This is a genomic window from Kitasatospora sp. NPDC051705, assembly GCF_044453265.1.
Taxonomy (GTDB): domain Bacteria; phylum Actinomycetota; class Actinomycetes; order Streptomycetales; family Streptomycetaceae; genus Kitasatospora.
The window spans coordinates 1-109,335 of record NZ_JBITCO010000007.1 but is presented as its reverse complement, the minus strand read 5'-3'; the positions used below and the strand labels follow the sequence as shown (position 1 = coordinate 109,335).

The 109,335-nt window shown below is 74.9% G+C and carries 105 protein-coding genes and 2 pseudogenes (1 of these 107 only partly in view); 45 read left to right on the top strand and 62 right to left on the bottom strand.

Features of this window, described 5'->3' with window-relative positions:
• On the bottom strand, positions 1–9,058 hold the 5' portion of the coding sequence (locus ACIA8Q_RS11785; protein WP_396317076.1) for a LamG-like jellyroll fold domain-containing protein. 1,442 nt of this gene lie to the left of the window's left edge; 9,058 of the gene's 10,500 nt are visible here — the first part of the coding sequence; the start codon lies at positions 9,056–9,058; the stop codon falls past the left edge of the window.
• A 476-nt stretch (positions 9,059–9,534) separates the two neighbouring features.
• Here ACIA8Q_RS11785 and ACIA8Q_RS11780 point away from each other — a divergent pair, with 476 nt between their 5' ends.
• On the top strand, positions 9,535–11,373 hold the full coding sequence (locus ACIA8Q_RS11780; RefSeq protein ID WP_396317075.1) for a beta-galactosidase family protein: 1,839 nt from the start codon (positions 9,535–9,537) through the stop codon (positions 11,371–11,373).
• A 109-nt stretch (positions 11,374–11,482) separates the two neighbouring features.
• Here ACIA8Q_RS11780 and ACIA8Q_RS11775 read toward each other — a convergent pair.
• A pseudogene (locus tag ACIA8Q_RS11775) lies at positions 11,483–12,702 on the bottom strand (SLC13 family permease).
• Between the two features lie 216 nt (positions 12,703–12,918).
• Between ACIA8Q_RS11775 and ACIA8Q_RS11770 the strand changes: the two are divergent.
• Positions 12,919–13,557 carry a hypothetical protein gene (locus ACIA8Q_RS11770; protein ID WP_396317074.1) on the top strand — a complete coding sequence of 213 codons (639 nt, stop codon included), beginning with the start codon at positions 12,919–12,921 and terminating at the stop codon, positions 13,555–13,557.
• A 73-nt stretch (positions 13,558–13,630) separates the two neighbouring features.
• Here the strand turns inward: ACIA8Q_RS11770 and ACIA8Q_RS11765 are convergent, their stop codons facing one another.
• The 4 genes from ACIA8Q_RS11765 to ACIA8Q_RS11750 form a co-directional block, all read right to left on the bottom strand.
• Complete coding sequence (locus ACIA8Q_RS11765) at positions 13,631–14,461, bottom strand: DUF4253 domain-containing protein (RefSeq protein ID WP_396317073.1); 831 nt, start codon at positions 14,459–14,461, stop codon at positions 13,631–13,633.
• An 89-nt stretch (positions 14,462–14,550) separates the two neighbouring features.
• Entirely contained in the window at positions 14,551–15,567 is a 1,017-nt protein-coding gene (locus ACIA8Q_RS11760; protein ID WP_396317072.1) for an aldo/keto reductase, read from the bottom strand.
• A gap of 155 nt (positions 15,568–15,722) precedes the next feature.
• Positions 15,723–16,250 carry a hypothetical protein gene (locus ACIA8Q_RS11755; protein WP_396317071.1) on the bottom strand — a complete coding sequence of 176 codons (528 nt, stop codon included), beginning with the start codon at positions 16,248–16,250 and terminating at the stop codon, positions 15,723–15,725.
• Between the two features lie 152 nt (positions 16,251–16,402).
• Positions 16,403–17,089 carry a hypothetical protein gene (locus tag ACIA8Q_RS11750; protein ID WP_387902662.1) on the bottom strand — a complete coding sequence of 229 codons (687 nt, stop codon included), beginning with the start codon at positions 17,087–17,089 and terminating at the stop codon, positions 16,403–16,405.
• Positions 17,090–17,459: 370 nt separating this feature from the next.
• Here ACIA8Q_RS11750 and ACIA8Q_RS11745 point away from each other — a divergent pair, with 370 nt between their 5' ends.
• From ACIA8Q_RS11745 to ACIA8Q_RS11735, 3 genes are all read left to right on the top strand, one after another.
• Positions 17,460–17,960 (top strand): XRE family transcriptional regulator, encoded by a 501-nt coding sequence (locus tag ACIA8Q_RS11745; protein ID WP_396317070.1) that lies wholly within the window; start codon positions 17,460–17,462, stop codon positions 17,958–17,960.
• 357 nt (positions 17,961–18,317) lie between these two features.
• Positions 18,318–19,058, top strand: a complete 741-nt coding sequence (locus tag ACIA8Q_RS11740; RefSeq protein WP_387902668.1) for a hypothetical protein — start codon at positions 18,318–18,320, stop codon at positions 19,056–19,058.
• Complete coding sequence (locus tag ACIA8Q_RS11735) at positions 19,055–20,365, top strand: MAB_1171c family putative transporter (RefSeq protein ID WP_360207134.1); 1,311 nt, start codon at positions 19,055–19,057, stop codon at positions 20,363–20,365. Before ACIA8Q_RS11740 ends, ACIA8Q_RS11735 begins: the two co-directional genes overlap by 4 nt.
• 121 nt (positions 20,366–20,486) lie before the next feature.
• Here the strand turns inward: ACIA8Q_RS11735 and ACIA8Q_RS11730 are convergent, their stop codons facing one another.
• The 8 genes from ACIA8Q_RS11730 to ACIA8Q_RS11695 all read right to left on the bottom strand — a co-directional run bounded on the left by ACIA8Q_RS11730 (position 20,487) and on the right by ACIA8Q_RS11695 (position 28,721).
• On the bottom strand, positions 20,487–22,076 hold the full coding sequence (locus ACIA8Q_RS11730; RefSeq protein WP_360207133.1) for a serine/threonine-protein kinase: 1,590 nt from the start codon (positions 22,074–22,076) through the stop codon (positions 20,487–20,489).
• 259 nt (positions 22,077–22,335) lie between these two features.
• Positions 22,336–22,785: a hypothetical protein gene (locus tag ACIA8Q_RS11725; RefSeq protein WP_360207131.1), complete on the bottom strand. Its 450-nt coding sequence runs from the start codon at positions 22,783–22,785 to the stop codon at positions 22,336–22,338.
• Between the two features lie 845 nt (positions 22,786–23,630).
• Entirely contained in the window at positions 23,631–24,179 is a 549-nt protein-coding gene (locus tag ACIA8Q_RS11720) for a cupin domain-containing protein (protein ID WP_360207128.1), read from the bottom strand.
• Between the two features lie 96 nt (positions 24,180–24,275).
• Positions 24,276–25,160 (bottom strand): JmjC domain-containing protein, encoded by an 885-nt coding sequence (locus ACIA8Q_RS11715; RefSeq protein WP_360207125.1) that lies wholly within the window; start codon positions 25,158–25,160, stop codon positions 24,276–24,278.
• 135 nt (positions 25,161–25,295) lie between these two features.
• Positions 25,296–26,168, bottom strand: coding sequence for a JmjC domain-containing protein (locus ACIA8Q_RS11710; protein ID WP_360207122.1), 873 nt, complete (start codon positions 26,166–26,168; stop codon positions 25,296–25,298).
• Between the two features lie 183 nt (positions 26,169–26,351).
• Positions 26,352–26,624: a hypothetical protein gene (locus ACIA8Q_RS11705; RefSeq protein WP_360207119.1), complete on the bottom strand. Its 273-nt coding sequence runs from the start codon at positions 26,622–26,624 to the stop codon at positions 26,352–26,354.
• A 178-nt stretch (positions 26,625–26,802) separates the two neighbouring features.
• The gene (locus ACIA8Q_RS11700; RefSeq protein ID WP_396317069.1) at positions 26,803–27,333 is read right to left on the bottom strand and encodes a hypothetical protein; all 531 of its coding nucleotides are present in this window, start codon (positions 27,331–27,333) and stop codon (positions 26,803–26,805) included.
• Between the two features lie 242 nt (positions 27,334–27,575).
• Positions 27,576–28,721 carry a response regulator transcription factor gene (locus ACIA8Q_RS11695; RefSeq protein WP_396317068.1) on the bottom strand — a complete coding sequence of 382 codons (1,146 nt, stop codon included), beginning with the start codon at positions 28,719–28,721 and terminating at the stop codon, positions 27,576–27,578.
• 354 nt (positions 28,722–29,075) lie between these two features.
• On the opposite strand from ACIA8Q_RS11695, the gene ACIA8Q_RS11690 reads away from it, so the two are divergent.
• The 4 genes from ACIA8Q_RS11690 (at position 29,076) to ACIA8Q_RS11675 (ending at position 32,738) form a co-directional block, all read left to right on the top strand.
• A complete protein-coding gene (locus ACIA8Q_RS11690; RefSeq protein WP_360207113.1) occupies positions 29,076–29,297 on the top strand; it encodes a hypothetical protein in 222 nt (73 codons plus the stop codon).
• A 175-nt stretch (positions 29,298–29,472) separates the two neighbouring features.
• Positions 29,473–29,766: a helix-turn-helix transcriptional regulator gene (locus ACIA8Q_RS11685; protein ID WP_360207111.1), complete on the top strand. Its 294-nt coding sequence runs from the start codon at positions 29,473–29,475 to the stop codon at positions 29,764–29,766.
• Between the two features lie 40 nt (positions 29,767–29,806).
• Positions 29,807–31,441 (top strand): alpha/beta hydrolase, encoded by a 1,635-nt coding sequence (locus tag ACIA8Q_RS11680; RefSeq protein ID WP_396317067.1) that lies wholly within the window; start codon positions 29,807–29,809, stop codon positions 31,439–31,441.
• Positions 31,442–31,892: 451 nt separating this feature from the next.
• A complete protein-coding gene (locus ACIA8Q_RS11675; protein WP_360207107.1) occupies positions 31,893–32,738 on the top strand; it encodes a BPL-N domain-containing protein in 846 nt (281 codons plus the stop codon).
• Here ACIA8Q_RS11675 and ACIA8Q_RS11670 read toward each other — a convergent pair.
• The 3 genes from ACIA8Q_RS11670 to ACIA8Q_RS11660 form a co-directional block, all read right to left on the bottom strand.
• The gene (locus ACIA8Q_RS11670) at positions 32,723–33,187 is read right to left on the bottom strand and encodes an NUDIX domain-containing protein (protein WP_360207104.1); all 465 of its coding nucleotides are present in this window, start codon (positions 33,185–33,187) and stop codon (positions 32,723–32,725) included. The genes ACIA8Q_RS11675 and ACIA8Q_RS11670 overlap by 16 nt on opposite strands.
• A 77-nt stretch (positions 33,188–33,264) precedes the next feature.
• Entirely contained in the window at positions 33,265–33,510 is a 246-nt protein-coding gene (locus tag ACIA8Q_RS11665) for a hypothetical protein (RefSeq protein WP_360207101.1), read from the bottom strand.
• Positions 33,510–33,710: a hypothetical protein gene (locus ACIA8Q_RS11660; protein ID WP_396317066.1), complete on the bottom strand. Its 201-nt coding sequence runs from the start codon at positions 33,708–33,710 to the stop codon at positions 33,510–33,512. The genes ACIA8Q_RS11665 and ACIA8Q_RS11660 overlap by 1 nt, the downstream gene beginning before the upstream one ends.
• Before the next feature lie 118 nt (positions 33,711–33,828).
• Here ACIA8Q_RS11660 and ACIA8Q_RS11655 point away from each other — a divergent pair, with 118 nt between their 5' ends.
• From ACIA8Q_RS11655 to ACIA8Q_RS11645, 3 genes are all read left to right on the top strand, one after another.
• Positions 33,829–34,665: a helix-turn-helix domain-containing protein gene (locus ACIA8Q_RS11655; protein WP_387902704.1), complete on the top strand. Its 837-nt coding sequence runs from the start codon at positions 33,829–33,831 to the stop codon at positions 34,663–34,665.
• Complete coding sequence (locus ACIA8Q_RS11650) at positions 34,649–34,861, top strand: DUF397 domain-containing protein (RefSeq protein WP_360207094.1); 213 nt, start codon at positions 34,649–34,651, stop codon at positions 34,859–34,861. Before ACIA8Q_RS11655 ends, ACIA8Q_RS11650 begins: the two co-directional genes overlap by 17 nt.
• A 145-nt stretch (positions 34,862–35,006) precedes the next feature.
• The gene (locus tag ACIA8Q_RS11645) at positions 35,007–35,597 is read left to right on the top strand and encodes a DUF5919 domain-containing protein (protein WP_396317065.1); all 591 of its coding nucleotides are present in this window, start codon (positions 35,007–35,009) and stop codon (positions 35,595–35,597) included.
• Between the two features lie 208 nt (positions 35,598–35,805).
• Here ACIA8Q_RS11645 and ACIA8Q_RS11640 read toward each other — a convergent pair whose 3' ends face one another.
• Positions 35,806–36,789 (bottom strand): GNAT family N-acetyltransferase, encoded by a 984-nt coding sequence (locus ACIA8Q_RS11640; protein ID WP_396317064.1) that lies wholly within the window; start codon positions 36,787–36,789, stop codon positions 35,806–35,808.
• A 49-nt stretch (positions 36,790–36,838) separates the two neighbouring features.
• Positions 36,839–37,003: pseudogene (locus ACIA8Q_RS11635) on the bottom strand (IS256 family transposase); the annotation flags it as partial.
• Positions 37,004–37,039: 36 nt separating this feature from the next.
• Here ACIA8Q_RS11635 and ACIA8Q_RS11630 point away from each other — a divergent pair.
• A complete protein-coding gene (locus ACIA8Q_RS11630) occupies positions 37,040–37,243 on the top strand; it encodes a DUF397 domain-containing protein (RefSeq protein WP_360207089.1) in 204 nt (67 codons plus the stop codon).
• A 438-nt stretch (positions 37,244–37,681) separates the two neighbouring features.
• Positions 37,682–38,197, top strand: coding sequence for an RICIN domain-containing protein (locus ACIA8Q_RS11625; protein ID WP_360207086.1), 516 nt, complete (start codon positions 37,682–37,684; stop codon positions 38,195–38,197).
• A gap of 485 nt (positions 38,198–38,682) precedes the next feature.
• Here ACIA8Q_RS11625 and ACIA8Q_RS11620 read toward each other — a convergent pair whose 3' ends face one another.
• Positions 38,683–39,132 (bottom strand): carboxymuconolactone decarboxylase family protein, encoded by a 450-nt coding sequence (locus ACIA8Q_RS11620; protein WP_360207083.1) that lies wholly within the window; start codon positions 39,130–39,132, stop codon positions 38,683–38,685.
• Positions 39,133–39,215: 83 nt separating this feature from the next.
• Here ACIA8Q_RS11620 and ACIA8Q_RS11615 point away from each other — a divergent pair, with 83 nt between their 5' ends.
• The 3 genes from ACIA8Q_RS11615 (at position 39,216) to ACIA8Q_RS11605 (ending at position 41,742) form a co-directional block, all read left to right on the top strand.
• Positions 39,216–40,094 carry a sigma-70 family RNA polymerase sigma factor gene (locus ACIA8Q_RS11615; RefSeq protein WP_360207080.1) on the top strand — a complete coding sequence of 293 codons (879 nt, stop codon included), beginning with the start codon at positions 39,216–39,218 and terminating at the stop codon, positions 40,092–40,094.
• Positions 40,095–40,236: 142 nt separating this feature from the next.
• Positions 40,237–40,815, top strand: a complete 579-nt coding sequence (locus ACIA8Q_RS11610; RefSeq protein WP_360207077.1) for a GNAT family protein — start codon at positions 40,237–40,239, stop codon at positions 40,813–40,815.
• Between the two features lie 147 nt (positions 40,816–40,962).
• Positions 40,963–41,742 carry a hypothetical protein gene (locus ACIA8Q_RS11605; RefSeq protein ID WP_363363441.1) on the top strand — a complete coding sequence of 260 codons (780 nt, stop codon included), beginning with the start codon at positions 40,963–40,965 and terminating at the stop codon, positions 41,740–41,742.
• A gap of 169 nt (positions 41,743–41,911) precedes the next feature.
• Here ACIA8Q_RS11605 and ACIA8Q_RS11600 read toward each other — a convergent pair whose 3' ends face one another.
• The gene (locus ACIA8Q_RS11600; protein ID WP_360207072.1) at positions 41,912–42,307 is read right to left on the bottom strand and encodes a S24/S26 family peptidase; all 396 of its coding nucleotides are present in this window, start codon (positions 42,305–42,307) and stop codon (positions 41,912–41,914) included.
• 229 nt (positions 42,308–42,536) lie between these two features.
• On the bottom strand, positions 42,537–43,112 hold the full coding sequence (locus tag ACIA8Q_RS11595; protein WP_396317063.1) for an NUDIX domain-containing protein: 576 nt from the start codon (positions 43,110–43,112) through the stop codon (positions 42,537–42,539).
• A 153-nt stretch (positions 43,113–43,265) separates the two neighbouring features.
• On the opposite strand from ACIA8Q_RS11595, the gene ACIA8Q_RS11590 reads away from it, so the two are divergent.
• The gene (locus tag ACIA8Q_RS11590; protein ID WP_360207067.1) at positions 43,266–43,487 is read left to right on the top strand and encodes a hypothetical protein; all 222 of its coding nucleotides are present in this window, start codon (positions 43,266–43,268) and stop codon (positions 43,485–43,487) included.
• Positions 43,488–43,528: 41 nt separating this feature from the next.
• On the opposite strand, the gene ACIA8Q_RS11585 is transcribed toward ACIA8Q_RS11590, so the two are convergent.
• A complete protein-coding gene (locus tag ACIA8Q_RS11585; protein ID WP_396317062.1) occupies positions 43,529–44,551 on the bottom strand; it encodes a DUF5937 family protein in 1,023 nt (340 codons plus the stop codon).
• Positions 44,552–44,762: 211 nt separating this feature from the next.
• Between ACIA8Q_RS11585 and ACIA8Q_RS11580 the strand changes: the two genes are divergently transcribed.
• The gene (locus tag ACIA8Q_RS11580) at positions 44,763–45,155 is read left to right on the top strand and encodes a peptidoglycan-binding protein (RefSeq protein WP_396317061.1); all 393 of its coding nucleotides are present in this window, start codon (positions 44,763–44,765) and stop codon (positions 45,153–45,155) included.
• Positions 45,156–45,294: 139 nt separating this feature from the next.
• Here ACIA8Q_RS11580 and ACIA8Q_RS11575 read toward each other — a convergent pair whose 3' ends face one another.
• The gene (locus tag ACIA8Q_RS11575; protein ID WP_360207058.1) at positions 45,295–45,621 is read right to left on the bottom strand and encodes a rhodanese-like domain-containing protein; all 327 of its coding nucleotides are present in this window, start codon (positions 45,619–45,621) and stop codon (positions 45,295–45,297) included.
• A gap of 37 nt (positions 45,622–45,658) precedes the next feature.
• On the opposite strand from ACIA8Q_RS11575, the gene ACIA8Q_RS11570 reads away from it, so the two are divergent.
• Together ACIA8Q_RS11570 and ACIA8Q_RS11565 are read left to right on the top strand one after the other, a co-directional pair.
• The gene (locus tag ACIA8Q_RS11570) at positions 45,659–46,273 is read left to right on the top strand and encodes a TetR/AcrR family transcriptional regulator (RefSeq protein WP_396317060.1); all 615 of its coding nucleotides are present in this window, start codon (positions 45,659–45,661) and stop codon (positions 46,271–46,273) included.
• Between the two features lie 198 nt (positions 46,274–46,471).
• Positions 46,472–47,770: an MFS transporter gene (locus ACIA8Q_RS11565; RefSeq protein WP_396317059.1), complete on the top strand. Its 1,299-nt coding sequence runs from the start codon at positions 46,472–46,474 to the stop codon at positions 47,768–47,770.
• A 116-nt stretch (positions 47,771–47,886) separates the two neighbouring features.
• Here ACIA8Q_RS11565 and ACIA8Q_RS11560 read toward each other — a convergent pair whose 3' ends face one another.
• From ACIA8Q_RS11560 to ACIA8Q_RS11545, 4 genes are all read right to left on the bottom strand, one after another.
• Positions 47,887–48,633 (bottom strand): phosphotransferase, encoded by a 747-nt coding sequence (locus tag ACIA8Q_RS11560; protein ID WP_360207049.1) that lies wholly within the window; start codon positions 48,631–48,633, stop codon positions 47,887–47,889.
• 183 nt (positions 48,634–48,816) lie between these two features.
• A complete protein-coding gene (locus tag ACIA8Q_RS11555) occupies positions 48,817–49,764 on the bottom strand; it encodes a methyltransferase domain-containing protein (protein ID WP_396317058.1) in 948 nt (315 codons plus the stop codon).
• A 69-nt stretch (positions 49,765–49,833) separates the two neighbouring features.
• A complete protein-coding gene (locus ACIA8Q_RS11550) occupies positions 49,834–50,202 on the bottom strand; it encodes a nuclear transport factor 2 family protein (protein ID WP_360207043.1) in 369 nt (122 codons plus the stop codon).
• Between the two features lie 15 nt (positions 50,203–50,217).
• The gene (locus ACIA8Q_RS11545) at positions 50,218–51,183 is read right to left on the bottom strand and encodes an SDR family NAD(P)-dependent oxidoreductase (protein ID WP_360207041.1); all 966 of its coding nucleotides are present in this window, start codon (positions 51,181–51,183) and stop codon (positions 50,218–50,220) included.
• A gap of 198 nt (positions 51,184–51,381) precedes the next feature.
• Between ACIA8Q_RS11545 and ACIA8Q_RS11540 the strand changes: the two genes are divergently transcribed.
• The gene (locus ACIA8Q_RS11540; RefSeq protein WP_360207038.1) at positions 51,382–52,272 is read left to right on the top strand and encodes a LysR family transcriptional regulator; all 891 of its coding nucleotides are present in this window, start codon (positions 51,382–51,384) and stop codon (positions 52,270–52,272) included.
• A gap of 133 nt (positions 52,273–52,405) precedes the next feature.
• On the opposite strand, the gene ACIA8Q_RS11535 is transcribed toward ACIA8Q_RS11540, so the two are convergent.
• Positions 52,406–52,654, bottom strand: coding sequence for a hypothetical protein (locus ACIA8Q_RS11535; RefSeq protein ID WP_360207035.1), 249 nt, complete (start codon positions 52,652–52,654; stop codon positions 52,406–52,408).
• 390 nt (positions 52,655–53,044) lie between these two features.
• On the bottom strand, positions 53,045–53,740 hold the full coding sequence (locus tag ACIA8Q_RS11530) for an NAD(P)-binding domain-containing protein (RefSeq protein WP_360207032.1): 696 nt from the start codon (positions 53,738–53,740) through the stop codon (positions 53,045–53,047).
• A 100-nt stretch (positions 53,741–53,840) separates the two neighbouring features.
• Here ACIA8Q_RS11530 and ACIA8Q_RS11525 point away from each other — a divergent pair, with 100 nt between their 5' ends.
• The 6 genes from ACIA8Q_RS11525 to ACIA8Q_RS11500 all read left to right on the top strand — a co-directional run bounded on the left by ACIA8Q_RS11525 (position 53,841) and on the right by ACIA8Q_RS11500 (position 58,958).
• Complete coding sequence (locus ACIA8Q_RS11525; protein WP_360207030.1) at positions 53,841–54,230, top strand: helix-turn-helix domain-containing protein; 390 nt, start codon at positions 53,841–53,843, stop codon at positions 54,228–54,230.
• Positions 54,231–54,901: 671 nt separating this feature from the next.
• A complete protein-coding gene (locus ACIA8Q_RS11520; protein ID WP_360207027.1) occupies positions 54,902–56,110 on the top strand; it encodes an FAD-dependent monooxygenase in 1,209 nt (402 codons plus the stop codon).
• Between the two features lie 128 nt (positions 56,111–56,238).
• Positions 56,239–57,015, top strand: a complete 777-nt coding sequence (locus tag ACIA8Q_RS11515; protein ID WP_360207025.1) for a MerR family transcriptional regulator — start codon at positions 56,239–56,241, stop codon at positions 57,013–57,015.
• Positions 57,012–57,281 carry a hypothetical protein gene (locus tag ACIA8Q_RS11510; protein ID WP_396317057.1) on the top strand — a complete coding sequence of 90 codons (270 nt, stop codon included), beginning with the start codon at positions 57,012–57,014 and terminating at the stop codon, positions 57,279–57,281. The genes ACIA8Q_RS11515 and ACIA8Q_RS11510 overlap by 4 nt, the downstream gene beginning before the upstream one ends.
• Positions 57,282–57,462: 181 nt before the next feature.
• The gene (locus tag ACIA8Q_RS11505; protein ID WP_396317056.1) at positions 57,463–58,593 is read left to right on the top strand and encodes a PP2C family protein-serine/threonine phosphatase; all 1,131 of its coding nucleotides are present in this window, start codon (positions 57,463–57,465) and stop codon (positions 58,591–58,593) included.
• A gap of 38 nt (positions 58,594–58,631) precedes the next feature.
• The gene (locus ACIA8Q_RS11500; protein ID WP_360207017.1) at positions 58,632–58,958 is read left to right on the top strand and encodes a hypothetical protein; all 327 of its coding nucleotides are present in this window, start codon (positions 58,632–58,634) and stop codon (positions 58,956–58,958) included.
• 77 nt (positions 58,959–59,035) lie between these two features.
• Here the strand turns inward: ACIA8Q_RS11500 and ACIA8Q_RS11495 are convergent, their stop codons facing one another.
• Both ACIA8Q_RS11495 and ACIA8Q_RS11490 read right to left on the bottom strand, forming a co-directional pair.
• Positions 59,036–59,164, bottom strand: coding sequence for a hypothetical protein (locus ACIA8Q_RS11495; protein WP_387902769.1), 129 nt, complete (start codon positions 59,162–59,164; stop codon positions 59,036–59,038).
• A gap of 128 nt (positions 59,165–59,292) precedes the next feature.
• The gene (locus ACIA8Q_RS11490; RefSeq protein WP_396317055.1) at positions 59,293–60,045 is read right to left on the bottom strand and encodes a DUF4232 domain-containing protein; all 753 of its coding nucleotides are present in this window, start codon (positions 60,043–60,045) and stop codon (positions 59,293–59,295) included.
• Between the two features lie 192 nt (positions 60,046–60,237).
• On the opposite strand from ACIA8Q_RS11490, the gene ACIA8Q_RS11485 reads away from it, so the two are divergent.
• On the top strand, positions 60,238–61,485 hold the full coding sequence (locus ACIA8Q_RS11485; RefSeq protein ID WP_396317054.1) for a helix-turn-helix domain-containing protein: 1,248 nt from the start codon (positions 60,238–60,240) through the stop codon (positions 61,483–61,485).
• A gap of 125 nt (positions 61,486–61,610) precedes the next feature.
• Here the strand turns inward: ACIA8Q_RS11485 and ACIA8Q_RS11480 are convergent, their stop codons facing one another.
• From ACIA8Q_RS11480 to ACIA8Q_RS11460, 5 genes are all read right to left on the bottom strand, one after another.
• On the bottom strand, positions 61,611–61,931 hold the full coding sequence (locus ACIA8Q_RS11480) for a GYD domain-containing protein (protein WP_360207008.1): 321 nt from the start codon (positions 61,929–61,931) through the stop codon (positions 61,611–61,613).
• Between the two features lie 340 nt (positions 61,932–62,271).
• Positions 62,272–62,622: a hypothetical protein gene (locus ACIA8Q_RS11475; RefSeq protein ID WP_360207179.1), complete on the bottom strand. Its 351-nt coding sequence runs from the start codon at positions 62,620–62,622 to the stop codon at positions 62,272–62,274.
• A gap of 133 nt (positions 62,623–62,755) precedes the next feature.
• Positions 62,756–64,078, bottom strand: coding sequence for a deoxyribodipyrimidine photo-lyase (locus tag ACIA8Q_RS11470; RefSeq protein ID WP_360207006.1), 1,323 nt, complete (start codon positions 64,076–64,078; stop codon positions 62,756–62,758).
• 290 nt (positions 64,079–64,368) lie between these two features.
• Positions 64,369–65,865: a bifunctional phosphatase PAP2/diacylglycerol kinase family protein gene (locus ACIA8Q_RS11465; protein WP_396317053.1), complete on the bottom strand. Its 1,497-nt coding sequence runs from the start codon at positions 65,863–65,865 to the stop codon at positions 64,369–64,371.
• 108 nt (positions 65,866–65,973) lie between these two features.
• On the bottom strand, positions 65,974–67,470 hold the full coding sequence (locus ACIA8Q_RS11460) for an SDR family oxidoreductase (protein ID WP_396317052.1): 1,497 nt from the start codon (positions 67,468–67,470) through the stop codon (positions 65,974–65,976).
• Positions 67,471–67,675: 205 nt separating this feature from the next.
• Here ACIA8Q_RS11460 and ACIA8Q_RS11455 point away from each other — a divergent pair, with 205 nt between their 5' ends.
• Complete coding sequence (locus tag ACIA8Q_RS11455; protein ID WP_396317051.1) at positions 67,676–68,173, top strand: hypothetical protein; 498 nt, start codon at positions 67,676–67,678, stop codon at positions 68,171–68,173.
• Here ACIA8Q_RS11455 and ACIA8Q_RS11450 read toward each other — a convergent pair.
• From ACIA8Q_RS11450 to ACIA8Q_RS11440, 3 genes are all read right to left on the bottom strand, one after another.
• A complete protein-coding gene (locus tag ACIA8Q_RS11450) occupies positions 68,082–68,516 on the bottom strand; it encodes a hypothetical protein (protein WP_360206997.1) in 435 nt (144 codons plus the stop codon). The genes ACIA8Q_RS11455 and ACIA8Q_RS11450 overlap by 92 nt on opposite strands.
• 32 nt (positions 68,517–68,548) lie before the next feature.
• Positions 68,549–69,025, bottom strand: a complete 477-nt coding sequence (locus ACIA8Q_RS11445) for a cupredoxin family copper-binding protein (RefSeq protein WP_360206994.1) — start codon at positions 69,023–69,025, stop codon at positions 68,549–68,551.
• 1,157 nt (positions 69,026–70,182) lie between these two features.
• The gene (locus tag ACIA8Q_RS11440) at positions 70,183–72,030 is read right to left on the bottom strand and encodes a penicillin-binding transpeptidase domain-containing protein (protein ID WP_360206992.1); all 1,848 of its coding nucleotides are present in this window, start codon (positions 72,028–72,030) and stop codon (positions 70,183–70,185) included.
• 242 nt (positions 72,031–72,272) lie between these two features.
• On the opposite strand from ACIA8Q_RS11440, the gene ACIA8Q_RS11435 reads away from it, so the two are divergent.
• On the top strand, positions 72,273–72,779 hold the full coding sequence (locus tag ACIA8Q_RS11435; RefSeq protein ID WP_360206989.1) for a hypothetical protein: 507 nt from the start codon (positions 72,273–72,275) through the stop codon (positions 72,777–72,779).
• A gap of 120 nt (positions 72,780–72,899) precedes the next feature.
• Complete coding sequence (locus ACIA8Q_RS11430; protein WP_360206986.1) at positions 72,900–73,418, top strand: hypothetical protein; 519 nt, start codon at positions 72,900–72,902, stop codon at positions 73,416–73,418.
• A gap of 57 nt (positions 73,419–73,475) precedes the next feature.
• On the opposite strand, the gene ACIA8Q_RS11425 is transcribed toward ACIA8Q_RS11430, so the two are convergent.
• Positions 73,476–73,856, bottom strand: coding sequence for a hypothetical protein (locus ACIA8Q_RS11425; RefSeq protein WP_360206984.1), 381 nt, complete (start codon positions 73,854–73,856; stop codon positions 73,476–73,478).
• 158 nt (positions 73,857–74,014) lie between these two features.
• Positions 74,015–74,587 carry a helix-turn-helix domain-containing protein gene (locus ACIA8Q_RS11420; protein ID WP_360206981.1) on the bottom strand — a complete coding sequence of 191 codons (573 nt, stop codon included), beginning with the start codon at positions 74,585–74,587 and terminating at the stop codon, positions 74,015–74,017.
• Between the two features lie 131 nt (positions 74,588–74,718).
• Here ACIA8Q_RS11420 and ACIA8Q_RS11415 point away from each other — a divergent pair, with 131 nt between their 5' ends.
• Entirely contained in the window at positions 74,719–75,180 is a 462-nt protein-coding gene (locus ACIA8Q_RS11415; protein WP_360206978.1) for a nuclear transport factor 2 family protein, read from the top strand.
• Between the two features lie 159 nt (positions 75,181–75,339).
• On the opposite strand, the gene ACIA8Q_RS11410 is transcribed toward ACIA8Q_RS11415, so the two are convergent.
• The 5 genes from ACIA8Q_RS11410 to ACIA8Q_RS11390 all read right to left on the bottom strand — a co-directional run bounded on the left by ACIA8Q_RS11410 (position 75,340) and on the right by ACIA8Q_RS11390 (position 79,947).
• Positions 75,340–76,038, bottom strand: a complete 699-nt coding sequence (locus tag ACIA8Q_RS11410; RefSeq protein ID WP_387903527.1) for an SDR family oxidoreductase — start codon at positions 76,036–76,038, stop codon at positions 75,340–75,342.
• A gap of 331 nt (positions 76,039–76,369) precedes the next feature.
• Positions 76,370–77,053 (bottom strand): hypothetical protein, encoded by a 684-nt coding sequence (locus ACIA8Q_RS11405; RefSeq protein ID WP_396317050.1) that lies wholly within the window; start codon positions 77,051–77,053, stop codon positions 76,370–76,372.
• Positions 77,054–77,224: 171 nt separating this feature from the next.
• Complete coding sequence (locus tag ACIA8Q_RS11400; protein WP_360206970.1) at positions 77,225–78,262, bottom strand: MerR family transcriptional regulator; 1,038 nt, start codon at positions 78,260–78,262, stop codon at positions 77,225–77,227.
• 452 nt (positions 78,263–78,714) lie between these two features.
• The gene (gene sigK / locus ACIA8Q_RS11395; RefSeq protein ID WP_387903535.1) at positions 78,715–79,353 is read right to left on the bottom strand and encodes an ECF RNA polymerase sigma factor SigK; all 639 of its coding nucleotides are present in this window, start codon (positions 79,351–79,353) and stop codon (positions 78,715–78,717) included.
• A gap of 132 nt (positions 79,354–79,485) precedes the next feature.
• Positions 79,486–79,947: an SRPBCC family protein gene (locus tag ACIA8Q_RS11390; RefSeq protein WP_360206968.1), complete on the bottom strand. Its 462-nt coding sequence runs from the start codon at positions 79,945–79,947 to the stop codon at positions 79,486–79,488.
• A 327-nt stretch (positions 79,948–80,274) separates the two neighbouring features.
• On the opposite strand from ACIA8Q_RS11390, the gene ACIA8Q_RS11385 reads away from it, so the two are divergent.
• From ACIA8Q_RS11385 to ACIA8Q_RS11375, 3 genes are all read left to right on the top strand, one after another.
• Positions 80,275–81,597 carry an NAD(P)/FAD-dependent oxidoreductase gene (locus ACIA8Q_RS11385; protein WP_360206965.1) on the top strand — a complete coding sequence of 441 codons (1,323 nt, stop codon included), beginning with the start codon at positions 80,275–80,277 and terminating at the stop codon, positions 81,595–81,597.
• Positions 81,598–81,620: 23 nt separating this feature from the next.
• Entirely contained in the window at positions 81,621–82,757 is a 1,137-nt protein-coding gene (locus ACIA8Q_RS11380) for a spore photoproduct lyase family protein (RefSeq protein ID WP_396317170.1), read from the top strand.
• Positions 82,758–82,902: 145 nt separating this feature from the next.
• Entirely contained in the window at positions 82,903–83,535 is a 633-nt protein-coding gene (locus ACIA8Q_RS11375; protein WP_360206960.1) for a carbonic anhydrase, read from the top strand.
• A 115-nt stretch (positions 83,536–83,650) separates the two neighbouring features.
• On the opposite strand, the gene ACIA8Q_RS11370 is transcribed toward ACIA8Q_RS11375, so the two are convergent.
• Entirely contained in the window at positions 83,651–84,811 is a 1,161-nt protein-coding gene (locus ACIA8Q_RS11370; RefSeq protein WP_360207174.1) for a TIR domain-containing protein, read from the bottom strand.
• A 280-nt stretch (positions 84,812–85,091) separates the two neighbouring features.
• On the opposite strand from ACIA8Q_RS11370, the gene ACIA8Q_RS11365 reads away from it, so the two are divergent.
• Positions 85,092–85,727 (top strand): flavin reductase family protein, encoded by a 636-nt coding sequence (locus ACIA8Q_RS11365; protein ID WP_360206958.1) that lies wholly within the window; start codon positions 85,092–85,094, stop codon positions 85,725–85,727.
• A gap of 30 nt (positions 85,728–85,757) precedes the next feature.
• Here ACIA8Q_RS11365 and ACIA8Q_RS11360 read toward each other — a convergent pair whose 3' ends face one another.
• The 3 genes from ACIA8Q_RS11360 to ACIA8Q_RS11350 form a co-directional block, all read right to left on the bottom strand.
• The gene (locus tag ACIA8Q_RS11360) at positions 85,758–86,345 is read right to left on the bottom strand and encodes a hypothetical protein (RefSeq protein WP_360206955.1); all 588 of its coding nucleotides are present in this window, start codon (positions 86,343–86,345) and stop codon (positions 85,758–85,760) included.
• 347 nt (positions 86,346–86,692) lie between these two features.
• On the bottom strand, positions 86,693–87,553 hold the full coding sequence (locus tag ACIA8Q_RS11355) for an aldo/keto reductase (RefSeq protein ID WP_360206953.1): 861 nt from the start codon (positions 87,551–87,553) through the stop codon (positions 86,693–86,695).
• A gap of 110 nt (positions 87,554–87,663) precedes the next feature.
• The gene (locus ACIA8Q_RS11350; RefSeq protein WP_360206950.1) at positions 87,664–88,590 is read right to left on the bottom strand and encodes an NAD-dependent epimerase/dehydratase family protein; all 927 of its coding nucleotides are present in this window, start codon (positions 88,588–88,590) and stop codon (positions 87,664–87,666) included.
• A gap of 106 nt (positions 88,591–88,696) precedes the next feature.
• Between ACIA8Q_RS11350 and ACIA8Q_RS11345 the strand changes: the two genes are divergently transcribed.
• A complete protein-coding gene (locus ACIA8Q_RS11345; protein WP_360206948.1) occupies positions 88,697–89,650 on the top strand; it encodes a LysR family transcriptional regulator in 954 nt (317 codons plus the stop codon).
• Positions 89,651–89,791: 141 nt separating this feature from the next.
• Here the strand turns inward: ACIA8Q_RS11345 and ACIA8Q_RS11340 are convergent, their stop codons facing one another.
• The 3 genes from ACIA8Q_RS11340 to ACIA8Q_RS11330 all read right to left on the bottom strand — a co-directional run bounded on the left by ACIA8Q_RS11340 (position 89,792) and on the right by ACIA8Q_RS11330 (position 95,811).
• Positions 89,792–89,917, bottom strand: a complete 126-nt coding sequence (locus ACIA8Q_RS11340) for a hypothetical protein (protein ID WP_360206946.1) — start codon at positions 89,915–89,917, stop codon at positions 89,792–89,794.
• 243 nt (positions 89,918–90,160) lie between these two features.
• The gene (locus ACIA8Q_RS11335) at positions 90,161–91,702 is read right to left on the bottom strand and encodes an ArnT family glycosyltransferase (protein WP_396317049.1); all 1,542 of its coding nucleotides are present in this window, start codon (positions 91,700–91,702) and stop codon (positions 90,161–90,163) included.
• A 131-nt stretch (positions 91,703–91,833) separates the two neighbouring features.
• Positions 91,834–95,811 carry a Pls/PosA family non-ribosomal peptide synthetase gene (locus ACIA8Q_RS11330; RefSeq protein ID WP_396317048.1) on the bottom strand — a complete coding sequence of 1,326 codons (3,978 nt, stop codon included), beginning with the start codon at positions 95,809–95,811 and terminating at the stop codon, positions 91,834–91,836.
• A 330-nt stretch (positions 95,812–96,141) separates the two neighbouring features.
• Here ACIA8Q_RS11330 and ACIA8Q_RS11325 point away from each other — a divergent pair, with 330 nt between their 5' ends.
• The 3 genes from ACIA8Q_RS11325 (at position 96,142) to ACIA8Q_RS11315 (ending at position 99,062) form a co-directional block, all read left to right on the top strand.
• Positions 96,142–96,858 carry a histone deacetylase gene (locus tag ACIA8Q_RS11325; RefSeq protein ID WP_396317169.1) on the top strand — a complete coding sequence of 239 codons (717 nt, stop codon included), beginning with the start codon at positions 96,142–96,144 and terminating at the stop codon, positions 96,856–96,858.
• A 189-nt stretch (positions 96,859–97,047) separates the two neighbouring features.
• Positions 97,048–98,505 carry a multicopper oxidase domain-containing protein gene (locus tag ACIA8Q_RS11320; protein WP_360206937.1) on the top strand — a complete coding sequence of 486 codons (1,458 nt, stop codon included), beginning with the start codon at positions 97,048–97,050 and terminating at the stop codon, positions 98,503–98,505.
• Between the two features lie 203 nt (positions 98,506–98,708).
• On the top strand, positions 98,709–99,062 hold the full coding sequence (locus ACIA8Q_RS11315) for a hypothetical protein (RefSeq protein WP_360206934.1): 354 nt from the start codon (positions 98,709–98,711) through the stop codon (positions 99,060–99,062).
• Between the two features lie 18 nt (positions 99,063–99,080).
• Here ACIA8Q_RS11315 and ACIA8Q_RS11310 read toward each other — a convergent pair whose 3' ends face one another.
• A complete protein-coding gene (locus tag ACIA8Q_RS11310) occupies positions 99,081–99,320 on the bottom strand; it encodes a hypothetical protein (RefSeq protein WP_360206932.1) in 240 nt (79 codons plus the stop codon).
• Positions 99,321–99,563: 243 nt separating this feature from the next.
• Between ACIA8Q_RS11310 and ACIA8Q_RS11305 the strand changes: the two genes are divergently transcribed.
• Complete coding sequence (locus ACIA8Q_RS11305; protein WP_360206929.1) at positions 99,564–99,965, top strand: VOC family protein; 402 nt, start codon at positions 99,564–99,566, stop codon at positions 99,963–99,965.
• Positions 99,966–100,012: 47 nt separating this feature from the next.
• Here ACIA8Q_RS11305 and ACIA8Q_RS11300 read toward each other — a convergent pair whose 3' ends face one another.
• Both ACIA8Q_RS11300 and ACIA8Q_RS11295 read right to left on the bottom strand, forming a co-directional pair.
• On the bottom strand, positions 100,013–100,192 hold the full coding sequence (locus ACIA8Q_RS11300) for a hypothetical protein (RefSeq protein WP_396317047.1): 180 nt from the start codon (positions 100,190–100,192) through the stop codon (positions 100,013–100,015).
• A gap of 80 nt (positions 100,193–100,272) precedes the next feature.
• Complete coding sequence (locus ACIA8Q_RS11295) at positions 100,273–100,728, bottom strand: Lrp/AsnC family transcriptional regulator (RefSeq protein WP_396317046.1); 456 nt, start codon at positions 100,726–100,728, stop codon at positions 100,273–100,275.
• 76 nt (positions 100,729–100,804) lie between these two features.
• On the opposite strand from ACIA8Q_RS11295, the gene ACIA8Q_RS11290 reads away from it, so the two are divergent.
• On the top strand, positions 100,805–101,728 hold the full coding sequence (locus tag ACIA8Q_RS11290; RefSeq protein WP_387903563.1) for an SMP-30/gluconolactonase/LRE family protein: 924 nt from the start codon (positions 100,805–100,807) through the stop codon (positions 101,726–101,728).
• Between the two features lie 128 nt (positions 101,729–101,856).
• Here the strand turns inward: ACIA8Q_RS11290 and ACIA8Q_RS11285 are convergent, their stop codons facing one another.
• Positions 101,857–102,624 carry a GntR family transcriptional regulator gene (locus ACIA8Q_RS11285; protein ID WP_360206916.1) on the bottom strand — a complete coding sequence of 256 codons (768 nt, stop codon included), beginning with the start codon at positions 102,622–102,624 and terminating at the stop codon, positions 101,857–101,859.
• 181 nt (positions 102,625–102,805) lie between these two features.
• Between ACIA8Q_RS11285 and ACIA8Q_RS11280 the strand changes: the two genes are divergently transcribed.
• Positions 102,806–104,362, top strand: coding sequence for an alkaline phosphatase family protein (locus tag ACIA8Q_RS11280; RefSeq protein WP_396317045.1), 1,557 nt, complete (start codon positions 102,806–102,808; stop codon positions 104,360–104,362).
• A 117-nt stretch (positions 104,363–104,479) separates the two neighbouring features.
• Here ACIA8Q_RS11280 and ACIA8Q_RS11275 read toward each other — a convergent pair whose 3' ends face one another.
• Together ACIA8Q_RS11275 and ACIA8Q_RS11270 are read right to left on the bottom strand one after the other, a co-directional pair.
• Positions 104,480–104,932 carry a hypothetical protein gene (locus ACIA8Q_RS11275; protein WP_360206911.1) on the bottom strand — a complete coding sequence of 151 codons (453 nt, stop codon included), beginning with the start codon at positions 104,930–104,932 and terminating at the stop codon, positions 104,480–104,482.
• A 370-nt stretch (positions 104,933–105,302) separates the two neighbouring features.
• Positions 105,303–106,223, bottom strand: coding sequence for a patatin-like phospholipase family protein (locus ACIA8Q_RS11270; protein ID WP_360206908.1), 921 nt, complete (start codon positions 106,221–106,223; stop codon positions 105,303–105,305).
• A 98-nt stretch (positions 106,224–106,321) separates the two neighbouring features.
• Here ACIA8Q_RS11270 and ACIA8Q_RS11265 point away from each other — a divergent pair, with 98 nt between their 5' ends.
• Positions 106,322–106,903 (top strand): TetR/AcrR family transcriptional regulator, encoded by a 582-nt coding sequence (locus ACIA8Q_RS11265; protein ID WP_396317044.1) that lies wholly within the window; start codon positions 106,322–106,324, stop codon positions 106,901–106,903.
• A gap of 204 nt (positions 106,904–107,107) precedes the next feature.
• On the opposite strand, the gene ACIA8Q_RS11260 is transcribed toward ACIA8Q_RS11265, so the two are convergent.
• Positions 107,108–108,376: a sugar ABC transporter permease gene (locus ACIA8Q_RS11260; protein ID WP_360206903.1), complete on the bottom strand. Its 1,269-nt coding sequence runs from the start codon at positions 108,374–108,376 to the stop codon at positions 107,108–107,110.
• Positions 108,373–109,161 carry an ATP-binding cassette domain-containing protein gene (locus ACIA8Q_RS11255; RefSeq protein WP_360206900.1) on the bottom strand — a complete coding sequence of 263 codons (789 nt, stop codon included), beginning with the start codon at positions 109,159–109,161 and terminating at the stop codon, positions 108,373–108,375. The genes ACIA8Q_RS11260 and ACIA8Q_RS11255 overlap by 4 nt, the downstream gene beginning before the upstream one ends.
• Positions 109,162–109,335: the final 174 nt, after the last annotated feature.

Genomic DNA, 109,335 nt, shown 5'->3' with positions numbered 1-109,335 from the left:
TGTTGACGTCGCCGGAGTCCGGGTCGGTCCAGCCGCTCTGGTATCCGAGGCTGGTGGTGGTGCCGGTGGTGGCGGCGGGCTTGCCGAAGGGGTCGTAGGTGGTGGTGCCGGTGACCGTGGTGCCGTTGGCGTCGAGGGTCGTGGTGGCGTCGGTGTGCTGGTCGGTGCGGACCCGGACGGTGGTGCTGCCCTTGGAGGCACCGAGCAGGTTGCCGGCGGCGTCGCGGGCGTAGGTCCAGGTACCGTCGCCGGTCACGCTGTTGGAGGCGCCGTCGTAGCTGAAGCGGGCGGCGTTGCGGCTGGTGACGCGGTCGAGGCCGTCGTAGGTGTAGGTGGTGGTGCCTTCGGTGATCAGGCGGCCGAAGGCGTCGTCGGCGAGGGTCTCCTGCTTGAGTCCGGTGGTGACGGCGGCGAGGGTGCCGCGCGCCGTGTAGCGGTAGGTGCTGGTGCCGTCGGAAAGCAGGCGGTTGCGCTCGTCGTAGCTCGCGGTGGCGGCGCCGTTCCTGGTGCGGTTGCCGGCGGCGTCCCACTCGTACGCGGTGGTGGTGCCGTCGACGCTCCAGGAGGTGAGGCGGCCGGCCTGGTCGTAGCCGTAGTGGTTGTCCTTGACCGGGTCGGTGGCGCCGCCGCTGACGGTCTTGCGGGTCAAGCGGTTGTCGAGGTCGTACTCGTAAGTGGTGCCGGTGAGTGCGGTGGCCGCGGGGTTGCCGGCCAGGACCTGGTCGCCGCTCAGCCGGCCGAGGGCGTCGTAGCTCAGGCGCCGTTCGGAGGTGGACTTGAGCTTGGCCGGGTCGGCCGGGTCCGGCGCGACGTAGAACTGCTTGCTCAGGCGGCCGTCGTCGTCGTATCCGTACCAGTTCTGGGTCTTCAGCTTGGGGTTGTTGGCCCAGTCGAGCTGGCCGTCGGCCTTGTAGCCGAAGACGGTCAGGTCGGTGTCCTTGTCCCAGCGCTTGGTGATGCGTCCGTCGGCGTCGTACTCCCAGGTCTGGTTGGGCGCGGTGAGGTCGGTGCCGGCCTTGGTCGGCAGGCCGCGGTCGTTGTAGGCGTACTGCTGGCCGTTGATGGCGGAGGAGTTGTGCCGGATCAGGTGCCCGGCCTTGTCGTAGGCGAGGTCGCGGTCGGTGGTGGCCGCCTCGGCGCCGGTGCCGCTCTCGTGGACGAGGCGTCCGGCCGGGTCGTAGCTGCTGGTACGCACCACGCCGCCGGGTTCGGTGCTGCGCACGGCCTGTCCGGCCACGTCGTAGGCGGTGGTCCAGGTGCGGTCGGCGGCGGCCGGGTGGGCGGTGGTGGCGGGTTCGACGGTGGACTCGGGCAGGCCCCAGGTGTTGAAGGTGTAGACGGTGGTGTTGCCCTTGCCGTCGGTCAGGCGGGTGCGGCTGCCGGAGGCGTCGTAGCCGAGGGTGGTGGTGATGGCCTGGCCGGCGGCGACGGGTTCGGTGACCTTGACCGGACGGCCGAGCGCGTCGTAGTCGGTGCTGGTGACGGCTCCGGTGGTGGGGCTGGTGCTGGTCAGCACACGCCCCTCCAGGTCGTAGGTGGCGCTGGTGGTGCGCAGCACCGTGCCGGCCGGGTCGAGGTTCTCGGTGGTGGCGGGGTTGCCGAGGGCGTCGTAGCGGGTGCGCACGGACTCGCCGAGGGGGGCGATGGCACGCACGGCGCGGCCGAGGCCGTCGTACTCGGTCTTGGTCACGCGCCCGGCCGGGTCGGTGGCGGTCAGGGGCTGACCGGCGGGGTTGTAGGTGGCACTGGTGGTGCTGCCGGCCGGGGTGGTGAGGGCGGTTCGGTTGCCGGCGTCGTCCCAGGTGAACTTGGTGGTCAGGTTCTGCGGGGTGGGTTGGCGTTCGACGACGGTGGCGGTGAGGGGGCGGCCGAGTTGGTCGTAGGTGGACTCCGTACGGGCACCGACCGGGTCGGTGGCGGACAGCTGGAGGCCGGTGGGGGTCCAGGTGGCGTTCCAGGTGGGCGGGTTGTCGTCCACCGGAGGCTGGAGGGCGCCGAGCGAGTTGGGTTCGACGCGCTGGATCTGGTGGCCGAGTCGGTCGTAGCCGAAGGTGGCACGCCGGCCGGCCGCGTCGGTGCTGGTGATGACGCGGGAGAGCTTGTCGTACTCGACGCGTCGCACCGCGGTGAGGGCGGTGCTGGAGCCGGGCGGGGTGTAGGAGGGCAGGCGGCTCTCGGTGACGCGGCCGAGCTGGTCGACGGTGGTGCGCACGACCTGGCCGAGCGGGTCCTTGGTGGAGACGGCCTCGCCGAAGGCGTTGTAACCGGTGGTGGTGGTCGGTCGGGTGGTGGTGGCGGTCGCTCCGGCACTCTCGACGGAGACCTGCGGGGCCGTGGTGGTGATCAGGCGGCCGAGGGTGTCGTACTGGTAGTTGGTGGTGCGGGAGGCGGGGTCGGTTCCGGGAGCGTTGCCGTTGGGCGTGGTGCCGGCGGTGAGCAGGCCGCGCTGGTCGTAGGTGAAGGTGCTGACGGCGGTGGGGCCGCCGGCGGAGGAGGCGAGCTGGGTGCGGGTCAGGCGGCCCGCGGTGTCGTAGGTGTTGGTCTGGACGCTGTTCTCGGTGTCGCTGACCTTGAGGGTGCTGGTGGTGACGCGGTCGTCGGCGTCGTAGCCGAGGATGGTGGTGCGGTTGAGGGCGGCCGGGTCGAGGACGCTCTGGGTGAGGCGGCCGGAGGGGTCCATCGTCTGGACGAGAGTGGTGCGTCCGCCGCCGGTGGTGCGCTTGACCAGGTAGCCGGCGCCGTCGTACTCGTTCGCCTCGAGGACGATCGAATGGCTGGTGCCGTCGGCCTGGGTGACGTTCTCGGCCGTCGTGGTGGCGGGCAGGCCGTCGTCGAAGTAGGTGTGGCTGGTGACGGCGCCCATGGCGTCGGTGACGGAGGCCAGACGGCCGGCCGGGTCGTAGGCGCGGGATTCGAGGGTCAGGTCGCGCACGCCCTTACCGTCGCCGTTCCAGCCCTCGACGACGGTGGTCGCCGGCTGGCTGCGCGGGGTGTAGGTGTAGCGGGTGACCTGACCGAGCGGGTCGGTGACGCGGGTGCGCAGGCCGAGCGTGTCGTAGCCGTAGCGGGTGGTGTTGCCGGCGGCGTCGGTGTCGGTGTCGATGCGGCCGGCGCTGTCGTAGGTGGTGGTGGCGGTGCGGGAGCCGTCGTTGCCGAGGATGTCGGCGGTGGTGGTGCTGGTGGGGCGGCCGTCGGCGTCGAGGACGAGGGTGGTGCGGGTCTGGTGGCTCTCACCGGTGACGGCGTCGGTGACCTTGGGCCCGGTCTGGGTGATGAGGTGGCCGAGTTCGTCGTACTGGTAGGTGGTGGTGACGCCGCCCGGCTGCGCGTCGGAGGTCTCGGTGGCCCAGATCTTGCGGCCCGCCGCGTTGTAGCCGTAGGTGATGGTGAGACCGCTGGGCAGGGTGGTGCGGGCCAGGTCGCCGGAGGCGTAGTAGGCGTAGGCGGTGACGGCGCCGCCGGCGGTGGTCTCGGTGGCGAGCAGGCCGGGCGGGGTGGTGCCGCCGCTGTAGGCGGGTTCGGTGCCGGTGGTGTAGCTGGTGCGCGTGGTGCGGCCGTCGGGGCGGGTGGTGGATTCGGGCAGGCCGAGGGCGGTGTAGGCGACGGTGGTGCGGTAGGTGGTGTCGCCGGGCCCGGTGGAGCGGGCGTCGCGGGTCTCGGTTGGCTTGTCGTTGCGCGGGTCGTTGGGGTTCCCGCCGTTGTAGTAGTAGCTGGTGTAGGAGGTCCAGCAGGAGTTGACGTCGCGACAGGTGGTCAAGGAGATGGTGTTGCCGCGGGCGTCCTGGCCGCTGACGGTGGAGTGGCCGTTGGGGTCGGTGACGGTGTGGACGAAGCCGCCGGTGTCGTAGGTGTAGCTGGTGGTGTTGCCGGCTTCGTCGGTGCGCGAGATGAGGCGGTTGCCCCGGGTGACGTCGTGGATGTCGGTGGTGGTGTTGCCGGCCGGGTCGGTGAGGGTGACGCGGGAGGCGAGTTCGGTGGCCGAGGAGGCGGAGCGCGCCTGGTAGTGGGCGGCGACGCGTTCGGCGCTGAGCGGGTGCTGGTAGAAGGCGACCTCGTCGATCTGGCCGGTCAGCCAGGACCACCCGCCGTTGCCGCCGGGCCAGCTGCCGAGGTAGCCGCCGCCCAGGGTGATGCGGTCCATGTCGAGGTGGTTCGCGGCGCCGGCGGCGGAGCCGACCAGGGTGCCGTCGAGGTAGAGGGACTGGGTGCCCTGGCCTGCGCTGATCACCGCGTGGTGCCAGGATCCGTCGGTGACCGCGCCGCCCGAGGTGATCGGGGTGCCGCTGATGCCGTAGAACACTCCGCGCAGGCGGCCGTCGGTGCCGATGTAGAGGACAGGCACCGTGTTGCCGCTCGTCTGGTTGCCTTCGCTCAGGAGCACGCCCGGCCCGCCGGTGCGGAACCACATCTCCGCGGCGACGTCGCTCTGGGTCTGGAGGATCGGGGTGGGGAGACTGACGTAGGAGCTGTTGGTGCCGTTGAACTCGGCCGCGTGCCCGTCGCCGGGGCCGAAGACGCCGGTGGTGCCGGCCTTGGCGCCGACGGTGTAGGTGCCGTTGCCCTTGATCGCGCCGACCTCGCTGGCGGCCGTGGTGCCGCCGGTCTCGTCCAGGCGCCAGTAGCCTCCGGGTGAGTCGGCTACCACGGCGCCGCGGTAGCCGACACCCTGGCCGGATACCTGAGCACTGCGGGCGCGGTAGTGGGCGACGACGTCGGTATCGGTCAGCGGGTGCTGGTAGAGGGCTACTTCGTCGATGGTGCCGGTGAAGTGGCTGATGTCGCCAGACGTGGCGGGCCAGTACCGGGTGAATCCGGCGCCGATGTAGGTGTGGCTGTTCTGCTGGTGGTCGACCCCACCGGTCTGGGTGCCGAGAACCTGACCGTCGAGGTACAGGGTCTGGGCCGTTCCCTGGACGGAGAGCACGGCGTGGTGCCAGGCGCCGTCGGTGACGCTGGTCGCGGAGGTGAGGCCTTCGGGGGCGGTGCAGCAGAAGCGGCCGCGCAGCTTGCCGTCGGTGCCGACGTACATGACCGGAGCCCAGGATCCGCCCACGCCTGCCGGGTCGTCGATCTTTCGGCTCTGGTCGCCGATCAGGACGCCGGGGGTGGTGGTGTTGAACCACAGTTCGACGGCCAGGTCGGTCTTGGCGTGCAGGAGGTCCTGGGGGATCTCGACCTGGGAGTTGTCCGATCCGGTGAAGCGTGCGGCGGTGTCGTCGGTGGGCGCGAAGACTCCGGGGGCCTTCTTGGTGACGCCGTCACCGTAGCTTCCTGCCAGGCCGTTACCGACCTCGCTGGTGGCGGTGGCACCGTCGCGCTCGCCCAGGCGCCAGTAGCCGGCCGGGCCGGAGGCCTTGACGGCGTTGTTGTAGAGGAACGATCCGCCGCTGAAGGTGGGTTCGGAGACCTTCCAGTCGCTGCCGGCGGCGTCGGTGACCTTGGTGACGCGTTCGGTGGTGGGGTCGTAGGTGACCTGGGCGCTGGTGCGGCCGGTGGGCAGGGTGGTTTTGGTCAGCTGGGAGCTGCCGGTGCGCAGGGCGTAGTGGTCGGCGACGGTCTGGTCGGTGAGCGGGTAGTCGTAGACCGCGACCTCGTCGATCTGTCCGTTGAACCAGGACGAGCCACCGTTGCCGCCGGGCCAGTTGCCGGTGTAGCCGCCGCCGAGGTAGGCGCGGTCCATGTTGAGGTAGTTGATCTCACCGCGGTCGGTGCCCACCAGGGCTCCGTCCAGGAACAGGGCCGTGTTGTCCCTCGCCCCAGTGAGCACCACGTGGTGCCAGGCGTTGTCGGTGACCGTGCCCGAGCTGGCGATCGGTGCCCCGTTGATGCCGTAGAAGAGGCCGCGCAGCTTGCCGTCCGAGCCGACGTAGATCGTCGGGACGACGTTGTACGGGTCCTCCCCCATGGCCCGGTTCTGCATGCTGAGGATCACACCCGCCGCACCGGTGCGGAACCACAGCTCCACGCTGCGGTTGACGGAGGAGGTGATGGCGCGGTTGGGCAGCTCGACGTAGGAGGTGGAGCGTCCGTTGAAGGTCACCGCGCCGTCGCCGCTGCCGGCGATCGCACCAGGGGCGCCCCAGGTGACGTCCTTGGCGTCGGCCGGAGCGCGGTCGCTCACCTGGGCGTCGTTGGCGACGGTCGAGCCGTCGCTCTGGCCGAGGCGCCAATAGCCGCTGGGGCCGGCGTCGCGCACGGCCGTGCGGTAGCGCGAGCCGGTGCCGTACTCGTAGACGGTGCAGCCCTTGTCGGCGGCCAGGGCGACTCCGGGCGGGCAGACCTTGGTGAGCTGGTCACCGGTGTACTGGTACAGCCAGCCACCCGAAGCACCGGAGGCGGCCACGGCGGTGACGTGGTTGCCGGTCCAGTTGAGGTTCAGGTATCGGCCGGAGGCGGCGTCCTTGGCCTGGACGAGACGGCCACTGGCGTAGGTCAGGTCCTGGGTGTGGCCGGCGGTGTCCGTGATGCGGGTGAGCCTCCCGTCGGAGCCGAAGGTGTGGACCTTGCCGGCACGGTCGGTGAGCGTCCAGCCGCCGTCGGACGTCTTGCGCAGGTCGGCGGCGGTGCCGCCGCCTGGAACGTAGGCGTTCTTGCCCGGGTCCCAGCCGAAGCGGGTGCGCGTGCCGTTGGAGGCGGTGAGCAGCACGTTGCCGGGCAGTGAGAGCCAGCTGCTGGTCTCGACCTGGACACGCATGTCCCAGGGGGTGCTCCAGCCTGCGCCGAACGCGCCGTCGGTGCGCGGGTCGAGGGAGTTGTAGCTGCGGGTGACGGCGAGCTCGGGGCCGACGGTGGGCAGCGCGGCGTCGGTGGCGGCGGTGGTGTAGTTGCCGACCGCGGTGTTGACGCTGCGTCCGGCGTCGGCCGCGGTGTTGTACTGGTTGGGTTGCGGCAGGACGGTGCGGATGTAGGAGGCCTGGGTCTTCGGGCTGGAGGCGACGCCGTCGCCGGCCTCCGCGTACCAGGCGTACTGCTCGTTCCAGGTCAGCCATCCTTCGGGCACGACGAACCGCGAGGGTTGGTGCCAGGCGGACTGGCGGCAGTCGACCCGGGCGTCGCCGCCGACGACCCGGCAGACCTCGAAGCGGTAGTCCACGTCGGGCACCGGGGCCTGGTCGGGGTCGACGCCCTCGGCGGTGAGGGTGGGCTGCAGCTGGTAGACGACGGCGCCGGAGGGCGGGGCGAGGCGGGTGATGTGCGGGGGGATGTTGATGGAGGAGATCTGGATGACGATGGGTGGTGTGCCGGCGTCGACCGCGAAGTTGGTGACCTGGTACTCGTCCATGGTGAACTGCACGGAGTAGGAGCCCTGGGGAAGCGTGTGGATGTGCGCGTCGACGACCGCGCTTCCACCTGGGGGGACGTCGTACGGCATCGACGTCCAGGCGATGTTGGTACCGAAGTTGGTGATGTTGTTGTTCCACTGGTCGAACAACATGTACGACATCTTGTAGTTGTTGTTCGGGGTCCAGGTGTCCATTCCACGGTTCCACACCCGCAGGCGGACGATGCCTTCCTGGGTGGCGGTGACCGGCTGCTGCAGGCCCCAGAGCTCGTAGTTGGCCCCGTACTTGGACCAGGTCACGTCCAGGTAGGGCTGGCCGTTGACCATGTTGGCGCTGCCGAACTGCTTCCAGGAGTAGGAGTCCCACACGTCGGCCTTGATGGCCAGGCCGTAGTTCGGGGTCCAGTGGTGGGTCCAGGAAGTGACGAGGTCTCGACCGTCGGTACCCAGGTCGATCGACTCCCAGGCCTCCGGGCAGGCCCAGCCGGCGGTGGGGCTGGAACGCCAGCCGTGGGCGAAGGAAGGAGCGGCCAGCGCCGGACCGGTGGACGGACCGGGAAGGCTGCGCACCGATCCGGGCGACCAGTCGGAGGTGACTTGGTGGATGGTGACGGTGCGCGGGGTGCAGCTGTAGGACCAGCCGTTGTAGAGACCGAGGCGAGCGCCGAGGATGTTGGCGTTGTTGAGGGAGTCCTCGATGCCCTTGAAGCGGATGAAGGACGCGGCCTGGTGCTTGCCGCCGTCGTAGGTGCCGGCCTTGAGGACGGTGGCGCCGGAGAAGTCCTGGTTGTAGGGGGATTCGGCGTACGTGGTCTCGAGGGCCTTGAGTGAGGAGAACGACGGGTCCACCTTGACGGGGTAGACCCGCTCGGGGGCGTGGAGCCAGGCCTCGTCGAGCTTCACCTTGAGGGCCTGGCCGGCGCCGGCGGGCAGCTGGACCAGCTCGTAGCTGACGCCGCTGGAGATCACGCCTTCCTCGGTGTTGGGCGCAAAGGCGGAGTCCTGCATCCAGCCGGCGGGCATGCGCCCGCGCAGGGTGCCGGCGGCGTCCGTGTAGTGCACGGAGCCGTCGGCGTCGAGGGAGGCGGTGACGCCCTGCAGGCGCAGCGGGAAGACCCATTCGGTCGGTGCGGTGGCGTCCTTGAGGACCAGGGTCTCCTTGAAGGCGGCGTTCCCTGCGGCGACCGTGACGTCCGCCTGAGGGCGGGCGTTGGGGTAGGTCATGGTGCTGCCCTGCGTGACGCCCTGGGCAGGGGTCGCGCCCTGGAGGCTGTAGCCGACGGAGATGCCGGCGGCGAGTTGGAGGCGCACCAGCGGGTCGGCGTCGGCGGTGAGGCCGAGGGTGAGCTGCTGTTCGGTGGAGGTGGTGGTCCAGCCGTTCTGGACGGGGCCGGCTCGGCCGGCGGTGGCGGTGCCGGCGGGGATCAGGGTGGTGTCGATCGCCGACCAGGACCCGTCCGCTCGACGGAAGTTCACCGGTTCCGGGTAGCTGCGGGTGGTGAACGTGCCGTCGGAGTTCTGGAAGGTCCGCTGCTGTTCGGTGCGCTTCTCGGGGAGTTCCTTGCTCGTCTTCTCGTTGAAGCTCTTCGCCGGGTCGATCTTGCCGACGGGCAGGGTGGCGGGCTTGTCGACGACCTTGGCGTCGGTGGCCGGCAGCTTGGCCGGCGGCGGTATGACGTCCTGAGCGGGGACGGACTTGGCGGTCCGTTCCTCCGGTAGCTCACCCGGGGCGGGCGTCGCACCGGGGTGCCCTGCACCGTCCTTGGCACTGGTCACGGCGGTTGACGCCTCATGGCCGCGGCCTTCGGCACTGCCCTGCTCCTGTTTGGGACGCGGCCCGGGGTCGACGGGCGCGGCGTCTCCGGCTTGGCGCAGGAAGGCTTCGGCGGCGGCCGTGCCCTCCGACGTTCCGAGGACAACCATGGTCATGGCTAGAACAACAGCCAAGGAGCGGCGCAGCACGTGGAGGACCAACCTGACGGTCAAGGAGAGGGCAAAGATGAGAAATGCGTGAAACGGTCCGAGATATATCTGACTGTCAGTAAGTCGACAAAGAGCCATTGGCCTTAAGTGGCGTGGATCACAGGAATGAACCCGGTGAAAGCGGACAGGGTGGAGGTTCAGGCCCCCGCGGGCGGGGTTCGTTAGGCTCGGGGCCGCAGCTGGGGCGGGCTGTGGGTGGTGGGGGTCCGGCGGGCCCTCGACCTGCGGGTTCGCCTTCCGATGTCGGGCGACTGAAAGCGGGTCTGCGCATGCTGGAGTACGACGCCACCGGGTTCCTGCGCGGCGGGGTGCCGCACCGGATCGTGGCGGGGGCCCTGCACTACTTCCGGGTCCATCCCGCGCTGTGGGAGGACCGGCTGCGGCGGTTGCGGGCGCTGGGCGTGAACACGGTGGACACGTACGTGCCGTGGAACTTCCACGAGGTGCGGCGCGGGGAGGTGGACTTCACCGGGTGGCGGGACGTGGCCCGTTTCGTGCGCCTGGCCGGGGACCTGGGCCTGGACGTGATCCTGCGCCCGGGGCCGTACATCTGCGCGGAGTGGGAGTTCGGCGGGCTGCCTGCCCGGCTGCTGGCGGTGGAGGGGCTGCGGCTGCGCTGCGCCGATCCGGCGTACCTGGCGGAGGTGGACGGCTGGTTCGACGCGCTGGTGCCGGAGCTGCTGCCGCTGCTGGCGAGCCGGGGCGGCCCGGTGGTGGCGGTGCAGGTGGAGAACGAGTACGGCAGCTACGGCACCGACGCCGCGTACCTGCTGCACCTGCGGGACGGGCTGGTGCGCCGGGGCGTGGACTGCCTCCTGTTCACCACGGACGGCGCCCACGACACCATGCAGCAGGGCGGCACGATCCCCGGGCACCTGTCGACCGCGACGTTCGGCTCGCGCGCGCCCGAGCGCCTAGCGGTGCTGCGCCGCCAGCAGCCGCAGGGGCCGCTGGCGGCGATGGAGTTCTGGATCGGCTGGTTCGACCGCCTGGGGCTGCCGCACCACGTGCGCGACGCGAAGGAGACCGCGGCCTCGCTGGACGAGCTGCTGGCCACCGGCGCCTCCGTCAACCTGTACATGGCGCACGGCGGCACCAACTTCGGCCTGTGGTCGGGCGCCAACCACTCCGGCGCCCACCCGTGCGACGCCGGGTACGAGCCGACCGTCACCAGCTACGACTACGACGCGCCGATCGGCGAGGCGGGCGAGCTGACGGAGAAGTTCCACGCCCTGCGCGAGGTCATCGGCCGCTACCTGCCGCTGCCGCCGGGCGAGCTGCCCGCCGACCCGCCCCGGGTGGCGCCGCAGCGCCTGGACCGGGCGGACGGCCGGGCCGGACTGCTGGAGCACCTGGACGTGCTGTCCCGGGTGGCGGAGCGGGCCGCGCCGCTGCCGATGGAGCAGCTCGGGCAGGACCGCGGGCTGATCCACTACCGCACCCGGGTGCCCGGGCCCCGGCCCGGGCTGCCGCTGCGCATCGACGGGCTGGCGGACCGCGCGCACGTCTTCGCGGACGGGCGGCTGCTCGGCGTGCTGGACCGCAACTCCCCCGGCGAGACGCTGGAGCTGGCCACCGGCGAGGACGGGGTGGTGCTGGACGTCCTGGTCGAGGCGCTCGGGCGGGTGAACTACGGCCCGCAGATGGACGACCGCAAGGGCATCACCCGCGGCGTCTCGCACGGCGGCCAGCGGCTGTTCGGCTGGCAGATCCGGCCGCTGCCGCTGACCGACCTGGCCGGGCTGCGCTACGACGACGATGCGCAGGACCACGGCGGCGGGGAGGGCGGCGGGGACGGCGGCGGGGGCGGCGAGGCGTCCGGGGGCCGTCCGGCGTTCCACCGCTACACGGCCGTCCTCGACTCCCCCGCCGACGCCTTCGTGGCCCTGCCCGGCTGGGGCCGCGGCCTGCTGTGGCTCAACGGCTTCCTGCTCGGACGCCACAGCGCCGAGGGCCCGCAGCGCACCCTCTACGCCCCCGCGCCGCTGTGGCGCGCGGGCGGCAACGAGCTGGTCGTCCTCGAACTCGACCGGCCCGGCTCGGCGGTGGAGCTGCGCGACGCCCCCGACCTCGGGCCGACGGCGGCCGCGCCCAGCTCCGAGTACTGACCGCGGGAGGGGAGGGCGGGCGCCGCGGCGCCCGCCCTCCCCTCCCGGTGCGCCTTCCCCTCCCGGTGCACCCTCCCCTCCCGGTGCGCCGTCACGTCCCGGTGCACCGTCACGTCCCGATGAGCTGCAGGGACGCCCACAGCGCCAGGACGGCGGCGGCCAGGGTGGCGGGGACGGCGAGCACGCCCAGGCGGGTGAACTGCCGCAGGCTGACCTCGCCGCCCTGGTCGAGGACGATGCGCCGCCACAGCAGGGTGGCCAGCGAGCCGGCGTAGGTGAGGTTGGGGCCGATGTTGACGCCCAACAGCACGGCCAGGACGGCGCCGGGGCCGGCCGGCGCCGCCAGCGGCACCAGGACGAGGGTGGCGGGCAGGTTGTTGATGACGTTGGCCAGGACGGCGGCCAGCGCGGCGAGGCCGAACAGGGCGGGCAGCGCGGTGCCGTGCGGGATGAGGTGGGCGAGCCCGGAGGCCAGCCCGTTGTCGACGACCGCGCGCACCACGACGCCCAGCCCCAGCACGAACGCCAGGAAGGGCACGGCGGCGGAGCGGGTGATGGCCGCCACCGTGGTGCGGCCACGGACCAGCGCCCGCACGGCCAGCACCGCGGCCCCGGCCAGCGCCGCCCAGGCCGGGTTGACCCCGACCGCCGAGGCGACGACGAACCCGGCGAGCGTGCAGCCCACCGTGACCAGGGCGAACAGCGGCATCCGCGGCTCCTCGCCGGGCGGCGGCGCCTCGGCCCCGGCGGCCAGGTCGGCGGCGAAGAAACGGCGCAGCACCACGTACTCGACGGCGATCGCGACCAGCCAGGGCAGGGCCATCAGTGCGGCGAAGCGGCTGAAGCTCAGGCCGCTGGCGGTGAAGGCGAGCAGGTTGGTCAGGTTGGAGACGGGCAGCAGCAGCGAGGCCGTGTTCGACAGGTGCGCGCAGGCGTAGAGGTGCGGGGCGGGGCGGGCGCCGAGGCGGGCGGCGGTGGCGAGGACGACCGGGGTGAGCAGCACGACCGTGGCGTCCAGGCTGAGGACGGCCGTCACCACGGAGGCGACGACGAAGACCTGCACCAGCAGCCGTTGCGGCCGCCCGGCCGCGCTGCGCGCCATCCAGGCCCCGCAGGCGTGGAAGAGCCCTTCGTCGTCGCACAGCTGGGCCAGCACCAGGACGGCGGCGAGGAACCCGATCACCGGGCCCAGCCGGGCGGCCTCGGCGGTCGCGTGGTCGAGCGGGACGGCTCCGGTGACGATCAGCAGGGCGGCAGCGGGAGGGCGAGCGCGGCCTCCCGCCAGCCCCAGGGACGCACCACCGCGCCGACCAGGACCAGGGCCAGCATGGCGATCGACAGGGCCTCCGCGCAGGCGGTGTTCAGGGGACGCTCCTCGGGTTCGGTGGGCACGGGGAGGATCGCGGAGGGGCGACCGGGCCGTCGGCTCCGGGCCGCTGACAGGCGGGACCGGCCACCGGGACCGAACCGGCCGCCGGGAGCGGGACGGCCCTGGCGTTCCGGCCCGATGCCGGGATCTTCGAGACGACGTGGTGCTCCTTCGACGTGCTGGCGGAGCACCTGCGGGAGCTCGCCCTGCTGAACCGGGGCCTGGACCTCTCGCTGACCGACCGGCGCGGTCCGGCCGGGGACAGGTCCGAGCGCTTCCACTTCCCGGGCGGGGCACGGGACTTCGTCGCCCTCCTCGACGGGGAGGGCGTGACGCCCGTCCACCCGGACGTCATCGGCTTCGAGTGCGAGGACCCGCGGATGGCGGGGACGCTGGAGGTGGCGCTGCGCTGGCGCGACTGCGCCGGGGAGCGGGTGCGCGGCTTCGCCAACAGCCGGGCCACCGCCTACGGGACGCACCTGGAGGGGCTGCGCGACGGGGTGGCCGCCGCGCTCGACGCGTACGCCCGCACGGCCGACCCGGTGGAGCCCGCAGCGGCACCGGGCGCCCCGGCACCGGTCGGCCCGACGCCGATCGGCCCCGAGCTGGTCGGCGAGGGCCTGACGGCGGTGGTGTCGGTGAAACTGGACCACCCCGAGTTCGAGGGGTCGATCCGCGACGTGCTCGGCAACCACCCGGTGCGCGCCTGCGTCGCGGAGGCCGTCCGGGAGCACCTCGGTGCCTGGCTGGAGGAGCACCCGGAGCGGGCCGCGGCCGTCGTCGCCCGGATCCTCCGGGGCGCCCGCCGGAGCTGACGGCCCCCGGCCCCCGCACGGCAGGCACCCCCCGCTGCCTCAGCCCCGCAGCCGGCTCAGCCTCGCCGCCGGCTCAGTCCCACCAGAAGGACCAGTGGTGGCTGCCGACGAGCTCCTCGGCGTAGGCGGTGAGGGCGCCGGTGCCCTGGAAGACGAGGTCGGGGCAGAAGGCGGTGTGCTCGGCGGCCACGCGCAGGGCCTCGGCGGGGGTGGCGGGCGGGGCGGCGACGCTCAACTCCAGGGTGTCGAAGCCGACCTGGACGACCTGGGCGCCGAAGCGGCGTTCCCAGTCGGCGAGGACGGCGGCGATCTTCGCGGTGTCCTCCTCGTGGTTGGTCGGGCCGCGCCACCCGCAGGCGACCAGGGCTTCGGCGCCGCTCGCGGCGCCGACCAGGCCCAGGCGCGGGCCGCGCAGGCCCTGCAGGACGTCGGCCAGGGCGCGGGCCTCGCTGCCGGCGGCGCCCTCGGGGAGGGTGGCGGCGGGGGCGGGGCCGGGCCACTGGGAGCCGAAGGGGGCGAGGGCCTCCTGGAGCTCGGCGGCGTCCTCCGGGAAGAGCTCGTCCCCGTCCTCGTCCTCACCGGTACTGCTGATGCCCCGCCACCAGGTGCGCAGCAGTGCGGCGGGGTCGTAGGAGGAGGGGTCGGAGGCGGCCTCGGGGCTGAGTTCGCCGGACAGCCAGGGGCGGAACTCGCCGTCCTCGCGCAGCGGTACGAGCAGCAGCGGCCACAGGCCGGTCTGCGGGTGGGCGCGGTGCAGTTGCTGCCACAGGCCGGCTGGGGCCGCGTCGTCGCTGATCCACAGGTACGGCTCGCGGCGCCCCCACTCCTCGCCGGCTATCGGGCGGCCGGGCGGGAGGGGGACGGGCAGCGTGGCCTGCGGCGGCAGGGGCTGGGGCTGGGTCATGCGCCTCACGCTAGGCGCCGGCACCGACAGCCGGCCCTCGGTGGGCACCGACGGCCCGGCCGCCGCGGTGGCCGCAGGCTGCGGGTGCGTCAGGCCCAGGGCAGGGCGGAGCGGGTGCGCCAGTACGCGTCGGCGGGTTCGGCGAGCGCGGTGAGGGCGGCCAGGTCCTCGGGGGTGGGGTGGAGGGTGGCGGCGGTGAGGTTGGAGGCGAGCTGGTCGAGGGTGGCGGCGCCGGACAGCACCAGGTCGGCCCAGGGCTGTGCGGCGGCCGCGGCCAGGGCGAGGGCGTCGGTGGACGCGCCGGTGCGGGCGGCGAGTGCGCGCAGGGCGGTGGTGTCGGGGCCGGTGGCGTTGCGGTCGGCGAGGCGGCCGTTGGCCATGCCCTCCTTGACGACGACGAGCCAGCCGGCCGCGTGGGCCTCGGCGAGGGCGGGGCCGGCGGAGGGTTCGAGGAGGTTCCAGGTGGCCTGGACGGCGGCGAACAGGGGCCGGCCGTCGGCGGTGACGCGCAGGGCGGCGCGGATGGTGTCGGCCTGGGCCGGTCCGCTGGTGGACAGGCCCACCCGCACGCCCTGCGCGGCCAGGCCGGCCAGGCGGGCGTGCAGGTCGGGGTCGGTCAGGGCGGGGCTGTCGGGGGTGACGGAGTGGACGAGGTAGACGTCCAGGTGCGGGCCGAGCAGGGAGCGGGTCTCGCGGATCTGACGGTCGAACACCGCCGTCGAGTGCTCCTTGACCTCGTGCGGGCCCGCCGCGTCGGCCTGCCAGCCGGCGGTGTAGGTGTAGCCCCACTTGCTGCCGACGGTGGCGTGGGCGGCGGCTTCGGGGTGCGCGGTGAGCCACTGGGCGAGGAACTCCTCGGCCCGGCCGTAGGAGCGGGCCGTGTCGAAGTAGCGCACACCGGCGGCGTACGCGGCGTCGAGCAGGGCGTGGGTGCGCTCGCGCAGCGCCTCGACGGTGCGCTCGGCGGGCAGGTCGGCGTCGCGTCCGAGGGTGATGTAGCCGGGCCGGCCGACGGCTGCGGTGCCCAGGCCGTAGCGCGTGGTCGATGGGCGGTCGGCGGGCGCGTCGGCGGCGGGGGCCGTGGTGGCGTCGGGGTCGGTCGGCATGGCGGGGTCTCCTCGGGCGCGACGGTGCTCACCTGGGACTTTATCCCCGTGGCCCGCGCCCCCGGCAGGCCGGTGGGCCCGCGACCCCGGGGCCACCCCGGGAGCAGCCCGACGGCCAGGCCCGACAGCTGGGCCCGATGGCGGCCGGCCGGGCCCTACCGGGTGGCGGTGTCCTCCTGCGGGCGGGGCGCGGCCGTGGCGGGGCCGTCGGAGGAGGTGCGCACGGCGCGGGGCGCGGACGGTGGCGGCGGGACGGCGGCGAGGTGGCGCGCGGCCCGGGCGGGGGCCGGGTTCGGGGGCACGGCGGCGAGGTGACGCGCGGCGGCCCGGACGGGGAGCGGGTGCGGGGCGGCGGTGGGGAGCTGGTCGAGGCGCAGGACGAAGTTGACGTAGTCCAGGGGCTTGCCGGGCCAGTGGCAGTCGTTGCTGACCAGCAGTCGGCTGCGCATGCCGTCGCGTTCGGTGACCGGCCCGGGGGTGGTGCGCAGGTTGGGCTGCCAGCTGCGGCCCCACAGGTGGTGTTCCAGGGTGAGCGCCCAGCTGTCCTCGTCGACGTCCAGGGTGGCGCCGACCCGCCCGGGGAGCACCCGGGCTCCGTAGGGGCTGCGCACCACCGCGCGCTGGTCGAAGTCGGCGTTCTTGCCGACCACGGTGATCCGCCACGCGCCGTGGAACCTGAGCACGCCGGCCCTCCTGACGTCCTGGCGCGCCGTCCGGCGGGCGCGCACCCGTCGGGGACTACGGCCGCGGGCCGCCGGGCGGCTCAACGCGGCGGCAGGGCGTTCCAGGCGTCAGAGGGTCAGGGGGCCGCTTCAGAGCCAGGGGCGCCCGGGGGTCAGGCGGCGGGGCGGGCTTCGGGACGGGCCCCGGGGCCCGCGGTGTGGGCGAGTGCGGGGTAGCCGTGGGCGGTGAGGACGAGGTCGGCGTAGCGGTGGTCTTCGAACGGGACTCCGTGGCGGCGCAGCAGGTCGAACAGGTCGGCGAGGCGGCGGGATTCGGTGCCGCGCGGCAGTCCGTCGCGGGTGGTGCCCAGGATGCCCAGGACGGGCCCGTGCAGGCGGGTCCCCCGGTCGGCGCGGCCGGGCCCTCGGAGGGAGCCGAGGGGCCGGAGGGAGCGGAGGGACGGGCGGGAGCGGACGGGACGGGCGGTGGCGCGGGGGTCCGGGTTCAGGCGCAGCAGCAGGACGAGCCGGGGGATGCCGGAGTCGGTGTCGCGTCCGGCGTCCATGGTGAGGCCGTCGATGTCGCGCCACCGGTAGCGGCGCGGGACGAACGCCCGGACGAGGGTGAGGCCGTGTTCGTCGGCGCGGACCCAGAAGCCGTACGGGACGGGCAGGGCCGCGCACAGGACCGCGGCGCCGGAGAGCAGGAGTGCGGGGACGGCGCCCATCCGGCCGGCGTCCCCGGAGTCGGCCAGGACGGCGCCCATCGCGAGGGCGAGCACACAGCCGACGGGGGCGCCGGCCGCCCGCCACAGGAAGCCCAGTCGCACGGTCTGCGGTCGTCGTGCCGCCGTGTCCACGGTTGTCCCCTTTCCCAGTTCCTGCCGTCGGCGGGCCGGGCCGGTCGGGCCGGGTGCCACCGCTGGTCGTCAACACCTCGCGCTCCCACGGGAGCCGGTCACTCTACCGGTGGGCGAAGATCGTTCGGCCGCCCCGGGGGAAACGTCAAGTGTCGGCAAAAAGAACGAGTCTGACGACTCGTCAAATCGTTCGGGCCGCCTTCCGTCCAGCATGTCAGGCACCTCCGGAAGGGTCAACCAAGGTGAATCCCGGGTGACTTGGGATCCACGTCAGCTCATGCCGTTGGGCTATCGTGGCGTGGCCGGTCCCGGCGCGCCCACCAGGGCGCGCGGTGCGCGGGGCCCGGCCGGGGGAAGGGTGGGGTGGGTCATGGCACGGTCGCCCCGGGAGGACGGGCCGGCGGAGCCGTCCGCACGGGTGGAACCGTCCGGGCCGGCGGATCGGTCCGGGCCGGCGGAGCCGTCCGGGCTGGCGGCCCGGATCGAGGCGCTGTTCCAGACCGTCCGCAGGCCCGACCGCGAGCAGTACACCAACGAGGAGGTCGCCCGGGCCTGCCGCGCGGCGACCGGGGAGTCCTTCTCCACCACCTACCTGTGGCAGCTGCGCACCGGGCGCCGGGACAACCCGACCAAGCGCCACCTGGAGGCGCTCGCCCGGTTCTTCCAGGTGCCGCCGGCGTACTTCTTCGACGAGCGGCAGGGCGCGGAGATCGCCAAGGAGCTCGCCCTGCTCGGCGCGCTGCGGGACGCGGGTGTGTGCAGCCTGGCGCTGCGCGCGGTCGGGCTGTCGCCCGAGGGCCTGGACACGGTGAGCGAGCTGATCGACGTCATCGCCCGCCGGGACGCGGCGCGCCGCAACCAGGCGCCCTGACGCCGGCGGCGGGGGCCGCGGACGGGCAGGGCCGGCGGGCAGGGCCGGCGAGCAGGGCGGGAGGGCCGACGGGCGGGGGCGCACGGGGAGGTGCACGACGGGCCCGGCGGGCGGGCCGATCGGGGGATCGGCGCACCGCCGGGGACGGCGCTCGGGGGCCACGGTCGGGGGCCACGGTTCGGGGCCGGCCGCGGCCCTGGGGCCGGGGCCGTGGGAGCGGGGCCGTGGGAGCGGGGCCGTGGGAGCAGGGTTCGCAGACCCGGGGGGTCGGGGGGATCGGGGGCAGCCGGGTCGGGGGACCCGGAGCGATCGGGGGATCGGGGGGTGAGGGATCGCTGAGCTGGGAGGGAACACGGCGTGTGGGACGACAGGTGCTACCGGGTGGCGTTACGGCGCTGCCGGCGGGTGGCCGAACGACTGGAACTGCCGAGCCCGTTCGACGCCACGGTGCTGCTGGAGCGGCTCGCCCGGCGGCGGGGGCGGCCGATCTCCCTGCTGCCGGTGGCCGCCCGGGCCGGGACGCCCTGCGGGCTGCTGGTCTCCACCCGGGAGACGGACTACATCCTGTACACCGCGGACACCAGCGCGCTGCACCGCCGGCACATCCTGGTCCACGAGATCGCCCACCTGCTGCTGGAACACGCCGGTTCGGCGCCGCTCGGCCCGGTCTCCGCCCTGCTGCCGCACCTGTCCCCCGCGCTGGTGCAGCGGGTGCTCGGGCGCACCTGCTACGACGAACCCCAGGAGCGGGAGGCCGAGTTGCTGGCCTCGCTGATCCTCAGCCGGGCCTCCGAGGCCGACGCCGCCCACCCGCCGGGCCCCGACGCCGCACCGCGCGCCGGCGGCCTGGACCTCCTGGACGCCCTGGACGCCCTGCTCACCGGCGCACCCGCGGTGCGGCCGCCGGCGGACACCGATCCGGGCACGGGCACCGCACCGGCACCCGAACCGACAGCGGACACCGCACCGAGCCCGGACACCGCACCGAGCCCGGGCACCGCACCCGCAGCAGCACCGGGCGCCGACCCGAGCCCGGGCGCCGCTCTGAGACCGCGCGCCGGCTCCGCGGGCGCCACGCCGCGGACGGGACGGCCGTGACCGGCCTGACCGTCTACGGCGTGGCCCTGTTCTTCGCCCTGGGCACCTGCCGTCTCGCCCCCGGCCGCCGGACCGGCCCGCGCGCCGTCGCCCGCTACACCCGCCACGCCGCCGCCCTGCTGTCCGCCGCCCTGCTGCTGCTCGCCCCGCCCAGCGTCGAACTCGCCGACCGGCTCGGTCCGTTCGCACCGGTGCCGGTGGTCCCCCTGGTGCCGGTGCTGGTGGGCGAGGCGCTGCGGCTGTGCGCGGCCTGCGCGGTGCGGCTGCTCGCCCTGGCGCTGTGCACCCCCGAACCGGGGCGCCGGGCGGTGCGGCGCCGACTCGCCGTGCTCGCCGGTGTGCTGGCGCTGCGGGCGGCGCTGCTGGCGCTGGCCTCGCCCGGCCCGGGGGCCCGCGAGCTGAGCGCCGCGCCGTCCACCGGCGCCCACCTGGCGCTGGCCGGGTACAGCGCCGTCGGCGTGCTCTACCTCGCCCACTGCCTCGCCGCCCTGCTGCGTCAACTCCTGCAGCTCACCCGGGCGTCCGGCGGGCCGGGACCCACGCGCACCGGGTTGCGGCTGATCGTGCTGGGCGTGGCCGCCGGCCTGCTGTGGACCGCCTGGGGCGTCGACGACGTGGTGCGCGCGGCCGCCACCGGCTCCCAGGACGGCGCCGAGGACGCCCTGTGCGGCGTGCTGGGACTGGTGTGCGTGACCCTGCTCGGGGCGGGCCTGGGCGCGACGCTGTGGCCGGTCGTGCCGGCCGCCGTGAGCGGCTGGCTGCTGGCCCACCGCCGGCACCGGGCGCTCGCCCCGCTCTGGCGGGACCTGCACACCGTGCTGCCGGAGATCGCGCTCGTCCCGGTCCGGCGGCTGTCGGCGCTCCTGCCGCCGCGCGACCCGCAGTTCGCGCTGTACCGGCGGATCATCGAGATCCACGACGCCCGGCTGATCCTGCGCCAGCACCTGGACCCGCGCACCGCGCAGTGGCTCGCCGGTGCGACCCGGCGCTTCCCGCCGCCCGCCGACCGGGCGGCGGCCACCGCCGAGGCCGCGGCGCTGGCGGCCGCCCTGGAGCGCGCGGCCGCCGGCGCCCTGCCCGACCCGGGCGCGGCGCCCACCGTGCCGGCCGCCGTCCCGTCGGCCGAACCGCCGCGGGCCCTGGGGTCGGAGGCCGACCACCTGGCGCACCTCACCCGCGTCTACGCGACCTGCCCGGCCGTCGCCGAGGTCCGCACCCGGGCCCGCGCCGCCCACTCCGCCCGCTCCCCCGCCGTGGACGGGCCCGGGGCCGAGCCACCGGCGGGCCCGGGGCTGCTCGGGCGGTGAAGCGGCGAAGGCGCCCCGGGAACACCACGTCACCCATGCCCTGGACCCCCGCACGACAGGCCGGGCGGTGCCGCGCTCCCTCGTTCGCCCGCTCCCGGCGCGTTCTGGTCGACGGCCCCGGTCAGTTCCGGTTCGGCTTCAGGGTCGGCCTGATCTCCTCCCACCAGATCAGGACGGCGCCGGCGGCCAGGACCAGGACGTTCGCGGCGATCAGCAGCCATCCGCCGGTCAGGAGGCGCCTGTTCACGGCGGTGTACCCGGAGTCACCACTGTGGTCCTGGAGGCTCCCCAGGAGGAGGAGGATGGACAGCCCGGCCCAGAGCACGGAGATCCCGGTTCCCACGGCTGCCAGTTTCCCCGGTTCGCGTCCCGCGCGGGGCAGCCCGGTCGCCGCGAGGACGATCGCCACGGCGGCCCCGATGAAGCCGATCGGGACGACCAGCCAGTCACTCGGGTCAGGGCTGCCGTTGGCCGCTCCGAAGAGGTGCTTCCAGTCGAAGGCCAGGACCACCTGAACCGTCTTCTGCTCGGCGGTGAGCGTGAAGGTCTGCTCCATCATCGGGTTCTTGCCCGCTCCGACGAGAGCGGCGGCCGCCATGAGGAGCAGGATCTTGACGAGCTCTGCGGGAGGGCGCTCCTTGGGGTGATCCGGCGGCTGCGGCGGGCGTTCGCCGGGCGGGCCGGGCCGTGAAGCCGGCCCCGGTGGCTGGTCGGGCTCCCGCTCGTCGCCGTCTCCGGGATCGGGCCGGGTCCCGGGCCCGGTGGGGGTGCGGCCCGTCTGGGGCGGTTGCGGGGTGGTGAGCGCGCGCAGGGCGTCGGTGCGTTCGCGGATCGCCTCGCGCGCCCCGTCGATGCCCATCCAGGCTCCCGGGCCGGCCGCGCCTCCGAGGAGCGCTTCGCACCGTTGCCGGACCTGGGCCGGTGTCGGGCGGCGGCCCGGGTCCTTGCCGAGGCAGTCGGCGATCAGCCGGCGCAGCGGCTCGGGGACAGCGCCCAGGTCCGGGGTGTCGGCGACGATCCGGTGGGCGACCGCCCACTCGTTCTCCGCGCCGAACGCCTCCCGTCCGGTGACCAGGAAGTAGAGGGTGGAGCCGAGCGCGAAGACGTCCGAGGCCGGGCCCACCGCACGGCCCATCGCCTGCTCGGGCGACATGTACAACGGGGTGCCGATCCGGGTCGACTGGCTGGAGTGGGTCACCGACTGGGTCAGGGACTTCACGATCCCGAAGTCGATGACCTTGGGCCCGCTCTCGTCCAGCACGATGTTCGCGGGCTTCAGGTCACGGTGCACCACCCCGGCCGCGTGGATGTCCGCCAGTGCGTGCGCGATCCCCCCTGCCAGCAGCAGCACCTGACGCTCCGGCAGCCCGCGGGTGCCCAGCACCAGGTCGCGCAGCGAGGGGCCCGCTACGTACGAGGTCGCCAGCCACGGCCGCTCCGCCCGGGCGTCCGCGTCCAGCAGGGGGGCGATGTGCGCACCCCGCACCCGCTGCGCGGCGGCGATCTCCAGAGCGAACCGCTCGGCGAACTGCGGCTCCTGCGTGAACTCCGAGCGGATCACCTTCACCGCCGCCGGCACCCCGCCGGGCGACAGGGCCAGGAACACCTGGCCCATCCCGCCCTCACCCAGCCGTGCCAGCAGCTGAAACCCGCCGAAGCCGTCGGGATCGTGCTCCCGCAGCCCCGCGAACCGGAATGCCGTACCCGCCACGACCCACAGCCCCCCGCTGCTCCGCCATCGGACCTACGGCACGAACAGCGACCGCTCGCGCACTCGCACCGAGCGTAGGGATGCCGCCGGCCCACCGCCAGTGGGCCATCGAGTCCGACGGTGCCGAACCGGAGGGGCACCGGCGAAACGACGGGGACCGCCCGGCCCCGTCGGCCCAGGCGGTCCTTCCCCGGGAGGACGCGGGCCACCGGGGCCCGGCCCGTCCACCGGGGTGCGTCGAGTGTGGTTCAGGCGTGCGTCAGCTGACCGACTGCTTCACCAGCGCGGCGATCTTCTCCTCGACCTCGGCCGTGACCTCGGTCAGCGCGAAGCCGGCCGCCCACATGGTGCCCTCGTCCAGCTTCGCCTGGTCGCTGAAGCCGAGCGTGGCGTAGCGGGCCTTGAACTTCTCGGCGCTCTGGAAGAACAGGACGACCTTGCCGTCCAGCGCGTAGGCGGGCATCCCGTACCAGAGCTTCGGCGCGAGCACCGGGGCGTTGGCCGTGACGACGGCGTGGACGCGCTCGGCCATGACCCGGTCGGAGTCCTGCATCTCGGCGATCTTCGCGAGCACGTCCCGCTCGGCCTCCGCCGCCTTGTCGGCCTTCGAGCCGCGCTTGGCCGCCTTCTTCAGCTCGTCGGCGTGGTCCTTCATCGCGGCCCGTTCGTCGGCCGAGAATCCCTCGTGCTTGCTTGCGCTGCTGCTCATGTCAGATCTCCCATTGAGGATCTCGATGTGCGGGATCTTGAGGGGACCTTATCCCGACTCACCGACACCGGGCCACGACGACCAGCACTGAGCGAAGAGCATTCCTGCTGCCGCAGGTGGACGGCGAAAGGTCCGCCGCACGCAAGGCTATCCGGTGCTCCGGCACCGCAGTTGAACGATGGTTCGCGCACTTGAACAACGCCGCCATGAGGATTCCGCGGGAGTCGACGGCCGGGATCCCCACCCGGTGACGGCCGTGTTCCAGGGCGAACGACCTTGACGGAAAGAACATGTGACGTGACATCGCCTGACTGTTCGCCACACGGCTTTCCCAGGAGGGCTCATGGAAGAACGTCGGGTTCCCGACCGCGGTTCGGGCCCGGCAGGGTCGGGTGCAAGGACGGCGCGCCGGTCGGACGGGCACCGGGCGGGGATCGGGATCCCGCCGGCGCCGAGGACGTCGCCCGTCTCGCGGGACGGGCGTGGCCGACGGGGCGGCACGCACGGAGAGGACGCACGCACCGCAACGCGGGCCGGGGCGGATGGGCCCCGGCCCGCGCTGGGGAGCCGGAATGCGGAGCCGGGCGCTCACGCCCCGGTGCTCAGCACTGGGGGCGGCGGCCGTGGTTGGCACCGCGCCTGGCCCGGGCCTTCTTCTTGCGACGACGTTTCGACGACATCGGCTTCTCCTCTCACCACCAGGACCCCCGGCTTCCACCGTTCCACACCGGGCCCGCCCCGGCCCGTCGGGAGCACCCACCCGCGGCCCGGGCACCGGCAGGCCCGGGCACTCGGGCCGTCCGGGGGCACTCGGGCCGTCCGGGGGCACTCGGGCCGTCCGGGGCTCAGGCGTTCCGGGCGAGGGCGGCGCGCCAGGCGGGGCTGTCGACGTAGTGGTTGTCGAAGCGCTCGGCGGAGGCGGCGATGGCGCTCGGGTCGCTCTCGCCGCGCATGACGCTGCCCAGCAGGCGCAGGTAGTCGAAGCGGTCCATGCCCGGGGTGAACACGAACAGGACGTCGGCCTCGGCGCCCGGGGCGGCGGCGAAGGCGTGCGGGGTGTGCGGGGGCACCGCCAGGAAGTCGCCCGCGCCGAGGACGGTGACCTCCTCGCCGAGCAGCACCTGCAGCGAGCCGCTGATCACGAAGAACAGCTCCCACGCCTTGGTGTGGAAGTGGGCGGGGGCCCCGACCGCGCCCTTGGCGAAGGTCGAGCGGTAGCTGGTGAAGCCGCCCTCGGTGTGCGCGGAGTCGGCGAGCAGGGTCATGGTGCTGCTCGGGTCGGCGCAGATCTCGGCCTCGGCGCAGCGGGTCAGCACGGGGGCCGTGGTGGGGGCCTGGACGGCGGTGGTGTCGGTGGTGGCAGCGGCGGTGGCGGTGGTGTTCGTCGTCGTCATGTGATCAGACTAGATCGCCAAAGACCCACGGGCAGGTGGCAATTCCACCTCGGTTTCATGGGTCAATTCCGGAGCGCGGCCGGTGGCGGCCGGCCGTCAGGACAGGCCGCGGAGCTGGACGGCGCGAGTGACGGCGAGCAGGTCGGCGGGGGTCAGCTGGTCCAGGACGCGGGTGGCGTGGGCCAGCAGGTCGGCGGCCGCGGCGGTGAGGGCGGCCTCGCCGAGCGGGCGCTCCGGCAGGTCGCAGCCGTCGGCGAGCAGCGCCTGCGCGACGGCGCGCAGGTCGGCGGTGGCCGGTTCGCGCACGGTCAGCGCCAGGTGGGCGGAGGGCTCGCCGCCCTCGGCGCGGGCGGCGTACGCGAGGCCGCGCGGGACGTAGAGCACCTCGCCCGGGCGCAGCACGGTGTCGGGCAGCAGCTCGCCCGTTCCGGCCTCCGCGGGCCCGGCGCCGGACGCGGGGGCGGTCTCGGTGGCAGGGGCTGCGTGCACCCGCCAGCGTCCGGTGCCCCAGAGCTGGACGGCCAGGACGTCGCCGTCCTCGCCGTGCCCCGGGTGGTCCCGGCCGCCGGGGGCGGCGAGGACGCAGTCCGCCCGCACCGGCAGGCCGAGGCGGGCACCCAGGCCGGCGGCGAGTGCGCGCACGCCGGTGTGCCACTGCTCGACGTGGCGCAGCAGTACGGTGACCCGCTCGTCGCGGACCAGGGCGCGCACCGACGGGCCGTCGGCGCAGTCCTCCAGCACCTGGCCGAGCGCCGCCCGGGGGCGGCAGAACCGGTGCGCGGGCAGCTCGGCGGCGCCCTGGTGGAGCCCGATGTAGGGGGTCCTCAGCAGGCCGTGGTCGAGCAGCCGCTCGAGTTCGGGGCGGGTGAGGACCTCGAGCGGCGGGTCGGCGGGGCGCAGCACGGCCGGGGCGGTGCGCCACAGGGCGGTGCGGAAGTGCGTTTCGTCCGCCACGCAGCGGTGCAGCCAGTTCTGGGTCATCTGCGGGTCTCGCTCTCGGGCGGTCGGGGCGGGCCGGGTTCGGGGCGGGCCGGCGGGCCGGGGCTGGTGGTCGGGGCGCCGCCGGGCGGCTCGGGCGACGGCCCGGGCGACTCGGGCGGCGGCCCGGGCGGCGGGTCAGGCGCCGTGGGCGGTGCGGCGGGCCCCGGCGACCAGGTCCTCGGGGGTGACGGCGGCGAGGCGGGCGCGCAGGTGGTCCAGCAGGACGGCGCCGGCGCGCAGCAGGTCGGCCTCGTCCAGGGGGCGCTCGGGCAGGGCGGGCCCGTCGGCGGGCCTGTCGGCGAGCAGGGTGCGCAGCCGGGCGCGCAGGTGGTCGGCACGGGCCTCGCGCAGGGCGACGGTCAGCTGGAGGGAGGGGGCGGGCCCGGTGGCGCGGGCGGTGTGGGCGTGGCCGTCGGGGACGTAGAGCACCTCGCCGGGGTGGACGGGTGTCTCCAGCAGGCACGGTCCGGGGGTGTCCTCGCGGCCGGGCCGCCAGGCGGGGTCGGCGGGTGCGGGGTGGACGCGCCGGTGGGTGGTGCCGTCGAGCTGGATCACCAGGAGGTCGCCGTCGGCGCGGTGGGTGGGGCCGTACGGTCCGGGCGGGGTGTGGTCGAGGAAGGCCTCGGCCGGGCGTCCCGTCGCCTCGGCCAGGCCGGTGGTGAGTTCCCGGACGCCCGGGTGCCAGTGTTCGAGGTGGTGCAGGTGGAGGGTGGCGCCCTCGTCCTGGATCAGGGTGCGGACCAGGGCCGGGTCCAGGCAGCCCTGGAGGGGGTGGCCGGTGACGGTCCGCGGAGTGCAGAACCGTTCCTCCGGGAGGGGGTCGCCCCCGGCGGTGGACAGGGTGGCGTACGGGGTGCGCAGCGTTCCGCCGTCGACGAGGTCGGACAGGGCCTGCGGGGTGAGGAGCCGGGTGGGCGGGTCGGCGGGGTGGAGGAGGGCGGGGCCCCGGCGCCAGTGCCGGCGCAGGAAGGTCTCGGGGTCGCCGACGCAGCGTTCGAGCCGGTCCATGGCCGTGGCGGGTCCTTTCCGGTGGTTCGTCGGGGGCGGGGCGGCCGGTACGGGGCGTTGCGGCGGGCGTCGGGGCCTCGCGGGCCGGGCGGGCGCGGGCCGGGGGCCCCGGTGGCCTGGACGGCCGCCGGAGCCCCTGGGGTCTGTCGTCGGACCCGCGTCCGCGGGGTCCGGGATCCGGGGTCAGCTGATGTGCGAGGGGCAGTGGTGGCCGCAGTCGTCGATGGCCATGTGGTCGGTGTGCACGTCGGGCGTCGTGCCGTGGCCGACCGGGCCGTGGACGGCCGGCGTCCGCACCACCGGGCCGTGGACGGTCGGGGCGTGGCCGGCCGAGGCGGAGGCGGCCGCCGGGGCGAGGGTCGCCGCGCCGAGGGCGGCCGCGGCGGCGACGGACAGCGCCGCCCGGCGGGCCAGGACGGCGAAGGTGGTGGTCGTGGCGGTGGTGCGGGTACCCATGGTGGTCTCCTTCGGGACGGGGGTGGGCGCGCCCTGGTCGGGCGGGCCCGGTGGGGCGGCCGTGCGCCGGTGGGCGCGTCGGCCTGGTGCCGGGGGGATGCCGGGGAGGCGGGTTCCGGTGGCCGGGGAGGCGGGATCCGGTGGCCGGGAGGGGGCGGTGTGGCGCGGTGGTGTGTGGTCAGCCGGCCGGCCCGGGGGTGTCGGGGCGCGCCGTGCCGTTGCCGGCGGTGAGCGGGATGCGCAGCACCAGCGGTTCGGCGCCGGGCCGGCACTGCAGGCGGTAGCCGCAGCCGGGTGGCAGCAGCAGCCACTGCCCGGGCCTCAGCCGGACGGTCTGTGGTGATCCGTCCGCCCGGTCCGGCCCGAACCGCCCACCGGGGCCGGTCGGTTGGACGCGCCCGGCGCCGCGGCGCTGGAACAGTAACAGGCTGCTCGCGCTCCGGCCGGTGAGGGCTCCGGCGCCCCCGACCGCGGCCGGCTCCACGAGCCGTCCGAGGCGCTCGTGCAGCGCGGCGGCGAGGGCGGCGGTGTGCCTCGACCGTCGGTGGGCGTCCGGCGCGGGCGGCGGTTCGGCGCCGTCCGGGCCGTCGTCCTCGGTCCACAACAGGGCGGGACCGTGGCCGAGTCGGCGCTGCAGGAAGCCGACGACGTCCTGCAGCAGGTCGTCGTCCCGGAGGGTCGGCAGGTGCGACTCCTCGCCCCACAGCATCGCCTCACCTCCGCCTCGGCCGGGTTCCCGCCGCCCCCGCTCCGATGATCCATCGTGCGCAGCGGCCGCCGTGACGCACAGTCCCGGGTTCCCGGTCCCGGGATCACGTGACACGGGCGGGCTCGGCCGGCCCGTCGCGGGGCGGACGGGTCGGCCTTCCCGACGGGCCTTCCCGACGGGCCGTCCGTCCGGGGCGCCTGCCCGTCCGTCCGGGCCTTCCGTCCGGGCCGTCCGTCCGGGGCTCAGTCGTCCAGCAGCCCCGCGCGGGCCGCGGCCACACCGGCCTGGAAGCGGCTGTCGGCCGCCAACTCGTCCATGATGTCGGCGATGTGGCGGCGGGCCGTGCGCAGCGACATGCCCAGCCGGCGGGCGATCGCCTCGTCCTTCAGGCCGGCGGCGAGCATCCGCACGATGGTCTGGTCGAGCTCCTGGGCGACCTGCCCGAAGCCGTCCTCGGCCGCCTCGGCGAACGGCCTGGCCAGCGTCCACGTCTGCTCGAAGATCTCGCACAGGTACGCCACCAGGGCTTTCTGACGCACCACCAGGGCGCCCCACGAGCCGTCGTCCAGGGGCAGGAAGGCGAGCTCCCGGTCGAAGACGATGAGCCGGCCGAACAGCTCGTGGGCGGTGCGGTACTCCGCGCCGAGCGCGGTGGCCGCCTCCACGTAGGCCTGGCTGGGGCCGTTGAAGCGGGCGGTGTGGTGGTAGAGGGTGCGCATCCGCACTCCTCGGGCGAGCAGGACGCGGTCGCGCCGCAGCGCGTCCTCCATCGCGGCGGGGACGCGGGAGCCGCCACCGGGCTGGCTGGTGAGGACCTCGCTGCGGCACTCGGCGGAGGCGCGGTCCAGGGCGGCGCGGACCTCCGGCAGGGTCGCGATGACCTGCAGCTGCGGGGGGTCGTCCGCGGCGGGGGTGTCGGTCGCGGGCCCGTCCGCGGCGGGGGCGGCGGTCGCGGGCCCGTCCGCGGCGGGGGCGGCGGTCGCGGGCCCGTCCGCGGCGGGGGCGGCGGCGTTCACGCCGGCGGCGCGGATGGCGGGCCCGTCCGCGGCGGCGTTCACGCCGGCGGCGCGGATGGCGGGCCCGCCGGCGGCGCCGTTCCCGCCCGCGACGGTCTGCCGGTGGACCGGCAGGAAGCCGGCCACCAGGGCCTGGCGGTGGGCCAGTTCGGCGCGGCTGCGCTGGATGGCGGCCTCGACGGGGGCGGCCAGGGCGGCCATCGCGGCCTCGGGGGCGACGGCCCGGCCCAGGCGTGGATCGTCGGGGTCGCGGTGGACCAGCTGCCAGGCCAGGAGGCGTTCGAGGGCGGGTGCGGCGCCGTCGGGGTCCAGGCCGAGGCCGGTGAGGTGGGCGGCGAGGGCGGCCGCGTCCAGGCTGCCGTGTTCCAGCACCCAGGCGTAGGCGGCACCGTCGGCCGGCTCGGGAGCCGGCGCGGGAACAGGAACGGGAACGGGGACGGGGACGGGCAGGGCTGCCGGTACCGCCCCGCCCAGGGCGCCGGGGCCTGGGCCTGGGCCGACGCCCGGGCCCGTGCCCGTGGCGGCCGACCGGGGCGGATGCGGCGGGGTCTGGGGTGAAACGTCCACTTCCGTCCCCCGGTCATCTTGCTGCCAGTGCTGTCGGTGGGGCCCCGATCGATGGCGCGGGCGGCCCTTGATCGTCATGCTAGTTCACAGGCCGCCGGGCCCCGCCGATCACGGCTCCCGGCCCGCCGTCCGCTCCCCTGTCGCGTCCTGGAGGACCCCTTGAAGCGTTTCGTCGCCGCCACCGCCCTGCTCGCCGGACTGCTCACCGCCGCGGTCGGCGGCGCGGCCTCCGCCTCGGCCGCGGCGGCGACGGACACCCGGCCGGCGGTCGGGTCGACCCAGCCGTCGCCGGTGCTCCAGCCGCCCGGCGCCACCAAGAACATCGCGGACACCTCCTGGGGCGGCAGCTGCCACACCCCGCTCTGCAAGCCGATCATGTGACGCCGCCGGCCGGTCGGACCACCCCGACCGGCCGCCCTCCCCGGCCCGCCCCGGCTCGTCCCGGCTCGTCCCGGCCCGCCCCGGCTCGCCCCGTCCCGCCCCGTCCCGTTCCGTCCTGGTCCGTCCTGGTCCGTCCTGGCCCGTCCTGGTCCGCCCGCGGCAGAGAGGCTCCGACATGCCCGTCACCACCCCGTCCTTCGCCACCGCGCCCGCTCCCGCTGCACCCACCGCGCCGACCCCCGCCGCCTCCGCCATCGCCGGGCTGAGCCAGCGCGAGTGCCAGGTCCTGGAGCTCCTCACCCAGGGCGCCACCTACGGCGCGATCGCCCGCCGCCTGGAGCTCAGCCCGCACACCGTCGACACCTACCTGCGTCGCATCCGGGCCAAGACCGGCACCAGCAACCGGATCCAGCTCGCCCTCCTCGCCCACGCCGCGATGCCCATCTCCGGACGCCTCGGCGTCAACTGACGGACGATCAGCGACACCTGCGGGAACCTAGGGTGGCGGTATGAGACACCGCACGGCACTCGCCGCCCTCGCCCTGTCCACGGCCGCCCTCCTCGCCGCCACGGCGGCACCGGCGCCCGCCGCCCCGCAGCGGTCCACGGCCCCGCAGCAGTCCGCCGCCCCACCCGGGGCCCGCGCGGACGATCCCGGCACCGCCCCCGACAGCGCCGCCGCCACCGACAGCACCGCCGACAGCGCCCCCGGTGAGGTCACCGGCCCCGACGGACTCGCCGCCTACCGCCACCAGCCGATCACCTGGGCCACCTGCGCGGATCCCGGGCTCGCCGCCAGCGGCACCGAATGCGCCACCCTCAAGGTCCCGCTCGACTACCGCGCACCCCGGGGCCGCACCCTCGACCTCGCGATCTCCCGGATCCGGGCCACCGACCCGGCCGAACGCCGCGGCATCCTGCAGACCAACCCCGGCGGCCCCGGCAGCCGCGGCCTGGACATGCCCGCCGCGCTGCTGTCCCGGGCCGCGCCCGAGGTGGCCGCCGCCTACGACGTCATCGGCATGGACACCCGGGGCACCGGCGCCAGCGGAGCCCTGGACTGCGGCCTGGAGCGGGGCAGTTGGCTGCGCTCGGTGGGCACCGACCAGTCCGGTTTCGAGGAGAGCTGGCGCCTGGCGAAGAACGACGCCGACGCCTGCTGGGCGAAGTACCCCGACCTGCTGCCCCACCTCACCACCCGCAACATCGCCCGCGACGTCGACCTCGTGCGCGCCGCCCTCGGCGAGCGGCGCACCTCCTGGTTCGGGCAGTCCTACGGCTCGCTGCTGGGCGCGGTGTACGCGCAGATGTTCCCGGGCCGCGTCGACCGGCTGGTCCTCGACAGCGCCCCCGACCCCGCCCGCTACGGCATCCGGATGTTCCAGGACATGGGCCCCGCCCACGAGCGGGCCCTCGACGACTTCGCCGCCTGGGCCGCCCCCCGCCACGGCGAGTACGGCCTCGGCGCCACCCCGGCCGCCGTGCGCGCCACCGTCGAGAACCTGGTGCGGCGCGCCGAGGCCGCACCGATAGCCGTCGACGGCTTCCGGGTCGACGGCCGCCTGCTGCCGGTGCTGCTCACCGTCTGCCAGGGCGACGACCGCGACGGCGCTGACTACGCCGCCGTGCTGCGCCAGCTCCTCGACGCCGCGGACGGCAAGCCGGTGCAGGTCACGCCCGGGCTGCACGAGCTGCTGACCGTCGTCTTCCAGCCGCGTGTCGTCGGCGCGGACCTCGACCTGGCCTCCGCGATGGCCGTCCTGTGCGACGACGTCGCCATGCCGCGCGACCCGCAGTGGTACCGCGCCGCCGTCGAGCGCTCCCGCGCCGCCCAGCCGGTCTTCGGCCCGGTCTACAACGGCCCGACGCCGTGCGCGTTCTGGCCGCAGGCGCCCCGGGAGACCCCGGTGACGGTGGACAACGCCGTGCCCGCCCTGCAGATCCAGTCCACCGGCGACACCCACACCACCTACCCGGAGGCCCTCGCCATGCACGCCCGCCTGCACGGCTCGCGCCTGGTCACCGTCCCCGGCCGCACCCACGGCCTCTACCTCGGCGGTTACAGCCCGTGCGCCCAACAGGCCGTCGACGCCTACTTGGTGACCGGCGCCCTGCCCGCCGCGGACACCACCTGCCCGCGCTGACCCCCTGCCCGCTGCCCGCGCTGACCCCCTGCCGCCGCCCGGCGCCGAACGTGACCCACCCCCTCGTCGACAGCCGCGCGCTGCGGCCTTCAGTTCCGCAGCGGGTCGAGGGGCTGGGCGCAGCGCTGGCGCAGCCCGTCCGACCGGCGCCGCACCATCGTCCGACTCTCCACGCAGGGACGGGGGCTGCTGCGCCGGGCCGAGCGCGTGCGGACGGAGACCGACCGGCGCTTCCTCGCGGCGCTGCCGCCGGCCGAGGCCGACGCGCTGCTGAGCGCCCTGCGCACGCTCGCCACCGGGTAGCCGCCCGGGGCCGGCGGGCCCGCCCGTCACCCGTCCGTGGCCGCGGATGTGCACGGCACCCCGGACGGCCCGTAGCGTCGCCGTCGGCATGCGGTCGACACCGCGTGCCGCGGCAGGGCCAGGGGTGTCGACGGTGGGGGCGCGGGCGATGAGGCGGATTCGACGGGCAGCGGCGGCCCTGGCGGTGGCGGTGGCGGTGTTCACGGCCTCGGCGTGCAGCTCCTCCCCCGCGCCACCGGCCCCGGCCGCCCCGGCTTCCTCGGCCTCCCCCGAGTCCTCCGCGGACGGCACGGACGACGACCCCGCCGGTGACCCGGGCGGGCACCCGCTCGCCCTCGTCTACCGCGGCCCGGCCGCCTGCGACGGCTGCCCCGAGGCCACCCGGCAGCTGCTGGAGCACGACGGCTACGCCGTGCACTACATCGGGCCGCAGGAGCACCTGCACTTCGGCCCCGGCGCGCTCGACCACGCCGCCCTGTACGCCCAGCCCGGCGGCACCAACGGCCAGGAGGTCGGCACCGCCTGGCGCCTGCTGCGCCAGGAGCCGGGCTTCACCCCGGACCTGGTGCGCGACTACGTCCGCGCCGGCGGCCGCTACCTGGGGCTGTGCATGGGCGGCTACCTGGCCGGCGACCCGGGCTACGACCTGCTGCCCGGCGACTCCGGCCAGTACATCCGCACTCCGGGCGCCACCGTCACCGACGACCGGGACCACCTCGTCGCCGTCGCCTGGCGCGGCCGCCCGCAGCGGATGTACTTCCAGGACGGCCCGTACTTCGACGTCGACGGCCCGGGCGTGGACGTCCTCGCCCGCTACGGCAACGAGCGCGCCGCGGCCGTCGTCGCCCCGTACGGGTCCGGGCGGGTCGCCGTCAGCGGCCCGCACCCGGAGGCACCGGCGGACTGGTACCGCGACTACGGGCTGCCCGACGAGTCGGCCACCGGCCAAGCCCTGGGCGAGGACCTCCTGCACGCCCTTCAGGCGGCCCGCTGACCGAGTTGGAGGAGGGGGAGGGAGCGTCCGGAGAGGGCCTCCGTGAGGCGGGCGGCCTGGGCGGGGGCCATGGTGTCGGGCAGGCGGCGCACGGGGACGAAGCGGGCGCCGAGCAGGGCGCTGCGGTGGCGGGGCGGGACGGTGAGGCGCTCGGTGGTGACGGTGCCGCCGTCGAAGACCAGGGCGAGGCGTTCCAGGTGGCGGTCGGCGGGGGTGAAGTCGACGGCGAGGACGGCGGTCAGGTTCAGGGTCAGGCCGGTGTCGTGGTGCAGGTGGCGGGCGGCGGCCAGGTGCGGGGGCTCGTTGGGCCGGGCCGGGCCGCCCGGGAGGATCATGCCGTCCAGGTAGTCGGGGTCGACGAGCAGGACGTCGCCGCGCAGGTTGCGGACGAGGGCGAGGCAGCCGAGCCGGCACACGGGCGGCTTGGCGAGGAGGCGGGGATCGCGCATCAGGGGGTCATTTCCTCAGGGCGACGAACAGCAGGAGCAGGGCGAAGCAGGCCCACCAGAGCAGACGGGCGAGGAGGTCAGTCGTCATACGTCAGGCGCTCGTAGCGCAGCCCCTTGCGCAGCAGGTCGACGATGCGCAGCACCTCCGACGCCCGGGCCGCCCCCAGAGCGACCAGGTAGCAGCCGGTGCGGCGCCCGTACTCCCAGTCCACCTCCGCGGAGGGCAGCGTCACCCCGCCCAGGGCGAGCACGGTGGTCAGGTCGTCCAGGGCGTCGGCGGCCTGGCGCCGCTGGTCGGCGGTCACGCGGGAGAGGGTCGACATCAGTGCTCCCCCGGCCGCTTGTGCATCTCGAACACCCGCCAGGCACTCCAGGCATCCGTGAAGGAGGAGAACCCCTTCAACCCGCCGGAGTCCTGGCACAGCCACTCCCCCGTCATCTCGTTCCGCACCCGGTAACACCGCTCCTCGGGGTCCCACCGAACCCCGTAGCCATGCAGCTCGGGCACTTGGTCATGCGTCATGGGAATAACCTTCCGCAGCCGATCTTTCACGCTCTGTGTGGAAAATGGTTGCGGAACGACCCCCTCGCAGGGAAGGATCTGAAGTCGCCAGTTCAGCATGGTTCAGTTGGGAAGCATCATGAACCGTAAGGATCTTGATCCCACGTCATCTCCCTATGCGGCCCTCGGGATCCAGCTCCGCCGCTCACGCGAGGCACGCGGCCTGACCCAGACGGAGCTCGGAGAGGCCATCTCCTACTCCGGCGCCTACATCTCCAGCATCGAGCGCGGCATCCGCCCGCCGAGCCGTCGGTTCGTGGAGGTCGTGGACGAGTACCTCACCACCGGTGGCACGCTCGCCCTCATGCTTGACCAGCTCGAACACAGCATCCTCATAGAAGGTTTCCCCGAGTACGCCGAGCGGGAGGCGGAGGCCACTACGGTCCGGCTGTTCGAGATCGGAGTAGTTGCAGGACTGCTTCAGACTCCAAACTACGCAGCCGCATACGAGCAAGCACCCGTGAGACGGGGGACAGTTACGCAGCAGCAGGCCGACGAGCGCATGCGCTTTCTCCTCGCCCGGCAGGAGCGGCTCAACCAGTCCTCGCCCCCCTTCGTCCAGGCTGTGCTAGACGAATGGAGCTTGCGACGCCCAGTCGGCGGGCCGACCGTGATGGCCAACCAGTTGGCACACCTGGAAGAACTAGCCGGCCGCCCAAACATGACCATCCAGGTGGCCCCGATCGGCCTTGGGGAGAGTCGACCGTTCGCTCACCCGGTAACCCTGCTGACGATGCCGAACCGCTCGTTGCTCGGGTATTCGGAGAGCCACCAGCGCGGTTTTCTCGAGCGAGATGCCGAAACCCTGGCAGGCTGGGCCAGAGACTACGATCGGCTGCAAGCCGAGGCGCTGCCGCTGGCCGCGTCACTTGAGCTGATCCGCATAGTACGGAAGGAATTTGAAAGTGCATCTTGACCTATCCAGCGCCCGCTGGCGCAAGAGCACGCGCAGCGGACAAGGCGGCCAGTGCGTCGAAGTCGCAGACGGCTACCAAAACATCGTCCCTGTCCGCGACTCCAAGGATCCCCACGGCCCTGCCCTCCTTTTCCATGCCGACGCCTGGCAGTCCTTCGTCACCGCCGTCCGCACCGGCGAGTTCGACGCCCACTGACAGCAACACCCACCTCGCCGCCCCACCCACGGGGCGGCGAGGCGATCTGAACTCCCCCAGCAGGTTCAACCCGACCAGGGCAAACGGCAGCACGGCACCAGGCTTCTCCCCCAACGGCCTTCTCTACCTCAAGGTTGGTGAACGAGTGGTCTGGTCCGACACCCACCACATGAACCTCAAGGCCGGCCACGACCGCGAGGTGCTCGCGGTCTACCCCTACCGTTCGGCCTGCCCGAAGTCGGTGTGGGCGCAGCTGATCGCCGAGGCCAGTGCCGACGTCTTCCTCTGCGGGTACACCAACTACTTCGTCTGGCTGGAGCAGCCAGCCCTCCTGCAGACTCTCCGCCGCAAAGCCGAGAGCGGCTGCCGCATCCGGTTCCTTCTCGGAGATCCCGGCTCCGAGACGACCCGCAGGCGTGAGCTGATCGAGGATGTTGCCCTCACGGTGTCCACGCGGATCAGGGTCACCCTGGAGAACCTGGGCAAGCTCTCCGACACCGAGGGCGTCGAGGCCCGCTTCAGCGCGGAGGAGGACGGTCCGAACCATGTCGGCCTCTCGGTGTTCCGCTTCGACGATCACGCCCTCGTCACCCCGCATCTCGCCCGGGCCGTCGGCCACGACTCACCGATGATGCACTTCCGGCGCAGCGAGGAGAACGGCATGTTCGACCGCTTCTCCGAGCACGCCGAGGAACTCTGGTCCCGGGGCCGCGACATTCGATCCGACTCCACCTGAGGTTGAGCGAATCCGCCGCACCAGCCGGCTCACGGCGAAATCGGCTGCCGCGCCTGCGATCCCGCCGTCCGCACCGGCGAGTTCGACTGAACCGGCAAGCCACCGCCGGAGTGGGAAGCCTGGGCAGGGGTAGCTCTGGATGGCGCAGGAGGGCATGACATGGCCGACGACAAGTGTGGATCGACCGGACAGTCCAACGGCTGGTCGATCAAGCGAGCGGCTTGCGGTAGCGGACATACTCGTTCTGTCTCCGGAACCCCACGCTCTCGTAAAGATCGTAGGACCGGTGGGGATTTGCCGTGCCCGTGTACAGCCTGGCCGTCGTTGCACCCTGCTCGCGAAGGCTTCGCAGCCCTTCCAGCAGCAGGATCCGGCCGATTCCGAGGCGTCGCTGGTCCGTTCGGACGCTCAGTTCTTCCACCTCGCCCACGGTGTGGTCGTGGTTGCGGATGGAGCACAGGGCCACGCCGAGCATCTCCTGCCCCCTCCAGGCAGCCCTCCAGCATGCCGGGTCGGCGGTGTCGACGAAGTCCTGGAAGGTCCATTTCTGAGTGAAACCGGTTTCCGCGTACGACTCGACGACCGTCCTCCAGGCCGCGCGGTAGTGGCCGGTCCCGATCGGCCCCGTCCGTATCCCGGCCGGGAGTTCGCTGCCTCGTTCGGGCAACTGCTGCAGATCGCCCAGCTCCAGCTCGACCAGGCTGAAGGCGCGTCGGTAGCCGGCTGCGAGCAGAAGCGCCGTGGCGTCCTGCTCGGAGACCATGGCGTTCGCACCGATCACTGCAGTCCGAGCCGTGCCATGGTCTTCGGTGAGCCGGCCGATCCGCTCTTCGGCCCAGCGCAGCATGGCTGACCCGATGCCCTGGTCGCGATGCTCGGGCAAGAGGTAACCGCGGTGCAGGTAAAGCCACGTATCGTCCCGCTCCTGCCACCACCGGATCGTCGAGTAGCCGACGACGCTCCCGTCGCGTACCACCAGGACCTGGTTCTCGGACGGCTCGTCCAGCTTGGCAGAGGCCTCGGCGATCTCGGCCGCTGTCGGGAGCCCTTCCACAACCGAACGGGTGTCGACCCCGTCCCGTTCGACACATCCCAGCCGCACCGCGGCCATGGGACCGTGGTCCTCCTCACCCCGATACGGCCGGAACCCGAAGCCGGCTGGGAGGTCCTGTCCTGGCGTGTCATCCGACATGATCGGATGATCTCCAACTTCGAGGCAGGTCCGCCACCCTGTTCATGCTTCATACTGCGGTCGTGTTCGACCGTTCCACGAGATAGCCGCGTTCGAAGTGGGCTCCGGCTCGGACGAGAGCGACGAGGTGGGGCGCATTCACGGCTCGCCAGCGGGTCTGGTGAGGAGTGGGAAGTCGGTCTCGCCGACTTCCCACTCCCGGCCCTACCGTGATGTGAGCCTCAGCAACGCTCGATCAGGAGGGCACCGGATGAACGACACCCACCCCACAACCTGGCGCAAGAGCACCTACAGCGGTGGGTCAAACGGCTGCGTCGAGGTCGCCGACGGCTACACCGGCGTGATGCCCGTCCGCGACTCCAAGGACCCCGACGGCCCCGCCCTCACCTTCACCGCCGACGCCTGGCGCGCCTTCGTCACCGCCGTCCGCACCGGCGAGTTCGACGCCCACTGACAGCAACACCCGCCTCGCCGCCCCACCCACGGGGCGGCGAGGTGGGACACCAGGGCCTCGTCATGCCGAAGCAGGCCGTCTCGGCCTCCCACAGCTCATGGTGAAGGGCTGCCAGGTCCGCGGCCGGATGGCGATCGGGATCGAGCAGAGTGGTGATCAGCCGGACATTCGTACTGGTGCGTTCGCCGTTCACAGTGCTCGCGGTGACAGAGAAGCTGATGACCCGACAGTCGTCAGGCCCGGGTTCAACATGCCTCTGACCAGCGCCGCTACGCCCTCGTGCGGCAATGGAGTCGTTACGGAACGGTGATCGTTTCGGGCACAACCTTCAACGATGTCAGGTGTTTTACTTGATCTTGGCCGCAGGCCGTCGAGCCCGACGGCCTGCCCACGGCCGGACATGGGGCGTACCGTGTGCTCCGCTCAGGAAAGTTGATTATGCGTAAGTCCATTCTTGCTGTCTTCGCGGCCCTCCTGGCCGCGGTCGTCATGAACGTCTCGATCGCCCCGCAGGCCAGCGCCGCGGACTGGCGGACCCTGCAGAACAAGTACTCGGGGAAGTGCGCCACCCCCAAGGGCAACGGCACCTCCAACGGAACCATCATCACCCTGTGGGACTGCACCGGTTCGCCTCTGCAGCAGTGGGACGTGCAGGTGGCCGGCCCCGGCTATCGGCTCGTGAACCGGGCGAGCGGTAAGTGTCTGACCCCGTACGGCAACGGCTACGAGACCGACGGCGCCGTCCTGACGCTGTGGGACTGCGACTACAGCGGTACCAACTACCCGCAGCAGTTCGGCCTCGACACCGGCTGGACCTGGACCACTTACTCGGGCCCGGACTACCGCTGCCTGACGAACAAGGGCGGCAGCCACGCCAACGGCACCTACCTCACCCTCTGGCGCTGCGCGTCCGACTACCCCACCGAGCAGCGCTGGGTCACTGAGTACGCCTGACCGCACAGGGACTGAAAAGGTCCTCCAGCGCAGCGGCTGGCAACCGGCGGAATCCGGCCGGCACCACGATGAGTGTGGCTCCGCAGCCCAAAGGGTGCGGAGCCACACTCATTCCACCGTCCCTGCAAGCACGTTCCTGCCCGTTCATCTGCTGAGCAACACGGGAGCGACTCCCCGGGCGGCGCGCTCCGGGGGTGGCCGGACGATGCTCTGCCCGTCTCAAGCAGCACCAGCGGCTCGTCCGCCACACCATCCGGTCCGATTCCACCTGAGCTTGCGCGAATCCGCCGCACCACCCAGCTCAGGCGGCGAAGTCGCCTGCCGCGCCTGCGATCCCGCCGCCCCGCCTCCTCTGCTCCATGAGTGGGAAGTCGGCCTCGCCGACTTCCCACTCGAACGGGCCCTGCTGGTCGTCGGGTTCGTGGCCCTCGCCGCGCCGGCCGGCCACCAGGGCGTCGTCCCCCGTGGACGACGCCCTGGTGGGCTCACCAGCTCCTGCCGGCCTGTTCCCGGATCGTGTGGTTGATCCGGTTGAAGAAGCCGGTCATGGCGATCTCCAGGATGATCGCGTTCAGCTGCTCCCCGGTGAAGTGGTCGGCGGCGGCATCCCAGATCTCGTCGGTCACACCGGGAGCGCCGTCCTGGATGCGGGTGGCGGCCTCGGTCAGCGCGAGCGCCGCCCGCTCCTCGTCGGTGAAGAACGGCGTCTCGCGCCACGCGACCACGTGGTGCAGTCGCTCGTCCGTCTCCCCGGCCTTCTTCGCGCCCGAGACGGTGGCGAACACGCACGGCGCACAGCCGTTGATCTGACTGGCGCGCAGGTGGACCAGCGACAGGAGGCGCCGGTCGACACCTCCGGCGGCTATCGCCCTGTGGAGGTGCTGGATCGCGGTCATCAGGTCGGGGTTCATCGCACCCTTGAGGCGTGGTTCCATCAGTCCTGCTCCTTCAGCGGTTACCCGGGCCCGTCCGGACCCGTCATCACCCATGACGGAACGGATTCGGGGAAGGTAACAACATGTTCGAGACCGGCTCGACGGACCCGGTGGCCCAGGCGTTCGAGTCCCAGCGCGACCGGCTGCGCGCGGTCGCCCACCGCGTGCTCGGCTCGCACGCCGACGCCGAGGACGTGGTCCAGGAGGCCTGGCTGCGCCTCTCCCGCCAGGACGCGGCGGTCATCGAGAACCTCTCCGGCTGGCTGACCACCGTGGTCGGCCGGATCAGCCTCGACGTCCTGCGCTCGCGCCGGACCCGCCCAGAGGCGTCCTACGACGACCGGCTGCCCGAACTCGTGGTGACGCTCGACGACGCCCCCGCCCCGGACGACGACGCGGTGCTCGCCGACTCGCTCGGGCTCGCGCTCCTGGTCGTCCTCGACTCGCTGCGGCCCGGCGAGCGGCTGGCGTTCGTGCTGCACGACCTGTTCGCGGTGCCGTTCGACGAGATCGGGCGCATCCTCGGCAAGTCCACCGACGCCGCCAAGATGCTCGCCAGCCGCGCCCGCCGGAAGGTTCGGGCGACCGAGCGGCCGACCCGCGCGGGCCGGGAACAGCGCGAGGTGGTCGACGCCTTCCTGGCGGCGGCCCGCGGTGGCGACTTCGACGGTCTGCTCCGCGTGCTCGATCCCGAGGTGAGGCTCACCGTCGACACCCCCGGCGGTGTGGTCGTCACCCTCGGCGCCACCAAGGTCGCCGCCGGCGCGCAGCTGGCCGCCGGCGCGGCCGCCCTGGGCCGGGCGGCGCTCGTGGACGGCCGTCCCGGCGTCCTCTCCTGGCGCGAGGACGGCACCCCGCTCTCGGTCCTCGCGTTCACCGTCACCGACGGCCGGATCACCGCCATCACGGCAGTGGTCGACCCGGCCAAGCTCGCGCGGATCGACCTGCCTGCCCCTGCGTGAGCGGCCTCGTCACGCCGCCCGCCCGTCACGCCGCCCGCCCGTGACGCCGCCCGCTCGTGACGCTCGACCAGGACGCCGGCCTGGCGCGAGGGCCGGTAAACGGGTTGGCGGTGGCGGGCGGGTGGCGGTCATGATCGCTGCCATGTCTACGGAGATCTCCTTCGCCGAGAAGCCGACGCTCGCCGGCCAGCGCGTGCTCCTGCGTCCGGTCTGCACGGCCGACGCGCTGGTCGCGGTGGCTGCCGACCCCGAAACGGATCGGCTGACCGGCACCCACGAGGTCTTCGGCCTCGAAACGCTGGAACGCTGGTACGGCTCCCGGGCCGAGCACGCCGATCGGCTGGACCTGGCGATCGTCGAACGGGCCACCGGCACCTGTGTCGGCGAGGTCGTGCTGTCGGAGCTCGACGCCCGCAACCGTTCCTGCTCGTTCCGGATCAGCCTGTTCGACCGCCGCTCCTTCGGCCGCGGGCTGGGCACCGAGGCGAGCCGGCTCGTCCTCGCCCACGCCTTCGAGGCCATCGGCGTGCACCGGGTCGAACTGGAGGTCTTCGCCTTCAACCTGCGGGCCCACCACGTCTACGAGAAGCTCGGTTTCGTCCACGAGGGCACCCGGCGCGACGCGCTGTGCTGGGACGGCGCATGGATCGACGCCCACACGATGGCCGTCCTGGCCCCCGAGTGGACCGTGCACCGCGGCCACCCGCACCCGGCGAGCTGACGCCCTCCCCCGGGCGCAGCGCACCGCCCGCCGGCTCCACCCCGCTGCACGGGAAGTCGGTCCCGCCGACTTCCCACGCTCCCCCCGGGCGCCCGGCCTCGCGCAAGGGCCGGTAAACCCGTTGGCGGTGGCGGGCGGGTGGCGGTCATGATCACTCCCATGCCTACGGAGATCTCCGTCGCCGACGCCCGGCGTGCGTGTCGTACCTCGCGCATGAGGGTGGACGAAGGCCGGATGCGGTTGCGGGTGACGAGCCATCCTGTCGCCGATCCCGGATCCGGTCTCAGCCGGATCCTGAGCACCGGCCCCATGCTCCGCAACACTTTCGTCCACCCTCCCGACCACCACGTCGGGTATCTGCGCGCGAGCCGCGCCGATCTCCTTCGGCTCGGTGCCTTGTTCCGCGTCGCCGCGGCGAGCTCGCACAGCGCGATCCACATCCCGGTCCCGCCGGGCGCCCGACCGACGGCCCCGGCCGGCGGCGACACCCGTCCGCTGCCCGTGCTGCTGGCCCGTGAGGACACGGGGCTGCGGCTTTCCGACTGGCCCGACCTGCGGCACAGGATGCGCCGTTCCTCGGCGCCGTTGAGCGTGACCGCCCCGGCGGCACGGGCTTCGGACCGTCCCGACGACGTCCGTCGCCGAGCCGATCGCCATCCCGCCCGATTCGCCGAGCGCGCCGGGACGATCGTCATCACCGCCCGCGCCGAAGTCCTGTTCTGGATCGGCGACTGGCTCACCGCGGTCGGCGACCGCGTCGCCCAGGACCCCCACGTCCACCGGCACGGCGAGAGCTTCCTCGGCGACATGGTCGGCTTCTTCGACCCCGGGCGCACCGACCGGCCCATGCACGCGTTCTGCGTCGTCGCCGTCGAACCGATCTTCCACCGGGACCGCTGGCGCAGGCAGCGGGCGCCCACCGGATAGCCCGAGGCCGGGCATGCCGTCGTTCGGCAGGTGGCGGGCAGCTGTCCTGGGCTTCCGCTCCGGGGGGGCGACGGCGAACACCGCGGTCTCCGGCGAGGCGTCGAAGACCACCGTGTGCAGCGCGGACATCAGGTCGCGGGGCGTGGACGACCGGCTGGGGCACACACCGTCAATTCGGGTTGTGCGAGGAGGGCTTCTGCCCGGGAGTTGCCGGAGAGGTGGCCCCGAGCGTCTTTCCCGCCGCCCCGGCCCGGGTCGCACCCTCGACCGCCAGACAGATGCCGAAGACACGGTCATGGCCGGTCCAGCCGTTGACGCGTCCCCGGTTGTTGCTGATCTGCACCCGCTTCCGGGGCTGGTCCACCGCCGAGACCACATGCAAGTACACGGTCCCGGCGACCCGCGCGAGAACGATGTCTCCGACGTCCAGCTTCGACGGGTCGACCGGCGCGACGACCACCTGTTGCCGACTGCGTATCAAGGGAACCATCGAGGAGCCACTCGGTCGGAACTCCACGGTCGCCCCGCCGGCGACTCTGCCTGCGACTGCATCCAACATGCCCATCCGCCGATGGTGCCCGACCAGGCCCCGCCGCAGCGAAGCATTTCCGCTGCCGCTGACGGCGCGGCACGCCGGCAGCGGCACGTCGGCAGCAGCGCCGCGGCGCCGCTGCGGACATCGGTGCCTGGGCCGCCGGGCAGGTGGAACACGGCGCGGGCCGTGCTCGAGATGATCACCGGGCAGGGGTGAGGAGCCGGCCGGACGACCCGGCCGGTCAGGGCCACCGACTGCCCTACCCGGCGGACTCGGTGCGCCCGGCGGGCCCGGTGCGCAGCGTCGCGGCGTAGGCCGCCGCGTCCGCGGCCAGCTCGGCGCGGGTGGCCGAGAGGACGCGGACCTCGCCGCCGGCGCGGGCGGCCAGGGCGGCGCGCAGCCGGGAGAGGCGCAGGGCGCCCGTGTAGGCGGGGAGGTCGGCGGGGGCGACCCAGGCGGCGTCGCGGATCTCGTCCGGCTGGAGGCGCAGCGGCGGGTGGGGAAGCGGGACGGTGCCCAGGTCGAAGTAGAACTGGACGCCCGGCATGTTCGGCAGGTCGCTGCCGTCGCCGCTGGCCCAGGCGATGTGGAGCAGCCGCCCGGCGCTCAAGCGCAGCCCCGTCTCCTCCAGGAGCTCCCGCTCCGCGGCCTGTTCGGGGGTCTCGCCGGGGTCGATGACGCCGCCGGGGCAGCCCCACGGCTCACGGTTGAAGCTGCGGACGAGCAGGATGCGCCCGTCCGGGTCGGTGACGAGGCAGGAGACCGCGGGGAAGGCGCGGGCGATGCCGGGGAGGTAGGCGGGGACCTCGGCGGAGGCGGATCCGGGGTGGGGCATCGTCTGGGCTCCTCGCATGGTTCGTTGCTTGTGCACGTCCGCAGGTGGCGGAGACGCCGCAGGAGGCCCGGCCAGTTCGCCGGACGGCCGGGAACGGGCACGGACGGCCCGGTGGCGGACGGCCGGGCACCGACGGGCGCTAGGGTCGGCGCCATGACGCACAGCATCGTGGATCCGGCGACGCTCACCCCGGAGATGGCCGCCCGGATCCGGACGTGGCGGGTCGACGAGGAGTACAGCTGGCGTGCCGTGGCCGAGGCCGCGTCCGAGCTGTGGGGCTCCGAGTGGGGCAGCAACCAGCTCTTCGGCGCGGACCTGTGCGAGGCCGCCGCGCGGGTGCTGGGCGAGGACCCCCATCGGGAGCCGTGGAACTGAAGCCCGCCGGGTGGCTCCGCCGGAAGCCCCTGGGGCCCGCCTCAGCCCTCGCCGCCGCCCGCCAGCTGGCGTGACGCGCTCTGCGCGGCGTCCGTGATCCCGCCGCGCAGCAGGACCTCGCCCAGCAGGGTGAGGTGGTGCACCACCGTGCCGCCCCGGCGCTCCTTGGCGATCAGTCCGGCCTCGGCCAGGATGCTGGCGTGCTGGCTGGCGGTGGCCGGGGCGAGGCCGAGGGCGGTGGCGAGGTCGCTGGTGCTCAGCGGGCCGTCGGCGGCCAGGATGCCGAGGGCGGCCGCCCTGGTGCGGCCCAGGAGGGCCGTCAGGGCCGGGCGTGGGCCGGGCCGGTCGTCGGTGAGCGGGCGCTGGTCGGCGGGCACGGGGTAGATCAGGACGGGCTGCGCGCCCGGGGTCTCGAGTGCGGCGACCACCGGGCGGCCGGGGGCGAAGACGGCCGGCTGGAGGAGCAGGCCGCGGCCCGCCGGGTCGAGTTCGACGGGGCAGCGCGCGCCGGGCAGGCGCAGGAAGGGCCGCTGCCAGCGCACGGCGGGGTGCAGGGTGGCCAGCACCTCGTCCAGGCCGGCGGTGGCCAGCTGCCGTGTCCGGTAACGGTGTTCGGCGGCGACGAGGGAGTCGATCCGCTCCCAGTACGGGGTGATCGCCGCCGTCTGGTACTCCGCCGTGAGGTCGCCGAGCAGCAGCCGTGACCTGCGGTCCCCGGTGGCGAGGTCCCGGGCGAAGGGCGTCAGCCGTCGCAGGCGTCCGAGCCCGCCCAGGTAGTGGCGGCCGGCGCGGTCCAGCCCGTCCGCGGTGGCCTCGGCGGTGTCGCGGCCGTCCTGCCGCACGGTGAGGAACTCCGGGACGGCGGTGGCCGAGAACAGGTCGAACAGCATCGCCGAGCGCGGCTTCCAGCGCCGCCCGAGCTGCTCGCGCCACTGGCCGAGCCGGTGCTCGGTGCGGCGGGTCGCCAGCAGGTGGAGGCTCAGCGACAGCTCGGTGGACATGTCGGCCGTCGGCGCGATCCGGGTGCGCGCGAGGTCCTGCTCGGTGAGGTGGATGGTCAGCACCCGCCGATCCTGGGCCGCGTGGCCGGCCCGCGACAAGGGGCCCGGCGGGGGTCCGGCGGGGGTCCGGCGGGGATTCGGCGAGGGCCGAAACCCTGGCCCCGGGGCACGCGGCTGACGCATCGTCATCGGCATCGCAACCGAGACGTCCCGGCGGCGGGGGCGGGAGATCCGCCGCCGGGACGACACCGTGAAGATCCGAGGAGAGACCACCATGCGCATGCACACCTGGACGCGCCGCGCCGCCACCCTGGCCGTGGGCGCGGCCGCCGCCCTCGCCCTGACCGTCGGCTCCGCCAACGCCGCGGGCAGCATCTCCAAGGGCATGTCGGGCCCGAACGTGAAGTGCCTCCAGCTCGCCCTCAACGACGTGGACGCCGCGGGCCTGGAGCCGGACAGCAGCTTCGGCATCCTCACCTACAACGCCGTCGTGGACTTCCAGGACTCGCACGGCCTGCGCGGTGACGGCATCGTCGGCCCGCTGACCGGCGGCGCCATCAAGTCCGTGATCAGCACGCGCTACAACGCCGGGCACGGCAACGACGACCCGCTGCACGGCGAGCTGGGCGACTGGCTGTCGGGCTGCAGCAGCCGGCTGCCGGGCTGATCCCGGGACGGCCGGAGCGAACGGCCCGGGCGACCCGGCACCGGCCGCTCCGGCGCTGCGGGGAGCGGGAAGTCGGCGGGGGCGACTTCCCGCTCCCCCGCCTCCGGCCCCACGCCCCACCCTCCCGCCCCGCTCCGGCTCAGGCGGTCTCGACCGGCAGGCCCGCCTCGACCCAGTCCTGGATGCCCTCGCGGTACTTGCGCACGTTGCGGTAGCCGAGGGCGGTCAGCCGGTCGGCGACCTGTCCGCTGTTGGGGCACGCGGGGTTGGAGCAGTAGGTGACGATCGCGGCGTCGAGGTCGGGCAGCAGCGCGGGGGCCTGGGCGTCCACGTCGGCGAGGACGAGGGCCAGCGCGCCGGGCAGGTGCTGCTGGTCGTAGTAGGCGCCGCCGAGCGCGTCGACGACGGTGACGGTGTCGGCTTCGATCGCCGCGGCCAGGTCGTCACGGGTGATGAGTGCGGTCATGTCGCTACCTCCGAAGGAATCGGACTACAGTCCTCTTATGGCTCACGACAGTAACGGACCGCAGTCCGGTTCTGCAATCCCCCTCGACCTGCTGCGCACCCCGCCGCCCAAGGAACGCGCCGACGCGGCCCGCAACCGGGCCGCGGTCCTGGACGCCGCCGCCGGGCTCTTCGCCGAACTGGGCGTCGAGGCCGTGTCCATGGACCAGATCGCCGCGGCCGCCGGCGTCGGCAAGGGCACCCTGTTCCGCCGCTTCGGCGACAAGTCGGGGCTCGCCGTCGCCCTCCTGGACGCCCGCGAGCGCGTCCTCCAGGAGGGGATCCTGCACGGGCCGCCGCCGCTCGGCCCCGGAGCCCCGGCACCCGAGCGCCTGACCGCGTTCATCGACGCGTACTTCGACTACCTGCTGGAGCACCTGGCGCTGGTCCGGATGTCCGAGACCGCCACCCCCGGCGCCCGCTACCGCATCGGGGCCTACCGGTTCTGGCACCGCCACCTGGCGATCCTGCTCGCCACCGCCCCCGACCCCGACCAGACCGCCCACGCCCTGCTCGCCGCCCTGGCCGCCGAGCACGTCGCCGCGCTCCTGCCCGAACTCGGCGAGCAGCGGATGCGCAGCGGCCTGATCCGCCTGGCCCGCAGCGCGCTGTGACGCCCCCGGGGGCAGTCCGGCGGGCGGCGGCGGGGGCGCATCGGCGGCCCGGTGAACCGGTTGCGCCTGAGCTTCGCCATGGAGCATTCCTTCCCCAACTCCCGCTCGCCGTGCGGTGAATGCGCACCTCCGCACGGTGCGGCCCGGACGGCCCCCGTTCGAAAAGGGCCCCGGGGGGCCGCTGTTAGCCTGTTCGACATGATCATGAAGAGCGCCGGGTCACGGATGTCCGGCGTGCTGGGGCCGGGTGGTCCGCAGCGCGCCCTGATCGTCGCGAGCTTCGTCAGCCGGGTGGGCAACGGGCTGTTCAACACCGCCGCGGTGCTCTACTTCACCCTGGTGGTGCACCTGCCCGCCGCGCAGGTCGGGGTCGGCCTCACCGTCGCCGGGCTGGTCGGGCTGCTGGCCGGGGTCCCGGCCGGGAACCTGGCCGACCGCTACGGGCCGCGCACCGTCTGGCTGACGGCCGTCGCCCTGCAGGCCGCGACGATGGCCGCGTTCGTCCTCATCCACGACTGGGGCACGTTCACGCTCATCGCCACCCTGGACCGCCTGGCGGCGACGGCGGGCGGGGCCGCGGGCGGAGCGCTCGTCGCCCGCGCCGGCGGGGACCACCCGGCCGCCTTCCGCGCGAAGCTGCGCACCTTCGTCAACCTCGGCGTGGTGACGGGCACCCTCGGCGCCGCCGTCGCCGTGTCGGTCGGCACCCGCCAGGCGTACACCGCGCTCATCCTCGCCAACGCCGCCAGCTTCGCCTGCGCCGCCCTGATCGCCCTGCGCGGCGTCCCGAACTACCGGCCGCTGCCCCGGCCCGAGGAGCACCACCACGCGGCCGTCCTGTCCGACCGGCCGTACCTGACCTTCGTCGCGCTCTACGGCGCGATGGGCCTGCAGTACCAGACCGTCTCCCTGCTCCTGCCGATCTGGCTCTCCGCCCACACCGACGCGCCCCGCTGGACGGTGGCGGCGGTCAACGCCGTCAGCAGCGGGGTGTGCGTGCTGCTGCAGAGCAGGATCGGCTCCCGGGTGGAGACCCCGGGCCAGGGCGGCCGGGCGCTGCGCCTCGCCGGGCTGCTCTTCCTGGTCAGCTGCCCGTTGATGGCCCTGACGGCGGACGTTCCGGTCTGGGTCGCGCCGGGGCTCGCCGTCCTCGCCGTGGTCGTGCACAGCCTCGGAGAGGTGTGGGAGTCCTCGGGCGGCTACGCGCTCGGCTTCGGCCTCGCCCCCGACCACGCCCAGGGGCAGTACCAGGGCTTCCTCGGGGTCGGCTTCAACGCCGGACAGGCGCTGGCCCCGCTGGTCCTCACCACGGCGGTCCTCGGGCTCGGGCAGGCGGGCTGGCTGCTGCTCGGCGTGTTCTTCGCCGCCCTGGGCGCAGCCGGACCGCCGGTCGCCGCCTGGGCGCTGCGCACCCGCCGCCCGGCCCCCGCCCCGGCCGAGCCGACCGCGACGGCCCAGGACCGGCCCGAGCGGGCCCCGCTGCCCGACGGCGCGTAGGACTCCCGTGCCGGGCTGCCGCTGTCCGGGCCGCGGGCCGCGGACCTGCCGGACGTCTCCCGCGCAGCGCTCGGCTCCGGCCGCGTCCGCGCGGGGACGGCTCCGGCCCGGGCCCCTCACATCCGGGACTTCAGCACGTCGACCTCACAGCCCGGTGCGAACGGGTCGAATCCGTGCTCGCTCAGCCAGCGGACCACCAGCAGGCTTCGCAACGACCACCACGCGCGGATCACGTCGCGATCGACGTCGGTGCCGTAGCCGGCGAGGACGTCGTCGAGGCGCTCCTCGTGTCCGAGCGTGAAGGTGGCCAGGTCGGACAGGGCGTCGCCCCGGCCCGCCTCGGACCAGTCGATGATGCCGGTGACCTCGTCGCCGTCGACGAAGACGTGGGCGATCTGCAGGTCGCCGTGCGTGAACGCCGCGGTCCACGGCCGGAGCGCGGCCTCGGCGATCCGGCGGTTGCGGGTGACCAGGTCGGCGGGCAGCAGGCCGCTCGTCACGAGCGCCCCGCACTCCTCGTCGAGTTCGGCCGCCAGCGCGACCGCGCTGCGGCCGGCCCGGCCCTGCCAGGGCGGCGGCGGCGCGTCGTGCAGCCGCCGGATGGCGGCGCCCGCCGCGGCCCACGCCGCCGGCGACCCGGTCGACGGCCCGCCGAGGCGCCCGAGCGTCGCCCCCGGGACCGCGGCGATCGCGAGGACGTGCGGTTTGCGCCACAGGACCTGCGGGGTCGGAACCGGCGCGAGGGACAACACCTCGACCTCGGTGTCGATGCGCGCCTGATCGGCGTCCACCTTCAGGAACACGTCGCCGACGCGCAGGGTCGCGCGCTCGGAATGGGCGACGACGACTTCGACCTCATTCATGGGCGACCAGTATCCCGGCGACGGCCGCCGGCGTCGCCGCGTTTGTCACCTGCGATGACGCGCCCGACCTTCCCGCGGGTGCGGGCCACGGCTGCTACCTCCACGACGACGCGCAGGTGCGGCTCTGGCTCGCCGAGTTGAGGGGACGGCGTCGGACGGCGCAGTGAGACCGGCCCGGAGGAGTCAGGCCGGGACGGAGGTCACCAGGACCGGTGAGCCCTGGTGGAAGGGCTGGTGGCGCAGGGTGCCGAACCGGGCGCCCCAGGCTCCGCTGTCCAGGTCGCGGCGCAGGTCGGCCGTGTGGCGTTCGCGGGTCCGCTCGTCGACGAAGCTCCACGCCGACGTGGTCATCGCCGCGTCGAACGCGTCGTCGGCGAACGGCAGGTGTTCGGCGACGGCGTCGACGGCGGCCGGCAGGTGGGCGGGCCGCTGGGCGCGCATCGACGCCGACGGCTCGACCGCCGTCACCTCGAACGCCGGCGACTCGTAGGGCCCGGCCCCGGCACCGACGATGATCACGGTGCGGGCCGTACCCAGGGCCGCGGTGAGGGCCTGCTCGATCCGCGTGTCCGGGCGCCGGAGGTAGTCGGCGTAGCCGCCGCCGATCGTGCCGTGGTCCGCGTCCCCTGCACTGCCGTCAGCCTTGCGTCCGCTCAGGATCCGGACCCAGCCGCGCCGTCGACACCCGAACAGGTCGGGCAGCCGGCGGTGCACCGGTGCCGCGGCGGCGACGGCCTGCGCGGGAACCGCCGCGGCGGCGACGGCCGACCGGCCGCCGCCGTGCAGGAGTTCACCGGTGTCGGAGTCGACCACCTCCCAGCCGAGGAGGTCGGCGACCCCCGCGGCCCGGGCGAGTGCGGCGTCGTGTCCGGGGCGGCCGTCGGCCGAGGAGCAGATCAGCTCGACCAGGTTGATCCGGTCGGCCACCCGGCCTTCGTGGACGGCGTGGTTCCCGGCGTCGTCGCAGGCGGCGAGGACCACGCTGAGCCAGTGGTGGCCGTCGGCGGCCAGGTAGCAGGCCGCGTCGCTCCTGCGCAGGCCGGGCGCCGCGTCCAGGTGCTCCACCAGCACGCAGGCCGGCACACCCGCGCGGTGGCGGGCGTCCGAGCGCACGCTCAGGTACCGGTACACCCCCGCATCCTCGCACCCGCCCGGCCCCCGCCCCGGCCCTGGGGGCGGGGCGGGGCCGGAGCGGAAGGCTCAACTGCCGTCCGGGGACTTGCTGTAGCCCAGGCACTCGACGATCAGCCCGTCCCGGACCAGCGTGAGGTGGACGCGGCGCACCGTGTCGCCGGGGCCGTCGCCGTAGTGGTGGCGCCAGCGGACCGTCGCCCGTTCACCGGTGATCACCACCGCCTCCGGCTCGAACCGCCACGTGCGGTCCTCGGCGAGCGCCCGCCACAGCGCCAGGCACGCGGCGCGCCCCTCGTAGCGGGTCCCGTCAGGGGCGGGCCAGGTGACCTCGGCCACGCAGTCCTCGGCGACCAGGTCGGCGAGCAGCGAGGCGTCGTGCTCGATGAAGGCCCGGTTGAAGCGGTGGACGACCTCGGACGTGGTGCGGAACGACATGCTGCGCCCCCCTGATCAGGCCCCGGTGCGGTCCGCCACCGGTCCGTCCGTCGCGGGCCCGTCCGCCGGCGCAAGGTCCGCCGGTGCGGCGGTCCCCGGTGCGGCGGTCCCCGGTGCGGCGGTCGCCCGCTCCGCGGCGCGGCTGACCGGCTCCCATGCCGCCCAGGTCTCCATCCGGGTGCGGGCGATGTCGAACGCGAGGTCGTAGACCATGCTGCCGAGGAGCAGGCGCAGCGGCGGCCGGTCGCTGTCGACGAGTGCGAGCAGGGCGGTGGCGGCGAGCTCGGGGCCGCTGTCGACGGAGCCCTCGGCGAACTGCTTGGCGAGTTCCTCGCGCAGCGGGGCGTAGGCGTCGAGGGGGGTGGTGCTGTGCATGGCGGTGTAGAGGTCGGTCCAGTAGCCGCCGGGCTGGATGATGCTGACCTTGGCGCCGAAGGCGGCCGCCTCCGAGGCGAGGGCCTCGCTGAGGCCCTCGAGGGCGAACTTGCTGGCGCTGTAGAGGCCGGTGCTGGGGAAGCCGCCGAGGGCGGCGATGCTGGAGACCTGGACGAGGTGGCCGGCGCCCTGGCGGCGCAGGACGGGCATGACGGCCTGGCTGATCCACAGTGCGCCGAAGAAGTTGATGTCGAGTTGGGCCCGGGCCTCGGCCTCGGTGAACTCCTCGACCATGCCCATGGAGAGCATTCCGGCGTTGTTGACGACGATGTCGAGCCGTCCGTAGTGGTCGGCGGCGGCGGTGACGGCGGCGAACGCCGCGGCGCGGTCGGTCAGGTCCGCCTGCAGGGGCAGGACGCGGCCGGGGTGGGCGGCGGCGAGCTCCTCGAGCGGGGCGAGGGTGCGGGCGACGAGGGCGACGCGGTCGCCGGCGGCGAGCGCGGCGCGGGCGAAGGCGTGGCCGAGGCCGCGGCTGGCACCGGTGATGAGCCAGATGCGGCCGGTGGTGCCGGCGGGGGCCTCGGCGGCGGTGTCGGCGGTGTGCACGGGTGGTGCGCTCCTGTCCTGGATCGGGCGGGCATGGGCGGGCGTGGGGCGGTGAAGTCCCGGGCCCGCGGCCGGGCTTGGTCCGCGGTCGCCGGGTGTCGGCCCTACCGTCGATCTTCCGGCCACCCGCAGTGATCATCAAGGCCGAAGATCCGTAGGATCCCATCACTCAGGCTTATGACGGGAGGCCGCCGGCCCATGGAGATACGCGACATCGAGGTCTTTCTGACCCTGGCCGAGGAGCTGCACTTCGGCCGGGCCGCCGCCAGACTGCACCTCACCCAGGCGCGTGTCAGCCAGGTGATCGGCCGTCAGGAGAGACAGCTCGGTGGCCTGCTGTTCGACCGCTCCAACCGCCGCCAGGTCCGGTTGACGCCGCTGGGCCACCAGCTGCGCGCCGATCTGCAACCGGTCTACGCGGATCTGCGCGCGAGCCTGGAGCGGGCCCGGCTGGCCGTGCGCGGCAAGACGGAGCGGCTGCGCGTGGGCATGCTGCCCTTCAACGTGCCCGACCTGCACGGCTACTGGCGGGCCTTCCGCTCCCGCCATCCGCAGTGGGAGCTGCAGCTGCGCCGGGCGCCGTTCATCGACCCGTTCGCCCGGCTGCGCGAGGGCGACATGGACGTGCTGGTCTCCTGGCTGCCGGTGGAGGAGTCCGATCTCACGGTCGGTCCGGTCCTGCTGCGCGACCGCCGCGTCCTGGCCGTCGCCGCCGACCACGAACTCGCCGGCCGCGACTGCGTCCCCTTCGAGGCGCTGGCCGACTTCGCCCACGCCACCGCCCCCGACATGCCCGACTACTGGGAGGACGGCTACCTGTCCTTCCACACGCCGCGGGGCCGGACGATCGAGCGCATCGAGCCGGTCACCGGCCCGGACGAGCTGATCCACCTGGTCGGCACCGGGGAGATCGTCCACCCCTTCCCGGCGCACGTCACCCGCCACTGGTCGATGTCCGACGTGCTCTGGCTGCCGGTGCCCGACATGGGGACGCTCTCGTACGCGCTGGTGTGGCGCAGCGACGCCGAGAACGACCTGGTCCGGGCGCTCGCCGGGACGGTGCGCGAGATCGGCGCGCTGGAGCTCTGACGGCGGTGCTTCCGACGCCGGCGGACGCCGGGCGGGCGGGTTGTCGGCGCCGGACCGACGCCGGGCGGGCGGGTAGCCGCCCGCCGGTTTGACGCCGGGCGGCGCGGCCCGGCCCGCCCGGCGTCCGGACCGGTCAGTAGAACCAGACCGAGAGGCGGGCCGTGTTGGGGGCGACGTCGCAGAAGTAGCTGACGGCCTCCCCGCGGGTCACGTAGGCGCGGCCGGCGGCCTCGCAGGCGGCGCCGCTCGGGTACATGCCGATGTAGGTGTATCCGGTGGTCCTCGTGGTGGACGCCTGGGCGGCGGGGGCGGCCATCAGGCCGCCCGCGACGGTGAGCAGTCCGGCCAGGGCCATGGTGGAAACCGCTTTGCGCAGTGCCATGTCGGTGTCTTCCTCCCTCTGACGGGAACGCCGGGGTCCGCTCCCGGCGTTGCGGCTGTGAGCCTTCCGGAATCCCGGATTCGAGGCAATGGTCGAGACCAATTTGGCAGGAAACAGTCGATCACCGGAGTCGGAGGCGGTCGGACGCCCCGCCACATCCACCTCCCACCAGGGGAGTTGAGAGCACTGACCCGGGCGCCCCTGGTGGTCTGGACCACCCGATTCGATGGCGTCAAGCGGCGTGGCCCACCCGCTTCGACGGACTGGGCGTTCACCTCCGCACCGGCCGCCGCCCGGCCGCGCCGGCCCGCCGGGCCGGGCCCGAATCGGCCGGACGATCACTTGCCAGCGCAGCCCGCGGGATGCAACCACCCACCGACCACCTGCCGGTCACCCCCGATCACCCCCGGACCGGTCACCGCCGTCCGCCGTCCCCCCGGCTCCCGGCCCGGTCGCGTACGCCAGCGGCGGCGCGATCGCCTGCACGTCCGCCCCCTCGCCGACCCACAGCGCGATGAACAGCGCGGCCGTCGCCTCCAGGAGCGCAGCCCGTTCGAGGCCGCCGCCGGAGACGGGTTCGCAGCCCGCGTCCACGACCAGCTCGCGCACGCACGCCAGGGCCGCCTCGTCGTCCCCGCACAGCGGCACGGCCAGCCGCCGGCCGTCGAACACCGGCGGCCGCATCCGCCAGACGTCCTCGTGGCAGAGGTTGAAGGCCTTGACGACGCGGGCGTGCGGCGCCGCCGCGGCCAGCCGCTGCGCGGCCGAGGGGCCGCCCTGCGTCAGCAGGCGAAAGCCCGGCCCGACCGGGTTGGCGCAGTCGATCAGCACCCGGCCCGCCAGCTCCGGGCTCAGCTCCCGCACCACCTCGGCCCCCGCCCCGAAGGGCAGTGCGGCCAGCACCGCCTCGCCGCAGGCCGCCGCCTCGCGCAGACCGGCCGCCCGCGCGCCGTGGCCGATGCGGGCGGCGAGCCTTTCGGCCCGCTGCGCGTCCCGCCCGCCGATGGTCACCCGGTGCCCGGCGCGCGCCCAGTGGGTGGCGAGCGCGTCGGCCATGTTGCCGGTTCCCAGTACGCCGATCTCCATCGCGTGTGTCCTCTTCTCCCGTGCCGGCCGGGGCCGTTGGCCCGGTCCGGCGCCGACCGTCCGTTCCACGCTAGGAGGCCGGTCGGGCACCATCTGGTACGTGACCGATGCCTTCCTCGCCGACTGCCGCGCCCGCCTCGCCTTCGACCTGCTCTCCAACACCTGGAACGCCGTACTGCTGTGGGCGCTGCGCGACGGCCCGGCCCGCCCGGTCGAGCTGCGGGCGCGGATCGGGGGGATCAGTTCCAAGGTCCTCACCGAGACCCTGCGGCGGCTGGAGTTCAACGGGCTGGTCGAGCGGCGCCCGCACCCGGGCGCGCCGCCCCGGGTCGAGTACGGGCTCACCGGGCTGGGGCGCACGCTGCTGGCCCCGATCGACGCGTTCGGCGCCTGGGCCTTCGAGCACGGCGACGAGGTGATGGCCGCCCAGGAGGCCGCCCGCGCCCCGCGGTCCGCTCCCCCGGCCCCTGCCCCTGCCCCGGCCGGCTGAGCCGGGCGGCTGACCCGCGCCCCCGGGGCTGCCGATAAAGCCCTCGCCGCCGCTGCCGCGCCCGGCATATCGTCGGGCCCGGTTTTCACGGTTCGGCGAGAGGACGACCTGCGGTTCGACCCGTCCGTGCTGGGTGGCGCCCTGATCGACCTGACCCTGTGCGAGGGCCCGGCCGACCGGCCGCCGTCGGCCGCCCGCGCGGTCCGGGAGGCGTACGGGGGGCGCCGCGGCCGAGCGCAACGCGCGGGCGCGCTCGCCCCCCGGCGGGCGGCAGGAGTGGCCGCGGCTGACCTCGCCCGTTCCCGGCCCGCCCGCGGGCAGCGCCTGCCACCTGAAGGGCCGGTTCGTCGCGGACGTCGCCGCCCTCAAGTGCGCGCTCGGCGAGGCCGTCGCGGGCCCGGCCCGGCCGCCTCGACGCCCCGGTCTGCCGCAGGACGGACACCCGGCGGGTCGGACCCGCGCCCCGCCGCAGGAGCACTAGTGCACCTCGCCGCGCCGCCCCCGCGCCGGGCGCGGCCGCGACCTGCGGGAAGGCCCCGCCGGTAGCCGCCGGGGCCGCCGTGGGCTCCCCCGGCGGCCGCCCAACCGCCCTAGTGCACTAGTGCATCAATTCCAAAAACCCGCACTACAGGGCTTGTTGAGCCCGACGCGTACGCCGTACATTTCGAGGCATGGAGAACACCGACATCCTCATCTCCGGCGCCGGCATCGCCGGCCCCGCCCTCGCCTACTGGCTGCGCCGCCACGGCTTCACCCCCACCGTCGTCGAGCGCGCCCCCGCCCCCCGCCCCGGCGGGCAGGCCGTCGACCTGCGCGGCGCCGGGCGCACCGTCGTCGAACGGATGGGCCTGCTGGACCAGGCCCGCGCCCTGAGCGTCGACCAGCGCGGCCTCGGCCTGGTCGACCGCCGCGGCCGGCTCACCGCCCGCATGCCCGTCGAACTCTTCGAGGGCGAGGGCATCGTCTCCGAGATCGAGATCCTGCGCGGCGACCTCGCCGACCTCCTGCACCGGGCCACCGCCGACGACGTCGAGTACCGCTACGGCGACACCGTCACCGCGCTCGCCGAGGACGCCGACGGCGTCACCGCCACCTTCGAGAACGCCCCCGCCCGCCGCTTCTCCCTGGTCATCGGCGCCGACGGCCTGCACTCCGTCGTGCGCCGCCTCGCCTTCGGCCCCGGGGGCGACCACTACCGCCCGCTCGGCGGCTACCACGCCTGGTTCACCGTCCGGGACCCGCGGATCGACCTCGACGGCTGGTTCCTGATGTACAACGCCCCCGGCGGCCTGGTCGCCGGCGCCCGCCCCGGCCGGCTGCCCGGCGAGGTCAAGGCCTCCCTCGGCTTCCGCTGCGCCCCGCTGGCCCACGACCGCCACGACACCGCCGCCCAGCAGCGCCTGCTCACCGAACGCTTCGCCGGTGCCGGCTGGGAGGTCGACCGGCTGCTGGCCGGCATGCGCGAGGCCGACGACTTCGCCTTCGACTCCTTCGGCCAGATCCACCTCGAGCGCTACAGCCGCGGCCGCGTCGCCCTGCTCGGCGACGCCGGGTACAGCCCCAGCCCCCTCACCGGCCTCGGCACCAGCCTCGGCCTCGTCGGCGCCTACCTGCTCGCCGGCGAGCTCGCCGCCGCCCGCGGCGACCACCGCACCGCCTACGCCCGCTACGAGGACCTGATGCGCCCCTACGTCACCCGCGCCCAGGAGCTGCCGCCCGGCGGCCTCCACGGCTACGCACCCGACAGCGCCCTGATGATCCGCCTGCGCGCCGCCTCCATGCGCTGGATGGGCCGCTGGCCGCTGCGCGCGATCATGGCCGCCCAGTTCGCCAAGGCCGGCGACATCGACCTGCCCGACTACACCCCCGCCCACGTCTGAACCCCGGGCCGGACGCCCGCACCCGGACCCACCGGAACCCGCCGGAACCCGCCGGAACCCCGCCCGCACGCCCGCCCCGCACCCCGCCGACTTGCACCTCACGCGGCGTCAGGAGGAATCCTCGTGCCATGCCCACCGAACAGACCTGGAAGGTCGGCCCGCTCGCCGAGGCGAGCGGCCTGACCGTACGCACCCTGCACCACTGGGACCAGATCGGCCTGCTCCAGCCGTCTCGCCGCACCTCCTCCGGGCACCGCTCCTACACCGAGCAGGACGTCGTCCGCCTCTACCAGATCCTCGCCCTGCGCCGCCTGGGCCTGGGCCTGGACACCATCGGCACCTGCCTGGACGCCGGCGTCGACCCGGTGCGGCTGGTGCGCGAACACCTCACCGCCACCGAGACCGCCCTCGCCCACCTGCAGGACCTGCACGAGCGCCTCGCCCACCTGCACACCGAACTCACCGCCGAACGCCGCCCCGACACCGCCGCCCTGCTGCGCCTGCTCCAGGCCATCGGCGCCACCGGCCCCTCCACCGGCCCCGGCGCCGAACAGGCCCTGCGCCGCCACCTCGACGACGACCAGCTGCAGGCCCTGCGGGACCACGCCGCCGCACTCGGCCCGGCCACCCACTACCTGCTGGAGGTCGAGTGGCCCCAGCTCTACCGGCGCGCCGAAGCCCTGCGCACCGCCGGAGCCCCGCCCACCGACCCGCGGGTGCGGCGCATCGCCGACCGCCTCGACGAACTCGGCCGTCTCTTCAGCGGCGGCGACGCCACCCTGTCCACCGCGGTGCGAACCGCCTGGCGCGAGGACCCGGCCGCCCTCTCCGGCACCCCCGACGCCCCCGCCGACGAGTGGGCGCAGCTGGGCGAGTTCCTCGACCAGGCCCGCAGGGCCCGATGAGCGCCGCACCGCGGCCGTCGGCCGCCGCACCCGACCGTCTCCCGGCCCGCGGCGCCACCTCCCACGGCGTCATGCCGAGCGGTGTGCGCCTGCGCGTCGCCCTGCTGTCCGCGCTGCCCGTGCTCGGGCTGTGCGCGCTGGTCCTGACCCCGCTGGCGTGGGCCGGCCTGCTGCCGTGGGCGGTGCCGCCCTCGGTGCTGGTGGCCGCGGGGGTGCAGGCCTGCGTCGTCCACCTGCGTCTGGGCCGGCGCGCCCCGGGGGCCTGAGCGCGCTGAGCGCCGTGGGCACTCCGGGAGCCTGGACACCGCCGCGCGGCCCGTACGGGGGGCGGGCCGCGCGGCGGTGCACCCGGCCCCGCCCAGGGCCCCGCCCGGCGCCGGGGCCGCGCTCGCCCGGACAGGTGGGTTCCGTTGGCGGCCCGCCGGGGGCGCCGGTATGCCTGGGAGGATGGTGCGGCGGCGAGAGGGCGGCGGGGTGGGCGGTAGCGCGGACGGGTACGGCGCCGAGGCCGAGGCACGGGCGCCGGGCAACCGGACGGTGGTGCTGGGGGTGCTGGCCTCCACCGCCGTGGTGCTGCTGGCGCAGGCCGGGACCGGGACCAGCGCCCGGCTGGTGCTGCTGCTGGTGTTCCTGCCCGCGCTGCTGGCCGGCCTGGGCACCCTCGCGCAGACGATCGCCGTGTCCGTGTGGGTGGCCGTCGTGGTGGCCGTCAGCACGGTGCTGTTCCCGCCGACCTCGCTGGAGGCCCGGGCCGGGACGCTGGTGGCGGTGCTGGGCGCCGAGGCCGCGCTGGTGGCCCTGTGCGCACGGCGGATGGGGCGCGAGCGGCAGCTGTTCCGGATGCGCCAGAGCGCCGTCGCCCTGCAGCGCCAGCTGCTGCGCCCGCTGCCGGTGCTCACCCCGGACGTCCAGGTGTTCGGGCTGTACCGGCCGGTGGAGGAGGACGCCATGGTCGGCGGCGACCTGTACGACGTCGCCGACACCCCGTACGGCACGCGGGTGCTGGTGGGCGACGTCCAGGGCAAGGGCCTGCCCGCGATCGGGGCGGGCTTCGCGGTGCTGAGCGCCTTCCGCGAGGCGGCGTTCCGCGAGGCCGCGCTGACCGCCGTCGCCGACTCCCTGGAGGCCGCCGTGCAACGGCACAACGCCTACGCGGCGCAGGCCGGGGAGAGCGAACGGTTCGTCACCGCGACCGTGCTCGGCCTGGAGCGCGGCCCCGAGGTGCAGGCCGTCAACTGCGGCCACCTGGCCCCCTACCTGCTGCGCCGAGGCCGGGTGGAGACGGTGGACCTGGCCGCCGGGGTGCCGCTGGGGCTGGCCGAACTGGCCGGGGAGGTGCGCACCGTGCAGTGGTTCGCGCTGCCCGAGGACGGCGTGCTGGTGCTGCTGACCGACGGGATCACCGAGGCCCAGGACCGCGACGGCGAGTTCTACCCCGTCGAGGAGGGCCTGACCGCCCTGGGCACGACCGCGGCCTCCCTGCTGCCGCAGGCCCTGGACGGCGCCGCCCGTCACTGGAGCGGGGGCCGGCGCCGCGACGACGTCACGGTGCTGTCCCTGCGCCGGACGACGCCGTAACGGGGACGCGGGGCGGCCGTCGCGCCTATGTTCTCCTCATGGACCCGCTCACGCTCGACTACGACAACCTCCACCTGCGCGTGGACCGCGGGGTGTTCGAGCTGTTCCGCCTGGACTCGGCCGAGGCCGGCTTCCGGGTCCCGCTGCGCTGGCTCGGGGCGCTGGTGCACTACCGGAAGCCGGGCAAGCCCGGCGAGCTGTTCGTCGGCGTCGTGCACGATCCGGACGCCGCCCTCTACGGCACCGACCGGCAGGCCTTCCGGGTCTCCCGCTGCCCGTCCTCCCGGATCCCGCCCGGCGACGAGGCGCTCCTGCGCGCGTACTTCACCCGGGTCGCCGCCCTCGCCGACCGGCGGGTGGACTGACCCTGTGCCAGGTGCCCGACGCCCGGGAGACCGGGGCCGGGGGCTGCGCCCGGGAGACCAGGGGGCCGGGGAGCGCCTCAGCGCCGGGTGACGCCGGCCTCCCGGGAGAGTTCCGGGTCGTCCGGCCCGCCGAGGAAGAGGACCCTGAAGGCCGTGCCGACGTAGACGACCAGGAGACGGGCGAGGCTGCGGGTGGCGGTGTGCACGGTGGGTACCTGCTTCCTGCTTCGGGCCGGGTGCTGCGGGCTGTCGGGTCGCCGGGGGTCCTCGGGCTGCCGCCGGGCCTCGGGCTGCCGCCTGGGCGGGCTGCCGCCGGGCCCGGGTGGTGGCCGTGTCACCAGGAGACGGCGTCGTCCATCGACTGCTGCCAGTAGGTGACCTTGAGGGAGTCGTCCACGTAGCTGCCGCCCGCGGGCAGCGCCGGGTGGGCGGCCGCGCCGACGCTCTCGTTGCCGGACGGGCCGTGGAAGGAGACCGCCAGGGACGTCACGGTGTGGCCGTGCGCGCCGTTGCCGCCGTCGGTGGAGGACAGGTTGACGGAGGCGTAGCCGGACTCGCCGGGCTTGAGCGTGACGACGGCCTGCGGCTTGGAGTCCTCGATGACCGGGGGCACGGCCTGCGCCTCGCCGAAGCGCACCGCCGGGTAGCCGTAGAGGTAACAGGTACCGGAGCCCGTGTTGGTGACGGTGAGCAGCATGTGGTTCACGGGGCGGTTGAGCGGGGCGGCGACGGTCTTGGTGGTGGAGCCCTCGCAGACGCCCGGCTTCCCGGCGGCGGGGGCGGGGGCGGGGCTCTTCGGCACGGCCGGGGACGCGGCGGCGGTGGTGGCGGGCGCGGTGGTGGCGGGGGCGGGCTTCGGGGCGGCGGACGGGGGCACGGGGGCCGGGGTCCCGCCCGCGGGGGCGGGGGCCGGGGCACCGGCGGTGGTCCCGGCCCCCGCGGCCGTGGGCGAGGCGGCGGCCTTCAGCGTCGGGCCGGTCGCCGTCGCGATGTCCCCGCTGTCGTCGCACGCGCTCATCGAGAGGGCGGCGAGCGCGACGCCCGCGGCGGCGGTGATCAGACGGGTGCGTGAGGTGCGGACGGACACGGTCCGGCCCCTTTCGGTGGGCGTTCGGTGGGATGGCCGAAGCTTGCGCGGTGATCCGTCCCGGCCGCTACGCCTGACGCCATGATGAGTAGGGTGGAACGGCGAACAGGGCTCTGACCAGCGGGAGTGGAACGGGCCTGGAACGCCGGAACGGGACGCCCGGGAGGCGCCGGGGGGCGAAGGGGGCAGGTCGTGGAGGGCACGGGGGCCGCGGAGACGGCGGAGTTCGCGCGGCTGCTGAGCGAACTGAAGGCCCGTTCGGGGCTGAGCTACGGGACGCTGGCCAAGCGGCTGCACACGAGCACGTCCACGCTGCACCGCTACTGCAACGGCACGGCGCTGCCCAACGAGTACGTGTCGGCGGAGCGCTTCGCCCGGGTGTGCCGGGCGACCCCGGACGAGCTGGTGGAACTGCACCGGAGCTGGATCCTGGCGGACGCGGCCCGATCACGCCGGACGGACCGGACCCCGGAGCCGACCCCGGACGCCCCGGGCCCCACGGAAGCACCAGCACCGCCCGCGCCGCCCGTGCCGTTCACGGACGGCGAGCCGGTCACCGCGACGGCGGCGGACCCGGCACCGCCCGCACCGCCGCGCCGCCGCCGTGGCGCCCTGATCGCCTCCACCGTGGCCGTCGTCCTGCTGACCACGGCGGTGATCGTCGCGCGCCCCGCCCTCCGCGGCGACGACGACGGTGCGACCGACCGTCGGACCACCGCCGCCACGCCGGCGACGACGGCCGCGCCGGCCCCACCCGAGACACCCCTCCCCGTCTCCCCCACCCCCGCGGCACCCGTCACCCCGACGACCACCCCGACCGCCACCCCGACCACCGACGCGCCCGCGCCCCTCACCGTCGGCGTCCGCCCCTACGTCTACGACGACCCGTGCAGCCAGCACTTCCTCGTCGACAGCACCCCCGCCCACGTCGGCCCGCCCGCGCCCGAGCGCGACGCCCCGCGCTGGGCCGCCGCCTACGGCGCGGTCTCCTCCGGCGAACAGGAGATCGCCCTCACCGTCCAGGGCACCGGAGCGGACACCGTCGTCCTGGAGGCCCTGCACGTGCGCGTCACGGCCAAGGGCGCCCCGCTCGCCTGGAACGACTACTCGATGGGCGTCGGCTGCGGCGGCGTGGTCGACACCAAGTCCTTCGACATCGACCTCGACCGGGGAAGCCCCGTGATCACCGTCAAGGGCGGCCAGCGCGACTTCCCCTACAAGGTCAGCAAGTCCGACCCCGAGGTCTTCTACGTGACCGCCCACACCAAGGCGCACGACGTCCGGTGGGACCTCACCCTCGACTGGTCCAGCGGCACCCGCCGCGGCACCACCCACATCGACAACCGCGGCACCCCCTTCCGCACCAGCGCCGACGTCAACCGCCCCGGCTACGACTACCCCCCGGGCACCACCGAGTGGACCAGACGCACGGACGGCTGACGAGTCGGTGCGTGATGGCGGCCGGTGCCCGACCCGGCTGCCCGTGCGATGCCGGGCGCCTGCCGGGGCGGAGGCCACCGGTTCGCCGTGCGGCCCCGAGCGGCGCAGCCCCGGCGTGGAGGTGGTCAGGCGCCGGGCGCCCGGAAGTCGACCGTCCGCCGGGCCGCCGTGTCGATCTGCTCCGGGGTGAGCAGCTGGACCACGCTGGACTGCAGGGCGCCGCTGGCCCGGACCGTCATCGAGACGGCCGCCATCGACTCCTCGTCCGGCAGCTCGATCACGCAGTACAGGTCCGTCTCGCCGAAGGCGAAAGCCAGCCACTCCAGCGTGCCCCCGCAGGAGGCGACGACCCTGCGGACTGCCTCCACCCGGCCCGTACCGCCGTCGGCGAGCAACCCCGCGGCGCCCTGAGCGGTGTAGCCGGCCCGGACCAGGTACTTCGGCATCTCGGTCTCCCGTCCTGCGAAGGCGCCGCGGGCACGACGCCATCCCCACGATCGGGCAGCGCACACCGCGCGGGCCACCGGGAGACCCCCGAACGGCGCAGACCTGCGCGCGCCGGGGCGGTAGTCGGCGTCGGATCCCAGGGCGTTTCGGCCGGGTTCGGGCCACTGCCTTCCGGGCCCGGGAACTCGCCCGCCACGACACCTGGACCGAGGAGGAGGTCACGTGGGGCCCGAGAACACGGCGGCCGCCATCGCCGCGTGCCACCGGCAGACCGCTGGCGCGCTGGTGCGGGCACCGGGGCTCGGGCTCCCTACGTCGACGTGTCAGCCGAGCCCGGGTTCACAGCCACCGCTTGGCCGCTTCGAAGCTGTCGCCTCCGCTGGTGTTGAAGGCGATCGCGGCCTTCGGCGCATGCCGCCGGACCAGATTCACGACCTGCTCGAACAGCGGCAGAAGTGGTTCCGGCTTGCGGATTCCGCCGCCGATGACGACGACGTCCCACGCGCGCTCGGACAGTGCGGTGACCATCGTGGACTCGGCCGACTCGTCCAACGCGATGAGCACCATGGACGCGTCGATGGCGTGGCCGCCGAACCGTGTCAGCTCCTGGTCGAGGGCCGCACGGATGACGGCCCCGTCCATGCCGGGCACTGCGTGCGGGTCGATTCCGAGAATGAGAACTGACGGCATGTCATCAGGGACGATCAAGCGACGGTGCTGGTTCCCGGGACGGGAATCAGTCGTGGCGGACCATCGCCCTGGTCTCCTCCCGCCAAGGGGCGGCGACCTTCGATGACCGGCAGCCGGCCGGGGCGGCCGGGGCTCAGGGGGTTTCGTGCATGCGGGCGGTGAGGGCGTCGGGGGGCAGCAGCGGGGCCGGGTAGCCGGCGGGGCGGTGGGCGAGGTCCCAGGGGCGGTGGACGGCGCGGCCGGGGACGTCGGCGAGTTCGGGCAGCCAGCGGCGCACGTAGGCGCCGTCGGGGTCGTAGCGGTCGGCCTGGCGCAGCGGGTTGAGGACGCGGTTGGGGCGGGTGTCGGTGCCGGTGCCGGCGGCCCACTGCCAGTTGAGCTGGTTGTTGGCGACGTCGCCGTCGACGAGCAGGGAGAGGAAGTGGTCGGCGCCGGGGCGCCAGTCGTGGCGCAGGGTCTTGGTGAGGAAGGAGGCGGTGAGCAGGCGGGCGCGGTTGTGCATCCAGCCCTCGTGGGCGAGTTGGCGCATGGCGGCGTCGATGATCGGGTAGCCGGTGCGGCCCTCGCGCCAGGCCCGCAGTTCGTGTTCGTCGTCGTACCAGGCGTAGGGGCGGGGGCGGTAGTCGTGATGGGCGGTGTCGGGGCGGGCGGCGAGGACCTGGTGGTGGAAGTCGCGCCAGGCGAGTTGGCGGATCAGGGCGGCGGCGCCGGGGGTGTCGGAGCGGGCGGTGTGGTGCAGGACCTCGGTGGCGGACAGGCAGCCGAAGTGCAGGTAGGGCGAGAGGCGGGAGGTGGCGTCGGCGGCGAGGTCGTCGTGCAGGTCGGCGTAGGGGGTCGGGTCCCAGGTGCGCAGGCGGCGGCGGGCGGCGCTCTCGCCGCCGGGGGGCAGGCCGGGTGAGGTGCCGGCGGGGGCGGTGGGCAGCGGGTCGCCGGCGGGGCCGTCGGGGGTGGTGAGGGTGCGCGGGGCGGGCAGGACGGTACGCCGGACGGCCTGCTGCCAGGCGCGGTGGTAGGGGGTGAAGACGGCGTAGTGGTCGCGGCCGGCGGGGGTGACGCGGCCGGGCGGGACGACGGTGAGCGCGCCGTCGTGCAGGTGGAGGCGTTCGCCGAGGGCGCGGCGCAGGGCGTGTTCGCGGCGGGTGGCGAAGGCGGAGACGCCGGCGTTGGCGTGGACGGTGTCGGCACCGCATTCGGTGGCCAGGCGGGCGGTCTGTTCGGCGGGGTCGCCGTGGCGCAGGACGAGGCGGGAGCCGGCGGCGCGCAGGGCGCGGTCGAGGTCGGCGAGGGCGTCGGCGAGGAAGGCCTGGCGGTTGGGGGCGGCGAAGCCGGCCCGGTCGACGGCGGGGTCGCGCACGAACAGCGGGACGACCTGGTCGGCGCGGGTGCGGGCGGCGTGCAGGGCGGGGTTGTCGTGCAGGCGGAGGTCCTGGGTGAACAGGACGACGGCGGTGCTCATCGGGGCCTCGTGCGGTCGGGTCGGGGGTGCGGGGTGCGCGGGGTACGGCGGGGTGCGCGCGGGTGCGCGGCGGGGTGGGGGGCGGGGGGGGGGGGGCGCCGCCCCCCCCGGGGGGGGGGGGGCGGGGGGGGGGCGGGGGGGGTGGGGGGGGGGGGGGGGGGGTGGGGGGGGGGTGGGGGCCGGCGGGGGGGGTCCGCCGGCCGCACCGGGTGTTCGGAGCCGTGGGGCGCGATGGATTGGACGCCCGGTTCAGGCCCCCGACCGGGACCGGCTCGGACGGTACGGCCGGTTCAGGTGGTGAGTGGGGGCCGGTAGACGGTGAGGGCGGCGCGGGCCTTGGACAGCCGCAGCGCGCCCTTGGCGGGCACGCTCTCGCCGTCGACGGCGATGCGGTCGGCGTCGCCGAGGGAGTCGAGGTCCAGGGCGCCGAGGCGGGCGGACTGGTAGACGCGGGAGCGGTGCAGGGTGCCGGTGAGGAAGGCGGCGACCAGGCGGGTGCGGGCGAAGGGGTGGCCGGCGTCGACGACCCGGATGTCGAGGTGGCCGTCGGCGAGGGCGGCGCGGTGGGTGGGGGCGAAGCCGGGCGGGTCGTAGGCGCCGTTGCCGGCGAACAGCAGCCACAGCCGGCGGGGCCGGCCGCCGGCGTGCACGGTGACGGGTTCGGCGCTCGGCAGCAGGCTGGCGACGGCCGCCGCCAGGGCCGGCCACTTGCCGATGCGGCCCTCCAACTTCTCGCGCCGGCGGACGAGTTCGGGGTAGATGCCGAGGCTGAAGGTGTTCACGAAGACCCGCACCTCGGTGTCGTCGGCGGCCAGGCCGAGGTCGACGGCGACGGCGTGGCCGGCCTGGACGGCGTCCGCGGTGTCCCGGTGGGTGGTGGCGCCCAGGTCGAGGGCGAAGTGGTTGAGGGTGCCGCCGGGGAAGACCGCCAGCGGCAGGCCCCGTTCGACGGCGAGGGCGGCGGCCAGGTTGACGCTGCCGTCGCCGCCGCACACCCCGAGCGCGCCGCCGGCCCCGGCGGCGCGCTCGGCGGCCCCGGCGAGCATCGCCGCCAGGTCGTCGTCGGGCCCGCACAGCCGCACGTCCGCCTCGGGCAGCAGGGCGCGCAGCCGGGCGGCCTCCTCCTCGGGGTCGGTGCCGAGCGGGGAGCCGTTGCCGGAGCCGGCGTTGACCACCACCGCCAGGCCGCGCCCGCCCGGCAGGGCCGGGGCCGGGCGCCGGGCCGGGGCGGCGGGCGGCGGCACGTCCACCGAGCGCGGCCACCAGCGCAGGGTCAGGACGGCGGCGGCGGTGCCGAGCGCGACCCCGGCCAGGACGTCGCCGGGGTAGTGCACGCCGGTGTAGACGCGCGAGAGCGCGACCGCGGCGGCGACCGGGGCGACGGCGGCCCCCAGCAGCGGGGACTCGATGGCCACCGCGGTGGCGAAGGCGGCGGCCGAGGCGGAGTGGCCGGAGGGGAAGGAGGTGGTGACGGGCTGGCGCACCAGGCGGCGCACCGCGGGCACCTGGTCCAGCAGCGGGCGGGGCCGGCGGGTGGCGTGCTTGGCGACGGTGTTGGCGGTCAGCGAGGCGAGGGCGAGCGCGCCCAGGCCCCGCAGGGCGGCCCGGCGTCCGCTGCGCCCCCCGGCCGCGCCGAGGACGGCGGCGGTGCCCGTCCACAGCACCCCGTGGTCGGCGGCCCGGCTCAGGGCGCGCAGCCAGGGGCGGGCCCCGTGCAGGGGGGCGGCGGCGAGGCGGTCGAACAGGGCCCGGTCGATGGCGTCCAGTCGTGTCATCCGCAGCTTCATTGGGTGAGCCTAGGCACGGGATGGGGTGCGGGGCCACGGGGCGGGTGGGCCCGGGCGTGTCGGGGGCGGCGCGGGGGCAGGATGACGGTGCGTCAGATGTTCGGGGTATCAGTCGGGTTGGCCGGCACGGGCGGTGATGTTGCGGGCCATGGCGCCGAACACCAGGGTGTGCAGGGGGGCGATCGACCACCAGTAGAGGTGGCCGGCCAGTCCGTGCGGGTGGAACAGCGCCCGCTGCTGGTAGAGCGCGCCGCCGTCGCCGTCGGGGGTGACCCGCAGTTCGAGCCAGGCCAGGCCGGGCAGGCGCATCTCGGCGCGCAGCCGCAGCAGGCGGCCGGGTTCGATCTCCTCGACGCGCCAGAAGTCGAGCGCGTCGCCGACCCTCAGCCGGTCGCGGTCGCGGCGGCCGCGGCGCAGGCCGACGCCGCCGGCCAGGCGGTCCAGGAGCCCGCGCAGCGTCCAGGCGACGGGCAGCGAGTACCAGCCGTTCTCGCCGCCGACGCCTTCCACCACCCGCCACAGGGCGGCGGGGTCGGCGGCCACCCGGCACCGGCGCAGGTCCTGGTAGAGGCTGCCGCCGGCCCAGTCGGGGTCGGTGGGCAGCGGGTCGCTGGGGGCGCCGGGCGGGGAGGCGGAGGACCAGCGGGTGGCGACCTGGGCGTCCTGGATGCGTCGCAGGGCCAGTTCGACGGCCCGGTCGAAGCCGGTCAGTCCGCCGGGCGGGTCGGGCACCCAGCGGGCGATGTCGTGCTCGCGGCACACCACCTCGTGGCGCAGCGACTCCACCAGGGGGCGGGCGAGCGAGCCCGGGACGGGGGTGACCAGGCCGACCCAGTGGCTGGACAGGGCCGGGGTGAGCACCGGCACCGGCACGATCAGCCGTGGGGGCAGGCCGGCGACCTCGGCGTAGTGGCGCATCATCAGGCGGTAGGTGAGGACGTCGGGGCCGCCGATGTCGAAGGAGCGGTCGACGTCGGGGGGCAGGGTGGCGGCGCCCACCAGGTAGTGCAGGACGTCACGGACGGCGATCGGCTGGATGCGGGTGTCGACCCAGCGGGGGGTGACCATCGCCGGGAGGCGTTCGGTGAGGTGGCGCAGCATCTCGAAGGAGGCGGAGCCGGAGCCGATGATCACCGCGGCCCGCAGTTCGGCGGTGGGGACGCCGCCGGCCCGCAGCAGGCGGCCCACCTCGGCGCGCGAGCGCAGGTGGGCGGAGAGGTCCCGTTCGGCGACGCCGGCGGGCAGCAGGCCGCTGAGGTAGACGATGCGGTGGGTGCCGGCGGTGCGGGCGGCCGCGGCGAAGGCCTGGGCGGCGTGCCGGTCGAGGGCTTCGAAGCCCGGTCCGGTGCCCAGGGAGTGGATCAGGTAGTAGGCGACGTCGATGTCGTCGAAGGCTCCGTGCAGGGTCTCGGGGCGGGTGACGTCGCCGGCGACGGCCTCCACCTCGGGCCGCCAGGGCTGGTCGCGCAGCCGTCCGGGGTCGCGGGCCAGGCAGCGCACGCGGTGGCCGGCGGCGAGCAGTTCGGGCACCAGGCGTCCGCCGATGTAGCCGGTGGCGCCGGTGACCAGGCAGCGCAGCGGTCGCGTCGGGGTCGGCTCGTCCACCTGCGGCTCCTCTCGTACGGTCCCCCGGGGACGGCGTGTCCCCGGGCCCCGCCAGGCCCGGGGGCGCCGCCCGGGTATTCGGAGCGGCCGGGGCCGGGGATTGGGCGGGGGTCGGGGGTCGGGGGTCTGGGTCGGGGGTCTGGGTCGGGGGCTGAAGGGCTGGAATCGGCCCCGGGGACGGGTCCGGGCTCCTAGGGTCGGCGTCATGTCGAGTCCCGAGCTGGAGCGGATCAACGCCTTCCTGTCCACCTTCGCCCGGCGCCAGGCCCACCGCACCGTCGACGTGCCCGGTGGGTTCGCCGTCTTCGACGACGACTTCGCGCTCTCCTACGCGAACAACCAGCTGGTCGTCGACGGGACGCTGCGGACGGTCGTCCCCGGGGCGCTGCCCGCCCTGGCGGACGAGGTGCTGGGCGGGCTGCCCTACCGGGTGGTCTCCGTCCTGGACGACGAGGTCGCGCGGGCGTGCGCGCAGCCGCTGGCCGGGGCCGGGTACGCGCACTCCCGGTACCTTTCACCCCGATCGGCCACCACCACGCCTTCCAGCGCACCTGACCCCGCCGGCCGGTCACGGCGGGGCGGGGTGCCCGAGCTGGCCGCGCCAGGGCGGGTCACGGCGGGGCGGGGTGCCGGGCGGCCCGGTGGCGCAGGGCCAGCAGCGTGGCGAGGGCCAGGACGGCGGCGGCCTGGGCCCAGGCGGTGAGGGTCTTGTCGGTGAACCAGACGGGTTCGTACATGTTCGGCAGCGGGCCGAGCTCCCCGACGTCCACGTAGCGGTAGAGCAGGAGGGCGGCCAGGCCGGCCGCGGCGACCACTAGGGCGTAGAGGTCCCCGGCCCGGTGGCGCCAGAGCAGGACGAGGAGGACGGCGAGCGCGGCGGCGCCGGCCTCGATGCGGAACAGGGTGCCCTGGCTGATGCTCGCGGAGACGGCGTCGTACTGGTCGGCGAGGCGGGCGTGCACGGCGGCGTCGACGGCGAGTCCGGCGGCCGCGACCAGACGCAGGAGCAGCGGCAGGAGCCTGGGGGGCGGGGCGGGGGTGGCCACGGTGGCGGCGGGTTCCTTCCGGGTGGCCGGGGTCAGGAGACGGTGAGGGTGCCGTGCATGAACGGGTGGATGGTGCAGATGTAGGGGTGTGCGCCGCTCTGCTGCGGTGCGGTGAGGGTGGCGGTGGCGCCGGGGGCGATGGTGCCGGAGTCGAAGCTCTTGTCGTCGGCGGTGAGGGTGTGGGCGGTGCTGTCCTGGTTGGTGACGGTGAAGGTCGTGCCGGGGGCCAGGGTGAGGGCGGCGGGTTCGAACTGGAAGTTCCTGATGGCGACGTGGGTGACGCCGTTGGCCTGGCTGGGCGAGGCGCTCGGGGAGGTCGCGGCGGCGCTCGGGGAGGCAGCCGTGGTGGCCGGGGACGGCGTCCCGGCGCTCGGGCTGCCCGTCGCCGCGCTCGGGGAGGCGGCCGCGGTGGTCGGCTGGGCGGGCTTCGTCGAGGAGCTGGAGCAGGCGGCGAGGACGCCGGCCAGCAGTAGTGTGCCGGCGGCGCGGGACAGGCGGGGGACGGTCACGGCGGTGCTCCGTTCGCGGGGGTGCGGGGTGTCGGGCAGTCGGGCGGTGGTGGTCGGACGGTGGTGGTCGGGTCGCACGGGCCGTCTGCCGTCCGGTGGTTCCTTCCGTCCCCGTCCCGGTCCGGCCGCCCCGTCGCGTTCCTTCGATACCGTCGGACAGCCGCCCGCCCGCCGGACCCTGACGGGCGGTGAATTCACCGGCACGGGTGAACGCGCCGGGGCAACCCGGCCCCGTCCGGCACCCCCGGGCGGCCGAACCGCCGCGTCGTCGGCTGCCGGCCCGCCTCGCCCGATCGGGGGTCCTCCGGAGGTCGCACCCGTCCGGGGGCGGGCGGCGACCGAATGCGGAGTGTGAGCGATGCGGCGGGCGGCCCCCGTGGCCGGTAGGGGCCCGGCCGCCGAGGCGCTCACCGGCACGGCGCCGTCCCGCTCCCGCCCCCTCCGCCCCGCGGACTGAGCTCGCGCCGGCCCCGGACCACGGTCCCCGACGATCAACCCCCGGTAGTCGGGGACCGCACCCTGCTCCCCCGCCCCCGGGCGGCCGGAAACGCCTGTGCCCCGCCGGGGGCCACCCGGCGGGGCACAGGCACCGACACCCGCGCTCCGACACCACAGGGCCGTTCTCCGGCCCGGGAGGGCGACCGCCGCGTCGCACCGGCGGCGGCCCGGCCGCCCGCACCCAGCAGCGGACGGCCGGGCCCCGGAGCCTCACGGGGGCGGCGGACCGTCTCGTCCGGGGAACGGTCCGGAGCCCGCACGGCGCCGGGGCGCCTTCCTGCTCCCTGATTCGTCGCCGGGGCCGGAGCGGATTGCCCCCGCCCTCGGATTTCGTGGGTCCTCGCCCGCGGTCCGGGCGCCTTCGTCCGCCGGGCCCCGACGGGCGGCTCCGCGCGGCGCCGGGGCGTCGGAGTGCCGCGGTGCCCGGATCGCGGCGCGGCGGCCGGACATCGCCCGGTACGGCCGGGTGCGCGTCGGCGGGCCGCCGGGCCCGGGGTGTCCCCGGGCCCGGCCCGGCGACCTTCGGCGTCACGGAGCACCGGCCTCGAAGCCCAGCGGCCACGGACCCGGTACCCCGAAGCCCGGCGCCTCGAAGCCCGGCGGCCCCGGACCGGGCACCCCGGGGACCGGATCGGCCGCCAAGGCGCGCCCTGCCGCCGTCAGCCCCGGCCGCCGCCGGCCTTCAGCACCTGGGCGGCGGCGACGCCCGCCGCGCTGTTGCCGTGGCCGCCGCCCTCGACCTCGGCGGCCACCGCCAGGTCGCCGCGGTAGGCGATGAACCAGCTGTTGGTGTCCTTGCCCGGGCCGGCCTCGACGGTGCCGGTCTTGGCGCCGATCTGGCCGGTCAGTCCGGACATCGGGGCCCGGGCGGTGCCCTGGGTGGCGGTCTTGGCCATCATCGCCCGCAGGCCCTGGGCGACGCCCTCGGGCAGCCGGCCGGGGGCCGTCACGCGCTTGGCGTCCGTGCGCAGCACGGGCTGGCGGAACGTCCCGCTCTGCACGGTGGCCGCCACCGAGGCCATCGCCAGCGAGTTGACCTGGATCCGGCCCTGGCCGATGTAGGTGGCGGCCGCCTCGTCCCCGTTCCTGGGCACCGGGATGGTGGCGTCCCGGCTGGGGATGCCGATGTGCCACTCCAGGCCGAGGCCGAACTGGTCGCGGGCGACGCTGGGCACCGTGCCGAGCTGCAGCTTCTCCAGGCCCTTGTCGATGAAGCCGGTGTTGCAGGAGCGGGTGAAGTCGTCGGTGAGCGTGTAGCCGGGGAAGTCCCCGGGCTCGTCGTTGTGCCAGAGCTTCGGGGAGGCGGTGGTCTCCTTGCACGGTGCCGCGCTGTCCGGGCTCAGCCCGGCCTCCAGCAGGGCGGCGGAGGTGATCACCTTCATCGTCGAACCGGGTGCCTGCCCGCCCCCGACGGCGCGGTTGAAGCCGTCCTGCGAGGAGTAGGCGATCGCCAGGATGTTGCCGGTGCTCGGCTGGACGGCCACCAGCGAGGCCGGCTTGCCGCCGGCGGCCTGCTGCTTCACCGCCTCCTCGGCGGCCTGCTGGAGACCGGCGTCCAGGGTGAGCCTGACCTCGGGGGCGCTCGGCGGGGTCAGCACGAACAGCTGCTCGGGCTGCCGCGCGCCCGCGGCGTCCGCGATCACCACGGCCTGCCCGGTGACGGCGGACGCCCCGTCGGCCGGCGTGATCTGCGGCAGCACCGTGCGCAGCGAGGGGAAGGCCTCCAGGGACTTGCCGTTGCGGTCGACCGGCTTCACCACCGGGGTGGGCAGCGGGCGCAGGGCGATCGTCTCCCCCGGGTCCAGGTGCGGGTGGAGCACGTTCGGCGCCCACCGCACGACGACCCGCCCGTCCGCCGCCCGCACCACGCTCAGCGCACCGTCGTACTCCCAGGCGCCGGCCGTGCCGTCGAACTCCGCCTTCGCCCGGAAGGCGAGCGCCGGCTCGCTGGGCGTGCCGGCGGGCGCGGGGCCCGTCCCGGTCAGGGTGAAGGTGCGGGCCTTGACCGTCACGCGGAAGGACGCCAGTGCGGAGCGCGCGGCCTCCTGGCGGTCGGTCAGGGCGGCCGCGGCCGCGACGTCGCCGCGGCTCCAGGCGGCCAGGAACTCCTTCGCCACGGCCGCGGCCTGCTCACCGGTGGGCGGCGGCTGCGCGGAGCGGACCGCGGCGGTGGGCTCCTGCTGCCGGGAGTCGTCCGCGGCGGTCCCGCCGGTCACGGCGCTCACCAGGTTGTACGCGCCGATGCCCCCGGCCGCCAGCAGCCCGGCGAACGCCCCGCCGAGCGCGACCATCCACACCCGGCGCCCCGCCGAGCGGCGCGGCGCCGGCCCGTCCCCGGTCCCGTCCCCGACGGGGGTGACGTCCTCCGCCTGGTCCGCGTACCCGGGGTGGGCGTGCGCTCCGTGGGCGTGACCGCCGTACCCCTGGTCCCCGTACCCCTGAGCCGCGTAGCCCTGGTCCCCGTACCCGTGGGCGCCGTACCCGACGTCCGTCCGGTCCTCGGCCATGCTCCTGTTCCCCCCGTGAAGTTCCCTCGTCGTCAGCCCGAGCCGGCCTCCCCGCCCCGCCGACCGAACACCCGGCCGACGGTCCGGGGATCGTTCGGACCCGTCCCAGCGTAATAGGGCCCACCCACAGGCCACCCCGCACCCCCACAACTCCCACACACCATGTAGACCGGTCTGCATATTCCCCGGCCGCACCGCCGCCCGGCGACCCTCGGGGCGAACGCCCGTGCCATCCTGTGGCGGTGCTGCTTGCGAGTCATCAGTCCGCCGTCGAGCTGCGGCCCTTGCGCTACCAGTTCTCCGCGACGAGCGGCGATCCCTACGACGACAACTGGCTCGTCATCCAGGGCCAGGTGACGACGCCGTCCGGCCGGTGGTCGTTCCAGGACCCGTCCCTGCTGACCGACGAGTGCCGCGGCCTGTCGCGCTGGCTGCGCGCCGTCGCCGCGGGCAGGGTGGCCGTGACCGTGCCCGACCCGGACGGCGAACCGTCGCCGAGCCTGACCTTCCTGGAACCGAACCTCGCCTTCAGCCTGGCCGGGCGTTCCGGCGGCCGGTCGCTGCTGCACGTCCACCTGTCGCTGGAGGCCGCACCTCCGTGGCAGTGCCAGGACGGGGACGGGAGCGACGACGAGGCCGAGGGCTTCGACCTCTACCGGTTCGCCGTCGAGCTGGACTGCGGCGACGACGCACTGCTGCGGGCGGCCGACGCATGGGACCGGGACCTGTCCCCGTTCCCGTCGCGCTGAGACGCCCCTCGCGCCGGTGCGCGGGAAGTCGACCCGGCCGACTTCCCGCGCGCCGAAGCCCCCGTCCACCTCCGGAAACTCGCTGCAGGACCGGTGGACTTCGCCGCTAGCCTCCCACCGGTGGACTCCCTTCTCGATTCGATGATCTCCTTCGCGGCCACGGGTGAGATCGGCCCGTTCAGGCTCGGCATGCCCGGCGGGGAGGCGGACCTCCTGCTGGGCGGCGGCACCGCCCTGGGCGCCCCGGCGGCGGCACGGCCCGCCGAGGACGGGGACGCCGGCGTCAAGGACGGCAGCCTGGAGGTGTGGGCCGGTCCCGACGGGCTGGTGCACCTGCTCGGCTTCGACGCGGTGGACACCGCGGGCAGGTTCGCAGCCCCCTCCCGCGCCGGCACGGCGGGCCGCGGGGCCACCGGGTCGACCGAAGCGACCGAGGTGATCGAGGCCCCGACCCGCGAGGCGGTGCTCGACGGGCTCCGGCGGACCGGCTGCCGATGGCGGGACGACGACGCCCTGACCTTCGACGACCAGCTCGCCGTCCAGACGCAGGCCGGGGTCTCCGTGGTGTTCAGCCGCCCCCGGCCGCCGGCCGACGGGTGGGTGCTCGCGAGCCTCTACCGCTCCGCCGACCGCAGGTGACCCCCGCGGCCTCCACCCGGCCCGCCTCGTCCACCTCGCCCGCCTCGCCTGCCTCGCTCACCTGGTGAACGTGATCACCAGCGGGTCCGAGTCCGACGCGATGTAGTCGTACGTCTGGTATTCGACGTGGCAGTGGGCGGTGGCGTCGGCCTCGACGGCGAAGTCCTCGATGTTCTCGGCGAGCAGGTCGAGGGCCTCCCGCCCTCCCCGGATCCACAGGACCGGGCCCTCCGTGACGATCGAGGCGCCCTCGCGCTCCGGATCCTCCCGGAACGCGAGCTGCGACAGCGACCTCTCGTAGGGAGAGGGGTTCCCGCTCTCCGCGAGGTCGCAGGTCCCCGCCGCCCCCCGCAACTGCCGCCCGAGCGCCAGGAGCGCCGGGCGCGTCCCGGAGAGTTCGGTCTCCCCGCACTTCCCGTCGTACAGAACCTGCAGCACCACAGCTCCCCCGTCGTCGACGGCCCGCACCACGCGGCACCGGAGATCCACGGACCGGCCACCGCCCGTCCGGCGGGGCCTCGGCCCGAAACGCGCGAGAAGTCGACGGAGCCGACTTCTCGCGCCGCCTTCCCGCACCGCCTTCTCACACCGACAGCTCAGCGCGGGCGCAGCCCGTCGAAGACCACCTCGAAGATCCGCTCGCGGGCCTCCCGGTCCGGGCCGAGCTGCTCCATCGTCGCGCCGACGCCCACCAGCAGGGCGATCAGCTCCGGCAGGCCCAGCTCCGGGCGGACCGCCCCGGCCCGCTGCGCCCCGGCCAGCAGTTCGGCGAGCTGCGCCCGGATCGCCCCGCTCGACTCCCGCAGGGAGGCGTGCGCGTCCACCCCGGCCGCGGCGAGCGCCTGGGTGAACTCGTCCTTGCCCGCGGACTGGTCGATCACCAGGCGGAAGCCGTCGAAGAAGGCCTCGGCGGGCTCGGCACCGGCGGTCAGTTCCGCGGTGCGGGCGGCGATGGTCTCGAGCCGGCGGACCATCACCGCCTCCAGCAGGGCCTCCTTGGTCGGGAAGTGCCGGAAGAGCGTGCCGACGCCGACCCCGGCGGCCCGGGCGATCTCCTCGGTCGGCGTGGCGACGCCACGGGTGGTGAACACCTCCGTGGCGACGTCCAGCAACCTGGCGCGGTTGCGGGCCGCGTCCGCCCGCAGCGGGCGCTCCTGAGCGCCGGTCATGCCGTCCACCCTCTTCCACAGATCGCGACGGTCCGGCGACGCCACCCCTGGACAAGCGGAGTCGCCAGTCCGTATCGTCGAAACGGAGTTGCTAGTCCGATTCCAGCGACGGATCGTACCGGAGGTTGATCATGTCTGAAACGCGGTCACCGCGCGAGGCCTTCCACGCCCTGCTCGACGGCATCACCGCAGGACGGCTCACGGAACTGGGCGGGCTCTACGCCGAGGACACCGTGGTGGAGACCGCCCTCGCCCCCGTCGGGCCACGCCGGTTCGAGGGGCGGGCCACGCTCGAGGCGCGGTTCGCGGAGGTCGCCGCACACTCACCGCTGCAGCTGACCCCGAAGAACGTGCTGGTCCGCGAGACGGACGATCCGGAGGTGGTCGTCGCCGAGTGGGACTACGAGGTGCACAACCGGGTGAGCGGGCAACGCTTCGAGGCCGCCAACGTCCAGGTGCTGCGGGTGCGCGACGGACTGATCGTCCACAGTCGCGACTACCACGACCACCTCACCCTCGCCCTCGCCACGGGCACCCTCCCGGAGCTGGTGGCAGCCCTGGAGGCCGTGCCGCACCCGGCAGCAGGCGAGTGACGGCCGGCCCCACTCCCCCCTCGGCGCCGAATATGTAGACCGATCGACATATTCCTCCCGGGCTCCCAGGGGAACGAGGACCCCAGGGGGCGAGGGCCCGCCAGGAGAGCGGCGCAGGAAGTCGGCCGGTCCGACTTCCTGCGCGCAGCGGACGCGGCGTCAGCCGAGCTGCCCGGTCGGCCGGATGGTGATGTGGTTGATGTCGACGCCCGCGGGCTGGTCGAGGGCGAAGGCGATCGTGTTCGCGATCTGCTCGGGGGTCATCGTCGGCGAGGCGTCGGGGGTGCCGCCGCGCTCGTCCCAGAACGGGGTGTCCACCACCCCGGGGGCGACGACGGTCACGCCGACTCCGTCCTTGCCGACCAGCAGCCGGGTGTTCTCGGCCAGCGCGTGCGCGGCCCACTTGGTGACCGAGTACAGGTTGCCGGGCGTGTTGCGCACCCCGGCGACCGAACCGATGATCACGATCCGGCCCTTGGACTCCCTGAGGTGCGGCAGGGTCTCCCGCACCAGCAGGGCCGGGCCCAGGACGTTGGTGAGGACCATCGCGCGCATGTCCTCGGGCGCGTGGCTCTCCAGGTTGCCGGGCAGCGAGAAGCCGGCGTTGGCGATGACGTTGTCCAGCCGGCCCCACGCGTCCACCACGCGGCGCACGGCGGAGGCGACGTCGTGCTCGTCGCCGGCGTCGCCGGTGATCGTCAGCAGCCGCTCGCCCGCTCCGGCCGAAGCCGCGAAGGCGGCCAGCTTGTCCGCGTCACGTCCGGTGACGGCCACGCGGTGGCCCTGCCCGAGCAGGACGCGGGCGGTGGCCGCACCGATTCCGGTCGAGCCGCCGGTGATCAGCGTGACGGGTTCCATGGGGCGGCCTCCTCGGCGATACGGGTCATCGGGGCTCCCGCAGCGCCCTGGCTGTCCGCGAACGCGCGGTGGCGCGTCACGTCGACGGACTCCCGCCGTCGGCCCCCCGAAACGCCTGCACTATACCCAGCGATCTTCCCGCCGTTCCCGTGAACGGCGGGTCGCCCGGCTACGGCCACGGGTAGCCCAGCCGCCCTCGCCGGGCGGTGGGCAGACGATGGTCAGACGGAGCAGGTCCGGTTCCGTGGCCATCGGCAAGGGATCGCCGAGCCGGCCGCAGCTGTCATGTGAATCCGCGCGGCCTCCACTCCGACCATCCCGGGGCGGACCGTCACTCCTGGGCCGGATATCCGCCCGGATATCCGATCTGGGCGGCGTCCTCCGCCAGGTGGGCAGTGTCCGGTTCCGGGTTCAGCGAGGACACGACGTGCCGGGTGAGAGGGCGCAGGGCGTAGACGTGCCGGACGGCCGCCATGTCGACCGCCACCTCGTAGTACTCCTCAGCGAACCGCTGATACGCCTCGGGCCGACCGTCCAGCAGTACGTCGAACAACCACTCGGCGCTGCCGTCGTCCTCCACGCCCTCCGGCAGGGGCTCGACGGCCCCTGCCCTCCACGCACCGTCTGATCGTTCGCGCCAGAAGCACACCGTCGCCCGCGGTGTCCCGTGGTCGCTGAAGGCGGGCTCCGCGACGTGCGCGCGGAGTGCCTCCGGCACCCCGTCGAACAGGCCCGGCCACGGCGCCGGAGGCGTCACCCGGTACGGGGTCATCGGCGACTCGTGATCGAAACCGCGGGCATAAGCGCCTGCCGGTGAGAAGACGATCGAGTACTCGTTGCCGGAGCCGTCGCGCATCGAGGCCATCTCCTCCGTCGGCGACCAACGGGAGTCGAACGAGAAGTACCGGTCCCCCCACTCCGGGCTCAGGATGGCGTCCAGCATCGCCATGGCACGGGAGCGGTCCCGGACGAGGGAGATCTCGGGCAACTGGCGGATCAGGTCAGAAACAGGCACAGCCACATCAAAGCCGATCCCCCTGACACCGCCCACACCGCCCGCACCGCCCACACCGCCCGCACCGCCGAAGAGTGCACGCCGGTTCGCCGGCCCCACGGCCCGGGCGCCGAGGCTCACCGGCTCCGCTTCGACACGTCAGGAGCCGTCCGGGGCTTGCGGCGGCAGGGGTCAGCGGAGCAGGTTTTGCAGCTGGTCGAGGGCGGTGGGCAGGTCGCGGGGGTGCAGGGCGCCCGGGGGGCGGCGGGGGGCGGTCCAGCCGGGGCCGGCGATGAGGAGGGCGGGGTGTATCCGGGCGCCGTGCGGGCCCCAGCTGGTCTGGGCGACGCGACGGGCCAGCGCCCGGTCGGCGGTGCGGGCGACCTGGGACCACAGCAGCACGGCCGGCGGCCCGGTGCGCCGCACCGCCTCCAGCAGTGCCTCGGGCGGCAGCGCCGGGCCGAACATCCGGAACGGCAGCCCCCGTTCGGCCAGCCCGGCGGCCAGCGCCTCCAGCGGCAGGGCGTGCAGCTCGGTGGGCATGCCGGCGAGCAGGACGGCCGGCCCCTGCGGCGGCTCGGCCCGGTCGGCGGCGCGGCGCAGCGCGGCGGCGACGTGCCAGGACAGCAGGTGCTCGACCTCGACGTAGCGTTCGCCCTCGGTGGCCCACTTGCGGCCGGCGGCGCGCAGCGCGGGCATCATCACGTCCGTCCAGGCGGTGACGGCGCCGAACTCCTCGATGCTGCGGCGCAGGATCCGGGCGAGTTCGGGCGCGTCGAGGCGGACGGCGGCGCGGGCCAGGCCCCGGCACTCGGGTCGTACGGTGCCGACGGGCAGGGTGTGGCCGCCGGGCGCCGTCCCGGTGGCGGGCGTGGGCGTGGCGGACGTGGGCGTGGCGGACGGTGTCGGCCCGGCGGGCGGGGCCGCGACGGCGGGCGGTGCGGGCCGGTCGACGTCGGCGCCGGTATCGACGGCGAGGGCGAGGCGGGCGGCCTCGGCCGGGGTGACGCCACGGGCCGTCAGGCGGCACATCTCCTCCAGCACGGCGACGTCCCGCGGGCTCCACTGCCGGTGGCGCCCGGGGTCCCGGTGGGCCGGGCCGATGCCGTAACGGCGTTCCCAGGAACGGACGGTGGTCGGTGAGACGCCGAGCCGGCGGGCGAGGGCACCGGTGGTCAGGCTGGCCTCGGCCGACGGCCGGCCGACGGAGGCGGAGGCGGGGGCGGACACGTGCGCGAGCCTACGCCGGCCGGGCCGGGCCGGTGCCGGGGCGACGCCCCGGGCAGCGGACCGGTGTCGGGGAGGCGGCCTGCCGACGCGCCGGGCCGCCGACGGCCGGCCCGGAGTCGGCCGCCAGCCGCCCGACCGGCCCGCGGACGGGCCCTCGCCCCGGGCCCGGCCATGCGTGCACCCGCACGGGACAGCGGGAGTGAGCCGGCCGCCGCAGGGGGCCTGCCGACCCGGGGTGCCCGACGGAGACCCGACCCGGTCCGGGCCCTGCCCCGGGACGACCGAGGACAGCGGCGGGGCGAAGGCGAGGACCCGGACGCGCCGGCCGGTGCACGACGCTCGCCGGGCGGGCCGGGGTGGGGGCGGCGGTGGGGTGGGCACGGGCAGTCGCCGGCCGTCCGTGGCACCGGTGACGGACGGGGCTGGGGCCGGGAGCGGTGGTGGGCACGGGTCTACGCCTGGTGGGCGGGGGTGTCGGCGGCGAGTTGGGCGCGCAGGCGCAGCAGGGCGTCGCGGATGCGGGTCTTGACGGTGCCGAGGGGGGCGCCGAGGTCCTGGGCGGCCTGGGCCTGGGTACGGCCGCCGAAGTAGACCAGCAGCAGGCACTCGCGCTGGACGTCGGTGAGGGTGGCCAGGGCGCGGCGCAGGCGTTCGCGTTCCCGGTCGCGTTCGAGGTCGCGTTCGACCTGGTCGGCGACCTCGTCGAAGACGGGGGTGTAGGCGCGCAGGGCGGCGGTGCGGTCGCGGTCGGCGGCGGCCTGGGCGGAGCGGACCCGGTCGACGGCGCGCCGGTGGGCGAGGGTCAGCACCCAGGGCAGGACCTCGCCGCGTTCGGGGCGGTAGCGGGCGGCTTCCCGCCACACCTGCCAGAAGACCTCCTGGGTGACCTCCTCGGCCTGGGCGCGGTCGCGCAGGACCCGCAGGACGAGTCCGAGCACGGCGCCGGCGGTGGCGCCGTACAGCTCCTCGAAGGCCCGTTCGTCGCCGTGGGCGACGCGTGCGGCCAGGGTGCGCAGGGCGGCCCGCCCGCCGTCGCCGGGGGCCTGGTCCGCGGGCGGCCGGGTGGCCGGGCGGTCGATCAGTGCTGTCACGGTGCCGGTTCCTCCACAGTGCGACCGTCGCGTAGTGGAGGTCCGGAGGGCTACTCGCATCGTTTGCGCAGCGTTGTGGCGGGACGCATGGTGGGGCGCCGCGGACCCGGCGGGCCGACGGGCCCCGCGGGGTCACCGCCCCACGGGGTCGCCCGCCGCCGGGTCACCGGCCGCGAGGGCCTGCGGCAGGCGCAGGGCGACCTCGTCGGCGAGGCGCTCGAAGGCGGGGCGCAGGAAGGGTCCGGCGAGGCGGGCGAGGCCGTTCAGGCGCAGGTCGGCGCGGTAGTGGACGACGGTGGACCCGCCGGCGGGCAGGACGGTGATGTCGTCGATGGCGGTGACGGTGGCGTTGTGGCCGATGAACACCAGGCGGTCGGGGTCGCGGCGGGCGAGGCGGTAGTCGAGCCAGGTGGCGCGGCCGCGGAAGCGGGAGACGTTGGTCCAGCGCGATCCGACCGCGATCGGCCCGTCGTCCTGGCGGGTGCAGGAGAGCGTGCCCGGGTCCCACTGCTCGGTGTGGCCGAAGTCGGCGAGGTAGTCGAGGACGTCGGCGGGCCGGCGGTGGACGGTGATGCGGCGTTCGACGGTTGGCATGGCGGGCCTCCCGATGGTGTCCGGCGGACGGTGTCCGGCGCAGCAGGACGGTGCCTGGTGGTTCGGTGCCGCCGCCGGAACGGATGGGAGGGCGCCCCGGGCCGGCCCGGCGAGGAGGGGCGGGACCCGGGCGGGGCGGGACTCGGGCGGGGCGGGGCGGGTCCAATCCACGGCGCCGGGCGGATCCGAAGCACGTTTCGACCGGTGCGCGACGCGGTGCGCGTCCCGGCGGACCGTAGAAGGAACCGCAGCAGGACCCCGGAAGGACCGCAGCAGGACCGCGGACGCGCAGCGCGGCCCGCGGGAGGAACGAGAGGACGGCCCGCCATGGGAACGGGACGGGAGACCGCCGCCGAGGTGATCGTCGTGGGGGCGGGCCCGGCCGGGCTGGCCTGCGCGCTGGACCTGACCGCGGCCGGGCGGGACGTGCTGGTGCTGGAGGCCGGGGACGAGGTCGGCGGCCGGATGCGCACCGACGTGGTGCAGGGGTTCCGGCTGGACCGGGGGTTCCAGGTGTTCAACACCGCCTATCCGCAGGTGCGCCGGCGCGTCGACCTGAAGGCGTTGCGGCTGCACCCGTTCACGCCCGGTTTCCTGCTGGCCGGCGGGCGCGGCCGGTTCCCCGTGGTGGATCCGACCCGGCGCCCGGGCCTGGCGCTGGAGCTGCTGCGCCCGGGCGGGGCGGTGCCGCTGCGTGACGTGCCGGCGCTGGGGCTGCTGGGGCTGCGGGACGCGGTGCTGCCCGCCGGGGTGCTGAAGCGGGCGCCGGACGTGAGCACCGCGCGGGCGCTGCGGGCGGCCGGGGTGTCGCGGCGCACCGTCGAGGGGGTGCTGGGGCCGTTCCTGGCCGGGGTGTTCCTGGAGGAGGGGCTGGAGACGTCGAGCCGGCTGTTCCACCTGGTGTGGCGCAGCATGCTGCGCGGGAGCCTGTGCCTGCCGCAGGAGGGGATCGGTGCGGTGCCGCGGCAGTTGGCGCGGGGGCTGGCGGCGGGGCGGGTGGTGTGCGGGGCGCGGGTGGAGCGGGTGGGGCGGCAGGAGGTGCTGCTGGCGGACGGGTCGGTGCTGCGGGCGGGCGGCGCGGTGGTGGTGGCGACCGGGATGGCGCAGGCGGCGCGGCTGCTGCCGGGGCTGCCGGTACCGGCGGGGCGGGCGGTGACGACGTTCTACCACGTGGCGCCGGTGAGTCCGTTGCGCGAGCCGACGCTGGTGGTGGACGCGGATCGGCGGGTGCTGAACACGGTGGTGCTGTCGGAGGTGGTGCCGCGGTGTTCGCCGGACGGGCGGGCGCTGGTGTCGACCTCGGTGCTGGGGCTGGACGCGGACGAGGGGGCGGCCCGGTCGCGGGCCGGTGAGCTGTACGGGGTGGACACCTCGCGGTGGCGGACGCTGACGGACTACCGGATCGCCGATGCGCTGCCGGCCGGGCCGGCGCCGCTGCCGCTCAGCCGGAGCGCGCGCTGGGCGCCGGGGCAGTACGTGTGCGGGGACCACCGGGCCACCGCCTCGGTCCAGGGGGCGCTGGCCTCGGGCGCGCGGGCGGCCCGGGAGGTGCTCGCGGACCTGGCGGAGCGGGCGCCGGGACCGGCGCGGGCACCGGTCCCGGTGCCGGCACCGGAACGGCGCCCCGGCCCCGGGCGGGACGCGCGGTGACCGACCAGCCCCACCTGCCGGGCATGCCGGGTGTGCCGGGTGTGCCGGCCGCGCCCGGAACCCCTGACTCCGGCGCCCCGACCCCCCGGCCCGCCACCACCACCGCCGCGCTGCTGGACATCCGCGAGATCCACGCCGAGCCGGCGGCCCTGGCCTCGCCGCGCGGACGGCAGGTGCTGGCGCGCTTCCCCGGGGCACGGGTCGTCGAGGTGCCCTCGCACTGGGCGATCCCGCAGCTGCACGGCAACGCGGGCAACGTGCGTCGCTGGGCGCGGATCAAGCGCGAGGTGCTGGTCCTGGGCGTGAAGAAGTCGCTGGCGGCCCGGCCCAACGGCCGCTCGGCGGACTGGATCGCGCCGAGCTCGGCCAACGGCTGCGCGCTGGCCTGCGCCTACTGCTACGTGCCCCGGCGCAAGGGCTACGCCAACCCGATCACGGTGTTCACCAACATCGACCGGATCATCGGCTACCTGGGCGGGCACGTCGCCCGCCAGGGCCGCAAGAGCGTGCCCGACCAGCGCGACCCGCTGGCGTGGGTGTACGACATCGGGGAGAACAACGACTGCTCGGTGGACGCCCTGGTGTGCGACAACACCGCCGACCTGGTCGCCGCGTTCCGGCAGTGGCCCACCGCCAAGGCGTCCTTCGCGACCAAGTGGGTCAACCGGGACCTGCTGGAGCTGGACCCGCGCGGGCGCACCCGGATCCGTTTCTCCGTCATGCCGCCGGCCGACGCCCGGCTGCTGGACGTCCGCACCAGCCCGGTGCCCGAGCGGGTGCGCGCCGCCGACGACTTCCTGGCCGCCGGGTACGAGGTGCACTTCAACCTCTCCCCCGTCGTGCTGCGCCCCGGCTGGCAGGCCGACTGGGCCGAGCTCCTGCGGCGGATGGACGACGTGCTGGGGCCCGCGGTCAAGGCGCAGGCGGCCGCCGAGGTGATCATGCTGACCCACAACCAGGACCTGCACGAGGTCAACCTCGGCTGGCATCCCAAGGCGGAGCAGGTGCTGTGGCGTCCGGCGCTGCAGGAGCCCAAGCTCTCCGGCAACGGCGCCTGGAACGTGCGCTACCGGGCCCGGACCAAGGCCGCCGCGCTGGCCGAGCTCGGGGTGCTGATCGAGCGCCACGCCCCCTGGCTGCGGGTGCGCTACGCCTTCTGAGCCCGCGCCCAGCCCCCGGGGCCGCGGACGACATCGGCCATCGGCCATCGGCCATCGGACGGCAGCGGACACCGGACGGCAGCGGACGAACGCCGGACGGACCCCCCTGGTGCGGTCCCCACCAGCGCCGATCTAGGGTGCTGGCATGATCTCCTCACCGATATCCGGCCCCGACCAGGCGCTGCGGGTCCTGCTGGAGGGCAACGCCCGGTTCGTCGCGGGCAGCCCGGAGCACCCCAACCAGGACGCCGGGCGCAGGGCCGCCCTCGCTCCGGCACAGCGGCCCTTCGCCGTGCTGTTCGGCTGTTCCGACTCGCGTCTGGCGGCCGAGATCATCTTCGACCGGGGGCTGGGCGACCTGTTCGTGGTCCGTACCGCCGGGCACGTCACCGGGGCGGAGGCGCTGGGCAGCATCGAGTACGGCGTGAGCGTGCTGGAGTGCCCGCTGGTGGTCGTGCTGGGGCACGACTCCTGCGGTGCGGTGGCCGCGGCGCGGGACTCGCTCGACCAGGGGCGCCTGCCGGGCGGCTTCGTGCGCGACGTGGTGGAGCGGGTGACCCCGAGCGTGCTGGCGGCCAGGGCGGCGGGCATCGAGGACCCGGACGCGATCGTGGACGAGCACATCCGCCAGACCGTGGACCTGCTGCTGGAGCGCTCCCAGGTGCTCGCCTCCAAGGTGGCGGCGGGCGAGGCGGCCGTGGTGGGGCTGTCCTACCGGCTGCACGACGGCCAGGCCCGTACGGTGGCCGCCCGCGGCCCGGTCGGCGACCCCGACTGATCACCCACCCGACCGACCCGACCGTCCACCACGACCCGACCGGACCCGGACCGGACCGGACACGACCCGACCGGACCCGGACCGGACCCCCTGCCGCCGCCCGGGCGGTGGGGGGTCAGTCCTGGCGCAGGTCGCGCACCAGCCGGCTGACCGCCTCGCTGAGCGTGAGCGGGTTGGCGGCCGTGGAGAAGTCGGGGATGTGGTAGGCCCGGATGGTGCGGGCGAGGTCGTGTCCGGCGTCGGCGTCGAAGAGTTCCCAGTCGAGCAGGCGCTCGTGCGCGACGATGCGGATCGGGAAGAGCTTGCGGGTGCCGCTCTCGCGTTCCGCGCGCACCGCGCGGCCGATCTCGGTGGCCACCCAGTTGCTGGCCATGCTCGCCTCGGACAGCACGAGGATCATCCGGCCGCGCCGCTGGATCTCCTCGGTGATCTGTTCCAGGACGGTGCGCCCGCCGCGGATGTCGTGCGGGGCGAACCAGGTGTCCACCCCGTTGGCCTCCAGCATCCGGTGCAGCTGGGCGGCGAACGCCTCGTCCCGTGACGAGTAGCTGATGAAGGCGCTCGGCCGGTCGGGCCCGGCCAGGTCGGGCACGCTGTCGCGGTGGGCGCGGACCATGTCCGGGTCGGCACCCACCGCGGTGAAGAAGCGGTCCAGGCCGGCGAGGTCGGTGCGCAGCTCCCGCACGGCCTCCTGGTCGCCGAGCTGTTCCCGGGCCAGCTCCAGCGCCTGGTGGTTGAGTTGGAAGGAGTCGGCGACGGTGCGTTCGTCGACCCGGCAGAGACCGTTGACCACCACCGGGTCGAGCGTGGAGGCGAGGAACTTCGAGCCGGCGAAGACCCCGAGGCCGAAGTGGGCGCCCTCGAAGATCGCGCCGACGAAGGTGACGCGGTGGAAGGTGGCCTGGAGGAAGAACGCGTCGTGGTAGTTGCCCTCGAACGTCCCGCCGTCGAAGACCGCGCGGAAGAAGTCGGCGGTGCCGAACGCGGCCTTCTTCAGGTCGCAGTCGAGGAACCGCGCCTCGATGAACCGGGCGTACAGGGCGTTGATCCGGCGGAAGCGGCAGCGCCGGAAGATGCACCGGGAGAGGTCGCCGAAGGCGAGGACGCAGTTGTCGAACGCGCAGTCGACGAAGACGGCGTCGGAGAGGTCCTCGCGGCCGAGCCGCAGGCCGGTGAACTCGCGGCCGGTGAACTCGCGGACGCCGGAGGCGTATTCGTCGAGGAAGGCGCGCGTGGCCGCCGTCTCGGCGGCGGACGGCTGGTCGGTGTGGGTCATGGTCACGGCCCCGGTCGGTGCGGCGGCTGGTCGGGCTGTCTGACGGGCCGAACATAGCACCGCCGCAGGGCCGTTCAGGCCGGTACGGCGAACCCCGCACCCCGTCGGACGCGCCTGCGGACCCGGCCCGGGGCCCCGGCCCGAACGCCGCCGCCCGAACACCGTCACCCGAGCCCCGTGGCCCGAACGCCGTGTCCGATCTCCGCCAGCGCCACGCGGCGCGGGCGGGCAGAGTCGGTCCCGGTCAACGTTCCACGACGACGGGCAAGGACGGCATCACGTGCACAAGGTCACCGACCTCAAGGTCCTCTACTTCGGCACCCCGGTGGTGCTGATCGGTTCGCGCAACGAGGACGGGAGCGCCAACCTGGCGCCGATGTCCTCGGCGTGGTGGCTCGGGCAGTCCTGCGTCCTGGGCCTGGGCAACAGCTCGCAGACCTCGCAGAACCTGCGGCGCGAGGGCGAGTGCGTGCTCAACCTGCCCTCCTCCGTACTGGTCGACGCGGTGGACCGGCTCGCGCTGCTGACCGCCAACCCGCACATCACCGAGTACCGGCAGCGCCAGGGCTACCGCCACGAGCGGCGCAAGTTCGCCGCCGCCGGGCTCACCGAGCAGGCGTCCGAGCTGGTGCGCGCGCCGCGCGTGGCCGAGTGCCCCGTCCAGCTGGAGTGCCGGCTGGAGGCGGCCGTCCCGTTGGCCGGCAACCCGGGGTGCACCGCCTTCGAGGTGACCGTCGTGCGGGCGCACGTCGAGGAGTCCCTGATCGTCCCCGGCACCGACCACTACGTCGACCCGCTGGGCTGGGACCCGCTGATCATGAAGTTCTGCGAGTTCTTCGGCGAGGGGCAGCGCCTGTCGCCGTCCCGCCTGGCCGAGGGCTGGCGGATGCCCGGCCGTCTGCCCGCACGCGTGTGAGAACGGGGCCGCCCGCCGGGACGGCCCCCGTCAGGCGCGTTCCCCGCAGGAGTCGCAGATGCGGGTGGCGGGCAGCTCCAGGAAGCAGGAGGGGCAGATCGCCGGCGGCCGCGGCGGGGCGGCGGCGGCCGCCTTGCGCTCCACGGACGCCTTCAGGCGCGGGGCCAGCGCGGGCGTGCCGCCGTCGGCGGGCAGCGTCGCGCCGAAGTGCCGGTAGCAGGCGAGCCGGGCGGCGGCGGCGTGGTACTCGCGGTCCAGTTCCCCGGCCACCGGGGGCTCCCCCGCGACGGCCAGCACCTCCTGGTAGCCGGCCCCGACCATGCCGTCGGTGGAGTGCACCACCAGCGCCGTCAGCGGCGGGTCGCCGCGCCGGTGCGCCTCGCGCACCACCAGGGCCAGCACCTTGCCGATCCAGTTGCGCTGGTGGACCCGGGTGCGGACCCCGGCGGCCTGCTGCACCTCCTCGGCGAGCTCGGCGTAGGTGATCACCGCGTGGTAGCGGCCCGCCACGTCCACCAGGGCCGGGTAGGCGGCCCTGGTCCAGGCCACCTGCGCCTGGGTGGCGCTGACCGCCGCCCCGTCCGCGACCCGCCAGTAGCCGCGCTGCTGCTCGTCCATCCCCGCCCCTGAAAGCTCGTCCGCCGCCCCCACCGGGAGCGAGGCTACCCCGCCCCGGACGGCCCCGGGCGCGCGGGGCGGGACCGGGCATCCGGGGCGCGACCGGGCATCCGCGACGGGCGACGGCCGGGCGTCCGGGAGTGGCGACGGCCGGGGCTTGACTTCAAGCCCGGTTGACGTCGTCGAATGGGTCCCGACCGCGCCGTACGGGCACCGCGGTCGATGCCCCGCCCGTACGGACCCGTCCGGTCCCGGGGCCGCCTGGATTCCGATCGTGCCGCAGGCGGCCCCGGGCCGGCAGGGCCCGCCGGAGCCCCGAACGCGACCGCGGGGCCCCGCGCGCGGCGTCAGCCCGATTCCGGCCGCAGGGCGGCCAGTTCGGCCGACGACAGGGTGAGGGCGGCCGCCGCGGCCGAGTCGCGCACGGAGGCGGGCCGGCGTGCGCCCGGGATCGGGACGACGACGGGCGACTGCGCCAGGTGCCAGGCCAGGCAGACCTGTTGCGGGCTGACGCCGCGCTCGCGCGCCAGGGCGTGGAAGGGCGTGTCGGGTGCCGGCGCGGGGCCGCCGGGGTCGTCGACGGCGCTGGGCGAGATCCCGCCGAGCGGGCTCCACGGCAGGAAGGCCAGGCCGAGCCCGGTGCACAGGTCGAGGGTGTCCCGGGTGGCGGAGTGGGCCGGGGAGAAACGGTTCTGCACCGAGACCAGGCGCGGGCCGAGGATCTCCCGGGCGATGCGGATCTGCTCGGTGTCCACGTTGGAGAGGCCGACCATCCGGATCGTGCCGGCGTCGGCGAGGTCGCGCAGCGCGCCGACCGAGTCGGCGAAGGGGACGGCCGGGTCGGGCTTGTGCAGCTGGTAGAGGCCGATGGCGGCCACGCCGAGCCGGGCGGCCGAGGCCTCGGCGGCGCGGCGCAGGTGGCGCGGGTCGCCGTCGACCGTCCAGGTGCCGTCGCCGGGGCGGCCCCGGCCGCCCTTGGTCGCGACCAGGACCTCGTCGGCGCCGCGGGTGCCGCCGTAGGAGGCCAGGGCGCGGGCGATCAGCCGTTCGTTGTGGCCGAGTTCGCCGGCGTGCCAGTGGTAGGAGTCGGCGGTGTCGATCAGCCGCACGCCCGCGTCGAGGGCGGCGTGGACGACGGCGACGGCCTGCTCCTCGCCCGGGCGGCCCTCGACGGACAGCGGCATCGCGCCGAGGCCGATGGCGCCCACCGCGACTGCCCCGATGCTCCGGACCACCGGACCGGCGGGACCGGCAGGAACGGCGGGAGCGCCGGGACCGGCGCAGCCGGCGGGAACCGCGGGGGCGTCAGGGGTGCGCGTCATGCCCGGGCCTCCCGGACGGCCTGGGGCAGCCAGTCGGCGACCGGGGAGAAGCGGAAGCCCAGGCCGGCGGCGCGGGTGGTGTCCATGGCGTAGCAGCGGTCGAAGGAGAACGGCGAGAACAGTGCGTCCGTCTCCGCGTCCACCGCCACGTCCACCGCCACGTCCGCGGCGGCGACCGGCTCGGTGCGGGTGCCGAGTTCGCGGGCGATGGCGGCGGACAACTCGTGGGCGTCGAGCGGGCCGTGGGAGGCGGCGTTGACCGGGCCGGTGAAGTCGGCGGTCGCGGTGAAGGCCAGGAAGCGGGCGATCTCGGGGGCGTGGACGAAGGAGGCGGGCTGGGGTGCGGGGTGGACGGCCACCGGCAGGCCGGCTTCGATGCGCCGGACGTAGTGGGCGAGGCGGCCGGTGAAGTCGGCGCCGCCGAGGACGTGCGCGGTGCGGACGAGGGCGGTGTCGAAGGGGGCCTGCCGGGTGAGCAGGGCTTCGGCCTGGCGTTTGCCCTCGCCGTAGTGGTCGGCGATGAACTGCTGCTCGTGCCAGGGAAGTTCGAGGTCGATCTGCTGGGTGGCGGGGTCGACGGCCGATTCGGTCAGGGCCGGGCCGCCGGGCCGGCCGGTCTCGGCGTAGACCTCGACGGTGGAGGTGAGGACGTAGCGGCGGGTGCGGTCGGCGAAGACCCGGGTGGCGATGGCGGCCTGGCGGGGCGTGTAGCAGACCTGGTCGACGACGGTGTCGAAGTGCCGGTCGGCGAGGGCGGTGTGCAGGGCCCGTTCGTCGTCGCGGTCGGCGAGCAGGTGGGTCACGCCGGGGGGCGGGGGTGTGGAGCCCCGGTTGACGACGGTCACCGTGGCGCCGCCGTCGCGTAGTTCCTCGATCAGTCGGCGTCCGAAGTGGCGGCTTCCGCCGATCACGCACACGTCCATTTGCGGTGGCCCCTTTCGGCCCGTCCTGTGGTGTCGGGGTTCAGCCTGCTGGACGGCGGTCACCAGCGGTAGTATCGATCGGATTGGCTCGTCGTTAGGGAAACTGTTGATCGATGTCCAGCGGTTGGCCGTGCTGCGTGAGGTGGCCCGGCACGGGAGTTTCAACCGGGCGGCGGTGGCGCTGCGGTGTACGGCCTCGGCGGTCTCGCAGCAGGTCGCGGCGTTGGAGCGCGGTCTGGGCGCGGCGGTGGTGGTGCGCTCCACGCGCGGGGTGGTGCTGACGGAGTCGGGGCGGCTGCTGGTGGAGGCGGCGGAGGCGATCGCCGCCGAACTGGCTGACACCCGGCAGCGGTTGGAGCGGCTGGCGGCCGGTCAGACGGTGCTGACGGTGGCCACGTTCGCCAGTGCGGGGCGGCGGCTGCTGCCGGCGGCGCTGGCCGGTTTCGTCGCCGATCATCCGGAGGTGGAGGTGACGGTGCTGGAGGAGGAGCCGGAGGAGAGCCTGCCGGGGGTGCGCGAGGGGCGTGCCGACCTCGCGTTGGCCTATCACTTCGACGACGCCCCGGCGCCGGGGCGGCCCGGGGACCGTTCGGGGCTGGAGTGGACGCCGCTGGGCGAGGACCCGCTGCGGGTGGTGCTGCCGCGCCGCCATCCGGTGGCGGTGCGCTACCGGGCGCGGCCCGAGCCGCTGCGGCTGGCCGAACTCGCCGATCAGCGCTGGATCCTGGGGTGCCGCAAGTCCGCGGTGCAGCTGGCGCGGTACGCCGAGTCGGCGGGTGTGGGGCTGCGGATCTCGTGCACGGCGACGGACTACGGGTTCGCGCAGGCGCTGGTGCACGCCGGGGTGGGCATCGCGCTGATCCCGGAGATCGGTCTGAGCGGGGACGGGGAGCTGGTCGCGCTGCCGCTGGCCCCGCCGGGCCCGTGCCGTCACCTGGGGCTGGTGCTGTCGCGCCGGCGGCGGGGCCCGTCGGCGGTGCTGGCCGAGGAGTTGGCGGCGCGGCTGACCGGCGGCGTGCCGGTGGACGGGGGGCCGGTGGGCGGCGGCCCGGTGCGGTAGCGTGTGGGGCGAACGGAGGGGCCCCCGACCACTGCGACTGGTCGGGGGCCCTTCGTGTGCGGGCGGGTGGACGGACCGGGCCCTGCGCGCCCGGCGGTTCACCGGGGCCCGCCCGGCGGTTCACCGGGGCCCTGCCGGGCCCTACTTCACCGCCGCCACCACCACTGCGGCCACGGTCGCCAGCGCCGTGATGACCCCGGCGTTGCGCCGCAGCCACCGTCCGATCAGCTCCGACCTCCGTGTCCGGGGCGGCTCGTCGCCTTCCACTCGGTCTCCTCCCGTCTCCGTACGACGCCCGGGCCGGTCGGCCCGGGCCGGGTTCAGAGGAGGGGGAGGAACACCGCACCCGTGGGGGGCGACGGACAGAAACCTACACGGCGGCGGTGGCGAAACTGCCATCCGGATGCGGGAGAGGACCGGCCAACTGACGATCCGCCCAGGTGACTTGGCCGACGGTCTCGGAGGATTCACCCGTTCGTCCCTCGCGCACACCGGACCGGCGCGGGCGCATCAGTACTGCCGCAGCTGCGGCCACAGCTCGTTCCAGGGCCGCGGGGCCGGGTCGCACAGGACGACGGCGGCGTGCTGCTCCAGGTTGTCGACGCCGTGCCCGTTGTCGACCCTGGCGACGGTGCGGCAGCCGGTGAACGGGGCCTCCAGCGCGGGATGCCCGGCGGGGTGGACGAGCAGGACGGGGCCGGTGGCGTCCGCCGGCGGCGGGCCCCAGTCGGCGAGGCTCATGTGGCCGGAGTAGGGGGTCGGCAGGCCGAGGGCGGGGCCGTAGTGGGCGAGGGCGCCGGCCTCGCCGTAGTTGGAGGTGAGCAGGACGGCGTGGGCGCGCCGGTCGGGTGGCAGGTCGTGCCAGGCGGTGGCGGTGGCGGCGGTGAGTTCGGGCCAGCCGACCTGTTCGCCCTGGTCGGGGTCGACGGCGTTGGGCAGGGCGAGGGCGCCGGCGGGCAGCAGGGGCAGGGTGGCGAGGGCGCTGACGGCGGTGGCCGCGGCCAGGGTGCGGGCCAGTGCGCGGGCGCTGCGGCGGGTGCGGGCGAGGACGGGTTCGCAGCCGGCGGCGGTGAGGACGAGCAGCAGCGGCAGCGGGTAGTACGGCTTGCCGCCGCCGACGATGACCATCGCGCACAGCACCGGGTAGGCGGTGGCCAGCGGGCGGGCGTGGCGCAGCGCGTCGTCGTGGCGCAGGGCGCGCCAGCCGGCGAGGGCGACGGGTAGCAGGAACGGGGAGAACTGGAGGGCCTGGAGGGGCAGGAGGAGCCATCGGCCGGCCCAGCCGTTCTGTGCGGCGAGTTCGTGGGCGACCTTCAGTTCGGGGAGGCCGTGGATGGCCTGCCACCACAGGGTGGGGGCGGCGATGAGCAGGGCCAGGGCGGTGCCGAGCAGGGCCCAGGCGGCGCCGGGCGGGGTCCGGGTCGTGGGGGTGGGGGCGTGGGGCGGGGTGCGGTGGCGGTGGATCCGGTGGCGGTGTTCCCGGAGCAGGGCGGCGGCCAGGGCGGCGAGCAGGGGCAGGACGAGTTGCTTGTTGAGCAGGGTGGTGCCGACGGCGGCGCCCAGGGCGGGCCACCAGCGGGGGTCGCGGGTGCGCAGCAGGCGCAGTGCGGTGAGCAGGACGGCGAGTTCGGCGGTGAGGTCGAAGGTGCTGGTGGAGAGCAGGTGGCCGACGGCCAGGGTGTAGCCGCTGGCGGCACAGCAGGCGGCGGCGAGGGTCTGGGCGCGGCGGTGGGCGCCGAGTTCGCGGGCGGTGAGGGCGGTGAGGGTGACGGTGGCGGCGCTGAGCAGGGCGGAGGGGGTGCGCAGGGCGGTGGGGCCGTCGCCGAGGAGGGCGGTGGCGCGGGCGAGGATCGGGGTGAGGGGTGGTTGGTCGGTGTAGCCCCAGGCCGGGTGGTGGCCGGCGAGGAGGAAGTAGAGCTCGTCGCGGTGGAAGCCGTAGCGTCCGGAGAGGGCGATGAGCAGCGCGGCGAGCGCGCCGGCGATCGCGAGGACGGGCCGAACCGCGAACGGCGGCAGGCCGGTTGGCGTTCCACTCCCCCGTGTGGTGTCCATCCGGGCAGTGTGGCACCGGTGGGGTGCGGTGGCGGTGGCGCGGGCGGGGGTTTCCGGGGGAGGTCGGGGTCGGGCGGTCGCCGGGCCGGCCCGGGGGCGGGGCGGGCCGGCCGGGGCGGGGGATTTTCGTATCAGAGGGTGGCGGGGCGGCGGCGTCGGCGGCCGGGGGGCGGGGTGGGGTCGGTGTTCCAGGCGGCGACGGGGTTGCCGAGCCAGCGGGTGGCGCCGGGGACGTTCTCGCCGCGCATGACCAGGGAGGCGGGGCCGACGGTGGAGCCGGCGCCGAGGGTGGAGTTGAGCAGGACGACGGAGTGCGGGCCGGTGGTGGAGCCGGGGCCGAGGTGGACGGGGCCCAGGCGCATGACGCGGTCGTGGAAGAGGTGGGTCTGCAGGACGGTGCCGCGGTTGACGCTGGCGCCGGCTCCGACGGTGACGAGGTCGCTCTCGGGCAGCCAGTGGGTCTCGCACCAGACGCCGCGGCCGATGCGGGCGCCGAGGGTGCGCAGCCAGGCGTTGAGGTAGGGGGTGCCGGTGAGGCTGTGGCCGCCGAAGGGCATGGCGAGTTCCTCGACGAAGGTGTCGTAGAGCTCGTTGCGCCACACGAAGGGGGACCACAGGGGGTGTTCGGCGGCGCGGAAGCGTCCGACGAGCAGCCATTTGGCGGCGGTGGTGAGCAGGCAGGCGGTGAGGGCGGCGGCGGCCAGGACGAGGCCGCCGGTGGCGAGGGCCAGGGGCAGGCCGTAGGCGTCGCGCAGTTCCTGGAGGGTGGCGAGGACGAGGTCGCCGAGGAGGGCGGCGAGGATGACGGGCAGCAGGCGGCAGAGTTCGACGCCGGCGCGGGCGGCGATGAGGCGGCGGGAGGGGTCGTAGGTGCGGGTGTCGGTGCCGGTGTCGGCGACGCGGGGCAGGGCGAAGGCGGGGCGGCCGAGCCAGGAGGAGCCTTCGGGGGCGTGGGCGGGGGTGTCGGACAGGACGCCGACGAGGGAGTTGTCGGGCAGGGTGCGGCCGGGGGCGACGATGCCGGAGTTGCCGACGAAGGAGCGGCGTCCGATGTGGGAGGGGCCCAGGTGCAGCCAGCCGGCGCGTAGTTCGTAGGGGGCGACGAGGGTGTCGTCGGCGAGGAAGGCGCCGTCGTCGACGCGCATCAGGGCGGGCAGGGCCAGGACGGTGGAGGCCTCGACGCGTCGGCCGACCTTGGCGCCGAGCAGGCGCAGCCAGGTGGGGGTGAGGAGGCTGGCGTAGAGGGGGAAGAGGGTGCGGCGGGCGGTGTCGCCGAGGCGGGTGACGGCCCAGGCGCAGTAGGCGGTGCGGCCGTGGGCGGGGTGGAAGCCGGGGCGCAGCGGGCGGGAGTGGAGGCGGACGAGCAGGGCGGTCAGGGCGGCGTGGCAGAGCAGGGTGAGGGCGGCCAGGGGGATGGTGGCGGGCAGGAGGTGGAGGAGGGCGTCGGTGAGGGTGCGCTCGGTGTCGATCATGGGGTAGACGACGGCGAGGGCGGGCAGGGCGGCGAGGAGGGGGAGCAGGCCGAAGAGGGTGAGGCCGAGGGTGTGGGCGAGGTTCCAGGTGCGGGAGCGGGTGGTGGTGGGGGCGGGCCAGGGGGTGGGGGTGTGGGGGGCGGGGCGGGCCGGGGAGCCGTGCCAGTGTTCGCCGGCGGGGACGGTGGCGGTGACGCAGGAGCCGGCGGCGATGTCGGCGTGGGCTCCGACGCGGGCGCCGGGCATGAGGGTGGCGCGGTGGCCGATGCGGGCGCCTTCGCCGATGTCGACGCGGCCGAGGTGGAGGGTGTCGCCGTCGAGCCACCAGCCGGCGAGGTCGGCTTCGGGTTCGATGGTGGCGCCGGCGCCCAGGCGGGCGAGGCCGGTGACGGGGGGCAGGGTGTGCAGCAGGACGCCGGGGCCGACGCGGCAGCCGAGGGCGCGGGCGTAGCGGGGGGCCCAGGGGGTGCCGGTGAGGGCGGCGACGCCGAGCAGGGTGGTGACGCGTTCGGCGGCCCACAGGCGTAGGTGGGTGGGGCCGCCGCGGGGGTGGCTGCCGGGGCGTAGGCCGGCGGTGAGCAGGCGGGCGGCGCCGGCGGCGAGGAGGGTGCGGCCGGGGGCGCTGTAGAAGAGGAGGAGGCCGGCGGCGACGGGCCACCAGGAGCTGTGGGGGGCCCAGGCGAGGTGGTTGCCGGTGAGGTTGTCGAGGGCGACGAGGACGAGGGTCCAGCGCAGGCCGGCGAGGGTGAAGACGCCGAGCAGGACGAGGGTCTGCCACAGGCCCGCGCTGGTGGGGGTGCGGCGTACCGGGCGGGCGGGGCCGGGGGCGGCGGTGGGGCCGGGGGTGGGGTCGGGGTCTCCGGTGAGGGTGTCGAGGTAGTCGGCGAGGTCGCCGAGGACGGGGTGGGCGTAGAGGTCGGCGACGGAGACGCCGGGGTGGGTGGTGCGCAGGTCGGAGGCGAGGCGGGCGGCGGTGAGGCTGGAGCCGCCGAGGGCGAAGAAGTCGTCGTCGGTGGTGGGGGTGGTGCCGAGGAGTCGTTCCCAGTGGCGGGCGAGTCGCCCGGCGGTGCCGTCGGTGGGGGTGGGGCGGTCGTCGGGGGTGTGCTGGGGGGCGGTGGTGGTCAGCGGCCAGGGCAGGGCGGTGCGGTCGACCTTGCCGGAGGTGCGGGTGGGCAGGGAGTCGACGAGGGCGAGGACGGGCACGAGCGGGGCGGGGAGGCGTTCCAGCAGGTGGCGGCGGGCGTCGGTGAGGTCGGGGGTGGTGCCGGGGTGGGGGACGAGGTAGCCGACGAGCAGGTCGGTGCCGGCGGGGGTGGTGCGGACGGCGGCGGCTGCGGCCCGTACGCCGGGCAGGGCCTGGAGGGCGGCGTCGATCTCGCCGAGTTCGATGCGTCGGCCGGCGAGTTTGACCTGGTCGTCGGCGCGGCCGAGGAAGACCAGGCCTTCGGGGTCGTTGCGCACGAGGTCGCCGCTGCGGTAGACGCGGGTGCTGCCCAGGGCGGGGTGGGCGGTGAACTTCTCGGCGTCCTTGGCGGGGTCGAGGTAGCGGGCGGTGCCGGCGCCGGCGATGAGGAGTTCGCCGGTGCCGTACCAGGGGACGGGGTGGCCGGCGGGGTCGACGACGGCGATCTCCCAGCCGTCCAGGGGGGCGCCGATGCGCACCGGGCGGCCGGGGAGCAGGCGGGCGGCGGTGGCGACGACGGTGGTCTCGGTGGGGCCGTAGGTGTTCCAGAACTCGCGCTCGGGTGTGGCGAGGCGTTCGACGAGTTCGGCGGGGCAGGCCTCGCCGCCGACGATGATCAGGCGGACGGCTTCCAGGCATTCCTGCGGCCACAGGGCGAGCAGGGTGGGGACGGTGGAGACGGCGGTGATGCGGCGGCTGACCAGCCAGGGGCCGAGGTCGGTGCCGGCTTTGACGAGGGCGCGGGGGGCGGGGACGAGGCAGGCGCCGTGGCGCCAGGCCAGCCACATCTCCTCGCAGGAGGCGTCGAAGGCGACGGAGAGGCCGGCCAGGACGCGGTCGCCGGGGCCGAGCGGTCGGCGGCGCAGGAAGAGGCGGGCCTCGGCGTCGACGAAGGCGGCGGCGGAGCGGTGGGTGACGGCGACGCCCTTGGGGCGGCCGGTGGTGCCGGAGGTGAAGATGATCCAGGCGTCGTCGGCCGGGCCGGGCCAGGCGGGGCGGCCTCCGGGTTGGGGGCCGGGGCCGGCGTACAGGTGCCGTTCGGCGCCCAGGACGGCGCAGACCCCGGCGTCCTGCCAGATCATCGCGGCGCGTTCGTCGGGGTCGTCGGCGTCGACGGGGACGTAGGCGGCGCCGCAGCGCAGGACGGCGAGGACGGCGACGTAGAGGTCGGCGGTGCCCGAGGGGATGCGCACGCCGACCCGGTCGCCGGTGCCGATGCCGTGGCCGGCCAGGACGCCGGCGAGGGTGTCGACCTCGTGCAGCAGGGTGCGGTAGTCGAGGACGGCGGTGCCGGTGTCCAGGGCGGGTGCGTGGGGGTGGGTCCGGGCGGTGGCGTCGACGATGTCGAGCAGGCTGCGCGGGTGGGCGGGCGGGGCCACCGGCCAGCCGGCGGCGGGGGCGGGGTGGGGGTGGTGCAGGGTGCCCGGGCCGACCGTGTCCTGGCGTGCGTCCATGGGGTGGTGTCCTCGGCTCCGTCGGTGCGGGTGCGCGGGTTTCGCCGCGTACGGGTGGTGCGGGGTGTCGCTTGGCGGGAAGCGCCCACTCACCATGACTCCGCTGGGAGTTGGCTGGATGCAGCGGAGGTACGGTCAAAGGAGATTCTCATGATCGGTGCCGGCCGGGGGTGGCGGCCCGATGATTCGAAAGTCGTTTCGGGCGGGTGTGGGCGTTTTCGCTGGTGAAGGGTAGCCGCTCGGCGGCCCGGTGCCCGCGGCGCGGTGTGGCGGGCCCGCCGCCCGCCCGCCACGGGGCCGGCGCTGCTAGCGTCCCCGTCCGTGAGCGCGATGCGGCCCGGTGACGGCACGCCGGGCCCCGACCGGCCGGCGGCCCGGCCCGGCGGTGCGGCGGCCCGGCCAGGCGGTGCGGGCGGCGCTCCGGCGGCCGGGAGCGGCGCGCTGGTCTGGTACGCCGCGTACGGGTCGAACCTGCACGCCCCCCGGCTCGCCCGCTACCTGCTCGGCGGGCGCCCCGAGGGCGGCGCCCTCGCCTGCCCCGGCTGCCGCGACCCGCGCCCGCCGCTGCGGGACGTGCCCGTGCTGCTGCCCGGGCTGCTGTACTTCGCCACCGAGTCCGCGGTGTGGGGCGGCGGCCGCGGCTTCTACGACCCGGACGCCGCCGGACCCGCCCCCGGCCGCGCCTACCTGCTGACGCTCGGCCAGTTCAGCGACATCGCCGCCCAGGAGATGTACCGCTCCCCCGGCACCGACCTCGACCTCACCGGGGTGCTCGCCACCGGGCGCGCCACGCTCGGCCCCGGCCGCTACGAGACGCTGGTGCACGCGGGCGAACTGGACGGGCTCCCCCTGCTGACCCTCACCGCCCCCACCGGCCTGGCCGGCGCCGACCTCAACCCGCCCTCCGCCGCCTACCTGCGCACCCTGGCCGCGGGCCTGGCGCAGGCCCACGGCTGGGACAGCCGGCGCACCGCCCGCTACTTGGCCTCGCGTCCGGGTGCGGCCGGGCACTGGAGCGCGCAGGGTGTGCTGGAGGCGCTGGCCTGACCGGCCGCCGGGAGCGGGACCCGGCCCGGCCGGCCCGGGCCGCGGTGTCAGCCGTTCGTTCGGGACACGAACATCCGAGCGGAAAGCAAGCCGATCTTGAGCCCCGTGCGCAAGGGTCGCCCCGCTGTTCTTCACCGCTTCGGGTGCCGCCAGGCGCCGGGAGCCCGACGTTCTCCCCGGGGGACACCAGTGATCACACGTAGGACCCTGCTCCGGACCGGCGTGGCGGCCAGCGCCACGCTCGGGACCGCCGGCCTGCTGCTCCCCGCGCTCACGGACGTCGCGCAGGCAGCCGACCTCGACGCCTCCACCATCCCGAAGTTCGCCCAGGCCATGCCCGTCCCGCAGCCGCTCGAGCCGTACTCCGACGACGGCGACGCGGACGTCTACAAGCTGACGATGAAGGAGACCACCGCCGAGATCGTGCCCGGCTTCAGGACCGCGGTGCGCACCTACGGCGACAGCTTCCCCGGCCCGCTCATCCAGGCCACCTCCGGGCGCCCCGTGGTGATCCACCAGACCAACCGGCTGAGCGTCGACACCTCGGTCCACCTGCACGGCGGCCACGTGCCGGCCAAGAGCGACGGCGCGCCGATGGACCTGATCGCGGCCGGCGGCGGCCGCCGGACGTACGTCTACCCGAACCAGCAGCCGCACGCGAACCTGTGGTTCCACGACCACGCCCACCACATGGAGTCGGAAAACGTCTTCCGCGGGCTCGCCGGCCTCTACCTGCTCACCGACGACGTCGAGGACGGCCTGGACCTGCCGGACGAGGAGCAGGACGTGCCGATCGCCCTGCGCGACGCACGCTTCGACAGCGCCGGCCAGCTCGTCTACGTGATGGGCGACCGCCTGCGCAACGTGGTGCTGGCCAACGGCAAGGCCTGGCCGTACTTCGAGGTCGCCACCCGGCGCTACCGCTTCCGCGTGTTCAACACCTCCAACCAGCGGTTCTTCAAGCTCGCGCTGTCCGACGGCTCGGCGTTCCAGCAGATCGGCTCGGACGGCGGGCTGCTGCCCGCGCCGCTGACCACCACGAGCGTGTTCCTCTCCCCCGGCGAGCGGGCGGACGTCGTCGTCGACTTCGGCCACTACCCGGTGGGCACCACCCTGGTGCTGAAGAACACCTTCGGCGACCAGAGCGCCCCCACCGCGCAGGTCCTGCAGTTCCGGGTCACCCGCCGGGAGCGCGACGACACCGAGCCGCTCCCGGACACCCTGCGCACGCTGCCCGAGCTGCCGGCCGCCACCACCACCCGCGACTTCAGGCTCAGCATGGACGAGGGCCCCGCCACGCCCGGCGCGATGCCGATGGCCTACATCAACGGCCTGGTCTACGACTCGGACCGGATCGACACGGTGATCCCGTACGGCTCCACCGAGATCTGGACCGTCACCAACACCAACCAGCGGATGCCGCACAACTTCCACCTGCACCTGGTGCAGTTCCGGGTGCTGGAGCGCGGCGGCAAACCGGTCACCTCCGGCCCGGAGTGCGGCCTGAAGGACACCGTGTCGCTGCTGCCGGGCGAGAGCGTCAAGCTGCAGGCGACCTTCACCGGGTACCGCGGCGAGTACCTGTACCACTGCCACCTGATCGACCACGCGGCGATGGGCATGATGGGGACGATGAAGATCGTCTGACGTGGCGGGCGCGCGGCGGGCGGGCCGTCCCGGCGGCCGCGGGGGCGCGGGTGCCGGGCGAAACCTTGCGGCCGCACCCGGCACCGCGGCACCGGGCCGACACGCCGCCCACCGGGGGAAGGTCGCCCACCACCGCCGCCGCGGCTCCTACTGTCGCCTGGCCCCGTTCGGGGCGAAACCCGACAGAAGCGGAGAAAACACCCATGACCCGTACGACCCGCAGCATCACGTGGGCGCTGACCCTGCTCGCCGCCGCCGGCGTGGCCGCCGCCGTCCCGGGCACCGCCTCGGCCGACACGGTCTCCGGCGGCAACCACGGGACGGTGATCATCGGCAACGGCAACCAGGTCGCGGGCTACGACATCATCAACGCGGGCAACGACGCCACCGTCGGCTCCCACAACGGCTCGGGCCAGGTGGCCGGCGGCGCGATGGACGACGCCGCGCAGGTCGCCGGCGGCAACTTCTGGACGGTGATCATCGGCGACGGCAACCAGATCGCCGGCGACGACATCATCAACGCCGAGAACGACGCCACCGTCGGCTCCGACAACTGAGCCCCGGGCCCGCGCCGCTCAGGCGGCGCGGGCCTCCAGCCAGTGCAGCAGGACGGCACGCTCGGTGTCGGTGATCGGGTGGTGCGGGTCCGGGGCCTGGGCCCAGCGGCGCAGGCGCTCCAGCGTGGCCGGGTCGAGATCCAGGTACAGCCGCCAGTGCGAGCGGGAGTGGCAGTCCGGATCGTGCGGTTCGCGACAGGTGTCGCAGTGGGTGAAGTAGGCCTCGATCAGGCGGTGGGCAGTCGACTCGTCCGACATGCGTCCGGCACTCTTCCTCTCTGCCTCACGGCCCGTGGTCTCCCTTCCCAGGGTGCGTGACCCCCACCCCCGGCCGGGAGGGGACCAAAGTCCCGCGCCCCGACCACCGCGCCCCGACACCGCGGTCCGGCCACCGCGGTCCGGCGCCGGCCGGTGAGACCTCGGTCCTACTCCCTTCGTCGCAGACCGGGCGGGGCCTGCGCCCAATGCCCCGGCACCCGGCACCGCTCTACCTTGATCCACATGAGGATTCCCGAGCACCACCGGCACGCAGTCGTCCCCCACGTCATGGTCGACGGGGCCGCCGAGGCGATCGACTTCTACACGACCGCGTTCGGGGCCACCGAGCTCTTCCGGCTCGACGGCGAGGACGGTCGGATCGCCCATGCCGAGATCACCGTCCACGGCGCCACGCTGATGCTCGGCGACGCCCACGCCGCCCCCTTCGCCCCGCCCGCCCCCGGCGCCGCCTCCGTCGCCCTGCACGTCTACGTACCGGACGTCGACGCACTGACCGCCCGCGCCGTCGACGCCGGCGCCCGGCTGCTCTCCCCCGCCGCCGACATGCCCTACGGCGCACGGCAGTCCATGCTCCGCGACCCCTTCGGCCACGTCTGGATCCTCCTGACCCCCCTCACCACCTGACCCGCCGGCCCCCGGCGGGGGGCGTCGGGGCCCGGCAGGTGCGGGCCTCAGCCCTCCAGGCCCAGGTCGGTGCGCATGACCCGGCGCAGGGCCACCCAGCGGTCCCGGGCCACCGGAACGAGCGGGAAGTCGGCCCGGCCGACGTCCCACTCCGGGGGTTCGCCGGGGTGGGTGGCGGGGCGCCGGTGTTCGCCTTCGACGACTTCCTGTCCGGCCCGGAGGTCCACTCCCCGGGTGGCGGCGGCCTGATGGCCGAACTCCCTTTGCCGCAGCGGCTGTCGATGTGGGCTGCGGCGCCGGGCGCGTCCTAGCGGGTGAGGGAGGGCGGGCGTTCGAAGAAGGTCTCCAGGGAGACGGTCGCCTGGGTGCCGCTGACGCCGTCGATGGCGTACAGGCGGCGCAGCACGTCCTGGAGCTGTTCGGTGCTGGGGGTGCGCACCTTGACCAGGACGGAGGCGCTGCCCGCGATGATGTGGGCCTCCTCGATCTCCGGGATCGCGGCGAAGGCCTGGGCGGAGTCGCCCATCCAGGCCGAGGACTCGACCATCACGAAGGCGAGGACGCCGAGGCCCAGCGCCTTGGGGTCGACGTCGACGGTGGTGCGCCGTACGACGCCGCGTTCGCGCAGTTTGCGGACCCGTTCGTGGGTCGCGCCCGCGGAGAGTCCGATCGCCTTGCCCAGTGCGGCGTAGGCCTGCCCGGCGTCCTGCTGCAGTAGCGCGACCAGCGCGCGGTCGGTCTCGTCGAGGTTCTCCGATGCCATGGTGGAACCATATCCGCTTCTGCCATACTCATGCCGAACCGAATGAGGTTCGGAGTTGAGCAGCAAGGGGTGGACTGTGTCTGGCAATGTTCTGTACGGCCTGTACGAGGTTCTGGACGACCGGTTCCGGGCCGGGAAGTGCGCCAACGGGGACGTGCGGCTGGAGAAGCTGCACGGGGACTGCCGGTGGGCCGAGGGGCCGGTCTACCTGCCCGCCTGGCGCCAGCTGATCTGGAGCGACATCCCCAACGACCGCATGCTGCGCTGGGACGAGGCCACCGGCACCGTCGGCGTCTTCCGCTCCCCCGCCGGCCACAGCAACGGCAACACGCTGGACCGCGAGGGCCGGCTCGTCACCTGCGAGCAGGGCAACCGCCGCGTCACCCGCACCGAGCACGACGGCACCCTCACCGTCCTGGCCGACCGCTACCGGGGCCGGCGCCTCAACTCCCCCAACGACGCCGTGGTGCACTCTGACGGCTCGATCTGGTTCTCCGACCCGGACTTCGGCATCACCAGCGACTACGAGGGCCACCGCGCCGACCCCGAGCTCGACGGCTGCCACGTCTACCGCATCGACCCCGCCGACGGCACGATCCGCCTGGTCGCCGACGGCTTCACCGGCCCCAACGGCCTGGTCTTCTCCGCCGACGAGCGGCAGCTGTACGTCTCCGACAGCCGGGCCCGGCACATCCGCGTCTTCGACGTGCGCGAGGACGGCACCCTCTCCGACGGCAAGGTCTTCGCCGAGGCCCCGGACAGCGGATTCGACAACATCCGCTTCGACGACGGGGGGCGCCTGTGGGCGGCCGCCTTCGACGACGGCGTGCACTGCTACGACCCGGACGGCACGCTGATCGGACGCCTGCTCACCCCCGAGCCCGTCTCCAACATCGCCTTCGGCGGGCCGAAGAACAACCGCCTCTTCCTCACCGCGACCACCTCGCTGTACTCCGTGGTCATGGCGGTGACCGGGCTCCCCCGGGTGCGCCGGGCCTGACGACCCGGCCGCCGCCGGGGTTGCGGGCCGGGACGTTCATCCGGTTCGCCGCGTCGACGAGGGAGACCACGACCACCAGGACGGCCGGCTGCTCCTGGGGCGAGGTGGCGGCGCCGGCCGTGACGCGGTCAGTCGGTGGTCGGGGCGTGCAGGGCGAGGGTGAAGCTGAAGCGGTCACCGCGGTAGAGGGTGCGGACCTGTTCGAGGGGCCGGCCGGCGTCGTCGCGGCTGCGGCGGTGGAGCAGCAGCATGGGCAGGGCGGGCGGGGTGCCGATGAGGAGGGCTTCGCGGGGGGTGGCGAGGACGGTCTCGATGCGTTCGTCGGCGCCGCCGAGGTGGATGCCGCGTTCACGCAGGTGCCCGTAGAAGGATCCTTCGGGGTCGAACTCCTCGTCCAGGTGCGGGACTCGGGCGACGGGGACGTAGGTGGACTCCAGGCCGACGCGTTCCTCGTCGGCGCGCAGCACGCGCTCCAGGTGCCAGAGGGGTTCGCCTGCGGGGACGTCGAGGCGTTCGGCCATGGCGGGGTCGGCGGGCAGGCGGTCGAGGGTGATGAGGGTGCGGCCGGGGCGCAGGCCCTGGCGGGTGACGCCCTCGGTGTAGCTGGCGAGGGAGAGCGGCTGTTCGATCTTGGGGCCGGCGACGACGGTGCCGCGGCCCTGGCGGCGCAGGCGGCCTTCGAGGAGGAGTTCGCGCAGGGCCTGGCGGACGGTGGCGCGGGCGACGTGGTGGCGTTCGGCGAGGTCGGCTTCGGTGGGCAGGCGTCCGCCGGGGCCGAGTTCGGCGATGAGGTCCTCGAGGCGGGCCTTGACCAGGTAGTACTTGGGCACCCGGCCGTGCTCGGGGACGCCGGAGCGGGCGGGGGCGAGGGGGGCCTGCGGGGTGCCGTGGTTCACCGCGCCACTGTATCGAGCGGTGGTGTCACACCCCTCAGGTAACGGATTGATAACCGGTCTGGACTGAATTTCGGCAGTTGTTCATACCGGCGTGGGAGATGGGAGGGGTCCTCCTCGTCCGGCCGCCCCATTCTCGGTGCCGGTGCAACCGCACCCCGCCGCCCCCGAGTTGGGAGCCCCCGTGCGTATCCCCCGCTCCACCTGGACCGCCCTGACCACCGCCGCCGTGGCCGCCGCGCTGCTGCCGCTCGCCCCCGTCACCGCCACCGCCGCCCCCGCCGGCGCGGGCACCGCGACCGCCGGCACGGACGCCGCCGCAGCCCCGTACAAGGGCCTGCCCGGTGGCGTGCGCCAGGCCAAGACGCTGGTCATCGGCGTCGACGGCACCCGCTACGACAAGCTGCTGAGCGCCGACGCGCCCAACCTGAAGGCACTGATGGCCGGTGGCATGACCGCCACCGGCAACCTGTACGCCAACCCGCTGGCGCCCACCCTGTCCGGACCGGGCTGGTCGACCATCGGCACCGGCGTGTGGCCGGACAAGCACCAGGTCAAGGACAACACCTTCGCGGGCGCCCGCTTCGACCTCTACCCCGACTTCGCCAGCCGCCTGGAGAACGCCGACCCGGCCACCTCCACCCTGGTGATCGGCTCGTGGAACCCGATCACCGCCAACGTCTTCAACGGCCGGGCCGACGTGCGGATCGCCGAGAGCGAGAACGACGCCAAGACCGCCTCCGACGCCGCCGACTACCTCGCCAACGGCAACCCGGACGCCACCTTCCTGCACTTCGACGAGGTCGACGAGGCCGGACACTCCTACGGCGGCGCCAGCCCCCAGTACACGGCCGCCATCCACTCCGTCGACGCCCTCGTCGGCCAGGTGGTGCAGGCCGTCAAGTCCCGCGCCACGTACGGGTCGGAGGACTGGCTGATCGTCGTCACCACCGACCACGGCCACACCGACGCCGGCGGCCACGGCGGCAACAGCGCCAACGAGCGGCAGACCTTCGTGATCGCCGACGGCGCGGGCTACCCGGCCGGGTCCCGGCGCTACGACGTCAAGCCGGTGGACGTCGCACCGACCGTCCTCGCGCACGAGGGCGCCGCGATCGACCCGGCCTGGCAGCTCGACGGGCAGCCGATCGACCGGATCGTCCCGGACGCCTTCGACGCGCTGCGCCCGGCCCTGCAGGCCCGGGCCGACGAGAGCGGCATCCCGGCCGGCGTCAAGGGCTGGACCCACACCCCGCCCGCCGGCTGGAGCATCGACAACTCCCGGATGCCCGGCGGCGGCGTGACGGAGTGGCGCGGCTGGGCCTTCGCCACCGACGAGTTCTGGACCGCCGCCCAGCTCGGGCAGAGCCGCGAGACGAACGTGCGGGCGCGCAACGTGTTCGCCGTCGCCGACTCCGACGAGTGGGACGACAAGACCCACGGCGCGGGCCAGTTCGACTCCACCCTGGTCAGCCCCGCCTACCCGGTGGCCGGGCCCGGGCGGGCCACGTTGTCCTTCGCGACGGACTACAAGGTCGACGGCCCGCAGACCGGCGACGTGTACGCGGTCTTCGACAACGGCGCCCCGCAGCTGGTGAAGTCCTACCGCGCGGACCTGAACACCGTCGAGCACCTGCCGGTGACGGTGCCGGCCGGCGCGAGCAGCGTGCGCTTCCAGTTCCGCTACACCGGCACCAACAGCGCGTTCTGGACCGTCGACCAGGCCTCCTTCGACAGCTGACGCCGGCGGGCGCCCGCCGGCGCCGAACGCGCGACGGGCCGGCGCCGAACGAACGCCGAACGGGCGCCGCCCGCCGCCCCGGGGTACCTTCCGGGGCGGCGGGCGGCGCCGTACGGGCTACAGCGGCGGGAGCGTGCCGAGCTTGACGTCGCCCGTGTAGTGCTTGCCGAGCGCGTCGAAGTCGTAGTACAGGTGCACGTCGTCGCCCACCAGGTAGAACCTCTGCGTGCCGTTGACGAACGGCGACAGGCCCAGGTGGAAGGTGATGCCCTCGGTCAGGCTGCCCGAGGCGCTGCCGACCTTCTTCTTCCCGAGCAGCGGCACGTTGGCGTAGACCACGATGGACGCGGAACGGGCGGTGGTGTCGAGCGTGAGCGTGGTCTCCAGCGGACCGGTGACGTAGGTCCAGGTCTGCACCTCCGCGGCGGCGGTGGCGACGTCCTGGACCACGACGACCGGGGCCGGGGCCGCGGCCGGGGTGGCGGCCAGGGCCGCCGTGCTGCCGAGACCGGTGACAAGAGCGAGGCCGGCGACCACGACTCCGGCACGACGTACGAAGCGGTTCTTCATGGTTCCCTCCGAATGTGTGAACTGTTCGTCGGGCCCCCCGGGGGTGATGTCTATCAGTCAACTCGACTGCTGTACCAGGGTGTTGAACATCACCACCCACTTCGGCGTACCCCTGGTCTCACTCGTTCGGGTGACTTTCCTTGACTTTGCCATCACCCCCGTGCAGCGGCACTGCGGCGCGGGTCACCGCCGCATCGGGAAGCAACCCCACCGCCGCGGCGGCCCGCCCCGGCCCGCGGCCGCGCCCGCGGTGGACCGCTCCGAAGGAGCCCGCCCCACCGACCACCCGCCGATGACCACCCGCCACCGACCACCCGCCACCGGGGCGGCCCGGCCCCGGAGCCGCCGGGGGCCGAACCGCCGTACGCCGTCAGGTGGTCGACGCGCCCCACGCCGCCCGTACGGCCCGGGCCTGCCCGCCCGCCTGGCGCAGGCCCTCGCGGTAGGCCTGCTCCCAGGTGTCCCAGTCCGCGCGGTCGGAGTCCAGGACGGCCTGGCCGGCCGGGTCGGGGGCGAGGACCAGTTCGGCGTCCGCCGGCGGGCGCGGGAAGCGGTGGGCCAGCGGCTCGACCACCAGGACGGCGCGGGCGCCGGCGGCGAGGTCGGCGTTGGCGCCGGCGCGCAGCGAGCCGTCCATGCAGCGGCGCCCGTCGGGGAGGGTGACGGGCGGTTCGACGCCGGGGAAGGCGCTGCTGGCGGCGACGGCGTGCAGCAGCGGCAGGCCGTCGTGCGCGCTCCAGACGGCGGGTTCGCCGGTGCCGGCGTCGACGGCGGTGATCAGGAGGTGCCGGGGCCAGGGGTGGGTGCCGATCAGGGCGCGCCGGTTGTCCAGCAGGGCCTGTTCGGCGTCGGGGTCGGCGGTGTCGAGGGCGAGGCGGCCGACGCGGCGGCGGGCCTCGGCGGGGTCCAGGCCCTGGCCGAGGACGGCGAACACGGCGCCCGCGCCGGCGGGGTCGGGCCGGCGGGCGCCGGGGCGGGGGGCGGTGCGGCGGGCGGGGTCGACGAGGTGGCTCGGGTCCTGTCCGGTGGCGATCAGGGCGCCGACCACGGCGCCGGCGGAGGTGCCGACGATCAGGTCGGCGCCGGCCGGGTCGGCCCCGGCCAGGTGCAGGCCGTGGACGAGTCCGGCCGTCCAGGCGGCGCCCAGGCGTCCGCCGGGGCCGAGGACCAGGGCCCGGTCGGGCGCCCCCTGCCCGTCGGTCCGGCGGGCGGCGTGGTCCTGCGCCCGGTCGCCTGCCCGCTCGGCGGCGTGGTCCTGCGCGTGGTGCGGTGTGCGGTCGCCGGTGTCCATGGCGGTATCCCCTCCCCGTTGTTGAAACAGTCGTACCATATACTCCTGGTGATCACTGACGCCGCCTCAGCGCGGCACCGGCGGAAGGACGGTCGCCCGTGGGACGCCCCCCGGACCCCGAGCGCCGCGGGCGCACCCTGGCCCGGGCCACCGACTACGTGCTGGCGCACGGGCTGGCCGGGCTGAGCCTGCGTCCGCTGGCCGCCGCGCTGGAGACCAGTCCGCGGATGCTGCTCTACGACTTCGGCAGCAAGCAGGAGCTGGTGGCGGCCGTCCTCGCCGAGGCGCGCCGCCGGGGCGCGGCCCGTCTCGCCGAGCACCTGCCGCCGCACCGCGGGGCCCCGGGCGCCGTGCAGGCCGGCCCGCGCGAGCGGCTGCGGGGGATCTGGGCGTGGATGAGCGCGCCCGAACGCGCCCCGTTCGTACGGCTCTTCTTCGAGGTGCACGCCGACCTGCTGGCCCACCCGGAGAACTATCCGGACCAGGCCGGGGCCGTCACGGACTGGTTCGTCCCGCTGCGGGCGGCCCTGCACGACGTGACCACCGGGCCCGGGGACACCGCCACCCCCACGCTGGTGATGGCCGTGGTGCGGGGCCTGCTGTTCGACCTCACCACCACGGGCGACCGCGAGCGCTGCGACCTGGCCCTGGAGCGATTCGCCGGCCTGCTGCAGGCCTGAAGACCCGCCCGTTCCCGGGGCCCGGTCCGCGGGCCGGTGTCACGTCCGGGCGGGCCGCTTCCGTCCGAGGAGTGACGGCCCCGGGCCCCGCGGCCGGGCAGGTCCTCAAGACGCGGACGCCCCGGTGCCCCCGCCGGGAGGGCGGGGGCACCGGGGCGTCGGTGCGCGGCGGAGCCGGCGGTGGAGCCGGCCGCGGGTGGTCCGCTAGCGGGCCGCTGAGGCGCGGGTGCGGCGGGAGACGGAGTCCAGGACGACGGCGGCCAGCAGGACGGCGCCGGTGATCATGTACTGGATGGCCTGGGCCGCGTGGACCATGTCCAGGCCGGTGGTGATGGACTGGATGACCAGGATGCCCAGCAGCGCCGACCAGGTCTTGCCGCGTCCGCCGAACAGGCTGGTGCCGCCGATGACGGCCGCCGCGATGGCGCTCATCAGGACGTTGCCGCTGCCGAGCTGCTTGTCCGCGGAGCCCTGCTGGGAGGCGATGAACAGGCCGCCGAGCCCGGCCAGGAAGGCGGAGAACATGAAGACGGAGATCCGCACCCGGGCGACGTTGATGCCGGCGCGGCGGGCGGCCTCGACGCCGCCGCCGACGGCGAAGATCTGCCGGCCGTAGGAGGTGCGGCGCAGCATGAAGTCGGTGAGGACGACGGCGCCGAGCAGGACGACCAGGGGCAGCGGCAGGCCGCGGTCCTGGTTGAGCATGTAGGCGCCGACCAGGGCGAGGACGGCGAGGGCGCCGGTGCGCAGGGCGATCTCGCCGGTGCTGCGGGCGGGCAGGCCGGCGGCGGTGCGGCGGCGGGCGTCCAGGAGCTGGGCGGCGAGGAAGGCGGCGATGGAGAGGAGGGCGAGGAGCCAGGCGTAGAGGACGTCGCCGTCGCCGAGGAAGTAGGTGTCGAGGTTGGCGACGATGCCGTCGTTGATGTTGTTGACGGTGCCGAGCTTGCCGAGGACGTAGTCCTGCAGGCCGCTCCAGGCGAGCATGCCGGCGAGGGTGACGACGAAGGCGGGGACGCCGATCTTGGCGAAGAAGAAGCCGTGCAGGGCGCCCATGGCGACGGCGGTGGCGAGGGCGAGCAGGATGGCCAGGCCCTCGTTGAGGCCTTCGCGGACGGCGAGGACGGAGGTGACGGCGGCGGCGACGCCGGCGACGGAGCCGAGGGAGAGGTCGATCTCGCCCAGGAGCAGGACGAAGACGACGCCGACGGCGATCAGGCCGGGGCCGGCGATCCACTTGGTGATGTTGGTGAGGTTGTCGGCCTGCAGGAAGTGGCCGGTGACGCTCTGGAAGATGATCGCGATGAGGATCAGGCCGATGATGACGGGCAGTGAGCCGAGGTCGCCGCTCTTGATCTTGCGGCGGAACTCCTCGGCGTAGCCGGCCAGGCCCTGCTGGCGCACCAGCAGTCGGGGGTCGGTGGCGGGGGCGGCGGGGGCCGGGGTGGGGGTGGGGGTGGTCTGGCTGGTGCTCACTTCGCTTCCTCCGCGATGCGTGCCTGGCGCCGGGTGACGGCGTTGTCGGTGGCGCCGGTGATGGCGGAGATGATCTCCTCGTGCGAGGTGTCGGCGACCGGGAAGACCCCGTTGTTGCGGCCCAGGCGCAGGACGGCGACGGTGTCGGCGACGGCCTTGACGTCCGCCATGTTGTGGCTGATCAGGATGACGCCGAGGCCGCGCTCGCGCAGGCGCTCGACGAGGTCGAGGACCTGGGCGGTCTGCTCGACGCCGAGGGCGGCGGTGGGTTCGTCGAGGATGACGATCCGGGGGTCGCCGACCAGGGCGCGGGCGATGGCGACGACCTGGCGCTGTCCGCCGGAGAGGGCGGCGATGGGGATGCGGACGCTGGGGATGCGGATCGAGAGGGTGTCCAGCAGTTCCTTGGCGCGCCGTTCCATGGCGACCTCGTCGAGGGTGCCGCGGCGGTGCAGTTCGCGGCCCAGGAAGAGGTTGGCGACGACGTCGAGGTTGTCGCAGAGTGCGAGGTCCTGGTAGACGGTGGCGACGCCGAGGGCCTGGGCGTCCTGGGGGCGCTCGATGCGGACCGGGCGGCCGTCCCAGCTGATGGTGCCCTCGTCGATCGGGTGGACGCCGGCGATCGTCTTGACCAGGGTGGACTTGCCGGCGCCGTTGTCGCCGACCAGTGCGACGACTTCGCCGGCGTGGACGTCGAGGTCGACGTCGGTGAGTGCCTGGACGGCGCCGAAGCGCTTGGAGACCTCGCGCAGCGCCAGTACGGGTGCGCCCGTCACGTGAACCATCTCCTGCGGGGTAGTGCGTGGTGGGGTGGGTGGTGGGTGCGCGCGGGGCGGGGCACGGCCGGGCGGCGCGCCCCCCCCGGGGGGGGCCCCCCCCGGGCGCGGGGGGCGGGGCGGGGGTGTGGCGGGCGGGGCCGGCCCCGGGTTTGGGCCGCCCGGCCCAGGTGACCGGTTACA

Excerpts from the sequence above, each read along its gene's own strand:
- ACIA8Q_RS11780 (WP_396317075.1), top strand. The coding sequence starts at position 9,535 with ATGCTGGAGTACGACGCCACCGGGTTCCTGCGCGGCGGGGTGCCGCAC.
- ACIA8Q_RS11765 (WP_396317073.1), bottom strand. The coding sequence starts at position 14,461 with ATGACCCAGCCCCAGCCCCTGCCGCCGCAGGCCACGCTGCCCGTCCCC.
- ACIA8Q_RS11760 (WP_396317072.1), bottom strand. The coding sequence starts at position 15,567 with ATGCCGACCGACCCCGACGCCACCACGGCCCCCGCCGCCGACGCGCCC.
- ACIA8Q_RS11745 (WP_396317070.1), top strand. The coding sequence starts at position 17,460 with ATGGCACGGTCGCCCCGGGAGGACGGGCCGGCGGAGCCGTCCGCACGG.
- ACIA8Q_RS11725 (WP_360207131.1), bottom strand. The coding sequence starts at position 22,785 with ATGAGCAGCAGCGCAAGCAAGCACGAGGGATTCTCGGCCGACGAACGG.
- ACIA8Q_RS11720 (WP_360207128.1), bottom strand. The coding sequence starts at position 24,179 with ATGACGACGACGAACACCACCGCCACCGCCGCTGCCACCACCGACACC.
- ACIA8Q_RS11715 (WP_360207125.1), bottom strand. The coding sequence starts at position 25,160 with ATGACCCAGAACTGGCTGCACCGCTGCGTGGCGGACGAAACGCACTTC.
- ACIA8Q_RS11710 (WP_360207122.1), bottom strand. The coding sequence starts at position 26,168 with ATGGACCGGCTCGAACGCTGCGTCGGCGACCCCGAGACCTTCCTGCGC.
- ACIA8Q_RS11705 (WP_360207119.1), bottom strand. The coding sequence starts at position 26,624 with ATGGGTACCCGCACCACCGCCACGACCACCACCTTCGCCGTCCTGGCC.
- ACIA8Q_RS11700 (WP_396317069.1), bottom strand. The coding sequence starts at position 27,333 with ATGCTGTGGGGCGAGGAGTCGCACCTGCCGACCCTCCGGGACGACGAC.
- ACIA8Q_RS11685 (WP_360207111.1), top strand. The coding sequence starts at position 29,473 with ATGCCCGTCACCACCCCGTCCTTCGCCACCGCGCCCGCTCCCGCTGCA.
- ACIA8Q_RS11680 (WP_396317067.1), top strand. The coding sequence starts at position 29,807 with ATGAGACACCGCACGGCACTCGCCGCCCTCGCCCTGTCCACGGCCGCC.
- ACIA8Q_RS11675 (WP_360207107.1), top strand. The coding sequence starts at position 31,893 with ATGAGGCGGATTCGACGGGCAGCGGCGGCCCTGGCGGTGGCGGTGGCG.
- ACIA8Q_RS11670 (WP_360207104.1), bottom strand. The coding sequence starts at position 33,187 with ATGCGCGATCCCCGCCTCCTCGCCAAGCCGCCCGTGTGCCGGCTCGGC.
- ACIA8Q_RS11665 (WP_360207101.1), bottom strand. The coding sequence starts at position 33,510 with ATGTCGACCCTCTCCCGCGTGACCGCCGACCAGCGGCGCCAGGCCGCC.
- ACIA8Q_RS11660 (WP_396317066.1), bottom strand. The coding sequence starts at position 33,710 with ATGACGCATGACCAAGTGCCCGAGCTGCATGGCTACGGGGTTCGGTGG.
- ACIA8Q_RS11655 (WP_387902704.1), top strand. The coding sequence starts at position 33,829 with ATGAACCGTAAGGATCTTGATCCCACGTCATCTCCCTATGCGGCCCTC.
- ACIA8Q_RS11640 (WP_396317064.1), bottom strand. The coding sequence starts at position 36,789 with ATGTCGGATGACACGCCAGGACAGGACCTCCCAGCCGGCTTCGGGTTC.
- ACIA8Q_RS11630 (WP_360207089.1), top strand. The coding sequence starts at position 37,040 with ATGAACGACACCCACCCCACAACCTGGCGCAAGAGCACCTACAGCGGT.
- ACIA8Q_RS11625 (WP_360207086.1), top strand. The coding sequence starts at position 37,682 with ATGCGTAAGTCCATTCTTGCTGTCTTCGCGGCCCTCCTGGCCGCGGTC.
- ACIA8Q_RS11620 (WP_360207083.1), bottom strand. The coding sequence starts at position 39,132 with ATGGAACCACGCCTCAAGGGTGCGATGAACCCCGACCTGATGACCGCG.
- ACIA8Q_RS11615 (WP_360207080.1), top strand. The coding sequence starts at position 39,216 with ATGTTCGAGACCGGCTCGACGGACCCGGTGGCCCAGGCGTTCGAGTCC.
- ACIA8Q_RS11610 (WP_360207077.1), top strand. The coding sequence starts at position 40,237 with ATGTCTACGGAGATCTCCTTCGCCGAGAAGCCGACGCTCGCCGGCCAG.
- ACIA8Q_RS11605 (WP_363363441.1), top strand. The coding sequence starts at position 40,963 with ATGATCACTCCCATGCCTACGGAGATCTCCGTCGCCGACGCCCGGCGT.
- ACIA8Q_RS11600 (WP_360207072.1), bottom strand. The coding sequence starts at position 42,307 with ATGGGCATGTTGGATGCAGTCGCAGGCAGAGTCGCCGGCGGGGCGACC.
- ACIA8Q_RS11595 (WP_396317063.1), bottom strand. The coding sequence starts at position 43,112 with ATGCCCCACCCCGGATCCGCCTCCGCCGAGGTCCCCGCCTACCTCCCC.
- ACIA8Q_RS11590 (WP_360207067.1), top strand. The coding sequence starts at position 43,266 with ATGACGCACAGCATCGTGGATCCGGCGACGCTCACCCCGGAGATGGCC.
- ACIA8Q_RS11580 (WP_396317061.1), top strand. The coding sequence starts at position 44,763 with ATGCGCATGCACACCTGGACGCGCCGCGCCGCCACCCTGGCCGTGGGC.
- ACIA8Q_RS11575 (WP_360207058.1), bottom strand. The coding sequence starts at position 45,621 with ATGACCGCACTCATCACCCGTGACGACCTGGCCGCGGCGATCGAAGCC.
- ACIA8Q_RS11570 (WP_396317060.1), top strand. The coding sequence starts at position 45,659 with ATGGCTCACGACAGTAACGGACCGCAGTCCGGTTCTGCAATCCCCCTC.
- ACIA8Q_RS11565 (WP_396317059.1), top strand. The coding sequence starts at position 46,472 with ATGATCATGAAGAGCGCCGGGTCACGGATGTCCGGCGTGCTGGGGCCG.
- ACIA8Q_RS11560 (WP_360207049.1), bottom strand. The coding sequence starts at position 48,633 with ATGAATGAGGTCGAAGTCGTCGTCGCCCATTCCGAGCGCGCGACCCTG.
- ACIA8Q_RS11550 (WP_360207043.1), bottom strand. The coding sequence starts at position 50,202 with ATGTCGTTCCGCACCACGTCCGAGGTCGTCCACCGCTTCAACCGGGCC.
- ACIA8Q_RS11540 (WP_360207038.1), top strand. The coding sequence starts at position 51,382 with ATGGAGATACGCGACATCGAGGTCTTTCTGACCCTGGCCGAGGAGCTG.
- ACIA8Q_RS11535 (WP_360207035.1), bottom strand. The coding sequence starts at position 52,654 with ATGGCACTGCGCAAAGCGGTTTCCACCATGGCCCTGGCCGGACTGCTC.
- ACIA8Q_RS11530 (WP_360207032.1), bottom strand. The coding sequence starts at position 53,740 with ATGGAGATCGGCGTACTGGGAACCGGCAACATGGCCGACGCGCTCGCC.
- ACIA8Q_RS11520 (WP_360207027.1), top strand. The coding sequence starts at position 54,902 with ATGGAGAACACCGACATCCTCATCTCCGGCGCCGGCATCGCCGGCCCC.
- ACIA8Q_RS11515 (WP_360207025.1), top strand. The coding sequence starts at position 56,239 with ATGCCCACCGAACAGACCTGGAAGGTCGGCCCGCTCGCCGAGGCGAGC.
- ACIA8Q_RS11510 (WP_396317057.1), top strand. The coding sequence starts at position 57,012 with ATGAGCGCCGCACCGCGGCCGTCGGCCGCCGCACCCGACCGTCTCCCG.
- ACIA8Q_RS11505 (WP_396317056.1), top strand. The coding sequence starts at position 57,463 with ATGGTGCGGCGGCGAGAGGGCGGCGGGGTGGGCGGTAGCGCGGACGGG.
- ACIA8Q_RS11500 (WP_360207017.1), top strand. The coding sequence starts at position 58,632 with ATGGACCCGCTCACGCTCGACTACGACAACCTCCACCTGCGCGTGGAC.
- ACIA8Q_RS11480 (WP_360207008.1), bottom strand. The coding sequence starts at position 61,931 with ATGCCGAAGTACCTGGTCCGGGCCGGCTACACCGCTCAGGGCGCCGCG.
- ACIA8Q_RS11475 (WP_360207179.1), bottom strand. The coding sequence starts at position 62,622 with ATGCCGTCAGTTCTCATTCTCGGAATCGACCCGCACGCAGTGCCCGGC.
- ACIA8Q_RS11470 (WP_360207006.1), bottom strand. The coding sequence starts at position 64,078 with ATGAGCACCGCCGTCGTCCTGTTCACCCAGGACCTCCGCCTGCACGAC.
- ACIA8Q_RS11465 (WP_396317053.1), bottom strand. The coding sequence starts at position 65,865 with ATGAAGCTGCGGATGACACGACTGGACGCCATCGACCGGGCCCTGTTC.
- ACIA8Q_RS11455 (WP_396317051.1), top strand. The coding sequence starts at position 67,676 with ATGTCGAGTCCCGAGCTGGAGCGGATCAACGCCTTCCTGTCCACCTTC.
- ACIA8Q_RS11440 (WP_360206992.1), bottom strand. The coding sequence starts at position 72,030 with ATGGCCGAGGACCGGACGGACGTCGGGTACGGCGCCCACGGGTACGGG.
- ACIA8Q_RS11420 (WP_360206981.1), bottom strand. The coding sequence starts at position 74,587 with ATGACCGGCGCTCAGGAGCGCCCGCTGCGGGCGGACGCGGCCCGCAAC.
- ACIA8Q_RS11415 (WP_360206978.1), top strand. The coding sequence starts at position 74,719 with ATGTCTGAAACGCGGTCACCGCGCGAGGCCTTCCACGCCCTGCTCGAC.
- ACIA8Q_RS11410 (WP_387903527.1), bottom strand. The coding sequence starts at position 76,038 with ATGGAACCCGTCACGCTGATCACCGGCGGCTCGACCGGAATCGGTGCG.
- ACIA8Q_RS11390 (WP_360206968.1), bottom strand. The coding sequence starts at position 79,947 with ATGCCAACCGTCGAACGCCGCATCACCGTCCACCGCCGGCCCGCCGAC.
- ACIA8Q_RS11385 (WP_360206965.1), top strand. The coding sequence starts at position 80,275 with ATGGGAACGGGACGGGAGACCGCCGCCGAGGTGATCGTCGTGGGGGCG.
- ACIA8Q_RS11380 (WP_396317170.1), top strand. The coding sequence starts at position 81,621 with ATGCCGGGTGTGCCGGGTGTGCCGGCCGCGCCCGGAACCCCTGACTCC.
- ACIA8Q_RS11375 (WP_360206960.1), top strand. The coding sequence starts at position 82,903 with ATGATCTCCTCACCGATATCCGGCCCCGACCAGGCGCTGCGGGTCCTG.
- ACIA8Q_RS11370 (WP_360207174.1), bottom strand. The coding sequence starts at position 84,811 with ATGACCCACACCGACCAGCCGTCCGCCGCCGAGACGGCGGCCACGCGC.
- ACIA8Q_RS11360 (WP_360206955.1), bottom strand. The coding sequence starts at position 86,345 with ATGGACGAGCAGCAGCGCGGCTACTGGCGGGTCGCGGACGGGGCGGCG.
- ACIA8Q_RS11350 (WP_360206950.1), bottom strand. The coding sequence starts at position 88,590 with ATGGACGTGTGCGTGATCGGCGGAAGCCGCCACTTCGGACGCCGACTG.
- ACIA8Q_RS11335 (WP_396317049.1), bottom strand. The coding sequence starts at position 91,702 with ATGGACACCACACGGGGGAGTGGAACGCCAACCGGCCTGCCGCCGTTC.
- ACIA8Q_RS11330 (WP_396317048.1), bottom strand. The coding sequence starts at position 95,811 with ATGGACGCACGCCAGGACACGGTCGGCCCGGGCACCCTGCACCACCCC.
- ACIA8Q_RS11325 (WP_396317169.1), top strand. The coding sequence starts at position 96,142 with ATGCGGCCCGGTGACGGCACGCCGGGCCCCGACCGGCCGGCGGCCCGG.
- ACIA8Q_RS11315 (WP_360206934.1), top strand. The coding sequence starts at position 98,709 with ATGACCCGTACGACCCGCAGCATCACGTGGGCGCTGACCCTGCTCGCC.
- ACIA8Q_RS11310 (WP_360206932.1), bottom strand. The coding sequence starts at position 99,320 with ATGTCGGACGAGTCGACTGCCCACCGCCTGATCGAGGCCTACTTCACC.
- ACIA8Q_RS11305 (WP_360206929.1), top strand. The coding sequence starts at position 99,564 with ATGAGGATTCCCGAGCACCACCGGCACGCAGTCGTCCCCCACGTCATG.
- ACIA8Q_RS11295 (WP_396317046.1), bottom strand. The coding sequence starts at position 100,728 with ATGGCATCGGAGAACCTCGACGAGACCGACCGCGCGCTGGTCGCGCTA.
- ACIA8Q_RS11275 (WP_360206911.1), bottom strand. The coding sequence starts at position 104,932 with ATGAAGAACCGCTTCGTACGTCGTGCCGGAGTCGTGGTCGCCGGCCTC.
- ACIA8Q_RS11270 (WP_360206908.1), bottom strand. The coding sequence starts at position 106,223 with ATGGACACCGGCGACCGCACACCGCACCACGCGCAGGACCACGCCGCC.
- ACIA8Q_RS11255 (WP_360206900.1), bottom strand. The coding sequence starts at position 109,161 with ATGGTTCACGTGACGGGCGCACCCGTACTGGCGCTGCGCGAGGTCTCC.